The organism is Ornithinimicrobium pratense, assembly GCF_008843165.1.
GTDB classification, from domain to species: Bacteria; Actinomycetota; Actinomycetes; order Actinomycetales; family Dermatophilaceae; genus Ornithinicoccus; species Ornithinicoccus pratensis.
The window spans coordinates 2912021-3023977 of the sequence record NZ_CP044427.1 but is presented as its reverse complement, the minus strand read 5'-3'; the positions used below and the strand labels follow the sequence as shown (position 1 = coordinate 3023977).

At 70.2% G+C, this 111957-nt stretch carries 105 protein-coding genes, 8 tRNA genes, 1 other RNA gene and 1 pseudogene (2 of these 115 only partly in view); 49 read left to right on the top strand and 66 right to left on the bottom strand.

Annotation, left to right across the window (positions count from 1 at the left end):
- Nucleotides 1-1141 carry the 5' portion of an LCP family protein gene (locus tag FY030_RS13915; RefSeq protein ID WP_158062125.1) on the bottom strand. The gene continues 131 nt to the left of window position 1, outside the view, so 1141 of the gene's 1272 nt are visible here — the first part of the coding sequence; the start codon lies at nt 1139-1141; its stop codon lies beyond the left edge, outside the window.
- Between the two features lie 126 nt (nt 1142-1267).
- On the opposite strand from FY030_RS13915, the gene FY030_RS13910 reads away from it, so the two are divergent.
- Nucleotides 1268-1359, top strand: a tRNA-Ser gene (locus FY030_RS13910).
- An 89-nt stretch (nt 1360-1448) separates the two neighbouring features.
- On the opposite strand, the gene FY030_RS13905 is transcribed toward FY030_RS13910, so the two are convergent.
- Nucleotides 1449-1754 (bottom strand): hypothetical protein, encoded by a 306-nt coding sequence (locus FY030_RS13905; protein WP_158062123.1) that lies wholly within the window; start codon nt 1752-1754, stop codon nt 1449-1451.
- Entirely contained in the window at nt 1754-3592 is a 1839-nt protein-coding gene (locus FY030_RS13900; RefSeq protein WP_158062122.1) for a phosphoenolpyruvate carboxykinase (GTP), read from the bottom strand. Before FY030_RS13900 ends, FY030_RS13905 begins: the two co-directional genes overlap by 1 nt.
- A gap of 188 nt (nt 3593-3780) precedes the next feature.
- Here FY030_RS13900 and FY030_RS13895 point away from each other — a divergent pair.
- Nucleotides 3781-3853, top strand: a tRNA-Arg gene (locus FY030_RS13895).
- Between the two features lie 165 nt (nt 3854-4018).
- On the opposite strand, the gene FY030_RS13890 is transcribed toward FY030_RS13895, so the two are convergent.
- Nucleotides 4019-4981, bottom strand: coding sequence for a 2-hydroxyacid dehydrogenase (locus FY030_RS13890; RefSeq protein WP_158062120.1), 963 nt, complete (start codon nt 4979-4981; stop codon nt 4019-4021).
- Nucleotides 4981-6177: a pyridoxal phosphate-dependent aminotransferase gene (locus tag FY030_RS13885; protein ID WP_158062850.1), complete on the bottom strand. Its 1197-nt coding sequence runs from the start codon at nt 6175-6177 to the stop codon at nt 4981-4983. Before FY030_RS13885 ends, FY030_RS13890 begins: the two co-directional genes overlap by 1 nt.
- Before the next feature lie 320 nt (nt 6178-6497).
- Between FY030_RS13885 and FY030_RS13880 the strand changes: the two genes are divergently transcribed.
- Entirely contained in the window at nt 6498-7547 is a 1050-nt protein-coding gene (locus tag FY030_RS13880; RefSeq protein ID WP_158062118.1) for a type IV toxin-antitoxin system AbiEi family antitoxin domain-containing protein, read from the top strand.
- Nucleotides 7548-7574: 27 nt separating this feature from the next.
- Here FY030_RS13880 and def read toward each other — a convergent pair whose 3' ends face one another.
- Complete coding sequence (gene def / locus FY030_RS13875) at nt 7575-8144, bottom strand: peptide deformylase (RefSeq protein WP_158062117.1); 570 nt, start codon at nt 8142-8144, stop codon at nt 7575-7577.
- A 108-nt stretch (nt 8145-8252) separates the two neighbouring features.
- Between def and FY030_RS13870 the strand changes: the two genes are divergently transcribed.
- Nucleotides 8253-8864, top strand: coding sequence for a YgjV family protein (locus FY030_RS13870; protein ID WP_158062115.1), 612 nt, complete (start codon nt 8253-8255; stop codon nt 8862-8864).
- 75 nt (nt 8865-8939) lie between these two features.
- On the opposite strand, the gene FY030_RS16435 is transcribed toward FY030_RS13870, so the two are convergent.
- Genes FY030_RS16435 through upp form a run of 3 tightly spaced genes read right to left on the bottom strand, consistent with a single transcriptional unit; the run spans nt 8940 to nt 10938 of the window.
- Nucleotides 8940-9116: a hypothetical protein gene (locus FY030_RS16435; RefSeq protein WP_192498618.1), complete on the bottom strand. Its 177-nt coding sequence runs from the start codon at nt 9114-9116 to the stop codon at nt 8940-8942.
- A gap of 8 nt (nt 9117-9124) precedes the next feature.
- Nucleotides 9125-10297, bottom strand: coding sequence for an aminotransferase class I/II-fold pyridoxal phosphate-dependent enzyme (locus tag FY030_RS13865; protein ID WP_202879706.1), 1173 nt, complete (start codon nt 10295-10297; stop codon nt 9125-9127).
- Between the two features lie 2 nt (nt 10298-10299).
- Nucleotides 10300-10938 carry a uracil phosphoribosyltransferase gene (upp, locus tag FY030_RS13860; protein ID WP_158062113.1) on the bottom strand — a complete coding sequence of 213 codons (639 nt, stop codon included), beginning with the start codon at nt 10936-10938 and terminating at the stop codon, nt 10300-10302.
- 17 nt (nt 10939-10955) lie between these two features.
- On the opposite strand from upp, the gene tadA reads away from it, so the two are divergent.
- Entirely contained in the window at nt 10956-11462 is a 507-nt protein-coding gene (gene tadA / locus FY030_RS13855; protein ID WP_158062112.1) for a tRNA adenosine(34) deaminase TadA, read from the top strand.
- A gap of 178 nt (nt 11463-11640) precedes the next feature.
- Here tadA and FY030_RS13850 read toward each other — a convergent pair.
- The 5 genes from FY030_RS13850 to FY030_RS13830 all read right to left on the bottom strand — a co-directional run bounded on the left by FY030_RS13850 (nt 11641) and on the right by FY030_RS13830 (nt 13441).
- Nucleotides 11641-11730: transfer RNA gene (locus FY030_RS13850), tRNA-Ser, on the bottom strand.
- A gap of 122 nt (nt 11731-11852) precedes the next feature.
- Nucleotides 11853-12218 carry a DUF4190 domain-containing protein gene (locus tag FY030_RS13845; protein ID WP_158062110.1) on the bottom strand — a complete coding sequence of 122 codons (366 nt, stop codon included), beginning with the start codon at nt 12216-12218 and terminating at the stop codon, nt 11853-11855.
- A 104-nt stretch (nt 12219-12322) separates the two neighbouring features.
- A complete protein-coding gene (locus FY030_RS13840; RefSeq protein ID WP_158062108.1) occupies nt 12323-12838 on the bottom strand; it encodes a LytR C-terminal domain-containing protein in 516 nt (171 codons plus the stop codon).
- A gap of 28 nt (nt 12839-12866) precedes the next feature.
- Nucleotides 12867-13178 (bottom strand): type II toxin-antitoxin system VapB family antitoxin, encoded by a 312-nt coding sequence (locus tag FY030_RS13835; RefSeq protein WP_158062106.1) that lies wholly within the window; start codon nt 13176-13178, stop codon nt 12867-12869.
- A gap of 175 nt (nt 13179-13353) precedes the next feature.
- Nucleotides 13354-13441: transfer RNA gene (locus tag FY030_RS13830), tRNA-Ser, on the bottom strand.
- 148 nt (nt 13442-13589) lie between these two features.
- Here FY030_RS13830 and FY030_RS13825 point away from each other — a divergent pair.
- From FY030_RS13825 to FY030_RS13800, 7 genes are all read left to right on the top strand, one after another.
- Complete coding sequence (locus tag FY030_RS13825) at nt 13590-14579, top strand: selenium-binding family protein (RefSeq protein WP_238348390.1); 990 nt, start codon at nt 13590-13592, stop codon at nt 14577-14579.
- Nucleotides 14576-15016, top strand: coding sequence for a selenium-binding family protein (locus FY030_RS16945; RefSeq protein WP_238348381.1), 441 nt, complete (start codon nt 14576-14578; stop codon nt 15014-15016). Before FY030_RS13825 ends, FY030_RS16945 begins: the two co-directional genes overlap by 4 nt.
- Before the next feature lie 29 nt (nt 15017-15045).
- Nucleotides 15046-15732 carry a hypothetical protein gene (locus FY030_RS13820; RefSeq protein WP_158062104.1) on the top strand — a complete coding sequence of 229 codons (687 nt, stop codon included), beginning with the start codon at nt 15046-15048 and terminating at the stop codon, nt 15730-15732.
- A gap of 106 nt (nt 15733-15838) precedes the next feature.
- Nucleotides 15839-15935: signal recognition particle sRNA small type (ffs, locus tag FY030_RS13815), an RNA gene on the top strand.
- Between the two features lie 143 nt (nt 15936-16078).
- Nucleotides 16079-17311 (top strand): arginine deiminase, encoded by a 1233-nt coding sequence (locus FY030_RS13810; protein WP_158062102.1) that lies wholly within the window; start codon nt 16079-16081, stop codon nt 17309-17311.
- 11 nt (nt 17312-17322) lie between these two features.
- Nucleotides 17323-17700, top strand: coding sequence for a sterol carrier family protein (locus FY030_RS13805; protein WP_158062100.1), 378 nt, complete (start codon nt 17323-17325; stop codon nt 17698-17700).
- A 25-nt stretch (nt 17701-17725) separates the two neighbouring features.
- Nucleotides 17726-17992 carry a hypothetical protein gene (locus tag FY030_RS13800; RefSeq protein ID WP_158062098.1) on the top strand — a complete coding sequence of 89 codons (267 nt, stop codon included), beginning with the start codon at nt 17726-17728 and terminating at the stop codon, nt 17990-17992.
- A 54-nt stretch (nt 17993-18046) separates the two neighbouring features.
- On the opposite strand, the gene FY030_RS13795 is transcribed toward FY030_RS13800, so the two are convergent.
- Nucleotides 18047-18772, bottom strand: coding sequence for a DsbA family oxidoreductase (locus FY030_RS13795; RefSeq protein ID WP_158062096.1), 726 nt, complete (start codon nt 18770-18772; stop codon nt 18047-18049).
- Nucleotides 18773-18944: 172 nt separating this feature from the next.
- Between FY030_RS13795 and purF the strand changes: the two genes are divergently transcribed.
- The 3 genes from purF to purM are packed head-to-tail and all read left to right on the top strand — an operon-like array spanning nt 18945 to nt 22950.
- Nucleotides 18945-20489 carry an amidophosphoribosyltransferase gene (gene purF, locus FY030_RS13790; protein WP_158062094.1) on the top strand — a complete coding sequence of 515 codons (1545 nt, stop codon included), beginning with the start codon at nt 18945-18947 and terminating at the stop codon, nt 20487-20489.
- Nucleotides 20486-21847: an AI-2E family transporter gene (locus tag FY030_RS13785; RefSeq protein WP_158062093.1), complete on the top strand. Its 1362-nt coding sequence runs from the start codon at nt 20486-20488 to the stop codon at nt 21845-21847. The genes purF and FY030_RS13785 overlap by 4 nt, the downstream gene beginning before the upstream one ends.
- A complete protein-coding gene (purM, locus tag FY030_RS13780) occupies nt 21844-22950 on the top strand; it encodes a phosphoribosylformylglycinamidine cyclo-ligase (protein ID WP_158062091.1) in 1107 nt (368 codons plus the stop codon). The genes FY030_RS13785 and purM overlap by 4 nt, the downstream gene beginning before the upstream one ends.
- A gap of 6 nt (nt 22951-22956) precedes the next feature.
- Here purM and FY030_RS13775 read toward each other — a convergent pair whose 3' ends face one another.
- The 3 genes from FY030_RS13775 to FY030_RS16430 all read right to left on the bottom strand — a co-directional run bounded on the left by FY030_RS13775 (nt 22957) and on the right by FY030_RS16430 (nt 24644).
- Complete coding sequence (locus FY030_RS13775) at nt 22957-23478, bottom strand: hypothetical protein (protein WP_158062089.1); 522 nt, start codon at nt 23476-23478, stop codon at nt 22957-22959.
- 60 nt (nt 23479-23538) lie between these two features.
- Complete coding sequence (locus FY030_RS13770) at nt 23539-23778, bottom strand: DUF3073 domain-containing protein (protein WP_158062088.1); 240 nt, start codon at nt 23776-23778, stop codon at nt 23539-23541.
- A 203-nt stretch (nt 23779-23981) separates the two neighbouring features.
- A complete protein-coding gene (locus FY030_RS16430; RefSeq protein WP_192498617.1) occupies nt 23982-24644 on the bottom strand; it encodes a copper resistance CopC family protein in 663 nt (220 codons plus the stop codon).
- A gap of 44 nt (nt 24645-24688) precedes the next feature.
- Here FY030_RS16430 and FY030_RS13760 point away from each other — a divergent pair, with 44 nt between their 5' ends.
- Nucleotides 24689-25339, top strand: a complete 651-nt coding sequence (locus FY030_RS13760) for an IMPACT family protein (protein ID WP_158062086.1) — start codon at nt 24689-24691, stop codon at nt 25337-25339.
- A gap of 103 nt (nt 25340-25442) precedes the next feature.
- Here the strand turns inward: FY030_RS13760 and FY030_RS13755 are convergent, their stop codons facing one another.
- Nucleotides 25443-26903: a hypothetical protein gene (locus tag FY030_RS13755; RefSeq protein ID WP_158062084.1), complete on the bottom strand. Its 1461-nt coding sequence runs from the start codon at nt 26901-26903 to the stop codon at nt 25443-25445.
- 51 nt (nt 26904-26954) lie between these two features.
- Here FY030_RS13755 and FY030_RS13750 point away from each other — a divergent pair, with 51 nt between their 5' ends.
- A complete protein-coding gene (locus tag FY030_RS13750) occupies nt 26955-27566 on the top strand; it encodes a TIGR03086 family metal-binding protein (RefSeq protein ID WP_158062083.1) in 612 nt (203 codons plus the stop codon).
- 12 nt (nt 27567-27578) lie between these two features.
- On the opposite strand, the gene FY030_RS13745 is transcribed toward FY030_RS13750, so the two are convergent.
- From FY030_RS13745 to FY030_RS13705, 9 genes are all read right to left on the bottom strand, one after another.
- On the bottom strand, nt 27579-28559 hold the full coding sequence (locus FY030_RS13745) for a TIGR03885 family FMN-dependent LLM class oxidoreductase (RefSeq protein WP_158062081.1): 981 nt from the start codon (nt 28557-28559) through the stop codon (nt 27579-27581).
- 90 nt (nt 28560-28649) lie between these two features.
- On the bottom strand, nt 28650-30332 hold the full coding sequence (locus FY030_RS13740) for an alpha-amylase family protein (protein ID WP_158062079.1): 1683 nt from the start codon (nt 30330-30332) through the stop codon (nt 28650-28652).
- Between the two features lie 156 nt (nt 30333-30488).
- Nucleotides 30489-31811, bottom strand: coding sequence for an SPFH domain-containing protein (locus FY030_RS13735; RefSeq protein ID WP_158062077.1), 1323 nt, complete (start codon nt 31809-31811; stop codon nt 30489-30491).
- Between the two features lie 25 nt (nt 31812-31836).
- The gene (locus FY030_RS13730; RefSeq protein ID WP_158062075.1) at nt 31837-32325 is read right to left on the bottom strand and encodes an NfeD family protein; all 489 of its coding nucleotides are present in this window, start codon (nt 32323-32325) and stop codon (nt 31837-31839) included.
- Between the two features lie 101 nt (nt 32326-32426).
- Nucleotides 32427-33620, bottom strand: a complete 1194-nt coding sequence (metX, locus tag FY030_RS13725; protein WP_158062074.1) for a homoserine O-acetyltransferase MetX — start codon at nt 33618-33620, stop codon at nt 32427-32429.
- A 1-nt stretch (nt 33621) separates the two neighbouring features.
- Nucleotides 33622-34956: a bifunctional o-acetylhomoserine/o-acetylserine sulfhydrylase gene (locus FY030_RS13720; RefSeq protein ID WP_158062072.1), complete on the bottom strand. Its 1335-nt coding sequence runs from the start codon at nt 34954-34956 to the stop codon at nt 33622-33624.
- A gap of 409 nt (nt 34957-35365) precedes the next feature.
- The gene (locus tag FY030_RS13715) at nt 35366-37366 is read right to left on the bottom strand and encodes a beta-propeller domain-containing protein (protein WP_192498616.1); all 2001 of its coding nucleotides are present in this window, start codon (nt 37364-37366) and stop codon (nt 35366-35368) included.
- A 207-nt stretch (nt 37367-37573) separates the two neighbouring features.
- Nucleotides 37574-39349, bottom strand: coding sequence for a sodium:solute symporter family protein (locus FY030_RS13710; protein ID WP_158062068.1), 1776 nt, complete (start codon nt 39347-39349; stop codon nt 37574-37576).
- Entirely contained in the window at nt 39346-39627 is a 282-nt protein-coding gene (locus FY030_RS13705) for a DUF4212 domain-containing protein (protein WP_158062067.1), read from the bottom strand. Before FY030_RS13705 ends, FY030_RS13710 begins: the two co-directional genes overlap by 4 nt.
- A gap of 194 nt (nt 39628-39821) precedes the next feature.
- Between FY030_RS13705 and FY030_RS13700 the strand changes: the two genes are divergently transcribed.
- Nucleotides 39822-40250, top strand: coding sequence for a hypothetical protein (locus tag FY030_RS13700; RefSeq protein ID WP_158062065.1), 429 nt, complete (start codon nt 39822-39824; stop codon nt 40248-40250).
- Nucleotides 40251-40285: 35 nt separating this feature from the next.
- On the opposite strand, the gene FY030_RS13695 is transcribed toward FY030_RS13700, so the two are convergent.
- The 3 genes from FY030_RS13695 to FY030_RS16605 all read right to left on the bottom strand — a co-directional run bounded on the left by FY030_RS13695 (nt 40286) and on the right by FY030_RS16605 (nt 43324).
- The gene (locus tag FY030_RS13695; protein ID WP_158062063.1) at nt 40286-40870 is read right to left on the bottom strand and encodes a PspC domain-containing protein; all 585 of its coding nucleotides are present in this window, start codon (nt 40868-40870) and stop codon (nt 40286-40288) included.
- Between the two features lie 166 nt (nt 40871-41036).
- The gene (gene lpdA, locus FY030_RS13690; RefSeq protein ID WP_158062062.1) at nt 41037-42431 is read right to left on the bottom strand and encodes a dihydrolipoyl dehydrogenase; all 1395 of its coding nucleotides are present in this window, start codon (nt 42429-42431) and stop codon (nt 41037-41039) included.
- A gap of 68 nt (nt 42432-42499) precedes the next feature.
- Nucleotides 42500-43324, bottom strand: a complete 825-nt coding sequence (locus FY030_RS16605) for a PadR family transcriptional regulator (protein ID WP_158062061.1) — start codon at nt 43322-43324, stop codon at nt 42500-42502.
- Between the two features lie 285 nt (nt 43325-43609).
- Here FY030_RS16605 and FY030_RS13680 point away from each other — a divergent pair, with 285 nt between their 5' ends.
- The 4 genes from FY030_RS13680 to ilvD all read left to right on the top strand — a co-directional run bounded on the left by FY030_RS13680 (nt 43610) and on the right by ilvD (nt 48851).
- Entirely contained in the window at nt 43610-45439 is a 1830-nt protein-coding gene (locus tag FY030_RS13680; protein WP_158062059.1) for an acetolactate synthase large subunit, read from the top strand.
- Nucleotides 45436-45897, top strand: a complete 462-nt coding sequence (gene ilvN / locus FY030_RS13675; protein ID WP_238348374.1) for an acetolactate synthase small subunit — start codon at nt 45436-45438, stop codon at nt 45895-45897. The genes FY030_RS13680 and ilvN overlap by 4 nt, the downstream gene beginning before the upstream one ends.
- A 142-nt stretch (nt 45898-46039) precedes the next feature.
- Entirely contained in the window at nt 46040-47074 is a 1035-nt protein-coding gene (gene ilvC / locus FY030_RS13670) for a ketol-acid reductoisomerase (RefSeq protein ID WP_158062057.1), read from the top strand.
- Between the two features lie 34 nt (nt 47075-47108).
- Entirely contained in the window at nt 47109-48851 is a 1743-nt protein-coding gene (gene ilvD, locus FY030_RS13665) for a dihydroxy-acid dehydratase (protein ID WP_158062847.1), read from the top strand.
- Nucleotides 48852-48984: 133 nt separating this feature from the next.
- On the opposite strand, the gene katG is transcribed toward ilvD, so the two are convergent.
- Both katG and FY030_RS13655 read right to left on the bottom strand, forming a co-directional pair.
- On the bottom strand, nt 48985-51261 hold the full coding sequence (katG, locus tag FY030_RS13660; RefSeq protein WP_158062056.1) for a catalase/peroxidase HPI: 2277 nt from the start codon (nt 51259-51261) through the stop codon (nt 48985-48987).
- Complete coding sequence (locus FY030_RS13655) at nt 51258-51716, bottom strand: Fur family transcriptional regulator (RefSeq protein ID WP_158062054.1); 459 nt, start codon at nt 51714-51716, stop codon at nt 51258-51260. The genes katG and FY030_RS13655 overlap by 4 nt, the downstream gene beginning before the upstream one ends.
- 109 nt (nt 51717-51825) lie before the next feature.
- On the opposite strand from FY030_RS13655, the gene FY030_RS13650 reads away from it, so the two are divergent.
- Nucleotides 51826-53775 carry a chorismate-binding protein gene (locus tag FY030_RS13650; RefSeq protein WP_158062846.1) on the top strand — a complete coding sequence of 650 codons (1950 nt, stop codon included), beginning with the start codon at nt 51826-51828 and terminating at the stop codon, nt 53773-53775.
- 113 nt (nt 53776-53888) lie between these two features.
- On the opposite strand, the gene FY030_RS13645 is transcribed toward FY030_RS13650, so the two are convergent.
- The 5 genes from FY030_RS13645 to FY030_RS13625 all read right to left on the bottom strand — a co-directional run bounded on the left by FY030_RS13645 (nt 53889) and on the right by FY030_RS13625 (nt 56284).
- Nucleotides 53889-54530, bottom strand: a complete 642-nt coding sequence (locus FY030_RS13645; RefSeq protein WP_158062052.1) for a protein-L-isoaspartate O-methyltransferase family protein — start codon at nt 54528-54530, stop codon at nt 53889-53891.
- Between the two features lie 105 nt (nt 54531-54635).
- Nucleotides 54636-54709: transfer RNA gene (locus FY030_RS13640), tRNA-Phe, on the bottom strand.
- 56 nt (nt 54710-54765) lie between these two features.
- Nucleotides 54766-54839: transfer RNA gene (locus FY030_RS13635), tRNA-Asp, on the bottom strand.
- A 21-nt stretch (nt 54840-54860) separates the two neighbouring features.
- Nucleotides 54861-54933, bottom strand: a tRNA-Glu gene (locus FY030_RS13630).
- Between the two features lie 295 nt (nt 54934-55228).
- Entirely contained in the window at nt 55229-56284 is a 1056-nt protein-coding gene (locus FY030_RS13625; protein WP_158062051.1) for a PHP domain-containing protein, read from the bottom strand.
- Nucleotides 56285-56296: 12 nt separating this feature from the next.
- Between FY030_RS13625 and FY030_RS13620 the strand changes: the two genes are divergently transcribed.
- Nucleotides 56297-56803: a GNAT family N-acetyltransferase gene (locus tag FY030_RS13620; RefSeq protein WP_158062049.1), complete on the top strand. Its 507-nt coding sequence runs from the start codon at nt 56297-56299 to the stop codon at nt 56801-56803.
- Here the strand turns inward: FY030_RS13620 and FY030_RS13615 are convergent.
- Nucleotides 56772-58172, bottom strand: a complete 1401-nt coding sequence (locus tag FY030_RS13615) for an NAD(P)/FAD-dependent oxidoreductase (RefSeq protein ID WP_192498615.1) — start codon at nt 58170-58172, stop codon at nt 56772-56774. The genes FY030_RS13620 and FY030_RS13615 overlap by 32 nt on opposite strands.
- Nucleotides 58173-58294: 122 nt before the next feature.
- Here FY030_RS13615 and FY030_RS13610 point away from each other — a divergent pair, with 122 nt between their 5' ends.
- A complete protein-coding gene (locus FY030_RS13610) occupies nt 58295-59284 on the top strand; it encodes a pirin family protein (protein ID WP_158062046.1) in 990 nt (329 codons plus the stop codon).
- 3 nt (nt 59285-59287) lie between these two features.
- Nucleotides 59288-61528: an aminodeoxychorismate synthase component I gene (gene pabB, locus FY030_RS13605; protein WP_158062044.1), complete on the top strand. Its 2241-nt coding sequence runs from the start codon at nt 59288-59290 to the stop codon at nt 61526-61528.
- Here the strand turns inward: pabB and FY030_RS13600 are convergent.
- The gene (locus FY030_RS13600; protein ID WP_158062042.1) at nt 61497-61793 is read right to left on the bottom strand and encodes a hypothetical protein; all 297 of its coding nucleotides are present in this window, start codon (nt 61791-61793) and stop codon (nt 61497-61499) included. The genes pabB and FY030_RS13600 overlap by 32 nt on opposite strands.
- A gap of 176 nt (nt 61794-61969) precedes the next feature.
- The gene (locus FY030_RS13595) at nt 61970-62515 is read right to left on the bottom strand and encodes a YceI family protein (RefSeq protein WP_158062041.1); all 546 of its coding nucleotides are present in this window, start codon (nt 62513-62515) and stop codon (nt 61970-61972) included.
- A 115-nt stretch (nt 62516-62630) separates the two neighbouring features.
- Between FY030_RS13595 and FY030_RS13590 the strand changes: the two genes are divergently transcribed.
- Nucleotides 62631-63092: a MarR family winged helix-turn-helix transcriptional regulator gene (locus tag FY030_RS13590; RefSeq protein ID WP_158062040.1), complete on the top strand. Its 462-nt coding sequence runs from the start codon at nt 62631-62633 to the stop codon at nt 63090-63092.
- A 23-nt stretch (nt 63093-63115) separates the two neighbouring features.
- On the opposite strand, the gene FY030_RS13585 is transcribed toward FY030_RS13590, so the two are convergent.
- The 7 genes from FY030_RS13585 to FY030_RS13555 all read right to left on the bottom strand — a co-directional run bounded on the left by FY030_RS13585 (nt 63116) and on the right by FY030_RS13555 (nt 69186).
- Entirely contained in the window at nt 63116-64339 is a 1224-nt protein-coding gene (locus FY030_RS13585; RefSeq protein WP_158062038.1) for a sensor histidine kinase, read from the bottom strand.
- Entirely contained in the window at nt 64332-65042 is a 711-nt protein-coding gene (locus tag FY030_RS13580; protein WP_158062036.1) for a response regulator transcription factor, read from the bottom strand. Before FY030_RS13580 ends, FY030_RS13585 begins: the two co-directional genes overlap by 8 nt.
- Before the next feature lies 1 nt (nt 65043).
- Complete coding sequence (locus tag FY030_RS13575; protein ID WP_158062034.1) at nt 65044-65247, bottom strand: hypothetical protein; 204 nt, start codon at nt 65245-65247, stop codon at nt 65044-65046.
- Nucleotides 65247-66449 carry an Ig-like domain-containing protein gene (locus FY030_RS13570; protein ID WP_158062033.1) on the bottom strand — a complete coding sequence of 401 codons (1203 nt, stop codon included), beginning with the start codon at nt 66447-66449 and terminating at the stop codon, nt 65247-65249. The genes FY030_RS13575 and FY030_RS13570 overlap by 1 nt, the downstream gene beginning before the upstream one ends.
- A gap of 51 nt (nt 66450-66500) precedes the next feature.
- A complete protein-coding gene (locus tag FY030_RS13565) occupies nt 66501-67082 on the bottom strand; it encodes a signal peptidase I (protein WP_158062031.1) in 582 nt (193 codons plus the stop codon).
- A gap of 161 nt (nt 67083-67243) precedes the next feature.
- On the bottom strand, nt 67244-67771 hold the full coding sequence (locus tag FY030_RS13560; protein WP_158062029.1) for a COG1361 family protein: 528 nt from the start codon (nt 67769-67771) through the stop codon (nt 67244-67246).
- 122 nt (nt 67772-67893) lie between these two features.
- The gene (locus FY030_RS13555; protein ID WP_158062027.1) at nt 67894-69186 is read right to left on the bottom strand and encodes a sensor histidine kinase; all 1293 of its coding nucleotides are present in this window, start codon (nt 69184-69186) and stop codon (nt 67894-67896) included.
- Nucleotides 69187-69644: 458 nt separating this feature from the next.
- Here FY030_RS13555 and FY030_RS13550 point away from each other — a divergent pair, with 458 nt between their 5' ends.
- Both FY030_RS13550 and FY030_RS13545 read left to right on the top strand, forming a co-directional pair.
- Nucleotides 69645-71051 carry an ice-binding family protein gene (locus FY030_RS13550; protein ID WP_238348368.1) on the top strand — a complete coding sequence of 469 codons (1407 nt, stop codon included), beginning with the start codon at nt 69645-69647 and terminating at the stop codon, nt 71049-71051.
- 1 nt (nt 71052) lies between these two features.
- Entirely contained in the window at nt 71053-71829 is a 777-nt protein-coding gene (locus FY030_RS13545) for a class F sortase (protein ID WP_337692457.1), read from the top strand.
- A gap of 136 nt (nt 71830-71965) precedes the next feature.
- Here FY030_RS13545 and FY030_RS13540 read toward each other — a convergent pair whose 3' ends face one another.
- The 3 genes from FY030_RS13540 to FY030_RS13530 all read right to left on the bottom strand — a co-directional run bounded on the left by FY030_RS13540 (nt 71966) and on the right by FY030_RS13530 (nt 74353).
- Entirely contained in the window at nt 71966-72202 is a 237-nt protein-coding gene (locus FY030_RS13540) for a CDGSH iron-sulfur domain-containing protein (protein ID WP_158062024.1), read from the bottom strand.
- Nucleotides 72199-73233, bottom strand: coding sequence for an iron-containing redox enzyme family protein (locus FY030_RS13535; protein WP_158062022.1), 1035 nt, complete (start codon nt 73231-73233; stop codon nt 72199-72201). Before FY030_RS13535 ends, FY030_RS13540 begins: the two co-directional genes overlap by 4 nt.
- An 82-nt stretch (nt 73234-73315) precedes the next feature.
- Nucleotides 73316-74353: an NADP-dependent oxidoreductase gene (locus FY030_RS13530; RefSeq protein WP_158062020.1), complete on the bottom strand. Its 1038-nt coding sequence runs from the start codon at nt 74351-74353 to the stop codon at nt 73316-73318.
- Nucleotides 74354-74620: 267 nt separating this feature from the next.
- Here FY030_RS13530 and FY030_RS13525 point away from each other — a divergent pair, with 267 nt between their 5' ends.
- The 5 genes from FY030_RS13525 to FY030_RS17120 all read left to right on the top strand — a co-directional run bounded on the left by FY030_RS13525 (nt 74621) and on the right by FY030_RS17120 (nt 78066).
- Complete coding sequence (locus tag FY030_RS13525) at nt 74621-75457, top strand: mechanosensitive ion channel family protein (protein ID WP_158062018.1); 837 nt, start codon at nt 74621-74623, stop codon at nt 75455-75457.
- A 201-nt stretch (nt 75458-75658) separates the two neighbouring features.
- The gene (locus tag FY030_RS13520; RefSeq protein WP_158062017.1) at nt 75659-76885 is read left to right on the top strand and encodes a Na/Pi cotransporter family protein; all 1227 of its coding nucleotides are present in this window, start codon (nt 75659-75661) and stop codon (nt 76883-76885) included.
- Nucleotides 76882-77139, top strand: coding sequence for a hypothetical protein (locus FY030_RS13515; protein ID WP_158062015.1), 258 nt, complete (start codon nt 76882-76884; stop codon nt 77137-77139). Before FY030_RS13520 ends, FY030_RS13515 begins: the two co-directional genes overlap by 4 nt.
- Before the next feature lie 73 nt (nt 77140-77212).
- Nucleotides 77213-77632: a glycerophosphodiester phosphodiesterase gene (locus tag FY030_RS17125; protein ID WP_158062014.1), complete on the top strand. Its 420-nt coding sequence runs from the start codon at nt 77213-77215 to the stop codon at nt 77630-77632.
- Complete coding sequence (locus tag FY030_RS17120) at nt 77530-78066, top strand: glycerophosphodiester phosphodiesterase (RefSeq protein WP_158062013.1); 537 nt, start codon at nt 77530-77532, stop codon at nt 78064-78066. Before FY030_RS17125 ends, FY030_RS17120 begins: the two co-directional genes overlap by 103 nt.
- A gap of 49 nt (nt 78067-78115) precedes the next feature.
- Here FY030_RS17120 and FY030_RS13500 read toward each other — a convergent pair whose 3' ends face one another.
- The 6 genes from FY030_RS13500 to FY030_RS13475 all read right to left on the bottom strand — a co-directional run bounded on the left by FY030_RS13500 (nt 78116) and on the right by FY030_RS13475 (nt 84638).
- Nucleotides 78116-78706, bottom strand: coding sequence for a TetR/AcrR family transcriptional regulator (locus tag FY030_RS13500; protein WP_158062011.1), 591 nt, complete (start codon nt 78704-78706; stop codon nt 78116-78118).
- A gap of 32 nt (nt 78707-78738) precedes the next feature.
- Nucleotides 78739-80328 (bottom strand): MFS transporter, encoded by a 1590-nt coding sequence (locus tag FY030_RS13495; RefSeq protein WP_158062009.1) that lies wholly within the window; start codon nt 80326-80328, stop codon nt 78739-78741.
- Between the two features lie 197 nt (nt 80329-80525).
- On the bottom strand, nt 80526-81443 hold the full coding sequence (locus FY030_RS13490) for a LysR substrate-binding domain-containing protein (RefSeq protein WP_158062007.1): 918 nt from the start codon (nt 81441-81443) through the stop codon (nt 80526-80528).
- Nucleotides 81444-81683: 240 nt separating this feature from the next.
- Nucleotides 81684-82676 carry a substrate-binding domain-containing protein gene (locus FY030_RS13485; RefSeq protein ID WP_158062005.1) on the bottom strand — a complete coding sequence of 331 codons (993 nt, stop codon included), beginning with the start codon at nt 82674-82676 and terminating at the stop codon, nt 81684-81686.
- A 15-nt stretch (nt 82677-82691) separates the two neighbouring features.
- Nucleotides 82692-84008, bottom strand: a complete 1317-nt coding sequence (gene fucP / locus FY030_RS13480) for an L-fucose:H+ symporter permease (protein WP_158062003.1) — start codon at nt 84006-84008, stop codon at nt 82692-82694.
- Between the two features lie 105 nt (nt 84009-84113).
- Nucleotides 84114-84638 (bottom strand): hypothetical protein, encoded by a 525-nt coding sequence (locus FY030_RS13475; protein ID WP_158062002.1) that lies wholly within the window; start codon nt 84636-84638, stop codon nt 84114-84116.
- Nucleotides 84639-84767: 129 nt separating this feature from the next.
- On the opposite strand from FY030_RS13475, the gene FY030_RS13470 reads away from it, so the two are divergent.
- The 6 genes from FY030_RS13470 (at nt 84768) to FY030_RS17115 (ending at nt 92266) form a co-directional block, all read left to right on the top strand.
- Entirely contained in the window at nt 84768-86180 is a 1413-nt protein-coding gene (locus FY030_RS13470) for a 3' terminal RNA ribose 2'-O-methyltransferase Hen1 (protein ID WP_158062000.1), read from the top strand.
- On the top strand, nt 86173-88695 hold the full coding sequence (locus tag FY030_RS13465; RefSeq protein ID WP_158061998.1) for a polynucleotide kinase-phosphatase: 2523 nt from the start codon (nt 86173-86175) through the stop codon (nt 88693-88695). The genes FY030_RS13470 and FY030_RS13465 overlap by 8 nt, the downstream gene beginning before the upstream one ends.
- Before the next feature lie 112 nt (nt 88696-88807).
- Nucleotides 88808-89539, top strand: a complete 732-nt coding sequence (locus FY030_RS13460; protein ID WP_158061996.1) for a Type 1 glutamine amidotransferase-like domain-containing protein — start codon at nt 88808-88810, stop codon at nt 89537-89539.
- Between the two features lie 118 nt (nt 89540-89657).
- Nucleotides 89658-90440, top strand: coding sequence for a hypothetical protein (locus tag FY030_RS13455; protein ID WP_158061994.1), 783 nt, complete (start codon nt 89658-89660; stop codon nt 90438-90440).
- Nucleotides 90441-90836: 396 nt separating this feature from the next.
- Complete coding sequence (locus FY030_RS13445; RefSeq protein ID WP_158061992.1) at nt 90837-91577, top strand: endonuclease/exonuclease/phosphatase family protein; 741 nt, start codon at nt 90837-90839, stop codon at nt 91575-91577.
- Nucleotides 91578-92131: 554 nt separating this feature from the next.
- Nucleotides 92132-92266, top strand: a complete 135-nt coding sequence (locus FY030_RS17115; protein WP_272950520.1) for a hypothetical protein — start codon at nt 92132-92134, stop codon at nt 92264-92266.
- A gap of 375 nt (nt 92267-92641) precedes the next feature.
- On the opposite strand, the gene FY030_RS13440 is transcribed toward FY030_RS17115, so the two are convergent.
- Entirely contained in the window at nt 92642-93412 is a 771-nt protein-coding gene (locus FY030_RS13440) for a dienelactone hydrolase family protein (protein WP_158061990.1), read from the bottom strand.
- A gap of 307 nt (nt 93413-93719) precedes the next feature.
- Nucleotides 93720-95069: an IS110 family RNA-guided transposase gene (locus tag FY030_RS13435; protein WP_192498614.1), complete on the bottom strand. Its 1350-nt coding sequence runs from the start codon at nt 95067-95069 to the stop codon at nt 93720-93722.
- A gap of 189 nt (nt 95070-95258) precedes the next feature.
- Here FY030_RS13435 and FY030_RS13430 point away from each other — a divergent pair, with 189 nt between their 5' ends.
- From FY030_RS13430 to FY030_RS13420, 3 genes are all read left to right on the top strand, one after another.
- On the top strand, nt 95259-95666 hold the full coding sequence (locus tag FY030_RS13430; protein ID WP_158061988.1) for a hypothetical protein: 408 nt from the start codon (nt 95259-95261) through the stop codon (nt 95664-95666).
- Nucleotides 95667-95898: 232 nt separating this feature from the next.
- The gene (locus tag FY030_RS13425) at nt 95899-97227 is read left to right on the top strand and encodes a TrkH family potassium uptake protein (RefSeq protein WP_238348363.1); all 1329 of its coding nucleotides are present in this window, start codon (nt 95899-95901) and stop codon (nt 97225-97227) included.
- Nucleotides 97217-97945: a potassium channel family protein gene (locus FY030_RS13420; protein ID WP_420371860.1), complete on the top strand. Its 729-nt coding sequence runs from the start codon at nt 97217-97219 to the stop codon at nt 97943-97945. The genes FY030_RS13425 and FY030_RS13420 overlap by 11 nt, the downstream gene beginning before the upstream one ends.
- Before the next feature lie 478 nt (nt 97946-98423).
- On the opposite strand, the gene FY030_RS13415 is transcribed toward FY030_RS13420, so the two are convergent.
- A tRNA-Lys gene (locus FY030_RS13415) sits at nt 98424-98496 on the bottom strand.
- Nucleotides 98497-98778: 282 nt separating this feature from the next.
- Here FY030_RS13415 and FY030_RS13410 point away from each other — a divergent pair.
- A complete protein-coding gene (locus tag FY030_RS13410; protein ID WP_158062842.1) occupies nt 98779-100341 on the top strand; it encodes an SLC13 family permease in 1563 nt (520 codons plus the stop codon).
- A 93-nt stretch (nt 100342-100434) separates the two neighbouring features.
- Here the strand turns inward: FY030_RS13410 and FY030_RS13405 are convergent, their stop codons facing one another.
- Nucleotides 100435-101133 carry an RDD family protein gene (locus tag FY030_RS13405; RefSeq protein WP_192498613.1) on the bottom strand — a complete coding sequence of 233 codons (699 nt, stop codon included), beginning with the start codon at nt 101131-101133 and terminating at the stop codon, nt 100435-100437.
- A gap of 117 nt (nt 101134-101250) precedes the next feature.
- Here FY030_RS13405 and FY030_RS13400 point away from each other — a divergent pair, with 117 nt between their 5' ends.
- Together FY030_RS13400 and FY030_RS13395 are read left to right on the top strand one after the other, a co-directional pair.
- Nucleotides 101251-102759: a purine-cytosine permease family protein gene (locus tag FY030_RS13400; protein ID WP_158061985.1), complete on the top strand. Its 1509-nt coding sequence runs from the start codon at nt 101251-101253 to the stop codon at nt 102757-102759.
- A gap of 28 nt (nt 102760-102787) precedes the next feature.
- Nucleotides 102788-103321, top strand: coding sequence for a cysteine hydrolase family protein (locus FY030_RS13395; protein WP_158061983.1), 534 nt, complete (start codon nt 102788-102790; stop codon nt 103319-103321).
- A 102-nt stretch (nt 103322-103423) separates the two neighbouring features.
- Here the strand turns inward: FY030_RS13395 and FY030_RS13390 are convergent, their stop codons facing one another.
- The 4 genes and pseudogenes from FY030_RS13390 to FY030_RS13375 form a co-directional block, all read right to left on the bottom strand.
- Nucleotides 103424-104389 carry a glycine betaine ABC transporter substrate-binding protein gene (locus tag FY030_RS13390; RefSeq protein ID WP_158061982.1) on the bottom strand — a complete coding sequence of 322 codons (966 nt, stop codon included), beginning with the start codon at nt 104387-104389 and terminating at the stop codon, nt 103424-103426.
- Nucleotides 104390-104490: 101 nt separating this feature from the next.
- Nucleotides 104491-105419: pseudogene (locus tag FY030_RS13385) on the bottom strand (ABC transporter permease).
- A complete protein-coding gene (locus FY030_RS13380; protein WP_158061980.1) occupies nt 105419-106723 on the bottom strand; it encodes a quaternary amine ABC transporter ATP-binding protein in 1305 nt (434 codons plus the stop codon). Before FY030_RS13380 ends, FY030_RS13385 begins: the two are co-directional and overlap by 1 nt.
- Nucleotides 106724-107013: 290 nt before the next feature.
- On the bottom strand, nt 107014-107418 hold the full coding sequence (locus FY030_RS13375; protein WP_158061979.1) for a pilus assembly protein CpaE: 405 nt from the start codon (nt 107416-107418) through the stop codon (nt 107014-107016).
- Nucleotides 107419-107491: 73 nt separating this feature from the next.
- Here FY030_RS13375 and FY030_RS13370 point away from each other — a divergent pair, with 73 nt between their 5' ends.
- On the top strand, nt 107492-110107 hold the full coding sequence (locus tag FY030_RS13370) for a DEAD/DEAH box helicase (RefSeq protein WP_158061978.1): 2616 nt from the start codon (nt 107492-107494) through the stop codon (nt 110105-110107).
- Nucleotides 110108-110127: 20 nt separating this feature from the next.
- Here the strand turns inward: FY030_RS13370 and FY030_RS13365 are convergent, their stop codons facing one another.
- Nucleotides 110128-110904, bottom strand: a complete 777-nt coding sequence (locus FY030_RS13365; protein ID WP_158061976.1) for a methylenetetrahydrofolate reductase — start codon at nt 110902-110904, stop codon at nt 110128-110130.
- A 110-nt stretch (nt 110905-111014) separates the two neighbouring features.
- On the opposite strand from FY030_RS13365, the gene FY030_RS13360 reads away from it, so the two are divergent.
- On the top strand, nt 111015-111650 hold the full coding sequence (locus FY030_RS13360; protein ID WP_158061974.1) for a hypothetical protein: 636 nt from the start codon (nt 111015-111017) through the stop codon (nt 111648-111650).
- Between the two features lie 88 nt (nt 111651-111738).
- Nucleotides 111739-111957, top strand: partial view of a hypothetical protein gene (locus FY030_RS13355; protein WP_158061972.1) — the 5' portion only. 480 nt of this gene lie beyond the right edge of the window; only the first 219 of its 699 coding nucleotides appear in the window; it begins with the start codon at nt 111739-111741; its stop codon lies off the right edge, out of view.

The following is a 111957-nucleotide window of genomic DNA, read 5'->3' as shown; positions in this document are numbered from 1 at the left end:
GGGAGTTGGGGTCCAGCTGCAGGTGGCCCTGGGCGTCGGTGTAGGTGCGTCCGTTGATCGGGATCTGCTCCTGCACGTTGATGACCACCCCGCCCATGGCGTCGATGAGGTCCTCGAAGCCCTGCAGGTTGACGATCACCGTCTGGTGGATCGGCAGGCCCAGCACCTGGGCGAGCACCCGCTGGGTCGCGGTGAGCCCGGGGTGGGACTCCCCGGTGTACAGCTCGGGGTGCTCCTCGGCGTGGATCTCGGCCGCGGTCCAGATGCCGTTCATCAGGCACTCGGGTCCGCAGTTGTAACCATCGGGGTAGAACTCGTACAGCGGCAGGTCGCGGGGGATCGGCACGTTCTGCAGGTTGCGTGGGATGGAGAACAGGACGCTGTCGCCGGTTGTGGTGTCGATGCTGGCGACCATCATGGTGTCGGTCCGGGTGCCCTCGCGGGCCTCCGCGGCGTCCGAGCCGAGCAGCAGCACGTTCACCCGGGGCAGGTCGGCCCACGGGTTCTGCGGGTCGCCGCTGACCAGCGACGTCGGCTGCGGGCCGTCCGGGCCGCCGCCACCCATCGATCCGGAGTTGAAGACCCGGTCCACCGCGTCGACGTGGGCGCTGATGTAGCGCACCCCGATCGCGGCGGGGGCGGAGACGGCCACGCACAGCAGGGCGGTGAAGGCGGCCAGCGAGACCTTCTGCCCCGTGCTCGGCCGGCGCGGTCGGGTCACCATCGCGGTCAGCGCGATCACCCCGATCCACAGCACGGTCCCGGCGATCACCACCCCGAGGATCAGCCGCAACCGGTCGGTGTCCGCGGCCGTCTGGAAGGCGGTCGTGGTCAGCCCGTTGACCATGGCGTAGACGGCGATGCCGGCCAGCAGACCGACGGCCAGCGCCACCACGCCCAGCCCCAGCTTCCACTTCCGCGTGCGCAGCAGACCGGCACCCGGCAGGATGGCGCTCAGCGTGGTCAGCCCCAGCGCCCGCCCCAGCCCGCCCGGGTCGCGATGCCGCGCCAGGTGTTCGTCCCCGCGCGTCAAAGTGGCTCCGCCCGGCTGGCGCTCGCCGCGCTGGCTATCGCGCGGGGCACCTTCGCCGCGCTGACCTTCGCCACGACCATCACCGTGCTGACCGTCGTCGGCGCTCATCGGCGTGCTGGTCCCTCTCGCATAGGTGGTGGTGGCAGCCCGATTTCTACCATCCGCGGCTGAGCACGGACTGAGAGCCCCTGTTTGGCCTCGGTGCCGATAGGAGGTTACCCTGATCCTCGATCTGGAGGCGTCGCCTAGTCTGGTCTATGGCGCCCGCCTGCTAAGCGGGTTTGGGGTTTATAGCCCCATCGAGGGTTCAAATCCCTCCGCCTCCGCCGATCCACGCACGAACCCCCGGCCCTCGCGGGACGGGGGTTCGTGCGTTCTCCGGGTCAGGGCGGCTCCTCGACGGATGGCGCAGGGCTCAGCCCTGCTGGGCCTCCGGGTCCTCGGGGTCGGCGCCCTCGTCCGACGTCGGGTCCGCATCGGAGTCCGCGTCGGACCCCTGACCGGAATCCGCGTCGCGAGACTCCGCGTCGTCCGCGTCACCCTCAACCGCATCCGCCGCCTCGTCGGCCTCCTGGACCTCATCGGGGCCCTCGGAGCGGATCCGCTCGTCGATGGCCTCCACCTTCTCGGCGAGGTGGGCCGCGCCCGGGGGCAGCGGCTCCTCCGCCAGCAGCGGCTCCTCCTCGACTGGGCCGGGCTCGACTCCTGGAGTGATGCCCATCAGGCCTGCACCTCCTCGGTCAAGCGCTGCTCCAGGGTCGCCAGCTCGTCCTCCAGGGCGCCAGGCAGGTCCGCGCCGAACTTGTCGAACCAGTCCCGGATGAGGGGGAGCTCAGCCCTCCACTCCTCAGGGTCGAAGGCCAGCGCCTTGGTGACGTCCTCGGTGGAGGTGTCCAGACCGTCGGTGTCGATGTCCTGCGGCATCGGTAGGAGACCGATGGGGCTCTCCTGGGCGTCCACGCGACCCTCGATGCGGTCGACCATCCACTTCAGCACCCGGGAGTTCTCGCCGAAACCGGGCCAGAGGAAGCCGCCGTCCTCGTCGCGGCGGAACCAGTTGACCAGGAACACCTTGGGCAGCTTGGCGGCGTCGGCCTGCTTGCCGATCTGCAGCCAGTGGGCGAAGTAGTCGCTGGCGTTGTAGCCCATGAACGGCAGCATCGCCATCGGGTCACGTCGGACGACGCCGACCGCACCGGTTGCCGCCGCCGTGGTCTCCGAGGAGAGCGTGGAGGCGATGAAGGTGGCGTGCTGCCAGTCGCGCGACTCGGTCACCAGCGGCACGGTCGTCTTGCGGCGGCCGCCGAACATGATCGCCGAGATCGGCACGCCCCGCGGATCCTCGTACTCAGCCGCGATATTGGGCACCTGGTTGATCGGGGTGCAGAACCGGCTGTTGGGGTGTGAGGAGAGCTGGTCAGAGTCGGGGGTCCACTTCTGGCCGTGCCAGTCGATGAGCTCGGCCGGCTTCTCCTGGGTCATCCCCTCCCACCAGACGTCGCCATCGGGAGTGCGGGCGACGTTGGTGAAGATCGAGTTGCCCTGCTCGATGGTCTCGATCGCCACCGGGTTGGTGTCCCGCCCGGTGCCCGGCGCGACGCCGAACAGGCCGAACTCGGGGTTCACCGCATACAGGCGCCCGTCTGGACCAAAACGCATCCAGGAGATGTCGTCGCCGACCAGCTCGGCCTTCCACCCCGGGATGGTCGGCTCGATCATCGCCAGGTTGGTCTTGCCGCAGGCCGAGGGGAAGGCGCCGGCGATGTAGTGGACCTCGCCCTCGGGGCTGGTCAGCTTCAGGATGAGCATGTGCTCGGCCATCCAGCCCTCGTCGCGGGCCATCACCGAGGCGATGCGCAGCGCGTAGCACTTCTTGCCCAGCAGCGCATTGCCGCCGTAGCCAGAGCCGTAGGACCAGATCGCCAGCTCCTCGGGGAAATGGACGATGTACTTGGTCTCGTTGCACGGCCAGGGCACATCACGGACGTCCTGGCCGTCCTCAGCCACGAGCGGGGCACCCACGGAGTGCAGACCCTTGACGTAGACGGCGTCGGTCTCCTCCATCCTGCTCAGGATCTTTCGGCCGATGCGGGCCATGATCCGCATCGAGGCGACGACGTAGGCGGAGTCGGTGATCTCGACACCGAACTTCGGGTCCTCGGCCTCCAGGTGGCCCATGACGAAGGGGATCACGTACATCGTCCGGCCCTGCATGGAGCCCTCGAACAGGGGCCAGAGCTTGGCCTTCATCTGCTCGGGGTCCATCCAGTTGTTGGTCGGGCCGGCGTCCTTCTCCTCTGTGGAGCAGATGTAGGTCTGGTCCTCGACGCGCGCGACGTCCTGGGGGTCGGAGAGGGCGTGGTAGCTGTTGGGCTTCTTGTCCTCGGCGAGCTTGGTGAAGGTGCCGGCTTCCACGAGCAGGTTGTTGATGCGTTCGTTCTCCTCATCGGAGCCATCGATCCAGACGACCTCGTCGGGCCGGACGTGGGCAGCCACCTCCTTCACCCAGGCGTCGAGCTCCTTGTGGGTGGTTCCACCCGTGGTCTTGATCTCCTGCATCAGAAGGGTCCCTTCCCGGTCGCGCCGGCGTCGTGGGCGTCAGGCTGCACTGCCTCTAGCCTCCACGTTAGCGGCCGCAGGTGCGGCGGCCCACTCGGGGTGGGAGTGGCCGGTCCGACACCTCCACGGACCAGTCCGGCGGCCGATTTAGCTCACCCAGCCTTCGCGGTGTAAAGTAGACCCCTGTTGCGCCCGTAGCTCAACGGATAGAGCATCTGACTACGGATCAGAAGGTTAGGGGTTCGAATCCCTTCGGGCGCGCTCTGTGTTGAGACAGATGGACTGGCCCCCACCGGATGCGGTGGGGGCCTTCGCCATCCGGGGGGGCCTGCACAGGCTGGCTCTGCGCCATGCTCTCTCGTCTTCGCGCCCTCGGGTATGACGTTTCTCACCTGGGGTGGACGTCTGCGGCGGCTGGGCGCACCCTCAACCGATCGGCGTAGGCGGGTCCTCGCCGGCCAGAACCGAGACAGCGTTGTCGGCCGCCAGGGTGGCCATCGCGGTGCGGGTCTCGATGGTGGCTGAGCCCAGGTGCGGCAGGAGCACGGCGTTCTCGCAGTCCAGCAGCCCCGGGTGCACCTGCGGCTCGTCCTCGAAGACGTCGAGTCCCGCCCCGGCGATCTGCCCGCCCTTGAGTGCCTCCACCAGCGCCGCCTCGTCGACCACCGGCCCGCGCGCGGTGTTGATGAGATAGGCGCTCGACTTCATCGCGGCGAACTCGGACGCCGAGAGCAGGTGGTGGGTGGCGGGGGAGTAGGGGCAGTGCAGGGAGACCACGTCGCTCTCGGCCAGCAGGGTGTCCAGGTCGACCCGGTGTGCACCCAGCTCGGATGTCAGCTCGCGCGGGGCGGCGGAGCGTGAAGAGTAGATGATGTTCATCCCGAAGGCCCGAGCCCGGCGGGCGGTGGCCGCGCCGATCGAGCCGAGCCCCACCACGCCGAGGGTCTTGCGCTGCAGCCCGGAACCGAGCAGGTAGAACATCCCCCACTGCCACGGGGTCTGTGAGCGGATCACCCGCTCGCCCTCGCCGAGCCGGCGTGTGGTCATCAGGATGAGCGCCATCGCCAGGTCGGCCGTGGCGTCGGTGAGCACGCCCGGGGTGTTGGTCGCCACGACGCCGCGGGACCGACAGGCCTCGACATCGACGTTGTTGTAGCCGACGGCCACGTTGGCGACCACCTTGAGCTGCTCGCCTGCGGCGTCGAGCAACTCGGCGTCCACCTGCTCGGTGAGCAGGGTGACCAGCGCGTCGGCACCCGATACCTGCTCCAACAGCTGGGCCCGGGACTGCTGCTCCTCGCGCTCCCAGGCGACCACCTCGTGACCCGCCCGCCGCAGGATGTCCAGCGCGGGCTTGGGGACCTTGCCGGTGACGACGACGCGGCCCATCAGAACGAGCCCACCCAGTCGCGGAGCTTGGTCAGCCCCTCACGGATGCGGTCCTCGGGTAGGCCTGAGTAGGCGAACCGGATGTAGCGGCGGTCCTCACCGGGCTGCGGGCGGCCGAAGTGGTTGCGGGTGCAGAAGCTGACGCCGGTGTGGTGCAGCGCCTGCTCGGCGAAGTCAGCCAACCCGTCCGCCTGGACGATCTGGATCGCCTCGGTGACGTCGGGGAAGAGGTAGAAGGTCGAGCGGGGCGTCTGCACCGACATGCCGGAAGTCTGGTTGACGAGCTCGACGGCGGCGTCGCGACGGCCTTGCAGCGTGCGAAGTGTCTCCTGCCCCGACTCCTGCGGGCCCCGCAGCGCGGCGATGCCGGCCCACTGGACGTAGTGCGTGGTGCACGACTCGTCGTTGGTGTTCATCGTGCCAAAGACCTTGCTGAGGTCGGGCGGCGCGACGGCACAGCCCAGCCGCGAGCCGGTCATCGCGAACTTCTTGGAGAAGGTGTAGAGGATCACCGTGCGCTCGCGCATCCCCGGCAGGGAGGCGATCGAGCGGGACTCGCCCTCGTAGCGCATCTCGAAGTAGGCCTCGTCGGAGAGCACCCACAGGTCGTGCTCCTGCGCCAGTTGCGCGATCGCCTCGCGCTCCTGGTCGGTGGACTCGGCGGAGATCGGGTTCTGCAGGTCGTTGTAGATGATCGCCACGGTCTTGTCGGTGATCAGCTCGCGCACCTGGTCCAGGTCGATGCGGAAGCCGTCCTGCGTGGGTAGGTAACGGTAGGACCGGGCCACGCCGCCGTGGTACTCGATCTGGCTCTCGTAGATCGGGAAGCCCGGGTTGGGGTAGAGCACCTCGTCGCCGGGGTTCATCACGGCCTGGATGAACTTGGTGATCACCGGCTTGCCCCCGGTCATCACGGTGATCTCCGCAGGGTCCAGCTGCAGGTCGCGGCGGCCGCCGATGTCGTCGGCCAGGGCCTCGCGCAGCTCGGGGATGCCCGGGCCGGGGCAGTAGCCGGTGCGGCCGTCGGCGATGGCTTTGTTCATCGCCTCGACGATGTGGCCGGCGAGGGGAAAGTCCAGGTCGCCGAGGTGGAAGGGGTACACCTCGTTGCCCCGCGCCTTCCAGTCGGCGGCCGCCGCCGCGACGGCAAACGCCGTCTCCGTACCCAGGTTGTCCAGTCTGCTCGCGAGCCGCACGCTCACCACTCCTTCGTGTGTGCCGGGTATGCCGGGCCAGGGCCAGGGCCCGCCACGACAATCGCCCCCAGGCTAGTCGGCCGGGGCTGATGGCGCCGGTCCGATTGTATGGCCGGCAGTGTCGACCCAGCATCCCTCGCTACTCACCGGCCCTTTGAGTGCTCAACCCCCTGAAGGATCCGTCGTGAAGCAGACAAAGGGCCGGTGAGTGGCCTAGGGCTTGCCTGAGTTCGCCCACATCCTTGGCTGGCGGCCGGCACTGTCCACAGGTGTGCGTCTGAGGGCTGGAGGGGCCCAAACCTCTGGGTCACGGTGTGCACATGGCTACCGACCAGCCCGCTCATCCTGCCGGCTCTAGGGACCCCCGCGGCGCTGATCCCGCGTGGGAGCGCATCCGGGCCTTCCTCCAGGACCACGGCTCTGTCATCACCACAGCGGAGGCGAGACGCCTGGGGCTGACCAGCAACGATCTTCGGGGTTTGGTCCGGCGCGGCCGGCTGGAACGGATCGCTCACGGTGCCTACATCGATGTTGCGGCAGCCAGCACACCGACGAACCGTCACCTCTGCGCGAGCCGTGCCTTGGTGCGGTCCCGGCCGAGGGTTGCAGTCAGCCACACCAGTGCCGCGCTGCTCCACGGCCTGCCGGTGCTGCACCGCGATCTCGGCGTGGTGCATCTGACTCACCGCCGGCAGACCGATGAGACGCGGCGCCGCCACGCCTATGTCGTGCACCGCTGTCCCGGCGCTGATGCCTTCACCGAGGCCGCAGGGCTCAGCGTCGTCGTCCCGGTGCTCGCAGTGCTGGGGACGGTGCTCATCGCCGGCATGCGCTCCGGCATCGCGGCGGCCGACGCCGCGCTACGCCTGGGCCTGACGTCGAAAGAGGAGCTCGAAGGATGGCTGGAGCGGATGCGGCACACCCCCGGCTTAGGCGCTGCTCGGCACGTCGTCGCCCAGGCGTCGCCGACCGCGGAGTCAGCCGCCGAGTCACTGGCCCGCCTGCTGCTGATCGATCTGGGGTACGTGGTGATCCCGCAGTTCCGGATCGTGGATGAGGACGGCACGTTCGTGGCGCGCGTCGACTTCTACCTCCCGGAGCTCGGCGTGGTGATCGAGTTCGACGGGAGGATCAAGTACGAAGGTCTTGAGGGGGCCTCCGCGCTCGCCGCCGAGAAGCGTCGTGAGGACCGCATCCGGGCCCTGGGCTACGGCATGGCCCGACTGGTCTGGGCCGACCTGTTCCACCCCGCCCGGGTCCGCGCCGCGGTCGAGCAGGCCGCCCGCACTGCAGGCTCCGGTCGACGCGGTGAGCCGGGGCGACTTGCCGGCTCTGTGAGTACTTCCCGTGTGATCCTTCCACCCTCATAGCACTCAAAAAGCCTGCGAGATGGTCGCTCAGACGTCCTCGGCCTTGGCTGTCGAGGGGTCCCACTTGAGGATGCCGTCGGCGGCCCAGCCGCGGTCCTTGACCGCCTCGCGGGCCTCGGCCTTGATCGGGCCGGTGAGCCGGTCGACGTAGAGGTAGCCGTCCAGGTGGTCGGTCTCGTGCTGCAGGCAGCGTGCGAGCAGACCCTCGCCCTCGACGACGACCTCGTTGCCGTCGAGGTCGGTGCCGGTCACGCGGGCCCGCGGGTGCCGCGCCAGCGGGAACCACTCGCCCGGCACGGACAGGCAGCCCTCGCCGTCCTCGTCCTCGTCCAGGGGCGCAGGTGCGCCGAGCCGCTCCAGCACCGGGTTGACGACCAGGCCGCGCACGCGCTCGTCCTTGCTCACCGGGCAGTCGTAGACGAAGATCCGCAGCCGCGAGCCCACCTGGTTCGCGGCCAGGCCGACGCCCTCGGCTGCTTCCATGGTGTCGAACATGTCGGCCACCAGGGTGCGGATCTCGTCGGTGACCTCCTTGACCTTCTTGGTGGGGGAGTGCAGGGCGCGGTGGCCGATGATCGTGATGGGACGGACTGCCATGGCGGCATTCTAGGTATACGGTGCCGCGCATCCGACGCCGCCGCCGAAGCCAGGGTCTGCGCAAGGTCCGCACCCCGGGGGTCGGTGGAGCGCATACCCTCCCTTGTCATGAACTGGATCGAGGTGGTCGGGTGGACCGGGTCGACGATCCTGGTGATCAGCCTGCTGCAGGCGCGGGTGCTGCGGCTGCGGCTGATCAACCTCATCGGCTCGCTGGTGCTGCTCACCTACAACGCGATCATCGAGGTCTGGCCGATGGTCGGGCTGAACGCGGTGCTGTCGCTGATCAACATCGTCTACCTGTGGAGGATGCTGCGGGCCAGGCATGATGCCGCCGCCTACACGGTGCTTGAGGTGAAGCCGGACGACCGCTACCTGCAGCACGTGCTGCGGGTGCACGGGCAGGACATCGCGCGCTACAACCCGCAGTTCCCGGGGGAGGTGGCGCCGGAGGAGGACGCCTATCTCGTCGTGCTCGGGGATGAGACCGTCGGCGTGGTGCTGACTCGGGACGCGGGGGAGGGCATCGCCGAGGTCGTGCTCGACTACGTCACGCAGCGGCACCGCGACTTCTCGCCGGGGGAGTTCGTCTTCCGTGAGTCGGGGCTGTTCGCACGGCGCGGCTATCGCCGGGTGCTCTCACCGGCGGGGATGAAGAACCCCTACTACCAGCGGATCGGCTTCCGACCCGAGGGCGGGCGCTGGGTGCTGGACGTGTGAGAGCTCGCTCGGTCATCGGCGCCCGTGTCAGCCACCCGGCAAGCAGTCGCGGCTGGCGCGGCCCAGCCGCAGGCTTCAGCCCAGGGCGGCGCGCAGCTGGTCGACGTGCTCACCCAGGCTGTGCCAGCCGGCGCGGATGAGGTCCCACCCGGCCCGCCCGATCTCGGCGGCCTGGTCAGGGTTGGTGATGACCGCGTAGAGGAAGAAGGCCAGCACGAGCAGCAGCAGTATCCGGCGGATCGTAGACAGCATCTTGGCTCCTAGCCCTTGAGCAGCGGTGAGGCGGCCATCCGGTCCAGCGCCTCGGCCACCTCCTCGGTGGCCCCGGCAAAGCTCAGTCGCACCTTGCGGTGCCCCTCGACGGTGTCGAAGTCGACGCCGGGCGTCAGCGCGACGCCGCAGTCCTCCAGCAGCGCGGTGCACCAGGCCACCGAGTCCTGGGTCAGGTGACTCACGTCGCACCAGGCGTAGAAGGCGCCGTCCGGCGGGGCGAAGTCGCCCAGGCCCACGTCGGGCAGGCGCCGGATGAGCAGGTCACGGTTGGCGGCATACCGCTCCCGGTGAGCGTCGAGCTCGGCATGGCCCGAGGTGAGGGCACCGATCGCGGCGACCTGGCCGATGGCCGGGGCGCAGATGTTGAGGTTGCCGGTCAGCACCTCGAGCGGGCGCTGCAGGGCAGGCGGCGCCAGGAGCCAGCCGATCCGCCAGCCGGTCATCGAGAAGTACTTGCTCATCGAGCCGACGACGACGCCGGACCGGGAGGTGGCCCAGGCGCTCGCGGCCTCGCGGCCGTAGGTCAGCCCGTGGTAGATCTCGTCGCTGATCAGCAGCGTCCCGTGCTCCTCGCACCACCGGGCGAGCTTGGCAAGCTCACGAGTGTCGATCACCGTGCCGGTCGGGTTGGCCGGGGAGGCGACGATCAGACCGGCGGGCGGCTCGGCAAGCGTCTCCAGCATCGCCACCGTGGGCTGGTAGCGGGTCTCGGCGCCGCAGTCCAGCTCCAGCACGCTGCACCCCAGCGCAGACAGGGAGTTGCGGTATGCCGGATATCCCGGCCTGGTCATCGCCACGGTGTCGCCCGGGTCGAAAGCCGCCAGGAAGAGCGCGGTGAAGGCGCCGGAGGACCCGGGGAAGACCACGACGTCGTCGGAGTGCACCTCGATGCCGGCGGTCTCCCGGTGATGGGCGGCGATGGCCTGGCGCAGCGGCAGCATGCCCGTGGACTCGGTGTAGCCCATGACCTGGCCGTCCTGCAGGGCTGCGACCGCCGCCTCCCGCGCCGCTGCCGGCGCCGGGGTCGAGGGCTGGCCGGCGCACAGGAAGAGGACGTCGCCGTGGGTCCGCTGGCGCTCGGTGGCGGCCTTGAGCACCTCCATGACATAGAACGGCTCGACCTCGGAACGCTCCGAGACCCGCTGCAGCTGCCGCGGCATACTCAGACCACGCCGTAGAGCCGGTCCCCGGCGTCGCCCAGCCCTGGCACGATGTAGCCCTTGTCGTTGAGCCGCTCGTCGATGGCGCCGGTGACCAGCGTGATGGGGGCGCCGATGTCGGCCACCTCGCGCTGCACCCGCTCGATGCCCTCGGGGGCGGCCAGCAGCACGACCGCGGTGATGTCGTCGGCACCCAGGTCGACGAGGAAGCGGATGGCGGCGGACAGGGTGCCGCCGGTGGCCAGCATCGGGTCCAGGACGTAGCACTGCCGCTTGTCCAGGTCCTCCGGGAGCCGGTTGGCGTAGGTGCGCGCCTCCAGCGTCTCCTCGTTGCGCTCCAGCCCGAGGAAGCCGACCTCGGCGGTGGGCAGCATCTTCATCATCCCGTCGAGCATGCCCAGCCCGGCGCGCAGGATCGGCACCACGAGCGGCTTGGGTGAGGACAGGTGGATGCCCTGGGTCGGGGCGACCGGGGTCTCGATGTTGAAGGGGGTGACCCGCACCTCGCGGGTCGCCTCGTAGGCGAGCAGCGTGACCAGCTCGTCGGCCAGCCGACGGAAGGTGGGCGTGTCGGTCCGCTTGTCCCGCAGGTAGGTCAGCTTGTGGGCGATGAGCGGGTGGTCGGCAACGTGGACGCGCATGGGACAGACTCTAGGTCGTGAGCGCGAAGCCCGGCACCCCGCCCAGTGTTCGTCCCACCGGTGCCCTTGCCCGGTATGAGGCGTGGGTCCGCCTCGCGCTCGCCGCGGCCGCCCGCGTGGAGGAGGACGGGGCAGGTGACGTGCCGATCGGGGCCGTGGTCGTGGGACCGGACGGGTCGGTGCTGGGCCGGGGACACAACGTGCGGGAGGCTGAGCATGACCCGACTGGCCACGCCGAGATGCGGGCCCTGCGCGCGGCCGGGGAGGTGCTCGGGTCGTGGCGGCTGGCGGGCTGCACGCTGGTGGTGACGCTGGAGCCGTGCGCGATGTGCGCGGGGGCCACGGTCCTGTCCCGCGTGGACCGGGTCGTCTTCGGCGCCTGGGACCCCAAGGCCGGGGCCTGCGGGTCGGTCTGGGACCTGCCTCGCGACCGCCGGGCCCTGCACCGGGTCGAGGTGGTGGGCGGGGTGCTGGAGCAGGAGTGCGCCGCTCTGCTGCTGGACTTCTTCGGGGAGCGCCGCTGACCGGGCGGCTGCTCGCCCCCAGCCGGGTACCCCTATGTCCCGGCCCTCTCCTGGTAGGCGGTTACCAGAAAGCAGTTCTCGTCGTCGACCGCCTGAAGCGTTCCGAGCCGCGCATCAGGAAAGGGCCGGACCCACTCGAGGCAGGTCCGGCCCGTCCCGATGTCTTGCGACATCGCACTGGCGGTGGCGGTGGGATTTGAACCCACGGAGGACTTGCGCCCTCACGCGCTTTCGAGGCGCGCTCCTTAGGCCGCTCGGACACGCCACCGCCGGACAGGTTACCCGAGCGTGGAGGGAGCCCGAAATCTGCGGCTCAACCGGTCCAGACCTCGCCCGCGCAGGTTGTGTCCTGTGAAAATTGCCATCGGGAGCCAGGTCCAGGGACACCTTTTAGGTTGCGGCGGTGCCCGTCTCCAGCATCACGACCGCGAGGACCGCCATCGTGACCACAGCGACCGTCCCGATCAGGATGTAGGTGCCCCAGCGGCCCAGCCTGGTCCCGGTCTCCAGCACCGAGCGGTTGGCGGTCGGGAACGGAGCTGCGTCCGCCTGGGCCAGCGCCCGGCGTCCCATGGCCCAGGCGAACGGGCCGAGGAAGGCGAACCCGACGATGCTCAGGACGCCGAGCACGATGACCGTCGTCCCCTGCGGGTGCTCGACGGGTGGGGGAGGGGGTGGCCGCCATGGCGGCATCGGCTCCGGAGGCGCAGCGCCGGACCGCGGCGGGGGAGGAGGCGCTGACGGGTAGGTGTCCATCTCCCCGACCGTAGGGAGATTCGCCCCGGCGAGAAGGCCGCTGTCCACAGGGGGCATCAGGCGGAGCGCCCTGCGCCGCGCCACGACCGGGCGCTGGCCACCGCTCAGCCGTCGGTGGTCGCCTCGGCGTCCGAGGTGAGGTCGGTCCAGTCGGGGCCGAGGACCAGGTCGACCGTCGTGCCCTCCCGCTCGACGAGCTCCAGCACCACGCCCTGCCCGACGGACTCGGCGAGCAGCTCGGCCTGCTCCTGGGCCTCCGAGCCATAGCGGATCAGGCCCGGGCCCTCGACCGCGTTGGTGTTGTCGACCCCTTGGACGTCGAACCCGCGCTCGCGCAGCGAGTCGGCGGTCCGGCCCGCCAGGCCGCCGCGGCTGGTGGCGTTGAAGACGTTGACGCTGACCTCGCTGGGCAGCATCGAGGGGGCAGGCACCTCCGCTGCGGTCGTCTGGCTGGCGTCGTCGGCGCCGCCCTCCCCGAGGCTGAACCAGCCCTGCACGATGGCCAGCGCCACGACCAGGGCCAGGAGCAGCGCCGCGAGGAGCCCGGCGATGACCAGCCCGGCCCGGCGGCGCGCCCGCCGGGCTGCCGTCGACATCCCGGCCGTGCGCACATATCCCACGTCGCTGTCTCCTCTCCGGCGCACGAGGCTATCGAGCGCGGGGGTCGTCGAGGTCGAGGACACGCCCGTGCACGGCAGGTCGGCCCTGCAGCGCCGCCCGTAGCGCCCGGTGCAACCCGTCCTCGAGGTAGAGCTCGCCCTGCCACCGGACGACGTGGCAGAAGATGTCACCGTAGAACGTGGAGTCCTCGGAGAGCAACGCCCGCAGGTCCAACTCCGAGCGGGTGGTGATCAGCTCGTTGAGCCGCACCATGCTCGGCGGCAGGTGCCCCCAGTCGCCCGTGTCGTCGAGGCGGTGGGGCGGGTAGGGGCGGCCGTCGCCGACGCCCTTGAAGATCATGCCTGGGAGTCTATTGTCAGGGCGGTGAGCGGGAGAGCGTCAACGGGTGCCGCGCTCAACGAGACCCAGGGTCGAGCCTGGCGCCGGAGGACAGCTGGCCGCCACCCACACCCCCGACAGTCGACAGTCATGGCGAGAGGCCCCGGACCATGGCGCGATCCGGGGCCTCTCGTCGTGGCGGAGGATGGGGGATTTGAACCCCCGAGGGTTTTATCCCAACACGATTTCCAATCGTGCGCACTAGGCCACTATGCGAATCCTCCGCCGAGAAGGATACCCGACCGGCGCCGTGCCCCTGAAATCCGCGAGGGAGGTCGCCGGCCCGAGGGGCCGGTGTTGGGCCGAAGGGCCGCTTCGTGCCAAGATCACTCTTGCTAGCCATACCCATAATCAGCACTGATCGGATGCATCATGGCCACCTGGAAGCCCGACCCCACCTTCTACCCTTCGCCCGGACTGGCCGCCGAGGCCCCGAGTGAGAAGCACGCGTTCGTCGCCACTTTCTGGCGGGGCGAGGGTGAGCCGAACAAGGACGCGCTGGCGGTGGTCAGTGTCGACCCGGACGCCCATGACTACGGCGAGGTGGTCGGCTGGTGTGAGATGCCGAACTACGGCGACGAGCTGCACCACCACGGGTGGAACGCCTGCTCCTCGGCGCTGTGCCCCAACAACCCGCATCCCCACATCGAGCGGCGCTACCTGCTGATGATGGGTCTACGCTCCAGCCGCATCCACTTCGTCGACGTCAAGGACGACCCGCGCAACCCCCGGATCGCCAAGATCATCGAGCCGGAGGAGTACAAGGCCAAGTCCGGCTACTCCCGCCCGCACACCGCCCACTGCGGCCCGGAGGGCATCTACATCACCAACCTGGGCAGCGCCGAGGGCGACGAAGGCCCGGGGGGCATCGCCCTGCTCGACCACGACACCTTCGAGGTCAAGGGGACCTGGGAGAAGGATCGCGGGCCGCAGTACCTCGCCTACGACTTCTGGTGGCACATCAACCACGACCGGCTCATCGCCAGCGAGTGGGGAACCCCGCGGCAGATCGAGAACGGCGTGCACGTCGAGGACCTGCTGGCCGGGAAGTACGGCAACAAGGTCCACGTCTTCGACCTGGTCACCCGCAAGCACCTGCAGGCGCTCGAGCTCGGCCCGCAGTACCAGATGGCACTGGAGCTGCGTCCCTCGCACGACCCGGACCAGCAGTACGGCTTCATCGGTGTCGTGCTCTCCCTGGAGGACCTGTCGGCCTCCATCTGGTGCTGGAAGCGGGAGGGCCAGGACGGTGACTTCACCATCCACAAGGTCTTCGACATCCCCGCTGAGCCGGTCGCCGAGGAGGACGTGGATCGTCTGCCCGACCTGCTCAAGCCGTTCAAGGCCGTCCCCCGCTGGTGACCGACATCGACCTCTCGGTCGACGACCGTTTCCTCTACGTCTCCTGCTTCGGCACCGGCCGGGCGATCCAGCTCGACGTCAGCGACCCCATGAACCCCGTCAAAGTCGGCGAGATCCAGCTCGGCGGGATCATGTCCCGCGCGTCCCACCCGGCCGCCCCGGACCTGCCCCTCGCGGGGGCGCCGCAGATGGTCGAGGTCAGCCGGGACGGCACGCGGGTCTACTGGACCAACTCGCTCTACGGCGCCTGGGACGACGACTTCTACCCCGACGGGGTGGGCGCCTGGATGGCGCTGGCGCACATCGACACCGAGCACGGGGGTATGCGGCTGGACGAGCGGTTCTTCCCGCACGGCGAGGACTTCCGCGGCAACCGCGTGCACCAGACCCACCTGGAGGGCGGCGACGCCTCCAGCGACTCCTACTGCTACAGCTAAGGAGCGGCCCCGAGACGACCCTGACCCTGATGCTGCTCACCCATGCCGGTCACGGCGCCGGTGCCTCCGGCGTCGACGCCGCCGCCCTGCTCGCGTCCATTGGCCTGGGCCTCTTCCACGGGATCAACCCCGCGATGGGCTGGCTCTTCGCGCTGTCCTACGGGCTGCAGGAGAAGAGCCGCCGCTCGATCGTACGCTCCCTGGCCTGGATCGTCCTGGGCCATGAGGCCGCCGTACTGCCGTCGGCTCTGATCATCACGCTCTTCGCCAGCCAGGTCTCCCGCAACCTGGCGATGGGGGTGGTCACGGCGGCCCTGCTGGTCTTCGGGCTGGTGCTCCTGCTGCGTCCCCGCCACTTCCGGTGGGTCGGGATGCGGCTGCGGCCCTGGCAGCTGGCCTGGTGGTCCTTCCTGATGTCCACCGTGACCGGAGCCGGGCTCATGCTGGCCCCGGTGCTGCTGCACACCACCGGTAACTCTGGCCACGCCCACGCCGCCGGGTCGCTGACTGACGACCTGGGCGCGGCGGTCCAGGTCGCGCTCGTCCACGCCGCCGGCATGGCCTTCGCCGCCGGAGTCGTGGCGCTGCTGGTCTACCAGACGGTCGGGCTGCGGATCCTGCGCACCCACTGGGTCAACCTGGACCGGGTCTGGGCGATCGCCTTCGTCGTGGCTGCTCTGGGCGTCGCCGCCGCCTGGTTCGGGCTGGGCAGCTGAGCGGTCGGGCGATGGGCGCAGCACTCGCGGCGGCTCTGCATGGGGCGTTCGGCAGCGGCGGCCGGCGCAGGCTTGGCCTCCCGGCGACGGCCGCGTAGACTGGGCCCCGGACCCCTCGTGCGGTGGTACCTCGGTGAACTCCCCCAGGGCAGGAATGCAGCAAGGGCAACCGAGCTCTTCCAGGTGCGCGAGGGGTTCTTCGCGTCCCGGGGCGGTCCGGCCTGCGCCGGCATACCCGAGGTCGGGCATGCCGGACCTCGGACGTGCCGGAGGTCGGGCGTGCTGGAGGTCGGGCGTGCGAGGATAAGTCGGCCCTACGGCATACCCACCGGACGAGAGGACCACCATGACGCTGCACGTCGGCAACGAGGTCGGAACGCTGCGCCGGGTCATCGTGCACAGGCCCGGGCTGGAGATGCACCGGCTCACCCCGGAGAACCGGGAGCAGTACCTCTTCGACGAGATCCTCTGGGTCGAGCGCGCGCAGCAGGAGCACGACCACTTCGTGCAGGTGATGCAGCAGCGCGGGGTCGAGGTGCTGCACCTAGCCGACCTGCTGCGCGAGACGATCGCCGTGCCCGAGGCGCGAGCGCACGTGCTCGACCACAGCCTGGACGAGCGGCACTTCGGCCCCCTGGCGGCCGGTGCGGTCCGCGAGATGTTCGAGGGGATGGACGACGCGGAGCTGACCACCTACCTCATCGGCGGGATCACCAAGGCTGAGGTGCTGGAGCGGATCTCCTCCCCGCAGTCACTGGTGGTCGAGCAGTTGACGGCGCACGAGGCGCTGATGTCGCCGCTGCCCAACCACCTCTTCGCCCGCGACACCTCGGCGTGGATCTACGGCGGGGTCGCGGTCAACTCGATGCACAAGAAGGCCCGGCGGCGCGAGACCGTCCACTACGACGCCATCTACCGCTACCACCCGATGTTCGCCCAGGCCGGTATGCAGTGGTGGAGCCACGGCATCGACTCCGGCCCGGCGACGGCCGAGGGCGGCGACATCCTCGTCCTGGGCAACGGGGTGGTCGTCGTCGGCCTCTCCGAGCGCACCACGGCCCAGGGCGTGGAGCGGCTGGCGCGGCGGCTGCTGGCCAGCGGCGAGGTGACCGCGATCATCGCCCTGGACATGCCCAAGGCCCGCGCCGTGATGCACCTGGACACCGTCCTGACGATGGTCGATGAGGAGTCCTTCACCCGCTACGTCGGCCTTCCGGACCTGCCCTCGTGGACGCTCACCGCCGGTGACGAGGTCGACGGCGAGCTGCAGCTGGTCGTCACCCGGCATGCGCCGGAGGACATGGACAAGGTCATCGCCCGAGCCCTCGGGCTGGAGCGGCTGCGCATCCTCGCGGCCGACCAGGACCCCCGTGCCGCCGCCCGCGAGCAGTGGGACGACGGGTGCAACCTGCTGGCGCTCGAGCCTGGCGTCGTCCTCGCCTACGCCCGCAACACCGTCACCAACGACTACCTGCGCGGCCTGGGCATCGAGGTGCTGGAGATCGACGGGGGCGAGCTCGGCCGTGGCCGCGGAGGCCCCCGGTGCATGTCCTGCCCCATCGAGCGCGCCCCCCTCTGAGGCGGTCCGGTATGCCGCCCCGTCGCCGTACCGACCCCGCCGACGGCGAGCAGGCCGTCGCCGCGTGGCTGGCCGCGCAGACCGGGGTGCCCCGCACGGTGCTGGCCACCGCGGTCCGGTACACCCTGGAGGAGCTGGCCAGCGTGGCCCCCGGACGGTCGGTCGAGGTCCGGGTGCCGCCCTTCGCGGCCGTGCAGTGCGTGGAGGGGCCACGGCACACGCGCGGCACCCCGACCAACGTCGTCGAGACCGACCCGCAGACCTGGCTCGGGCTGGCCACCGGCCAGCTGGCCTGGGCCGACGCGGAGGCGAGCGGTGCCCTGCGTGCGTCGGGTCAGCGGGCCGACCTCACGGCATACCTCCCGGTCCTCCCCGAAGCCATGATCTGAGCCGTCCCGGGTGATACTGGAGGACGTGAGTGACCAGGACCAGGACGAGACCCCCGCCCCGCAGCAGGTGACCTATCGTCGTCGGCCGCAGATGTGGAGCTTCCTCGTCGTGGGAGCGATCATCGGACTGGTCGCCGGTGGCGCCCTGGGCTACTTCGGCCCGGAGACCGCGAGCAGGTCGCTGATGCAGGACGTGGTGCTCCTCAGCGCCGTCGGTGCGTTCTTCGGCGCCCTCATCGCCGCGATCATCTACCTGGTGGCGGACCGCGCCAGCATGCGCCGCGCCGGCTGAGACCCTCCCCGCTGAGACCCTCCTGGGGTCGACGCCGGTGAGGGGCGAGGCCGGTCAGGGCCGCTGCGGGACCTCGCAGCCGTCCGGGCCGCACGCCTCGGCGTCCGCGCCACCGGCGATGGTGGTCAGCTGCGGGTGGGACTCCGCCCAGGCCTGCTGCAGCGCGCCGGCGAAGACCTCGATCGGCTGCGCGCCGGAGATGCCGTAGCGGCCGTCGACCACGAAGAACGGCACCCCGTTGGCGCCGTAGGCCCGCGCCTGCTCGATGTCGGCCGACACCTCGCGGTGGTAGGCCTGCGTCGTCAGCACGCGGTCCACCTCTGCTTCCGCCAGCCCCACCTCGGTCGCGGCCGCCCGCAGGACGGCGTGGTCGCTGACGTCCAGCGCCCTGACGAAATAGTCCTCCAACAGCCGCTCCTTCAGGGCGCCCTGCTGCGCGGCGCCCCCGCTCTCCAGCGCCAGGTGCAGGAGACGGTGGGCGTCCCGGGTGGCGACGTGCATCGTGTCGTCGAGCCGGTAGTCCAGGCCCTGCGCCTGCGCCGTCTCGGCCACCCGCCGGGTCATCTCGGCGATCTGCCCGGGCCCGCCGCCGTACTTCCTGGCCAGGTGCACCGAGGTCTTCTCCGTCGGCGGCACCGGCGCGCCGGGGTCGAGCTCGAAGCTGTGCCAGACGACCTCCACGTCGTCCCGGTGCGCAAAACCCTCGACTGCGCTCTCCAGGCGGCGCTTGCCGATATAGCACCAGGGGCAGGCGATGTCGGACCAGATGTCGATGCGCATACCCCGGCAACCCGGGGTCGCAGAAGAGCATTCCCTGGTGGCCCTCCTGGTGGCCTTCGCGCGTGCTCTTCGCGCGACATCCCGCCCCAGTGCACCGTGCGGGCAGGCATGTCGTCCGGCCCTGCGTCCGCAGAGGTTCGGCGGGGGCGGGGTGCTGTGGAAGGATGGCACCGTGGCACGACCTGACGGACGGCTCTCGCACGACCTCCTGCCCGGTGAGCGTCTGCCCCAGGACGCCTGCGGGGTCTTCGGGGTATGGGCCCCCGGCGAGGAGGTCGCCAAGCTCACCTACTTCGGCCTCTACGCGCTGCAGCACCGCGGCCAGGAGGCGGCCGGCATCGCCACCAGCGACGGCCAGCGGCTCGTGGTCTACAAGGACGTGGGCCTGGTCAGCCAGGTCTTCGACGAGTCCGCACTGGCCTCCCTGCCCGGCCACCTGGCCGTCGGCCACTGCCGCTACTCCACGACCGGGCGCAACTCGTGGGAGAACGCCCAGCCCACCCTGGGCGGCACCGCGGACCACACGGTCGCGCTGACCCACAACGGCAACCTCATCAACACCGCCGAGCTGCGTGACCGGCTCGCCGAGGCGCTCGGCGGCGATCTGAGCCGCTCTCGCGGAGAGGTTGGCCGCGGCAACACCACCGACACCGCGCTCGTCACCGGTCTGCTCACCTGCGACCCGGACATTCCCCTGGAGACCGCCGCGCTGCGGGTGCTGCCGCTGCTGCGTGGCGCCTTCAGCCTGGTCTTTTGCAACGAGACGACCCTGTATGCCGCCCGCGACCCTCAGGGAGTGCGCCCCTTGGTCCTGGGCCGGCTGGAGCGTGGCTGGGTGGTCGCCTCCGAGACCGCCGCGCTGGACATCGTCGGGGCCTCGGTCGTGCGCGAGATCGAGCCCGGAGAGCTCATCGCCATCGACGAGAACGGCCTGCGCAGCCAGCGGTTCGCCGAGCCGGCGCCCAAACGTTGCGTCTTCGAGTGGGTCTACCTGGCCCGCCCGGACACCACGATCGCCGGCCGGGAGGTCTATGACAGCCGGGTCGAGATGGGCCGCCGGCTGGCGGCCGAGCACCCGGTCGAGGCCGACATGGTCATGCCCACCCCCGAGTCCGGCACCCCCGCGGCCATCGGCTACGCCGAGGCCTCCGGGATCCCCTTCGGTCACGGCCTGGTGAAGAACGCCTACGTCGGCCGCACCTTCATCGCCCCCTCGCAGACGATCCGGCAGCTGGGGATCCGGCTCAAGCTCAACCCGCTGCGTGACGTCATCAAGGGCAAGCGGCTGGTGGTGGTCGACGACTCGATCGTGCGCGGCAACACCCAGCGGGCGCTGGTGCGGATGCTGCGGGAGGCCGGGGCGGCGGAGGTGCACGTCCGGATCTCCTCCCCGCCGGTGCGCTGGCCGTGTTTCTACGGCATCGACTTCGCCACCCGGGCCGAGCTCATCGCCACCGGCCTGGCGGTCGAGGACATCCGCGCCTCGATCGGGGCCGACTCGCTGGGCTACATCTCCGAGGAGGGGATGGTCGCGGCCACGGAGCAGGACAGGTCGGCGCTGTGCACGGCCTGCTTCAGCGGCGACTATCCGATCACGCTGCCCAGTCGCGACCAGCTCGGCAAGGATGTGCTGGAGCTGCAGTTCGCGGCGGTGCACGACGAGGTGGACGTCACCGACGTGGGCACCCTGGACCAGCAGGCGACATCCGGACGGTGACCACGACCGAGCCCACGGGGGCCGCCGCTGCCCGCCCGACGTGGCTGCGTCTGGAGGCCACCATCGCCTGGCGGATGCTGCTGATCGCTGCGGCGGCGCTGCTGGTCATCTGGCTCGGTCTGCAGGTCACGGTCATCGCGATCGCGGCCTTCGTCGCCTTCACCCAGGCAGCGCTGCTGTGGCCGGTCGTCGGCCGGCTCGAGCGGCACCTGCCACGGGCGCCGGCCACGCTGCTCGTCGTCGCGGTCTACGCCGCCGGCATCGCCGCCCTGGCCTGGTTCACCCTCATCCAGATGCTCGACGCCGGGCCGCGGATCTTCGACGCCGTCGCGGGCAGCCTCACCGAGGCCAACGACTGGTTCCTGGAGCGGGGCTGGGAGCTGCCGCCGGAGTTCGTGGACAACGTGCAGGGGCAGCTGCAGAGCCGGCTGGGCGACATCGCCGCCGGGCTGGGCGGGTATGCCCGCACCACGCTGGCCGGGCTGGGTTCGACCCTCACCGTCGTGGTGGTCGCGCTCTTCGCCACCATCTTCGCGCTCATCGGCGGCAAGACCATGACGCAGGGCATCGTCGGCGCGGTCCCCGGCAGCCGGCAGCTGCCGGCCTTCGCGGCGATCCGGGACGCGGTCACCACCGCCCGCTGGTGGATGTTCGCCTCGACCGTCACCGGCGCGGTCGACGGGATCTTCATCGGGATGGGCCTGTACCTGCTCGGCGTGCCCCTGGCCGTCCCCATCGGGCTGCTCACCTTCATCCTCGGCTTCATCCCGATGATCGGCGCGACGGTGGCCGGCGCCGTCGCGGTGGCCGTCGCCCTCTTCTTCAACGGCGTGACGACCGCGATCTGGGTCCTGCTCATCGTCCTGGCCGTCCAGCAGATCGAGGGCAACGTCCTCTCCCCGCTGCTGATGAGCCGGGCCATGGAGTTCCCGCCCTTGCTGACCCTGCTGCTTTCCACCGCCGGCGGCATCGCCCTGGGCCTGCCCGGGCTCTTCCTTGCCGTGCCCATCGCAGGCATCCTCACCGCGGCCGTCCGGGGCTGGCGCCGCGAGCTGCCGCCGGAGCTGCGGGCCGCCAAGGGGATCGGCGCCCACCCCTCGCCACCGTTCGAGGAGCTGGCCGCCCGGGCCGCACCCCGGCCGCGCCCGGGTGGGGCCGAGCAGCAGACCGGACAGCACGCCGAACCGGGGCCCGAGCAGCCCGACCCGCCATCCGGCGCCAGCGCTGACGCCGATCGTGCGCCGGAGAGCCCCGGCGCCCAGCCGTCGAGCGAGCGGCGCAGCCACCAGGATGGAGGCGGATCGGCACGGCATACCCTGGAGCCGCCCGACCGCCCGAAGACCGAGGGGACTCCATGACCGACCAGCCGATCACCTACGCCAGCGCCGGCGTGGACGTCCACGCCGGTGACCGCGCGGTCGAGTTGATGAAGGAGTCGGTGCGCCGGGCGAGCCGGCCCGAGGTGCTGGGCGGGCTGGGCGGGTTCGCGGGGATGTTCGACGCGTCAGCGCTGAAGGGCATGCGGCACCCGGTGCTGGCCTCCTCGACCGACGGGGTGGGAACCAAGGTGGCGATCGCCCAGGCGATGGACGTGCACGACACGATCGGCCAGGACCTGGTGGGGATGGTGGTGGACGACATCGTGGTCAGCGGGGCTGAGCCGCTGTTCATGACCGACTACATCGCCTGTGGCAAGGTCGTGCCGGAGCGGATCGCCGCGATCGTCTCCGGCATCGCCCGCGGCTGCGAGCTGGCCGGCGTCGCGCTCGTGGGCGGGGAGACTGCCGAGCACCCAGGGCTGCTCGACCCGGACGAGTATGACGTGGCCGGCGCCGCGACCGGTGTCGTGGAGCGGGATGAGGTGCTCGGCCCCCATCGGGTGCAGGAGGGCGACGTGGTGCTGGCCCTGGCCTCCTCCGGGCTGCACTCCAACGGCTACTCACTGGTGCGGCGGGTCTTCGCTGCGGCCGGTTGGGGGTGGGACCGGCACGTCGAGGAGCTGGGCCGGACCCTGGGGGAGGAGTGCCTGGAGCCGACGCGGATCTACAGCCGCCCGTTGCTGGAGCTGGCCAGGGCGGATCTCGGCCTGCACGCGCTCTCGCACGTCACCGGCGGCGGCCTGGCCGCGAACCTGGCCCGCGTGCTGCCGGCGGGCGTGCTGGCGACCGTAGAGCGCTGCTGGACACCGCCGGCGATCTTTGGCCTGGTGCAGGAGCAGGGCCGGGTGGAGCTGGGCGACCTCGAGCAGACCCTCAACATGGGGGTCGGGTTCGTCGCCGTCCTCGCCCCCGAGGGGGTAGAACGGGCGGTGCAGATGCTGGCCGGGCACGGGATCGAGGCGTGGGCCGTGGGGGCAGTCACGGGGCCTGACGCCGCCCGGCACGATGCGCCCGTGGTCCAGGGTGCGAAAGGCGTCGACGGCGGCGCGGTGCAGATGGTCGGGTCCTACCCGACGTCCTGAGCCGCGTCAGGGGGTGACGAGGACCCAGTAGTGCAGGGGGCCGCGAGAGCCGATGTTGGCGCTCCAGGAGGTGCCGGCGCTGTCGGCGTTCATCTGGCGCCGGATCTGCTGGTTCTCCGGCTCGGCGATGACGATGGACTGCGCCGGGCGGCCGAGCTCGACGCGCAGGCCCGGGGCGGTGGAGTGGATCGGGATCATCTCGAAGCTGAACGTCGATCCCTCGACCGTGGCCGGCTCGATCTGCTCACCCTCGTTGGTGACCCACAGCCTCGTCTGCCCGGGCTCGGCCGGGTCGCACGCGGCGGCCTGGATCTGCTCCCAGGTGGACTCCTCCGTCAGCGGCTGCGCGCACTCGCGCAGCTCGTAGCTGACGGTCTGCAGGTTCCAGAACCGGGAGTAGCCCAGGCTGGCCAGGCCCACGATGAGCGCCACACACAGGATCAGCACCCACGGCCGGTTGCGGTGGGTGCTGCCCTTGACCGTGGCCTCGGCGTCAGTCCATGAGGCTTCGTGGCGAGCTCGCGCCATGGTTCTCCGTCCAGAGGTCCAGGTCCTCGTCACGCAGCACGGCCCGACCGTCCACGGGCCTCAGCGGTGGCCGTTGCCGGTCCAGGACCCGTAGTCGTCCTGGTCGTCGTCCGCGTCGTAGGACGCGTGGGTGTCGTTGTCCTCGCCAGCGTCGTCCTCGACCGGGGAGTAGCCCTCGCTGGGCTCTCCTCGTGATGCTCGAAGCTCGCGTTCGAGTGCTGTGAGGTCGGTCTCCGGAGTCGAGTACTTCAACTTCCGGGCAACCTTGATCTGCTTTGCCTTGGCTCGGCCGCGCCCCATGGCGAGACCCCCTTGCGTCGTCTGCGGGTTCGGCATCACTGGCTGAGTGCTCAGGTCGCGGAGCCGTCCCGGGGTGTGTGATCTACGTGCGCCCTAGGTTACATGAGACGTGGCTCTCATCCGGAATCGGCCCGGACCGGATGCGGGGCGGGGACCCAGGTTTCCGTGGTGCGGCGCGACCCGGTCGGTCGCGCACGTGCGGGTCAGCTGCGGCCGCGGCTCCATGTGCGGGCCAGCAGCGCCACCAGGGCCAGCACGGCGACGCCGATCACGAGCCAGACCCAGGCGGGCATCCCGCCCTCGTCGTCGGTGGTGTCGGCGGTGGCATCGGCGGCCTGCGGGGTCGCCTCCTCGGTGACCTCGTCCGTGGAGTCCTCCGTGGTGGCCTCCCCCGTGGTGGCCTCCTCCGTGGTGGCCTCCTGAGTGGCTGCGTCCTCAGTGGCCCCGTCCGTGACCTGCTCGGTCGCGTCGTCGGTCGCCGTCTCCCCCTCGGTCGGCTCGGCCTCGACAGTGAAACCGAAGGCGCCGGAGATCGGGTGACCGTCGGAGCTGGTGACCCGCCAGACCACCTCGTAGTCACCGGAGCCAATGTCGGTCAGTGGCTGGGTCAGGTCGGTGCCCTGGACCACCGGGTCGCCGTCCGCGACGTCGGTGCCCGCGTCGTCGGTGATCTGCAGCTGCGCACCCACCTGGGCGATCTGGCCGCTGAAGGTCAGGACCAGCTCCTCGGGTGCCTTCTGGACGGTGGCCCCGTCCTCGGGGTCGCTGGAGAGCAGCTCGTCGTGGGCCATGGCCGCGCCTCCGGGGGCTAGCAGCACCAGGGAGGCGAGGAGACTGATCAGGAAGGGCTTCACCAGGCGGACCATGCCTGCCAGTCTAGGAAGGAGAGGGGACGGCATACCCTGCGGGGGTGGAGCCGACAACCCTGCGCACGGTGGCCGCCCCGGTCGTGGTGAGCCTGGAGGAGAAGCGCTCGGTCTTCGAGTGCTGGCTGCGGCCGGTGGGTGACGAGACCGCCGCGCGGGCGGTCGTAGAGGAGGCGCGCAGCACGCACTGGGACGCCCGCCACCACTGCTCGGCGTTCGTCCTGGGGCCAGGTGGGTCAACGGTGCGCAGCAACGACGACGGTGAGCCGGGGGGCACCGCCGGTATGCCGATGCTCGAGGCGCTCACCGGCGCCGGGTTGACTGACGTGGTCGCCGTGGTGACGCGCTGGTTCGGCGGCACGCTGCTCGGCACGGGTGGGCTGGTCCGTGCCTACGGGGGAGCCGTGCGGGAGGCGGTGGGCCAGGCCGCGATCCTGGTCCGTCAGCAGCTGCAGCTGTTGCAGGTGGCGACCACGCCGGACCTCACCGGGCGGCTGGAGCACGACCTGCGAGCCCAGGATGTGCAGATCCTCGACGTGCTCTGGGGCGCCGGGGACGTCGTCCTGCTGGTCGGGGTGCCGGCCGAGCGGGTCGATCAGGTGCGCGGCGAGGTGGCGCGGCTGACGTCCGGGGCCGGGTTGGTGGACGAGGTCGGCACCCGCTGGGTGGACCTCCCGCCCGGGTCGTCCGGCTAGGTCGCCTGCTCCGCCCGGCCGCGACAGGTGACCCGCTCCGCCCGGCCGCGACAGGTGACCCGCTCCCGCGAGGCCCCTCCAGGCCACCCGTTCCACCCGCCGGCTACCGCCCCTGGGGCGGCGGGCCGAGCAGGTCGTCGGTGGTGGGCAAGGTCTCGGTCCACTCGGTGTAGCCGTCGAGAAGAGTGTCGGAGTCGATGCCGAGGGTCTCCTGGTAGGCCTCCGCGATCTGGTCCCGGTCGTGGCGCTGGTCCAGGGGGATCAGCAGGCCGACCAGCTCGATGAGGGCCGCGCGCCCGTAGGTCTCGTCGATGTAGGTGGCCAGCGCGAGGGCCTCGAGCGCGAAGTCTTCGCCGGCGTGGAGGTCCTCAAGGTCCGGCGGTGCCAAGGGCAGGGCGACAGGCGGCCCGAGCAGGGCGAAGTGGTCACCGAGGGCGTAGCGCAGGTTCTCGGCATAGATCGCGTCGTCGGCGGCGCTCCACCAGTAGGCCGGTCCTTCCAGGATCCAGTCCTCGGGCCAGGCGGTCGGGTCTTCGCCCCAGGTGGCGGCGTAGGCGGCCACGTAGCGCAGCTCGGTCTGCCCGCCGGGGCTGGCTCCGAAGTCCTCCAGGTCGGCCCAGGCCAGGTCCAGGTCGAGGAAGAGATGGCCCTGCACCGGCGTGTCCTGCGTGCTCAGCTGCCCGGGCTCGCGCGGCAGCTCCTCGCGGGAGACCCGGAGCCACAGCGAGGACCCGGTCCTCTCCGCCCACCCGTGCTCCTCGAGCGCCTCGGCGGGGGCCAGCTGCACGACCAGCCGGTCCCGCCCCTCCGCTACCCAGGGCAGCTCGGCCAGCGTGGTCTCCGCAGCCCGGTCCAGGCTGTCCAGCAGCGTCTCGGCCTTGGCCATCTGCGAGAGCTGGACCAGGACGCTGACGTGGTGCCCGTCCAGGCTCACCAGCTCCTCGCCCAGGTCCCACAGTTGCGGGTAGCCGTAGAAGTCGCCGTCCCGACCCCAACTTTCGACCAGCACCGGCACGCCGTCCCCGAGGTCGGCGAGCACCCAGCGGTACTGCTCCAGCACCGGCTGCGGGTCGGCCCCGGTGAACTGGTGGCGCAGGCCGACGTGCGCGACGGTGCCCCCTTCCAGACAGGGCTCGCCGTCGTCGACGCACCCTCGCCTCGAGACCACCCCGTCCAGCCGCAGCTCGCGCACGTCCAGAGCTGCGTCGGTGACCGCCTGGAACCACGCCCGCTGCTCCTCCTGCAGGTCACCGGACACGTGCGTCAGGTAGGCCTCGACGTCGCCGACCTGCAGGGCGTCGTCCATGGCCAGCACGGTCGCGAGCACCTGCTCGTCATCGACCGGCTGCGGCTCGGCCACCGTCGTGGCTGCATCGTCCTGGGTCGCTGAGCCCACCTGGTCGTCCTCGGTGGGGATCGCCGTCTCCGGGGCTGCCTCGGACGTGGCGGTCGGGGTGGGACGAGCCCCCTCCCCGGGGTCGGCCGAGCCCACAGCGCATCCGGTGATCAGCAGGAAGGCCGCCAGGGTCGTGCCGGTGGCGAGTCCTCGCCTGCGCCGCGTCATGCGGTGCAGCATAGGTACCCCCATCCCGCGCCCCCGTGGCAGGGTGGAGGCATGGCTGACCTCACCTCATCGATGGCCCGGCAGGTGCTGGGCGCGGCGGCCGCCGGCGTCAGCGACGTGGTGCGGTTGCTGCCGCCCGGCGCCACCGACGAGGTATGGAGCCGCCCGACACCGTGCGCGGACTGGGACCTGCGCACCCTGCTGAACCACCTGACCGTGGAACACCTGTGGGTCCCGCGGCTCCTGGCGGCAGAGACCCTCGCCGAGGTCGGTGACGACTACGACGGCGACATGCTGGGCTCCGACCCACCCGCCGCCTGGGAAGACGCGATCACCCGCTCGCTGCTGGCCTGGGCGCAGGTCGACGACGAGACGGTGCCGATCCAGATGTCGTTCGGGCCGGTGACCCGGCATGAGTACGCCCAGCAGATGGTCGTGGACCTCGTCGTGCACGGCTGGGACCTCGCCCGTGCGGCTGGCCTGCCCTACGACCCTTCCCCGGCCGCGGTCCAGGAGGCTCTGGACTACGAGCGTCCCCGGCTGGAAGGGGGTCAGGGCTGGCCGGGCATCTTTGGCCAGGCCCTGCCCGCGCCGGAGGACAGCACCGACCTGCTGGACGAGGCGCTCGCCCTCACCGGGCGTGACCCACGCTGGGGCCGCTGACGCAGACCGCGCTCAGCGGGCCGCTGCGCCTGCCCGCGGCACGACCTTCGGCAGCACCTGCTCGGCGAAGACGTCGATGAACTCATCCTGCTGCTGACCCACGAAGTGCAGGTACAGGTCGTCGAACCCCAGCTCGGCATACTCCTGCAGCCACTCGACGTGCTGCTCGAGGTCGGCGGAGACCTTGACCGCCTCGTGCACCGCGTCCATCGAGACGTGCTCGGACATGATGTCGAAGGCGACCGGCTGCGCGGTGTCGGAGTCGACCGGCTCGTCGAAGACGTTGCTGCGCCACTGGTCGTGGGCGATCCGCTCGGCCTCCTCCTGGCGCGGCGCCCAGGACAGGTGCACCTGGAGCGCAGCGGGGCCGGCGCCGCCGGCCTCACGGTAAGCGGCGAGCAGGTCGCGCAGCACCTCGATCGGCTGGTTGAGGGTGACCAAACCCTCGCCCCAGGCGGCGACGCGGCCGGCCGACTCCACCGTGATCGCGGGGGCGAGCAGCGGGGGCACGGGGTCCGCCCGCTCCCAGATCTGCGCCTCGTGCACGCGGATCAGGCCGTCGTGGGAGACGGTCTCACCGGCCAGCAGCCGACGGATGACGTCCACGCACTCCTCCAGCCGCTGCGTGCGGATCTCCTTGCGTGGCCACGGGTCGCCGGTGACGTGCTCGTTCATGTTCTGCCCGCTGCCCAGCGCCGCCCAGAACCGGCCGGGGAACATCTGCCCCAGGGTGGCGATGCGCTGGGCGTGCACGACCGGGTGGTAGCGCTGGCCGGGGGCGCTGACGCAGCCCAGCTCCAGCTCGGTGGTCGCCAGGGCGGCACCCAGCCAGGACCAGGTGTAGCCGGAGTGCCCCTGCCGCGTGCTCCAGGGGGCGAGGTGGTCGGAGCACATCGCCATCTGGAAGCCGGCACGCTCGGCGTGCTGGACGTCGGCCAACAGCTGGCGGGGCGAGATCTGCTCGTGCGAGGCGTGGAAGCCGATCCGGGTCATGTCACCGTCCTGTTCGTTCAGGGTATGGGCAGCGGGCCGTCGAAGGGGCGGGGAGAGGCCAGGGTGAAGGGGTGGCGACTGACGGCACGGTCACGGCACGGCCAGGTCACCGGCGGACCGGACACGGAGCCAGCGCAGCCCGTATCCCTCCAGCGAGGACTGGGCGCGGGCGCCTGCGGAGTCGACGACCTCATGGGTCATCAGGTCGACGACCTGGGGGTCGTCGCCGAAGCCCTCCACCGGCACGGTCACGGTCACCGGGTCCTGACCCAGGTTGTGCAGCGTCACGATCGCGCTGCCATCGAGGGAGAGCCGGTGGGCGAGCACTCCGGGCCCGGCGTCGTGCTGCAGGATGGTTAGCTCGCCCCAGCCCAGCTCGGGGCAGGCCCTGCGGATCTCGATCAGCCGCCGCATCCAGGACAGCAGCGAGTCGGGGTCGTGCAGCTGGTCCTGGACGTTGACGTGCTCGGGCCCGAAGCCGTCGGGGACGACCCGCTGCACCAGGCGGGACGGGGGAGCGGAGGAGAAGCCGCCGTTCTTCGTGGCGCTCCACTGCATGGGGGTGCGCACCGCCATCCGGTCAGGCGCCTCCAGGTCCTCGCCCATCCCGATCTCCTCGCCGAAGTAGAGCGTCGGCGTGCCCGGAAGGGAGAACAACAGCGAGTAGGCCATCCGAATCCGGCGCGGGTCGCCCTGGAACATCGGCGGCAGGCGACGCTTCAGGCCGCGCCCGTAGACCTGCATACCTTCCTCCGGCCCGAAGGCGGCGAAGACCTCCTGGCGCTCCTGCTCGGTGAGCTTGTCCAGGGTCAGCTCGTCGTGGTTGCGCAGGAAGGTCGCCCACTGGCTGGAGCGGTGCAGCACCGGCCGCTCCTGCAGGGCGGTGACCAGCGGGCTGGCGTCACCGCGGGCCAGCGACAGGTAGGTGGCCTGCATTCCGATGAAGTCGAACTGCATGTGCAGCTCATCGGCCGACTCTCCGCCGAAGAAGGCGAGCTGCTCCGCATACGGCAGGTTGACCTCCCCGAGCAGCACTGCGTCGCCCTTGCGCCGGTTGAGGAAGTCCCGCAGGGCGCGGGTGAAGGCGTGCGGGTCGACCGCCGTGTCGGGCCCCTCCTTCTCCCCGATCTGGCCGAAGAAGGGCACCCCGTCGACGCGGAAACCGTCGAAACCCACCTGCAGCCAGAAGCCGACGGCTCGCAGCAGCTCCTCGACGACGGCCGGGTTGTCCAGGTTGAGGTCCGGCTGGTGACGGTAGAAGTGGTGCAGGTACCACTCGCCGGTCTTGTCGTCCTGGGTCCAGATCGAGTCCTCAGCGTCCGGGAAGACCACCTCATCGGAGGTGTCGCCGGGGTCCTCGGAGCGCCAGATGTAGTAGTCGCGGTAGGGGTTCTTCTCCGGGTCGGCGTCCTGCCGGGAGGCCTTGAACCACGGGTGCTGGTCGCTGGTGTGGTTGACGACGAGGTCGGCCACGACCCGGATCCCCCGGTCGTGGGCCAGCCGGACCAGCTCCACCACCCGGCCCAGGTCGCCGAGCCGCTCATCGACGCCAAGGTAGTCCTTGACGTCATACCCGTCGTCCCGGTCCGGGCTGGGGTAGAAGGGCATCAGCCACAGGCAGGTGATCCCCAGCTCGGCGAGGTAGTCGACGCGCTGGGTCAGGCCCTGGATGTCACCGATCCCGTCCCCGTTCGCGTCCAGGAAGGTCTCGATGTCCAGGCAGTAGACGACGGCGCTCTTCCACCACAGGTCGCTGGTGTCGGTGATCCGCATACCCCTACCCTGACGTGGGGCGCGGTGCTGCACAACCGAGGGGGTATGCCGCGACCGTCCGGGGCGCGCTCGCGCCGGGCCCCGGTGCCTCCTGGAAACACGGACGGGGCCGTGACCTGTGCAGGTCACGGCCCCGTCAGGGGTGGTGCTGGGTGCTCAGCTCTGGCTCTGGTCCCAGGGCTTGCGCTCACCCTGGGGGCGCTCCCAGGAGGTCGCACCCGGCTGGTCACGGTGCGCGGTGTGCGGCTGCGCAGCCTCGGCCTGACCCTGCTCAGGCAGGTCGGGGACGGCCTGGTCCTGCTGCGGCATCTGCCCCAGCTGGCGGGCCTGATCCTGGTCGGCGTCGGCCCGCTGCTGCTGAGCAGCCTTGGCCTTGCGCGCGGCCTCGGCCACGGCGGCCTCGGCCGCCTTGCCGTCGCGCTGCTTGGTGGCACCCTCCGCGTCGCGCGAGGCGTCCTCAGCCTCTTCGCGGGCGCGGCGCAGCGCCTCCTTGGGGTCCTCGAGCATGGGGGTGTCGAGGTCGTCCAGCCCGGTGTAGCCCGCGTCCTCGCGAAGGCCGAGCGACGGGCCGTCGAGCCCGGCGTCGCTGCCGCCGCCGCTGCCCCCGCCGAGGGCCTTGCCGATGCCCGAGAGGGCGGCGGTGAGCTCGGTGGGCACGACCCACATCTGGTTGGAGTCGCCCTTGGCGATCTCGGGCAGCATCTGCAGGTACTGGTAGGCCAGCAGCTTGCTGTCGGGGTTGCCCTTGTGGATGGCGTCGAAGACCTGCAGGATCGCGCGGGCCTCACCCTGGGACTCCAGGATCGCCGACTGGGCGGTGCCCTCGGCGCGCAGGATCTGGGCCTGCTTCTCGCCCTCGGCGGTGAGGATCTGGCTCTGCTTGACACCCTCGGCGTTCAGGATGGTCGCGCGGCGGTCACGCTCGGCGCGCATCTGCTTCTCCATCGAGTCCTGCACGGAGGCCGGCGGGTCGATGGCCTTCAGCTCGACGCGGTTGACGCGGATGCCCCAGCGGCCGGTGGCCTCGTCGAGCACTCCGCGCAGCTGGCCGTTGATCATGTCGCGGCTGGTCAGCGTCTGCTCCAGGTCCAGGGAGCCGATGACGTTACGCAGCGTGGTGACGGTCAACTGCTCGATGCCCTGGATGTAGTTGGCGATCTCGTAGGTGGCCGCCTTGGGGTCGGTCGGCTGGAAGTAGATCACGGTGTCGATCGAGACGACCAGGTTGTCGCTGGTGATCACCGGCTGCGGCGGGAAGCTGACGACCTGCTCGCGCAGGTCGACCACCGAGCGGGGACGGTCCACGAAGGGCACCAGGAAGTGCAGGCCGGCGTCGAGGCTGCGGTCGTACTTACCCAGCCGCTCCACGATGACCGAGGTTGCTTGCGGGACGATGCGGATCGCCCGGGCGATCGCCACGACGACGAACAGCACCAGAAGGGCGACGACGAGCCAGACGATAAGGGTGGTTGGTTCCATACTGCTTGTTCTCCTTGTATGACGTTCAGTCGTGGGGAGGGGCGTCGAAGGGCTTGTCCTCCGGGGGTGCCGCGGTGACCACGGCGGTGGCGCCGTCGATCTTCACCACGGTCACCAGCTCACCGGGCGCGTAGTGAGTGCCCTCCAGTTCGGCGCGCGAGCTCCAGGTCTCGCCGCGCAGCTTGATCAGGCCGGACCGGTCGGTGACCTCCTCAAGCACGGTCGCTGTCTGACCGATGTGACCCTCGATGCCGAGCGTGGGGTCGCCCTTGCCCTCCAGCTTCCAGTACTTCAGAGCCACCGGCCGCAGGGCGACAACGAACAGACCGGCCGAGAGGCCGAAGATGAGCACCTGCAGGACCAGCGGGATCCCGACGCCCGCCGCGATCGCTGCGACGAGGGCCCCGAGCGCGAGCATGAGGAAGATGAGGTCGAGAGTGTTCATCTCGACGATGCCGAAGGCCAGGGCGGCCCCGACCCACCACAGCCACTGAGAGTCGCGCAACCAGTCCATGGACACTCCCTTCCCCGTCTCGTCCTCCGATCCTACGTGGTGGACGCGTCATAAGCCCGATCGGTTCCGACCGGGGCAGGACGGCGAGGGTGCGTCGAGGGCTACCAGAGGCTTGGGCCGGCCGCCACGGCTGCTGCCCGCAGCTCCCGGGAGGCGGTGGCCGCGCCCGTGCTCGGGGACGCCGCCGTCGACGACGCCGTCCGGTGAGGCACCGGCACCGGCGCGCCGGTCAGGGCGCGGCGGATGATCGCGAAGACCTGCTCGGTCTCGATGAGGAAGGCGTCGTGGCCGTAGGGGGAGTCGATGACGGCCAGCTCACGACAGGCCGGGGCGGTGGCGACGACCTCACCGTCGGCCGGGGTGAACAGCCGGTCGCTGGACACCACGCCGACGGTCAGCTCGGCGGTGATGCGGCGCAGCGCCGCCTCGACCCCGCCGCGTCCCCGGCCGATGTCGTGGCCGGTCATCGCCTCGGTGAGCACCAGGTAGGAGTTGGCGTCGAACCGGCGCACCAGCTTCTTGCCGTGGTGCTCAAGGTAGGACTGCACGGCATACCTTCCGCCGCGCAGCGGGTCCTCACCCGCCTGCGCCTGCGAACCGAAGCGCAGCTCGAGCTCCAGGGCCGAGCGGTAGGTGGCGTGCGCGATCTGCCGGGCGATCTCCAGGCCGGCCCGCGGCCCGGGGCCGGGGTAGTAGTCGCCGCCGTGGAAGGCGGGATCGAGACGGATCGCGTTCAGCTGCGGCACCGACCACGCGATCTGGTCGGCGGTGGCCCGGGCGCCGGCGGCGAGCACGACGCACCGGCGCACGCGGCCCGGGTAGCTGACCGCCCACTCCAGGGAGCGCATACCCCCGGCGGAACCACCCACCACCAGGGCGAAGGACCGGATGCCCAGGGCGTCGGCCAGCAGCGACTCGGCCCGCACCTGGTCGCGGACCGTGATGCGCGGGAAGGAGCTGCCGTAGGGCCGGCCGTCCGGGGCGGGCGAGGAGGGCCCGGTGGTGCCCCGGCAGCCGCCGAGGACGGCCGGCGCGAGGACGAACCACTCGTCGGTGTCCAGCGGGGCGCCCGGCCCGATCAGCCCCGGCCACCAGCCGGGCGTGGGGTGGTCCGGCCCGCGCTCACCGACGACGTGGCTGTCGCCGGTGAGCGCGTGCAGGACGAGGACCGCGTTGTCCCGGGCCTCGTTCAGCCGCCCCCAGGTCTGGTAGCTGACCCGCGCCCCATCCAGAGTCTGCCCGGAGTCGAGGGCCAGGTCACCCACGGGCTGGCTGCGGCGACGGGACAGCGTCATGTCAGGCCGCCCTGGCGTCCTGCGTGACCTTCGCCGCGGCGGCGAACCCGACCTCCAGGTCGGCCAGGATGTCCTCGATCCCCTCGATGCCGACGGCCAGCCGCACCAGCCCGGGGGTCACCCCCGCGGCGCGCAGGGCCTCCTCGCCGAGCTGGCTGTGCGTGGTCGACGCCGGGTGGATCACCAGCGAGCGGACGTCACCGATGTTGGCGACGTTGCTGTGCAGCTGCAGTGCGGAGACGAACGCCTTGCCTGCCTCCACGCCGCCCTCGATCTCGAAGGCCAGGACCGCGCCGGGCCCCTTGGGCAGGTACTTCTTGGCCAGTTCGTGCGAGGGGTGGTCTGGCAGCCCGGCGTAGACCACGTGCTCGACCTGGTCGTGGCCGGTCAGCCACTGCGCCACCTGCTGGGCGTTCTGCACGTGCTTGTCCAGGCGCAGCGACAGGGTCTCGATGCCCTGCGCGATGAGGAAGGCGTTGAACGGGGAGATGGCCGGGCCGATGTCACGCAGCAGCTGCACGCGGGCCTTGAGGATGTAGGACAGGTTGGCGCCAAAGATGCCGTCCTTGCCCAGCGTCTCGGCGTAGACCAGCCCGTTGTAGGACGGGTCGGGGGTGGTGAAACCGGGGAACCTGTCGCCGACGCCGTAGTCGAAGTTGCCGCTGTCGATGATGACGCCAGCGATCGAGGTGCCGTGACCGCCGAGGTACTTCGTCGCCGAGTGCACGATGACGTCCGCGCCGTGCTCGATCGGGCGGGACAGGTAGGGGGTGGCGATCGTGCTGTCCACGATCAGCGGCACGCCCTCCTCGTGCGCGACGTCGGCCACGGCCCGCACATCGAGCACCTCACCGCTGGGGTTGGAGATGGTCTCACCGAAGAACGCCTTGGTGTTCGGCCGCGAGGCCGCACGCCAGGACTCCGGATCCGTCGGGTCCTGCACGAAGCTCACCTCGATGCCCAGCTTGGGCAGGGTGTGGGCGAAGAGGTTCTGCGTGCCGCCGTAGAGGCTGGGGGAGGAGACGATGTGGTCTCCAGCGCCGGCGAGGTTGAGGATCGCCAGCGTGATCGCCGAGGACCCGGAGGCGGTCAGCAGGGCGCCGACCCCGCCCTCCAGGTCGACCAGCCGGTTCTCCACGACCTCCTGGGTCGGGTTGGTGATCCGGGTATAGATCGGGCCGAGCTCGGCCAGCGCGAACCGGTTCGCGGCCTGGTCGGCGTCCTCGAAGACGTAGGAGGTGGTCTGGTAGATCGGCAGCGCACGCGCCCCGGTCTGGGAGTCGGGGGTCTGGCCCGCGTGGATCTGGCGGGTGGTGAAGTCGCTGTAGCTGGTCATGGGTGCTCCTGGGTGCTCTGGGAGAGGTGCTCTGGCAGAGGTGCTCTGGGGAAGGGATGGGGCAGGGTGGCGTTCAGTCACTCTGCTGAGTCCCGCCAGGGCGCGGAGCCGGTATGCCGTGCTGGTGCACGCGTGCGTGTCGGTGGCGTCAGGCTGCGAGGTCAGGACTCAGCAGCGACGCATTCGGCGGCGAGGGGGGAACGGCATGGGTGCAGTTCTAGCCCACCGGTTCTGACGAAGTCAATTCGCTGACGCCGGCCCAGAGAGGGGCCATATCGCAGTATCTGCATACCCACCTCATTTTGTCGCTGATTCCTCGAAGTGGGGCTGCACATCCGGTCCAAACCACCGATCCCTGGGCGGGAAGAGAAATTTCGCAGAGAAGTTCTCCGGGCCTACGCGCGGCGCCTCACAGCGAGACCCTGGCCAGCTCCTCCAGGGTGGCCAGGTCCACGGCCCGGAGGGTGGACTCACCCAGCACCCACAACTGCTCATCGACGACGATGGTCCGCAGGGCATACTCCCAGCTGGTGTCGTCCGACCCGCCCACCCGCAGGTCGGGCCCCCGGAGCACCTGGGCACCCTGCACCTGCGCGCTGACCACCCCCGTCCAGCTGGAGTCCCGGTGCCAGGCCTCGCTGGGCACGAACACCTGCCCGGTCGGCGCCCAGTAGCGGAAGGCGCGGTGGTCGTGCTCGGCGGCGGAGTGGTGGTCCTCCCAGTGCACCTGGGAGACCAGGGCGGGGTCTGCCGGGTCGGAGACGTCGAAGAGCGAGAGCTGCAGGCCGGTGGTCCGACCGTCCTCCGTCGCGTCCTGGCCCAGTCCCAGCAGAAGGCCCTCGCCGACGGGATGAAGGTAGGCCGAGTAACCGGGGATCTTCAGCTCGCCCGCGACCACGGGTGCGGCGGGGTCGGAGGTGTCGACCAGGTAGAGGGGGTCGGTCTCCCGGAAGGTCACCACGGCCGCCAGGTCGGGGGAGAGGTAGCGCACGGCATAGATCCGCTCGGTGAGCCCGAGGTCGTCCACGCGTCCGGTCTGCACCAGCTCCCGGCCCTGCTCGGCGAGCATGACCAGCGAGCTGCTCGAGGGGGTTTTCTGGGTGGCCTCCATTGTGGTCGCCACCCGGATCACCCCCTCGCTCTCGTCCAGCGCGAACTGGTTGAGCAACCGGCCCGGCACGCGCCCGGACGCCAGGTAGTCCGTGCCCCCCTCCTGCCCCAGGTCGAAGGTATGCAGCGAGGTGCTGACCTGCTCCCCGCCACCGCCCCCGGGCCAGCCCACGTCGCTGCCGCCCAGGTTGTCCGCAAACCCGGTCGGCCACGCGTCCCAGGCGGAGGTCGCGACGACCAGGCGGTCCGTCGAGGCGTAGACGGTGGAGCCGGTGGCGACCAGGCCGGTCGCCGAGGTCGGACGCGGGTCCCCGGACACGTCGAAGGTGAGCACGGCCATGGTGGAGAGCCCGGAGAACTCCGGCGGCCGGGCGACCTCCTCGCACGGCACGGCCAGCTCGCTCACGCCCGACCCGGTCGCGGTGAGGAGCTGCAGGTGCGGCAGCCACGCGTCCAGGGTCGACTCCTCGATGATCCGCCGGTTGGCGGCCTCGGCCGACTCCTCCGCGACCAGGCTCCCGTCGCGGGGTTGGACGAAGGTCAGCCCCGGCGGCGCGGTGACCATCACCACCCGGGCGGTGCCGTCATGCATCCGGGCCGAGCGGTAGCTGCCCTCCAGCCGCATACCCCCGATGACCGTGGGGGCCGTGGGGTCGGCCAGGTCCACCAGGGTGAGCACGGTCCGCTCGGGGCTGTAGGCGGGTCGGGTGACCATGCCGTCCACGGCGAAGCCCACCCCGCCCGCCGCCCACTCCTGGGTGAGCACCAGGGCTCGGCGAGTCGTGCGGTCCAGCAGCAGCTCGGTCTGCCCGCCCTCGCCACGCTGGGGCAGCCGGACCTCGCCCACCTTCTCGGCGCTGGCCGCGTCCACCACGACCAGGCGACCCGAGCGCACGGTGAGGATGATCTCGCCGTCGGTCTGGAGCAGGTCTGGCTCCTCAACGCCCTCGACCTGGTTGTTGGTGCCGGAGAAGTCCACCCCGGCTCCGGCGTCACCGTCCGCGGCTGATTCCGGCGCCGCAGAGTCACCCCCCTCCGCACCGGCCCCGTCGACCATGGCCAGGTCCTCCCATCCCCATACGGGTGTGGACCCAAGCCCCCAGGGGCCGACCTCCTCCAGCGCGTGCTCCTGGAAATAACCGAGCAGCTCCTCGCAGGAGTCGAAGGGCTGCAGCTGGCCCGCTCCCGCCGCAGGCGGGGAGATGATGTCGGCCGGGGTGCAGGCCGCGAGCCCGGCGACCAGCGGTGCGACCACCGCGAGGATGAGGGTGCTGCGGGGGTGGGCGGGCTGTGTCGTCATCCTGCGCTCCTGACCAAGAGATTGATGGAGGTGGGACGACATCCCCGCCCGTGCGGTTCCCCAGAAGGCCGCGTGCCGGCCGGCACCGGATGCCGCCTCTGGTCACGGGCGCACAGGAGGCAAGAGCCCGAGGGTCCCGGCGACGCAGAGGAGCCGGCCCCCTGTCGGGGACCGGCTCCTCGTGCTAGCGCGGGCGGGGGGTGCGGCTCAGCGCTCCGGTCCCGAGTCGCGACCCTCGGATGGGTCGGCCGGGTGCGCGCCTGCACCGTCCACCGGCAGACCGGCCCCGCCGTCGTGCAGGGTGCCCTCGGCGTGGGCGACCACCAGCTCGGAGCGGCCGGGGTAGCGGACGTCCTCGACGACCTTCTGCATCAGCTCGCTCGGCTTCGGGGTGAACTGGCTGACGATGAGGATCGTCAGCAGGTTCAGGATCATCCCGATCGTGCCGACACCCGTGGCCGGGATGTCGAGGATGAGGTCATTGCCGAAGAAGGTGGGCAGCGTCCACAGCTGGTAACCCAGCGTGAAGACGATGCCGACCGTCATACCAGCCGCTGCTGCGACAGCCGTGGCCTTCTTCCAGAAGATCCCCAGGAACAGGATCGGGAAGAAGCTGGCCGCAGCCAGCCCGAAGGCCAAGGCGACCACCTCGGCCACGAACCCGGGCGGGTTGATGCCCAGGTAGCCGGCGATGAGGATGGCCGCACCCATCGCGATCCGGCCGACGACGAGCTGCCGGGCCTCGCTGGCCTGCGGGTTGATCCGCGTGTAGTAGATGTCGTTGGCCACCGAGCTGGAGATGACCAGCAGCAGACCCGAGGCCGTGGACAGGGCCGCCGCCAGACCACCCGCGGCGACCAGGCCCACGATCGGGGCCGGCAGGCCGGCGATCTCAGGCGTGGCGAGCACCACGATGTCGTTGTTGATGATCAGCTCCGTGCCCGGCCCGAGCCCGACTCCGGCGACGTCGATGATGCCGTTGGCGTTGAGGTCGTTGACCTCGATCAGGCCGACCTCCATCCAGCTGTCGAACCAGGCAGGTGTCTCGTCCACCCCGGTGCCGGGAATCGTGCTCAGCACGTTGTACTTGCTGAAGGCACCGACCGCCGGGGCCACGGTGTAGAGCAGGGAGATGAAGAACAGCGCCCACAGCGCGGAGTAGCGTGCCGCCCGCACCGACCGGGCCGTGTAGAACCGCACGATGACGTGGGGCAGCCCGGCGGTGCCGAACATCAGCGCCGCCGTGATGAGGATCATGTTCATCATCGAGGTCTGGGTGAAGGCCTCGGTGTAGGCCTCGAGGCCCAGGTCGCGCTGCAGGCCGTCCAGGTCGTCCAGGATGGCGCCGAAACCGATCTGCGGCAGCGGGTTACCCGCCAGCTGCAGCGAGATCGCGACCGCCGGGATCAGGTAGGCGATGATCAGCACGGTGTACTGCGCCGCCTGGGTCCAGGTGATGCCCTTCATCCCGCCGAGCACGGCGTAGGTGAAGACGATCGCCATGCCGATGACCACGCCCCAGGTCGAGTCCACGCCCAGGAAGCGCTGGAAGACCACGCCGACGCCGGACATCTGGCCGGCGACGTAGACGAAGGAGACGACGAGGGCGCAGACGACCGCGACGAGGCGGGCGGTCTCGTTGTAGCGGTCGCCGACGAACTCCGGGACGGTGTACTTGCCGAACTTGCGCAGGTAGGGCGCCAGGAGCATGGCCAGCAGCACGTAGCCACCGGTCCATCCCATGAGGAAGACCGAGCCGGCGTAGCCGTTCTGGCTGAAGGCGATGAGGCCGGCCATCGAGATGAACGAGGCCGCGCTCATCCAGTCCGCGGCAATCGCCGCGCCGTTGGCGGGTGCCGGGATGCCACCGCCCGCGACGTAGAAGCCGGCCGTGTCGGAGACCCGGCTGCGGTAGGCGATCCAGATGTAGAAGGAGAAGGTGATGACGACGAAGATCAACGTCCACAGCTGCGTGTTGCTCATCCGTGGTGCACCTCCTGCTCATACTCGGTGATGCCGAACTCGGCATCGAGCTTGTCCATCCGCCAGACGTAGATCGCGATGAGGATGAGGAAGGTGATGATCGAACCCTGCTGGGCGAACCAGAAGCCGAGCGGGATCCCGAAGAGAGAGATGTTGTTGAGCGGTTCCACGAAGAGGATCCCGGCACCGAAGGACACCAGGGCCCAGATCACCAGGAGAATGGACATCAGCCGCAGATTGCGTTTCCAATACCGTTGTCGCTGTTCGACGTCGAGCATCGAGCCTCCTTGCTCGGGGTGCGGGCAGGCGGCGGGTGCCGCGCTCGGCCACACAACCGAGCCGCCCGGGGTGGGGTCAAGGGCGGCTCTCCGCAGCGGCGCCGAACGGCGGGTCTGACACGCCGAACGGTCGAGCGGCGCGGTGAACGGTACGGCCGCCGCCAGGCCTCGTCGGCCGCGTTAGGGTGCGCTGCATGAGAAGGCGACCCCCCGGACAGATGCGCCTGCTGGGCGCCGGCGCCTTCATGGCGCTCGGTGGTTGGCTGCCCTGGCTCTACACCGAGTTGGGCACCGTCAGCGGTGCCGTCGGGCTGTCGCGGACCCTGGTCCTGGGCGTCGCGCCCGGGCTGTGGGTCTTCTACTTCGCCCTGCTCGCCGTGGCGGGCAGCATCCTGCCGCCGCGCCTGCGGACGGCAGCGGCGATCCAGGGCCTGATCGCGGGGGTGGTGGGCCTGGTCCTCCCGGTCTGGCAGGCGGTCCAGCTGCTGAGGCTGGTCGGGACCGCTGGGTGGATGCCCGGGCCGGGCCTGGTGATGAGTGCCTTCGGCGGGATCCTCGCGCTCATGGCCGCGCGCCAGCTGCTGAAGGCCGAGCCGGCTCCCGTCAGCTCGCCCGGCGCCTGAGCGCCCCGTCGCCTGTCGCCGGGGCGCCTCAGCGGTCAGCCGTGGGGGTGGTGGGGCGCCCTGGAGCGGCCCAGCTTGTTCAGCAGCACCAGGATGACGATGCCTGCCCCGATCAGCAGCGGCCAGGTGTTGAAGGCCCAGCTGAGCATGCCGATGAGGGCGATCCCACCCAGTCCGAGGATCACCAGCGACCGGGGTCGACCGTCAAGCATCGCCCGTTCGGCGTGGACGTTGCCGTCCGCGTCGGGCAGCAGCGCCCAGGCGAGAAGGTAGGCGCCGCCGACAGTGCCGGGCAGCAGAGCCGCCAGCACCGCGATCACCCGGACCGCGACGACCGAGAAGCCGGTAGACCGGGCGATGCCGGCGCACACGCCACCCAACATGCCCCGGCTGGCGTCCCGGCGCACCGGGGAGCGCCGCAGGATCTGGAACGCTCGGCGGGGGCCGGCTGCGCCGCCGCTGTTCGGAGGTGTGCCGGTCGAGCTGGCGTCGGTCGGATACTGGCCGGTCGTCGGTCCGTTGAGAACAGGACCGGGCAGGGGTGGGGGACTGCCATCGGGGGTCCGGCCGGGCGTGGGTCCGAGGTCGAGGTGGGAGGGAGAGGTGAGGTGCTCGTGCATACCCTCAGCCTGTCCTGATCGGCCCGGCCAGAGGAGCCGGTGCGCCACCGGAACGACCGGGGGGATACCCCCCGGGCTCCGCTCCTGTGTCGGGTGCCGGTCAGCCCGGCGACGAGGAGGCCGCCCGGCCGATGCTGGAGGAGGCGGCCGCCGGTGCGGGACGGCCTTAGAAGTTGATCATGTGGCCCGCGATGCCGTGCATGGCCTCCTTGAGGGCCTCGCCGAGCGTCGGGTGGGCAAAGACCACGCGGGAGACCTCGTCGGCGGTGAGGTCCCAGGTCTGCGCCACGTTGACGGCCGGCAGCAGCTCGGTGACGTCCGGACCGACCATGTGGGTGCCGAGGATCTCGTGGTGCTCGGCGTCGGCGACGACCTTGACGAAGCCGACCGTGGAGCCTAGGCCGGCAGCCTTGCCGTTGGCGCTGAACGGGAAGGTGGCGGTCTTGACCTCGTGGCCGCCCTCCTTGGCCTGGTCCTCGGTCAGACCCATGGAGGCGATCTGCGGATGGCAGTAGGTGGCGCGGGGGATGAAGCGGTAGTCGATCGGCATGGTCTCGGCGCCGGCCAGGGTCTCGGCGGCGACGATCCCCTGGGCCTCGGCGACGTGGGCGAGCATCAGCTTGGCGGTGACGTCGCCAATGGCGTAGACGCCGTCGACGTTGGTGCGCATGTAGTCGTCGATCGCGATCGCGCCGCGGTCGGTGAGCTCCACCCCGGTGTTCTCCAGCCCGAAGCCCTCGGTGCGCGGGGCGAAGCCGATCGCGGACAGCAGCTTGTCGGCCTCCAGGACCTCGGTGTTCCCGTCCCGGCTGACCGTCACCTTCACGCCGTCACCGGTGTCCTCCACCGACTCGACCTTGGTGCCGGTGTGCACCTTGACCCCCAGCTTCTTGTACTCCTTGGCCAGCAGCGTGGAGATCTCCGGCTCCTCCGACGGGACCATCCGGCCCATGAACTCCACGATCGTGACGTCGACCCCGAAGTTGGACATGATGTACGCGAACTCCACGCCGATGGCGCCGGAGCCGGCGATGATGATCGAGCCGGGCAGCTCCTCGTCGAGGATCTGCTCCTCGTAGGTGACGACGTTCTTGCTGACCTCGACGCCGGGCAGCATCCGGGTAACCGAGCCGGTGGCCAGGATGAGGTTGTCGAAGGTGAGCTGCTTCTTCTCCCCGCCCTCGAGCTCGACGTCCATCGAGGTCGCCGAGGTCAGCATGCCGAAGCCGTCCACCTCGGTGATCTTGTTCTTCTTCATCAAGAAGTGGACGCCCTTGACGATGCCGGCCGAGACCTGACGGCTGCGCTTGTGCGTGGGGCCGTAGGACATCGTGACGTCGCCCTCGATACCGTACTTCTTCTTCTCGTGGGTCAGCGTGTGCGCCAGCTCGGCGTTCTTCAGCAAAGCCTTGGACGGGATGCAGCCGACGTTGAGGCACACGCCGCCCCAGTACTGCTTCTCCACGACAGCGACCTTCTTGCCCAGCTGGGACGCGCGGATCGCCGCGACATACCCGCCGGGACCGGCGCCCAGGACAACAACGTCATAGTGATCGGCCATGGGTGCCAGTATGCCGTCACCCGGGGGGCTGCCGCCCCCCGGGTCAGCCCGGGGGAAAGGCCGCGAGCTCAGTCCTCGTCCACGATCTCGGCGTCGGTGATCTCGCCGTCAATGTCGTCCTCGAGGTCGCCTAGGTCATCCCGCTCCTCCTCGCCCCGGGCAACCTCAGCGTCGGCGAGCAACCGGTACAGATCGCGGCGGGTGCGGTCGAGCAGGCCGGCCGCCTCGCGGGAGAGTTGGTGGTCGCCCGCCTGGCCGACGGCCTGAGTGGCCATCGCCACGCTGCCCAGCGCCTTCCACAGCTGCGCGCCGCGCTCGCGGCGTCCGCCACCGTGGCGGTCGTGGTCGCGCCCTCGACCCCCGCCGCCGGACCAGGCGTCCGGCTGCTCTCGCTCCTCCCGCGCCCAGGGGTCGTCCGGCTCGGCTCCGCCGGTGCCCATCCAGGCCTGCCGGGGCAGCTCCCCGGCGGCGTGACGCCCGGCGTCGGTGAGCTGGTAGGCCTTGCGGCCGTCCACGTCGTGCTGCTCGACCAAGCCCTCGTCCTCGAGCAGGCTCAACGCCGGGTAGATCGCCCCGGAGCTGGGCTGCCAGGCGCCGCCGGAGCTCTGCGCGATCTCCTGCATGAGCTGGTAGCCGTTCATCGGCTCGCGTTGCAGCAGGTGCAGGATCGCGTTGCGCACGTCGCCGCGGCGGGCCCGCCGGCCCGAGCGTGGGCCCTGGTGTGAGCCGGGGTGCGGGGGGCGGGGAGGGCGCGGCCCCCAAGGGCTGCCGCCCCAGCCACCGCCGCCCTGGCTGCCAAACACCTGGTTGAGCAGGCCGTTGGGGCCGAAGATCTGGTCGGGGTCGAAGCCGAAGCCGCCGAAACTGCCGGGTCCGTGGTGTCGTGAGTTCATGTCGTCCACAATGTCACGATCTGTCTCGATATGTCAACGTCATAGCGATAGATGAATGATTGTGCGTTGGCTCACATATTCATGCAGGGGGTTGACGCGGGGGCAGTTCTGGCGCAGAGTGTGGCCCATGCACCTTTCTGCCCTCGTACTTATTAGCCCGGGACGCGCTACGGCCTGACTCCACAGCCGCCGCGCGTCCTCCCCTCGTTTGCCCTCCGGGCCGAGGGGTTTTTTGTTGCCCGACCACCCCCAGCACCCCCCCTCTCCAGGCAGGAGAACCACCCGATGACCACCACCACCCAGCAGCCGGCGCCGGCTCGTCCCGGCGGTCCGACGCCGGTCGCCGCGCCTGCTGCGAGCGCTGCTCCAGCCACCACCTCGCCCTGCAGGACCGGGGCTCAGGCCCTGGTCGAGACCCTCCAGCGGGTGGGCGTAGAGCACATCTTCGGGCTCCCGGGTGGCGCCGTCCTGCCCCTCTACGACGCGCTCTACCAGGCCGAGGGCATCCGGCACATCCTGGTCCGGCACGAGCAGGGGGCCGGCCACGCCGCCCAGGGGTACGCCGCCGCAACCGGCCGGGTGGGCGTGGCCATGGCCACCTCGGGCCCGGGCGCCACCAACCTGGTCACCCCGCTAGCCGACGCCAACATGGACTCCGTGCCGATGGTCGCCATCACCGGCAACGTGGCCAGCACGGCGATGGGCTCAGACGCCTTCCAGGAGGCGGACATCCGCTCGATCTCCATGCCGGTGACCAAGCACTCATTCCTGGTCACCCGGCCCGACGAGATCGCCGCCACCGTGGCCTCAGCCTTTCACCTGGCCGCCAGCGGTCGCCCCGGCCCGGTCCTGGTCGACGTCGCCAAGGACGCGCTGACCGCCCTCGCTGACGACACCCTGCGCGAGCTGCCGATGCCGGGCCTGCGGGCCGCGGTGCAGGCGGCGCCCGAGGCGGTCCGCGACGCGGTCGAGCTGATGCTCACCGCCCGCCGGCCGGTCCTCTACGTCGGCGGAGGCTGCCTGCGGGCCAACGCCGCCGCACAGGTGCGCCAGCTGGCCGAGCTGACCGGGATCCCCGTCGTCACGACGCTCATGGCCCGCGGCGTCTTCCCCGACAGCCACCCGCAGCACATGGGCATGCCCGGCATGCACGGTTCGGTCTCCGGGGTGACCACCTTGCAGAAGTCGGACCTGATCATCAGCCTGGGTGCCCGCTTCGACGACCGGGTCACCGGCGCCAAGCACACCTTCGCCCCGCACGCGCAGATCATCCACGCCGACATCGACCCGGCCGAGATCGGCAAGAACTTCCCCACCGCCGTCGGCCTGCTCGGTGATGCTCGGGAGACGATCACCGCCCTGGTCACTGAGTGGACGCGGCGCACTGCGGCCGGTGCGGCACCCGACTACGAGGCGTGGGTCCAGCGCTGCATGGACTGGAAGGCCCGCTACCCCCTGGGCTACGACGCACCCACCGACGGCGCGATGGCGCCGGAGTACGTCATCGAGCGGATCGGGGCGCTCGCCGGCCCCGACACCGTGTTCGCCGCCGGCGTCGGCCAGCACCAGATGTGGGCCAGCCAGTTCATCGGCTACGAGGAGCCCCGGCGCTGGCTCAACTCCGGTGGCCTGGGGACCATGGGGTATGCCGTGCCCGCCGCCATGGGCGCCAAGGTCGGACGACCCGAGGCCACCGTCTGGGCGATCGACGGCGACGGCTGCTTCCAGATGACCAACCAGGAGCTGGCCACGTGCTCCGTCGAGGGCATCCCGATCAAGGTGGCGATCATCAACAACGCCGCCCTGGGGATGGTCCGGCAGTGGCAGTCGCTGTTCTACGCCAAGCGCTACTCCGCCTCCCAGCTGCCCTCCATGCAGGTGCCCGACTTCACCATGCTGGCCCAGGCCTACGGCTGCGTCGGCCTGCGCTGCGAGCGGCCTGAGGACGTCGACCGCACGATCGAGACGGCGATGGCCGTCGACGACCAGCCCGTCGTCGTGGACTTCCGGGTCAGTCAGGACGCCATGGTCTGGCCGATGGTCGCCGCCGGCACCAGCAACGACGACATCCAGTACGCCCGCGACGCCCGGCCCGACTTCGGGGAGGACGAATGACCCTCCTGCACGACTACCGCACCGACCCCGGTGAGGTCCCTACCCCCGCCACCGCATACCGACCCTCATCCCCACGCTCCAGCCACCGCGCGACCGCACCGAAAGGCACCACCATGAACTCCACCGCCAATCCCACCCGCAGCCGGCACGCCCTGTCCGTCCTGGTCGAGAACAACCCCGGGGTCCTGGCCCGCGTCTCGGTCCTGTTCGCCCGCCGAAACTTCAACATCGACCACCTGGTCGTCGGTCCGACCGAGGACAACAAGGTCTCCCGGATGACCGTCGTCGTCAACGTCAGCACCGAGCAGCTGCACCGGGTCACCAGCCAGCTGGACAAGCTGGTCGAGGTCATCCACATCGAGGAGCTGGCCGAGGCCGACGCCATCCGCGCCCAGCTGTGGGAGATCAACGACCACGGCCCCCGCCCCGTCGGCGCCATGGCCGCCGCTGCCTTCTAGACCGACCGAACACACGACAAGGCCCGACAGAGCACGTCAAGGGCCCGACAGAACACGCCATACTCCCCGACAGAACGCCCCAGAAGACTCACCGAACACGCCGTCCGGCCCCCGGACCCTCATCAAGGAGAACAGAACCTTCATGGCCACCATGTACTACGAGGACGACGCCGACCTGTCCCTGATCCAGAGCAAGAAGGTGGCCGTCCTCGGCTACGGCAGCCAGGGGCACGCCCACGCCCTGTCGCTGCGCGACTCGGGCGTCGACGTGCGCGTCGGGCTCGCCGAGGGCAGCAGCAGCCGGGCCAAGGCCGAGGGCGAGGGCCTGCGCGTGGCCACTCCGGCGCGGGCGTGCGAGGAGGCGGAGGTGATCATGGTCCTGGTGCCGGACCACGTCCAGCGTCACCTCTACGCCGAGGCGATCGAGCCGCACCTGACCGCGGGCAAGGCGCTCTTCTTCAGCCACGGTTTCAACATCCGGTTCGGCTACATCAAGCCCCCGGAGGATGTCGACGTGTGCATGGTCGCGCCCAAGGGCCCGGGGCACCTGGTGCGCCGAGAGTATGTGGACGGGCGCGGCGTGCCGGTCCTCGTCGCCGTCGAGCAGGACGCCAGCGGCCAGGCCAAGGAGCTGGCGCTGTCCTACGCCGCCGCGATCGGCGGGCTACGCGCAGGCGGCATCGAGACCACCTTCACCGAGGAGACCGAGACCGACCTCTTCGGCGAGCAGGCGGTGCTCTGCGGCGGGGTGTCCGAGCTGGTGATGAAGGGCTTCGAGGTGATGACCGAGGCGGGTTACCAGCCCGAGATCGCCTACTTCGAGGTCCTGCACGAGCTCAAGCTCATCGTGGACCTGATGTACGAGGGCGGCATCGCCAAGCAGCGCTGGTCGGTCTCGGACACCGCGGAGTACGGCGACTACGTCTCCGGCCCGCGGGTGGTGGACGACCGCGTGAAGGAGAACATGCAGGCGGTCCTGGAGGACGTGCGCAACGGTGCCTTCGCCCAGCGGTTCATCGACGACCAGGACTCGGGAGCCCCTGAGTTCAAGCGGCTACGCGCCCAGGGTGCCCAGCACCCGATCGAGGCGGTCGGCAAGGACCTGCGCGGGATGATGGCCTGGGTCAAGAGCCACGCGGACAGCGACTACGTCGAGGGGTCCGCGGCCCGTGGCTGACACCTCCCCTGATCTCACTGCCGCCACCTCGAACCTGCCGGCCACGGACCCGCCCACCGCAAAAGGGGCGGCGGCACCGCATACCCCTGACCTCAAGCCACGCTCGCGTGACGTCACCGACGGCCTGGAGCGGGCGGCGGCCCGCGGCATGCTGCGGGCCGTCGGGATGGGCGACGAGGACTGGGTGAAACCGCAGATCGGCGTGGCCAGCTCGTGGAACGAGATCACCCCGTGCAATCTGTCGCTGGACCGGCTGGCCAAGGCGGTCAAGGACGGGGTGCACGGGGGCGGTGGCTACCCGCTGGAGTTCGGCACCATCTCGGTCTCGGACGGCATCTCGATGGGCCACGAGGGCATGCACTACTCGCTGGTCTCCCGCGAGGTGATCGCCGACTCGGTCGAGACGGTGATGTCGGCCGAGCGGCTGGACGGCTCGGTGCTGCTCGCCGGGTGCGACAAGTCGTTGCCGGGCATGCTCATGGCCGCGGCGCGCCTCGACCTCGCCGCGGTGTTCGTGTATGCCGGCACGATCCTGCCTGGGCGGGCGCGGCTGTCCGACGGGTCGGAGCGCGAGGTGACCATCATCGACGCCTTCGAGGCGGTCGGCGCCTGCGCCCGGGGGCTGATGCCCCGCGAGGACGTGGACGCGATCGAGCGGGCGATCTGCCCCGGCGAGGGCGCGTGCGGGGGCTTCTACACCGCGAACACGATGGCCGCGGCCGCGGAGGCGCTGGGCATGTCCCTGCCCGGGTCCGCGGCGCCGCCGGCCACCGACCGGCGCCGAGACGGCTTCGCCCGCCGATCGGGGGAGGCGGTCGTGGGGATGCTGCGGGCCGGGCTCACCGCCCGGCAGATCCTGACCAAGGAGGCCTTCGAGAACGCCGTCGCGGTGACCATGGCCTTCGGCGGCTCGACCAACGCGGTGCTGCACCTGCTGGCGATCGCGCGCGAGGCTGACGTGGACCTCACGCTGGAGGACTTCCGCCGGATCGGCGCGCGGGTGCCGCACCTGGCCGACGTCAAGCCGTTCGGCCGGCACGTGATGGTCGACATCGACCGGGTCGGCGGCATCCCGGTGGTGATGAAGGCGCTGCTCGACGCTGGCCTGCTGCACGGCGATGTCATGACGGTCACCGGCCGCACCCTGGCGCAGAACCTCGACGACCTCGACGTGCCGCCCCTGGACGGCACGGTGCTGCGGCAGCTGGACAACCCGATCCACGCCACCGGCGGTCTGACCATCCTGGACGGCACGCTGGCGCCCGGGGGAGCGGTGGTGAAGTCGGCCGGTTTCGACTCCGACGTCTTCCGCGGCACCGCCCGGGTCTTCGACGGTGAACGATCGGCGATGGACGCCCTGGAGGACGGCACGATCACTGCCGGCGACGTGGTGGTCATCCGCTACGAGGGACCCAAGGGTGGCCCCGGCATGCGCGAGATGCTGGCCATCACCGGGGCCATCAAGGGTGCCGGCCTGGGCAAGGACGTGCTCCTCATCACCGACGGCCGCTTCTCCGGCGGCACGACCGGGTTGTGCGTGGGTCACATCGCACCGGAGGCGACCGACGGCGGCCCGATCGCCCTGGTGCAGGACGGTGACCAGATCGTGCTCGACGTGGGGGGCGGCCGCCTCGACCTCGAGGTCGAGGAGGGCGAGCTGGCCCGCCGCCGGGGCGCCTGGTCCCCACCTGAGCCGCCGGACCGGGCCCGCCGTGGCGTGCTCGCCAAGTATGTGGCCCTCGTCGGCTCCGCCTCGCAGGGTGCCGTCACGCACTGAGGCTGGGCGGTCCTCCCGCCGGCGGACCGACGACGGGGCCGTCCGGAGCGCCGACACCTTGCGGTGTCTGGGCCCCGGACGGCCCCGGTGGGCGCCGGGAGCGCTCGCTCCCGGGCCGGTCAGACCAGGCGGGTCAGACCAGGTCGAAGCGGTCCAGCTCCATCACCTTGGTCCAGGCCGCGACGAAGTCCTGCACAAACTTCTCCTGGGCGTCGTCGCTGGCGTAGACCTCCGCCAGGGCCCGCAGCTGGGAGTTGGAGCCGAAGACGAGGTCGACCGCGGTGGCGGTCCACCGCACCTCGCCGCTGGCCGCGTCCCGGATCTCGTAGACATGGTCGCCGGTGGCCTTCCACTCCATGCCCGGGGTGAGCAGGTTGACGAAGAAGTCGTTGCTGAGGACGCCGGGACGTTCGGTGAGGACACCGTGCTGGGACCCGCCGACGTTGTTGCCGAGGGCGCGCAGCCCGCCGATCAGAACGGTCATCTCCGGCGCCGACAGGTCGAGCATGTAGGCACGGTCGACGAGCAACTGCTCCGGGCGCAGGGGTGCGCCCGGGCGCACATAGTTGCGGAAGCCGTCGGCCCGCGGCTCCAGGACCCGGAAGGACTCCACGTCCGTCTGCTCCTGCGAGGCGTCGCCGCGGCCCGGCGAGAAGGGCACCGTGACGTCCACACCGGCCTCCCGGGCGGCCTGCTCAACCGCCGTCGACCCGGCGAGCACGATGAGGTCGGCCATCGAGATGGTCGCGCCGCCAGCGGCGTTGAACTCCTGCTGGATGCCCTCGAGCGTCTCCAGCACCCGGGAGAGCTGATCTGGCTGGTTGACCTCCCAGTTGCGCTGCGGCTCCAGCCGCACCCGCGCCCCGTTGGCGCCGCCACGCTTGTCGGTGGTGCGGAACGACGCGGCCGAGGCCCACGCGGTCGAGACAAGCTCAGAGACGGACAGTCCCGAGTCCAGGATCTTGCCCTTGAGCGTCTCGAGGTCGGCCTCGCCGACTAGCTCGCCCTCGACGGCCGGCACCGGGTCCTGCCACAGCTGCGGCTCCGGCACCCAGGGTCCGAGGAAGCGCGACACCGGGCCCATGTCGCGGTGGAGCAGCTTGTACCAGGCCTTGGCGAAGGCGAGGCGGAACTCCTCGGGGTTCTCATGGAACCGGCGGGAGATCTTCTCGTAGGCGGGGTCCGCGCGCAGCGCCAGGTCAGAGGTGAGCATGCGCGGCTCGCGACGTTTCGTCCGGTCGTGGGCGTCGGGGACCATGTCCGAGCCCGCGCCGTTCTTCGGCCGCCACTGGTGGGCGCCTGCGGGCGACTCCATGAGCTCCCACTCGTAGGCGAAGAGGATGTGGAAGAACTCGTTGTCCCAGCGGGTGGGGTGATAGGTCCAGGTCACCTCCAGACCGGAGGTGATCGTGTCGCCGTTCTTGCCGGAGCCGTAGGAGCTGAGCCAGCCCAGGCCCTGGGCCTCGACCGGCGCGGCCTCGGGCTCGGGACCGACGTGGGCCGCGTCCCCCGCCCCGTGCGTCTTGCCAAAGGTGTGGCCGCCGGCGATGAGCGCGACCGTCTCCTCGTCGTTCATCGCCATCCGGGCGAAGGTGGTGCGGATGTCGCGGGCGGAGGCCAGCGGGTCCGGATTGCCGTTGGGGCCCTCGGGGTTGACGTAGATCAAGCCCATCTGGACCGCGCCGAGGGTCTCGTCGAGCTCGCGCTCGCCGGTGTAGCGCGCGTCGCCGAGCCAGGTGTCCTCCGGGCCCCAGAAGATCTCCTCGGGCTCCCAGACGTCCTCCCGGCCGAAGCCGAAGCCGAAGGTCTCAAAGCCCATGTCCTCCAGGGCGACGTTGCCGGCGAGCACGAGCAGGTCGGCCCAGGAGACCTGCTGGCCGTACTTCTTCTTCACCGGCCACAGCAGACGCCGGGCCTTGTCCAGGTTGGCGTTGTCGGGCCAGCTGTTGAGCGGGGCGAAGCGTTGCCCGCCGTCGCCCGCGCCGCCACGGCCGTCGTAGATGCGGTAGGTGCCGGCGGCGTGCCAGCTCATCCGGATGAACAGGCCGCCGTAGTGTCCGAAGTCCGCCGGCCACCAGTCCTGGGAGGTGCGCATGACCTCGGCGAGGTCGGCCTTGAGCGCCTCGACATCCAGCGTGGCGAAGTGCTCCCGGTAGTCGAAGTCCTCACCGAGCGGGTTCCCCGCGGGGGAGTGCGCATGCAGCACGGACAGGTCGAGCATGTTCGGCCACCAGTCCTGCAGGCTGTGCGGCCGCCCGCCCGTCTGGGGCTCGGGCGAGGGGATGGCCGGGTTCTCGCTCTCGCTGCCGCCCTGGGCGGTGGCCGAGTCGTGCATCACCGGGCATCCGGCCTCGGCCTTGCGGTCCACCCCTTGGGGGCTGACGGGATCGGTGTTCTGGGTGTCGGTCATAGCGTCCTTCCGGCTGCGTCGATCATCGTGGGGTCGGGGGCGGTTGCACACTCGGGGCAGGTGCCCCAGTAGACGACCTCCGCCTCGTCGACCACGAAGCCGTGGCCCTCGGAGACGGTGAGACAAGGGGTGTGGCCGACCGCGCAGTCGACGTCGGCGATCGCGCCGCACGACCGGCAAACGGCGTGGTGGTGGTTGTCGCCCACGCGTGCCTCGTAGCGGGCGGTCGCGCCGGCGGGCTGGATGCGCCGCAGGAGGCCGGCGTCGGTCAGGGCCCGGAGCACGTCGTAGACGGCCTGGTGGGAGACCGCCCCGAGCTCGGCGCGCACCAGGCGGATGACGGTGTCGGTGTCGGCATGGGGGTGGTCGTGGACGGCGCCCAGCACGGCCAGCCGCGGGCGCGTCACTCGAAGGGAGGCGCCCCGCAGCGCGGAGGTGAGGTCTCGGGGCGCCATGCCACCCATGATCGACCACAATCTGGAACTAGTCAAGAACTGTCTCCCCCGGCTGCGCCAAGCCGGAAAGTATGCCGTCGTCCGTCGCGACCGGTGGGAGACTGTCCCCATGCCGCGCCGTGCCCTGGATCAGCTGCTCGCCGACCCCTCCGGCCAGTCCTGGGCCATCCTGTGGCGCGAGGGCGAGGATGAGGCCGAGATCCTGGTGGGTGAGGTGCAGGACCTGGAGCGGCTGCACGACATACCCCGTCCGACCGGGGAAGCGCCGGTCCTGGCGATGGTGCCCTACCGCCAGATTGCCGAGCGCGGCTTCGACGCGCACGACGACGGCGCACCCCTGCGGGTGCTGCGCCCCACGCTGACCGGGCGGGTGCCGGTCGAGGACCTCGTCGCTGCGCTGCCGACGGGGCCGGTGGAGGTGACGGGGGAGCGGTTCAGCGTCTCCGACGAGGACTACGCGGCCACCGTCGCCAGGGTGATCGAGGAGGAGATCGGCGAGGGGGAGGGTGCGAACTTCGTCATCCGCCGGGACGTGGTGGGGCACACCGGGACCGACCCGTCGCTCGCCGTGCTCACCTGGCTGCGCACCCTGCTGCTCGACGAGCGGGGGGCCTACTGGACCTTCGCGGTGCACACCCCCGGCCACAGCCTCGTCGGCGCCACCCCCGAGCGGCACGTGAGCGTGCGCGACGGCCGGGTGTCGATGAACCCGATCTCCGGCACCTTCCGCCACCCCGAGCGCGAGGCGGATCCCGACGGAGCCCGCCTGCGCGCCTCCTTCGCTGCCTTCGTCGCCGACACCAAGGAGACCGAGGAGCTCTTCATGGTGGTCGACGAGGAGATGAAGATGATGGCTGAGGTCTGCTCGGAGGGTGGGCGGATCACCGGGCCCTACCTCAAACAGATGGCCCACCTGACGCACACCGAGTATCTGCTCGACGGTCGCAGCGACCGTGACGTGCGAGATGTGCTGCGGCACACGATGTTTGCTCCCACTGTCACCGGCTCGCCGATGGAGAACGCATGCACCGTCATCCGGCGGCACGAGCCGACCGGGCGCGGCTACTACTCCGGGGTGCTGGCCCTGCTGGACCTGGACGAGGACGGCGGGGAGCGGCTGGACGCGCCGATCCTCATCCGGACCGCCCACGTCGGCGGCGACGGCACGGTGACGGTCAGCGCCGGCGCCACCCTGGTGCGGCACAGCGACCCCGTCGCGGAGTGCGCGGAGACCTCCGCCAAGGCGCGTGGGGTCCTGGCCGCGCTGGGGCTGCGGCCACGCCGCGACCTGGGGTATGCCGTGGACCTGGCCGACCTTCCCGGGGTCGCCGACTCCCTGGCGGCCCGCAACGAGGCGCTGGCCCCCTTCTGGCTCGCACCGCAGGACTCTCGGCCTGACCCGCTCCTGCTCGGTCGCCGGGTGCTCGTGGTCGATGCGGCGGACGCCTGGACCCAGATGTTGGCGCACATGCTCCGGCACCTGGGGATGGCGGCGCAGGTGCGCCGTTGGGAGCAGGTCAGCACCGCCGACGTGACGCGGGGCCCGTGGGACCTGGTGCTCTTCGGGCCCGGCCCCGGCGACCCCACCGACCGTGCCGACCCGCGGGTCGTCCGGCTGCGCGAGCTGTTGCAGGCGCGGCTCGACACCGTTCAGCCGCTGCTGGCGGTCTGCCTGTCGCACCAGGTGCTGTGCACGTTGGCCGGGCTGCAGATCGGCAAGCTGCCCAGCCCGCACCAGGGCGTGCAGCTGCCGGTCGACCTCTGGGGCGACGTGCGCCTCATCGGCTTCTACAACACCTTTGTCGCACTCCCGCCCGAGGACGGGCGCGTGCCTGCGGTCGCTGGACGCGAGCTGGAGATGGCGGTGCACCGGCTCGGGGAGGGCCTCGGCGCTGCTGATGGGGCATCCAGCAGGCGCGACGAGTCCGTGGTCGCCCTGCGGGGCCCGGGTCTGGCCAGCAGCCAGGGGCACGCGGAGTCAGTGCTGTCCCGGGACGGGATGATCACCCTGCACGGCCTGCTGCGGCACGCACTGAAGCCAGCGCTGCCGGACCCGTGACCCTGCCGCACCCGTGACACTGCAGTTTCCGCTGAAGCCAGCTTGCCCGCGCCCGTGACGCGGTGGTCGTCCCAGCCACCCTGTCTGGACGCAACGCGCAGGCGTGTTGTGCCTCAGCCGTCGGGCGTGCGCAGAGGCACGAACCGGTAGGCGCCGTGGCTGGTGACGGTCCGATCCGGGCCGGCCCGCTGCACCAGCAGCATCTGTCCGTCGACCGGGCACACCATGCGGCCGTCGTCGGTCAGCTGGGTGACCAGCTGCTCGGGCAGCGTCCGGGCCATGGCTGAGACGAGGATCCGGTCCCAGGGCCCGGCCCCGGCACGGCCCAACTCGGCGGGATCGGCGAGCTCGACGCTGGCCTGCCCCGTCCCGGTCTGTCCCTGCGCCCAGGCGCGCAGGTTGTCCGCTCCCCATGCCGCGAGCTCGGGCACCACCTCCAGCCCGAGCACCGACCCACGCGGGCCCACCAGGGTGGCGAGCAGGGCCGTTGTCCACCCCGATCCCGCGCCGACGTCGAGCACGCGGTGGCCAGGCCGGACGTCGAGCAAGCGGAGCACGTCCGCCACCGTGCGCGGCTGGGAGTTGGTCTGGCCGTGCCCGATGGCCAGTGGCCCGTCCAGGCCCGCCTGACCCTGGTCCGGCTCGCGCAGGAAACCGCCGCGGGGAACCGCGGTGAAGGCCTCCCGCAGCCGGCCGTCAGCCTCCACGCCGGCCCCGTCCCGACCGGCGCGGCCAGATCCGCGTCGCCTCCACATGCTCCTAGGGTGCCTGCTCAGCGCTTGCGGCGCACGTAGATCTGTTGCGCGACCGGACACGCGAAAGCCGCGGGGGTATGAGGGCGGCCCCGCGGCTTATCGCTGTGGCCAGGGGCGGGGTCGAACCGCCGACCTTCCGATTTTCAGTCGGACGCTCGTACCAACTGAGCTACCTGGCCGGGAGAACGCTGCGGCGTGGCCCGGTCTTCGACCGGTGCCACGCCCGCATCCTCTGCGACCCCGACGGGACTCGAACCCGCGACCTCCGCCGTGACAGGGCGGCGCGCTAACCAACTGCGCTACGGGGCCTTGTACAGGACAAGACCTGTGCACCCCCAACGGGATTCGAACCCGTGCTACCGCCGTGAAAGGGCGGGGTCCTAGGCCACTAGACGATGGGGGCCTATCCGTTGAGGACAGTGAGTGAGCATACGTGATGGATCGCGATGACCAAAATCCACCGTCGGCGGGTCCGGTATGGCGCGGCTCGGGCGGGCCGTCGGCGTCGCCACGGGCGGCACGCGGAGCGTGTCCTGTCGGGCCGTTCTCGCGTCCAGGCTCTCTGATCACGCTTGTGCAGAAGCGGGGTGTCACATCCGTCGCCAGCGTGACCGATGTGTCACCCCGTTCCTGCACCACCGTCGTTGTCCCAGTACAACCCCTGCGTGTCCTGTCGGGCCTTTCCGCGTGTCCTGTCGTCAGGGGCGGGCCCAGTCCTTGAGCTTCTCGACGGGCCAGGTGTTGACCACGCGCTCCGGGGGGACGCCGTGGCGGACGGCGCGCTCGCAGCCAAGGTCGAGGAAGTCCAGCTGGCCGGGGGCATGGGCGTCGGTGCTGATCGCGAACAGGCAGCCGATCTCGATCGCCAGGTCCAGCAGCTCCCCGGGCGGGTCCTGGCGCTCGGGCCGGGAGTTGATCTCCACGGCGGTCCCCGTCTCCGCGCACGCCTCGAAGACCGCCCGGGCGTCGAACTCGCTCGGCGGCCGCATCCGACCGCCGGTGCGCTCCCCCTGGTCGCCGCGCCTGGGCATGACCCGCCGCCCGGTGCAGTGACCGAGCACCGAGGTCAGCGGGTCGTGGACCGCCGTCACCATCCGTCGGGTCATCGCGGCCGACTCCATCCGCAGTTTGGAGTGCACCGAGGACACCCGGATGTTTAGTGCCGCAAGCAGGTCCGGCTTCTGGTCAAGGGCGCCGTCCTCGAGGATGTCGACCTCGATGGCGGCGAGCAGCGTGAAGTCCGGGCCGACGTGGGCGTTGATGGCGTCCACCACAGTGAGCTGCCGCCGCAGCCGGTCGGCAGACAGTCCGTTGGCCACCCGCAGCCCACCCGAGTGGTCGGTCAGCGCCACGTAGTCGTGGCCCAGCTCCATCGCGGTCGCGACCATCTCCTCGATGGGCGAGCCGCCGTCGGACCAGTCGGAGTGGGTGTGCAGGTCTCCTCGCAGCATGGCCCGCATCGACTCCCCGCCCTCGACCAGCGGCCCGGTCGCCTGCGCCTCCAGGTCCCGCAGCTTGTCGGGGACCTGCCCCGCCACCGCCTGCTCGATGACGGCGGAGGTCGACGTGCCGATCCCCGGCAGCTCGCGCAGGGTGCCCTCCTGCACCCGCCGGCGCACCTCGTCCTCGCCCAGTGGCAGGATCGTCCGCGCGGCCTTGCGGTAGGCCTCCACGCGCCGGGACTCGGCCCGGCCGCGCTCCAGGAGGAAGGCGATCCGGCGCAGGGCGTCGACGGGTTCGGGAACCTGGCTCATAGGCTCGAGGGTATGCCGATCCCGCCCACCTCAGCCCGCGCCGGTGATGCCCCAGTTCCGCAGGTCCGGGTCGCCCGCCTCGTCGACCTCGACCCGCTCACCCTCTACGGCCTGCTGAGGCTGCGGGTGGACGTCTTCGTCGTCGAGCAGGAGTGCGCCTACCCAGAACTGGACGGCGTGGACACCGAGCCCACGACCGAGCACCTGTGGATCGAGGTCGGCGGGGTCCCGGTCGCCACCGTGCGCACCCTGGTGGACGCTGGGGGCGTCCACCGCCTGGGCCGGGTCGCCACCCACCCGGAGCACCGGGGCCATGGCTACGCCACCGCCCTGGTCCGGGCCGGCCTGGACCGGATCGGCCCGCACGCGGTGCACATCGGCGCGCAGACGTACCTGGAGCGGTGGTATGAGCAGTTCGGCTTCCGCCGTGCGGGCGAGGACTACCTGGAGGACGGCATACCTCACCTGCCCATGGTCCGCCCGGAGCTCACTCCTGGCCGCGGCGGCGAGCCTTCCTGAGGTCCCGGAAGTCATCGCCGAGGTACTCCAGCGCCAGCCGGGCGAACACCTGCTGCTCGGTCACGGTGCGCTCGGAGCGGTCGCGCCCGACGAAGCTCACCGCCCAGTGCATCAGCGTGGTCAGCTGGCTCTTGAAGCCGATGATGTAGAACAGGTGCACCGCGAGCCAGGCCACCCAGGCGGGGTAGCCGGTGAGTTCCAGGTTGCCGCGCTTCATCACCGCTCGGAAGCGGGAGACGGTGGCCATCGAGCCCTTGTCGCGGTAGACGAACGGCTGCCCGGTCGGCTCACCCCTCAGTCGGCGCAGGATCTGGTCGGCGGCGTGCCGACCTTCCTGGATCGCGCCCTGGGCCACCCCGGGGACGTCCTCCAACGCCGCCAGGTCACCGATGACGAAGACCTCGGGGTGGCCGGGGATGGTGAGGTCGGGCTGCACGACGACGCGACCCGCTCGGTCCAGCTCGACGTCGGACTGCTCGGCGAGCTGCCGGCCCAGTGGGTTGCCCTGCACGCCGGCGGCCCAGACCTTGGTCTGGGCCTCGATCCGGGTGCGTTGCCCGTCCTTGTCCTCCAGGGTGACGCAGGCCTCGTCGACGTCCACCACCATCTGGCCGAGCAGGACCTCCACGCCGAGACGGGTGAGGTCGCGCTCGGTCTTGGCCGCCAGGTCGGGGCCGAAGCTGCCGAGCACGGCATCGGCGGCGTCCACGAGCAGGATCCGGGCCTGCGCCGGGTCGATGTGGCGGAACTCCTTGCGCAGGGTCCGCTTCGACAGCTCGACGAGCTGCCCCGCCATCTCCACACCGGTCGGGCCGGCGCCGACGACCACGAAGGTCAGCAGCCGGCGCACGTCGTCCTGACGTCCTGCCGCCGCGGCCAGCTCGGCCAGCTCGAAGGCGCCGTAGATCCGGCCGCGCAGCTCCAAGGCGTCGTCGATGGTCTTCATGCCGGGGGCGAACTCGGCGAACTGGTCGTTGCCGAAGTACGACTGGTTGGCCCCGGCGGCCACGATCAGGCTGTCGTAGTCGTAGACCATCTCCCGGCCCGCCGTCATGGTGGTGAGCGTGCGCTCGGCGAGGTTCACCCTCTGCACGTCGCCCAGCAGCACCCTCGCGTTGTCCTGGGCGGCCAGCACGTCACGGGTCGGCGGGGCGATGACGCCCTCGGAGAGGATGCCGGTCGCCACCTGGTAGAGCAACGGCTGGAAGAGGTGGTGACCGGTCCGGGCCACCACGGTCACCGACACCGCAGGGTCCTTGAGGGCCTTGGCGGCGAAGAGCCCGCCGAAACCGGAGCCGATGACAAGGACCCGGTGCGGGGTGGTAGAGGTGGGGGTGGCAGGTGCGGGGCTGGGCGAGCTGGCACTCATATCCAGAGTCAACACCATTCGCGGTCCTCGTGTTTCCCGTAGCGACGGCGACGATCGGACCGCACACCGACCGCGTTCTGGGCGGTCTGTCAGGGGGTGGCCAAAGGTGTGAGACTGGTCCCATGACCAACCTGGAGCGCAATCCGGTCGCGGTCGAGTGCGGTGACGAGGTGCTCGGGCACGGCACGACGGTGATCGAGCCGCGGGAGGTCCCGCTCGGCGGTCCACGCGCGATGACCGTGCGGCGCAGCCTCCCCGCGCGCGGGCGCACCACGATCGGGGCTTGGTGCTTCCTGGACCACTACGGTCCTGACGAGATCGCCGAGACCGGCGGGATGGTGGTGCCACCGCACCCGCACACCTCGCTGCAGACCGTCTCCTGGCTGTTCACCGGCACGGTCGAGCACCGAGACTCCACGGGAGTACGCGCGCACGTCGTCCCGGGCGAGCTCAACCTGATGACCGCCGGGCACGGGGTGTGCCACTCCGAGGTGTCGGTGCGCGAGGAGGGGGCGCCCGGGATCCTGCACGGCGTCCAGCTGTGGACCGTGCTCCCCGCCGAGCACGCCGACGTGCCGGCGCAGTTCCAGCACTTCGCGCCTGAGCCGCACGCGGCGGACGGGGTGCGCGTCAGCGTCTTCCTCGGCAGCGTGGCCGTCGGCGGCACCGAGCTCAGCTCGCCGGTGCCGACCTACTCGCCCCTGCTCGGTGCCGAGCTGGTGCTGGAGCCGGGCGCCACGGCATACCTCGGCGTGGACCCCACCTTCGAGCACGGGGTGCTGCTGGACCAGGGTGAGGTGCACGCGTCCGGGACGCCGCTGCAGCCCCACCAGCTGTCCCACCACCCGCCCGGCCCCCGCACCCTGGAGCTGCTGGCCGGGCCCGAGGGTGCCCGAGTCATCCTCATCGGCGGCACGCCCTTCGAGGAGCAGATCGTCATGTGGTGGAACTTCATCGGCCGCTCGCACGAGGAGGTCGTGCAGGCGCGCGAGCGGTGGAACGCCGAGCAGGGGGACGACCCCGACGGGCGGTTCGGGACGTTCGACTACCCCGGCGGTGAGTGGCTGCCGGCACCGACCCTGCCGCGGGTTCGGCTGCGGCCTCGCGGGTGAGCCTTGTCCGGTGAGGTCCTGCTGGTCGACAACGTCGACAGCTTCACGTACAACATCGCCGACCTGCTGCACCGCGTGCTGGGCCGGCCGCCGGTGGTCTGGCGGCACGACCGTGAGGTGGACGAGGCAGAGCTGCGCGCCTTCGCCGCGATCGTCGTGGGCCCCGGGCCGGGGCGGCCCCAGGTCAGCGCCGACATGGGCCTGTCCGAGCTGGCGCTGCGACAGCGGGACGTGCCGGTGCTCGGCGTCTGTCTGGGTCACCAGGGGCTGGCCCACCTGGCGGGGGAGCGGGTCGGGCAGATGGCGGTGCCGCGGCACGGGATCGTCAGCGCGGTCGAGCACGAGGGCACCGGGATCTTTGCCGGCGTCCCCTCGCCGCTGAGCGTGGTGCGCTACCACTCCCTGGACGTCGCCGAGCCGTTGGTCTCACGGCTGCAGGCGACTGCCCGGGCCACCGACGACGGCTCGGTGATGGGCCTGGCCGACCCGGACCGGCCGGTCTGGAGCGTGCAGTTCCATCCCGAGTCGGTGCTCTCCGACCACGGCGAGACGATCGTGGCGAACTTCCTGCGGCTGGCGGGCGTGCGTCCCCCGCACCGCCCAGTCGCCGGGGCCGGCGAGGCGGCCGACACCGGCCCCGTGGCGGTCGGGGACGCCCTGGCTGCGCCGGCACCATGGCCGGAGGGTGTGGCCGCCACGGTCGGGGTATGCCGCTGGCCCGGTCCGGTGGACGTCTGGGCGCTGCAGGAGGAGCTGCTCAGCGGCGCCGCGACCTCGGCCTGGCTGGACGCCTCCGACGGGTCCGGCTGGTCGGTGCTCGTAGACTCCCGCGGCCCGCTGTCCTACGAGCTGGAGCACCGGGTGGGGGAGGGCCCGCCGCTGCTGGACCGGATGGATCAGCTGCTGGGGCGGTGGCACCTGGACGAGGCGGAGCGGGAGCGGGTGGCCAGGTTGGGGCTGCCCTTCACGTGGCGTCCGGGACTCGTCGGCTGGTGGGGGTATGAGCTCAAGGCCGAAACCGGCGGGTCGGCGGCGCACCGCTCGCCGTGGCCCGACGCGTGGCTCATCTTCGCTGACCGTGGCGTGGTCGTGGACCACGCCACCGGTGCGGTGTATGCCGTGTGGCTCGAGACGCCTGACGTGGCCGCCGCCCAGCGCGAGTGGGCCGAAGGGGTGGGACAGGTGGTGGCGTCAGCTCGTCCGGGAGCGGCTCACGCGGACGGATCGCGGGCCGCCCACGCAGGGCCCGACCCACGCCCGCTCCAGGCTGCGTCCTCCTGCCCCGAGGGCGGAGAAGGTCGTCCCTGGCAGGCGGTGCGGCGCGAGGGGGAGGCGGCCTACCTGGAGCTGGTGCGGGAGGCGCAGGAGCAGATCGCGCGCGGGGAGACCTACGAGGTGTGCCTGACCACGGCATACACCGTGCGCGGCAGCGGGGTGGGGGAGGCAGAGCTCTACCGCGCGATCCGGGAGGTCTCACCGGTGCCGCACGGGGCGTGGCTGCGCGCGCCGGGGGTGAGCGTGCTCAGCGGTTCGCCGGAGCGGTTCGTCTCGGTCCGTGACGGCGTGGTCGAGGCTCGGCCGATCAAGGGCACCCGCCCGCGCGGAGCCACCCATGAGGAGGACGCGCGCCTGGTCGAGGACCTGCACAGCGCGCAGAAGGACAGGGCCGAGAACCTGATGATCGTCGACCTGTTGCGCAACGACCTGCACCGGGTATGCCGCTCGGGCAGCGTGGAGGTGCCGCAGATCTTCGCGGTGGAGACCTACGCGACAGTGCACCAGTTGGTCTCCACCGTCAGGGGGCGGCTGGCCGACGGCATGGGGCCGACCGACGTGCTGCGCGCGTGCTTCCCCGGCGGGTCGATGACCGGCGCGCCGAAGGTGCGGACGATGGAGATCCTCGACGCGCTGGAGGGTGCAGCGCGCGGGATCTACTCGGGGGCCATCGGCTGGGTGGGCCTCGACGGGACGATGGACACCTCGATCGTCATCCGCACCGCCACCTGGGCGGACGGGGAAGTCGCCTTCGGGGTCGGCGGGGCGGTGACGGCGCTCTCCGACCCGGGGGAGGAGTATGCCGAGACAGTCACCAAGGCGCAGTCGGTGCTGCGGGCTCTGGACCTGGCGCTCACCGACCGCGCGCTCGATGACCAGACGGTCGCCGAACGGATGCCCATGGGCTCGGGGCTCGCCCCGGCCGCTGAGGGGTCGGTCAGTCGGGCTGGTCCCGGCCGACCACGATGACCCGGACGGGCTCCCGACCGGTCGCGCCGTGCAGGGTGAGCAGCGGGCCGTCCTCGCCCAGCTCGTAGCCGGCCAGGGTCAGCGATCGCCGCGTGGCCAGGGTGCGTAGCACCCGGCTCAGCTCGCCGGGTCGGGTAGCCGCCACCAGCATCACGGTGCCGTCGCCCCAGCGCATTCGACCCACCCCGGTCACCGGCCCGGGTTCGAGCCCGCGCACGGGCACCCGGCGGGAGAGCAGCGTCGCCAGTGGCAGGCCCCACGACATACCTCCAGTGTGGCCGTGGAGGGGGAGGCGCGGCGACATGACCGGCCTGCCGGCGCCCGCAGCCGGGTGATGGCGAGCATCGGGCATGCGAACGCCCCCGCCGCGGGGGTCGGCGGGGGCGCTAGGGTCGCACGGCGCGACCGGACGGGCCGGTCACAGCGGCCCGGTTCAGTCGGTCAGGCGTTCTTGATCGCCGAGACCTCGAACTCCAGGGTGACCTTCTCCGACACCAGCACACCGCCGGTCTCCAGCGCGGCGTTCCAGACCAGGCCGAAGTCCTTGCGGTTGACCACGACAGAGCCCTCGAAGCCGATGCGCTGGTTGCCGAACGGGTCGGTGGCCCCGCCGGCGTACTCGAAGTCCACGGTGACCGGGCGGGTCACGTCCTTGATGGTCAGGTCGCCGGTGACACGCAGGGTCTCCTCGTCGACCGCGGTGACCTCGGTGGAGCGGAAGGTCAGGGTGGGGTAGGTCTCCACGTCGAAGAAGTCGGCGGAGCGCAGGTGCCCGTCACGGTCCTCCGAGCGGGTGTCGACCGATGCGGCCTGGATCACCAGCTCGATGGAGGTGCCCTCCAGGTCCGGGCCGGTGGTGGCGGTGCCTTCGACCTCGTTGAAGGAGCCGCGGACCCTGGTCACCATCGCGTGCCGGGTGGAGAAGCCGAGACGGCTGTGGCTGGGGTCGATGGTGTAGGTGCCGTTGAGCTCGCGCAGAGTGGTCATGTGGGTCTCCTCGTGATGGATTGCGAGGGTGCCCCTCGCCGGTGTCCAGTTGCTGATACGTCACTTACATTAGCCGCCTATGGATGACGTGTCAAGTACATGGTATCCTTGGGGTATGTCCGAGTCGAGCACTCCCTGGTTGACCGAGCTGGAGATGCAGGTCTGGCGCCGCTGGTTGCGAGCCCAGACCGAGGTGCCCGCCGAGCTGGGGCGTGCCCTGAAGGAGGACAGCGAGCTGTCGATGCAGGACTACGAGACGCTGGTCCACCTCACCGAGGCCGAGGACGGGCGGCTGCGGATCTCCGTGCTGGCCGACACCATGCACTGGGAGCGCTCGCGGTTGTCCCACCACCTGCGGCGGATGGTGGGCCGGGGCCTCATCGCCAAGGAGGAGTGCGCCTTCGACGGCCGGGGAGCCTTCGTCAGCATCACAGAGCAGGGGAGGGCCGCCCTGGCTGCCGCTGCTCCGGGCCACCTGGCCGCCGTGCGCAGGGTGTTCTTCGACGGTGCCACGGACACGGAGCTCGCTGCCCTCGACACTTTCCTGGCGCGCGTGCTCGAGCGCACCGGGGACTAACCGGGGACTTAAAGAGAAGGGCGTCAGGAGACGCGGGACGCTGTCCCGCCGGGGGCCCGGGGGAGCAGCAGCGTGCTGTGGCCGTCCACGATCGACACCCGCCCGTCCACCTCCAGCGCCGTCTGCGACGCGGCGGCCCGGGCCTTGTCACCCGTCGGTGACGTCTCGCCCTCCAGGCTCAGCCGGACCCGGCCGAAGGCATCGGTGCATCCGAGCTGGACCCGGACGAGCGTCGCCCCGCGGTCGACGGCGTCCCGGAAGAGGAGGTCGAGGATCTGGCCGACCGTGGCCTGCGAGGCGCGCACCGGCATCGGGCCCTCCGGCTCCTCGACCAGGACCGACGCTACGGCGGACCGGGCCCCTTCGGCGGGCGCCTCCCACCGCTGCATCGCGGCACGAACCACCGGCACGAGGTCGACGGTGTCGACGTCGGTCAGTCGCTGTGCCTGTGCTGCGTCCAGATAGGTGCGCACTGCGGCGTTGAGCCGGTCCAGCTGCGGGAGGTAGCTGTGCAGCTCAGCGGCGACATCGGGCGGGGTCTGCGGCCAGGAGGCCAGGTCCTCGATCTCCACCCGCAGCGCGCTGATCGGCGTGCGCAGCTCGTGGGAAGCGTTCGCGGCGATGTCGCGCTCGCGCCGCATCAGCTCGGCCCACCGGGCGGACGCTCGGCGCAGGGCCTCGGCGATCGCCTCAGCCTCGGCTACTCGGTGGTGCCGGATGGGCTCGTCGAAGTGCCCCTGCCCGATGCGCTCGGCGACGCCGGCCAGCTCCCGGAAGGGACGTGAGAGCCGCTCGGCCAGGCCCCACATGAGCAAGGGGGCCAGGATCACCAGCGCCAGGCCGACGAGGAAGAGCGGCATGAGGGCGTCCTCGACCCGCTGGTCGATGAGGTCTGCGGACCGGCGCAGGGTGATCTCGCCCCCGTCGGGGAGAGGTCGGGTCGCGACGATGTCCTCCGCGGAGTCCGCCTCGGCCGGGAAGCCGACCCGGACGCGGCTGCCGTCGGCGGCGACGAAGGTCAGGCTCTCCTGCGTCTGAAGGAACGACTCGAGAAAGTCGGGGGTGACGTCGTCAGCACCTCGCCCGCGCTCGGCGATGGCGATGGCGGCGATGTCTGCCACGTGGCGGGTCTCCTGGGCCTCGGCGTCGTGGATCAGGTCGGTCAGGAAGTAGGCCCGCGGGAGGCCGTAGAGGGCGACGATCGCGACGGCGAGCGCCACGAGGACGACGATCAGGCGGCTACGCATCCTCGATGTCCTCGAGGCGGAACCCCACCCCGCGGACCGTGGTGATCTGCACCGGGGCGTCGGCGTCCTCCAGCTTCTGCCGCAGGCGCCCCACCGTGGTGTCGAGAGTCTTGGTCGAGCCGAACCAGTTCTGGTCCCAGACCTCATTGATGAGCGTGTCCCGGGTCAGGACAGTTCCCCGCCGGGAGTCGAGCAACGCCAGGACGTCGAACTCCTTGGGCGTGGCGGGCAGCTCATGGTCCCCGACCCAGACGCGGCGAGCGTCCTGGTCGACGACGAAGGCGCTGTCCTGCGCGGACTTCACAGTGGCGCCCGGCGCCACCGGTTTGTCGTGGTAGTCGGCGCGACGCAGCAGTGCTCGGGTGCGCGCCTGCAGCTCGGCGAGGCCGAACGGCTTGGCCAGGTAGTCGTCCGCGCCCTGGTCCAGACCGACCACGCGGTCCAGCTCCCCGTCCCGGGCGGTGAGGATGATGATGCCGCCGGCGAAGCCGCCGTCCCGGACGGCGCGGCATACGTCGATGCCGTCGATGTCCGGCAGACCGAGGTCAAGCATGAGCAGCGCCACGTCGTCGTGGGACGTCATCCGGTCGATCGCCGGCAGGCCCTCGGCGAAGCGCTCGACGGTGTAACCGTCGCGTTGCAGGGTGCGGACCAGCGGCGCGGCGATCTTGTCGTCGTCCTCGACGACCACGATGGTGGGCATGTCAGTGAGCATACGGGCCGGGTCCGGCGGTGCGGTCGGGTCTTGACGTGACGTGAACCGCGACCAGCGCCGGGACCAGTAGTCCCCATGCCACCAGGGTGTATGGGGTGAGCGTGCTGTCCACTGCGGACGCGATCCGCAGACCGCCCAGCACGGCAGTGGTGAGGATCGCGGCCCAGAGCGGGCCGGCCAGGATCGGGCGCATCAGAAGGTCCCTCCTGCGGACTGGGTGACGGGCTCGGCCACGCATGGGCGACCGGTCAGGGTGGTGACCGCGGCTGACGGGGTCCAGGTCAGGACTGGGGCAGCGTCGACCGGCTGCAGCACCTCGCCCTCGTCGATGACCGCTCCGAGCCGCACGGTGACGGTGCTCAGAACGGCGCCGTCGACGGTGCCCGTCTGGGCGGTCATCGTGGCGGGCAGGAGGATCTGCTGGTCGGTGTCGATGACATCGGCGCCGAGGTGGACGTGCCCAAGCTCGACAGGCAGGTCACCGGAGCGGATGTCGAGGGTGTCGTCCAGGTCGCTGCCGCCGAGCAGGTGGCCGTCTCGCACCCGCACCGACACCGGGGTCGCCTCCCTGGACCAGTTGGCCAGGACGGTGGTGGAGTCAACTTCGCCGGAGTAGGTGAAGGTGAAGGTGTCACCCTCGTTCAGCTCGCCGACGCCATGGCCACCATCGATGACGTCGATGCCGACGCCGTGCAGCTCAGCCACCTCATCTTGGGGGCCGGTCTGGTCCTCGTCGTCGCCGGGGGCGGCGCCGTCCTCCTCGTCGCCGGGTACGGCTGGCGGCTCCTCCGGGGCGGGCTCGACAGTCTCGCGCCTGTCTTCATCTGCGACGGCGGGGCCCGACGGGTCCGGCTCGACGGGGGCGACATCGTCGTTGGGCGCCGCGATCCCAGAGTTCGCCCTGGCGGTCAAGGTAGGCGCTCCGTTTGCCGGGTTACCCGGGTGGCTCACCGCGGGACGCTCGTTCGCGACACTGGTGGTCAGGATGCCGGACGTGCCGACGAGACCGGCACGGTCAGTCGCCCGGGCGCGGACTTCGTGGTTGTCATCGGCCACGCCGTTGGTGTCCCAGGAGCACTGGTACGGCGCAGACCTGTCCGTGCACACGGGCGTCCAGGTGCCCCCGCCGGCAGGACGGACCTCGATGATGACCTGTGCGACGCCAGAGCCGTAGTCGTCGGAAGCCTCAGCCTCAAGGATGTGCACCCCGGAGATCTGCACCGGCAGGTTGACGAGACTCACCTTGGGTGCAACCCAGTCGGCGGCGGCGCTCACGGTCACCGTGTGTGAGCTGGTCGAGGTGAACATCGCGGTGGAGAAGCTCGGCATGGTGAAGACGAGCAGCATCGCCAGGGCACCGAAGACGAGGACCTTGATGGAGCGTAGGTCGAACACGTCATACTCCTTGCTTGGTGCTGCTGGCGATGCTGGGGGGCGCTGCTGGGCTCAGCGGCTCGTGGCCGCGTGGTGGGGGTCCTCGGACGACTCGCGCTCTCGCCACAGACCGGCCATGCTGCGGCCGAGCTCGACGAGGGCGAGGAGCGCGATGACCGCCGCGGGGATCCCGATCAGGACCATCCGGGCCTCGCGGTCGGCCAAGGCGATGAGGACGTAGCCGACGTAGGGCACGGACTGCGTCACGACGGGCTGCTCGTCGGCGAGGAGGCCGAACGTCCAGGGGTCGACGTCGGCGTTCGCGTCGCCCTGGGTTCGGAAGACCAGCTCGCCGGCCGCGTCGGCGCCAATGTCGACGATCCGGTGGGTGACCAAGTTGCCGACGCCGCTGCTCGCGGGCGGCAGGTAGGTGATCACGTCACCCACCGCGAGGCCCTCGACCGGGCGAGGCTCGGCGAAGACGACTGAGCCCTTCTCGATCGAGCCGGACATGGAGCCCCCGGTGATGACGTAGCGCTCATAGCCGAGCGCCTGCGGCAGCAGGTAGGCCGTGCAGGCCAGAACGAGAGCGACAAGACCGAGGTTGCCGGCCAGGCTCAGCAGGCGGCGGGCCCAGTGCTTCGTCTGCTGCATCGTCTTCTTCCTTCGGGGATCTCAGGGGGTCCGCAGGGTTTTGCTCAGGGGGTGGGTTTCAGGTGGGTGGCCGGTCGCAACGACTGGCCACCCGGCCCGGCGGCAGCTGCCGCCGGGCCGGATGGGTCACGGGACCTTCAGGATTGACCTTGGGGGAGAGGTCAGTTGTTGATTTGGATGGCGTCCCAGACGATCGCTGCCGAGGCGCTCTGGCCCTGCGCGGTGTTGCCGGCGTTCTGGTCCAGGGTCACGGTGAACTTGAAGGTAGCGGCCTGGCCGGGGGTGAAGTTGCCGATCTGCTTGGCCCCGCCGTCCCGGAGGCCGCCAAAGTCGCCCTCGTAGACGATGTGGCTGTTGGCCTCGTTCACCACCTTCAGCTTCAGGTCGCCCTGGGCGAAGGTGCTCTGGGCATCCTTGCCGGTGAGGCTGAAACTGGCGGGCAGGGTCCCGGTGTTGGTCAGGGTCACGTCCCCAGTCTGGCTCTTGCCCGGCTGCAGCGCCTGCGCCGAGAGGATGACCTGGTTGTCCTTGCTGTTGCTGTGCGTCAGCGTGCCGGAGGTCACCGAGCCGATGGTGTTGCTCGAGGCGGAGGTGAAGGTCGCACCCGAGCCCACGGCCAGCGCGCCGGCGGCGAGCAGGACGGCGAGGGGGGCAAGGACCTTCTTCGAGCGGGAGGTGGTGCTGGTCATGGTGACTCCTGTTGATGGGTGTTCCTCAGCGGCGGAACCGTTGATATTTCAAACACTACGCTCGGGAGCTACACGGTTCTTCAACAGGAGAGCTACTCAAGTTCCTCAGTTACTCAGCAGTTCTACCCAGTAGTAACACTGCGGGGTAACCCGGTGGTGCGCGACGCCGCAGCGTCCTCCTGGCGCAGGTCGGGCATGTGGGCCGGGAGCTCGAACCACACCGTGGTGCCGCCCTCCTGGCGCGGCTCCATACCCACCCGCCCCTCATGCGCGGTGATGATCCGGTGGACGGTGGCCAGACCGATCCCGTAGCCGGGGCGGGCCGGCTCGCCGTCGCCGCGGCGCGCGCGGACGTAGGGCAAGAAGATCGACTTCTCCTGGCCGGCCGGCACGCCGATGCCGTTGTCCATCACGCAGATGCGCCAGCAGGAGCCCTGCCGGCTGGCCATGACCTGCACCTCGGGGGTGACGTCGTCGCGGGTGAACTTCAGACTGTTGGTGAGCACGTTGGAGAGGACGGAGTAGAGCAGCTCGCCGTCACCGGGGACGCGGGGAAGGTCGTCGACCCGCACCTGTGCCTGGGTCTCCCGGATGAGCGGGCTGAGGTCGAGCAGCACTCGGTCGGTGACCTCGGCCAGGTCCACCCAGTCGTGCCGCGGTCGCCCGCCGCCCTGCTTGGCGTGGGCGAGCACTTCCTGGATCATCCGGGTCATCCCGCGCGCGGAGTCGGTGATGTGCTCGACGATGTCCGACAGCTCGGGGTCGGCGAGGATGGCGGGCTCCCCCGCCAGCAGCTCGGCGTTGGCGCGCACACCCATGAGCGGGTTGCGCAGGTCGTGGCTGATCTGGCTGGCGAAATGCCACAGCGCCTCGTTGGAGCGGGCCAGCTCGTCGCGCACCTGGGTCAGTTCGCGCAGGAAATCTTCCAGCTGAGTGCTGCGCAGCCGCAGCTCAAGCACGTCGGTGACCCGCTCGGCCATGAAGGTGAGCATCTCGCGCTGCCCTTCGGTGGCCTGCCCAGGTTTTACGTCGAAGACGCACAGCCGCCCCAGGGGCACGCCAGCCGGCGTCCGCAGCGGCGCCGACGCGTAGAACCGCACGCCCGGCCTGCCCTTCACGACGCCCATGTCGGCAAAGAGCGGGTCACGGCTCGCGTCGGGGATGACGACCGCTCCACGCTCGAAGGCAAGGGTGGCGCACATTGACTCCTCGCGCGGCTGCACTGACGGAGGGAAGCCGGTCGTGGCGATCTGGTGCTGCTGAGTGCTGGTGAGGACGTTGATGGCGGCGAGGGGCACGTCGAACACCCGGGCGGCGAGGTCGCTCAGTGACTGCAGCTCCGTGCCGCCGGGGCCCTCGAGCAGGCGGTAGCGGCGAATCTCGCTGTCGCTCTCGCGCATGGCGGAACTGGTCACCGTGCCCCCTCTCCTCACGCGAAACCTCCTCGTCGTACGCCAGATCAGTCTCTCAGACGAGAAGGTATGCCGCCGCCAGGGACCTGAGGGCAGCACGGTGGACACCTCGGTCTCGACTATCTGCCCGGGCAGCCGTCAGCCCGACGGCCGTCGCCGGAGGTGGCAAGGGTGTTTGAGAGGGCCCCCTGTCAAGGAGCACGCTCGGGCGGCGAGAGCAGCGCTTACTCGCGATCGGCAAGGGGGCCGTATTTCGCAAAAATGCTCTGACCAGCATCTATTCTAAAATTCGCACTGATCCGCAGGATTCGCTTTGACATTCGACGCCTTTCGTGGTGAACTTTAGTTTCTGTTACACCCCTGCTTTGCACACAGTTCTGGGGCATTTCATGCCGTCGTACATCATCGAAAAAAAACCATCTCTATCTCGCGGTCCCTTCGCGCTGCTCCTGGGATCGGGCGTGGCCCTCGCCCTCGTCGTGGGGGCCGGCGTCGGCCCGGTAGCCGCCCTGGACCGCGTAGGGCTCGGGACCGCGTCCAACTACGCCGTTCTTGGCGGCTCCACCGTGACCAACACCGGCCCCTCCGTCATCAATGGCTACTTGGGCGTAGCACCAGGCACTGCCATTACCGGCTTTCCCCCCGGCCTGGTGAACGGCGAAGTGCACGCGGCTGACGCCGAGGCCGGTGTGGCCAAGGCGGACCTGACAACCGCCTACAACGACGCCGCCGGTCGGGCGACCGACGTCACAATCTCGGCGGACCTGGCAGGTCAGACACTGACACCTGGTGTTTATACCGGGGACACGCTTGCACTCAACGGCCAGCTGACCCTTGACGGGGCGAACGAGACCGACCCGGTCTTCATCTTCCAGTCAGCCAGCACGCTCATCACCGGGTCGAGCAGTTCGATCGTGTTCATGAACGGAGCCAATGCCTGTGACGTTTACTGGCAGGTGGGCAGCTCGGCGACCATCGGGACGACCACAGCCTTCGCCGGGACCGTGATGGCACACACCTCGATCACCGCCAACACCGGCGCCACCGTCCAGGGTCGGCTCCTAGCCAGCGGCGGTGCAGTCACCCTCGACTCCAACACGATCACCGTCCCCGCCTGCGCACCGACGGGGCCGGAGCCCACGGAGCCGGAGCCCACGCAGCCGGAGCCCCCGGAGCCGACAGAGCCCGAGCCGACAGAGCCCGAGCCGACAGAGCCCGAGCCGACAGAGCCGGAGCCGACGCAGCCCGAGCCCCCGGAGCCGACTCAGCCCGAGCCGACGCAGCCCGAGCCCACGCAGCCCGAGCCCACACAGCCGGAGCCGACACAGCCCGAGCCGACACAGCCGGAGCCGACGCAGCCCGAGCCCACGCAGCCGGAGCCGACACAGCCGGAGCCGACACAGCCCGAGCCGACACAGCCCGAGCCGACACAGCCGGAGCCGACACAGCCGGAGCCGACACAGCCCGAGCCCACGCAGCCCGAGCCCACGCAGCCGGAGCCGACGCAGCCGGAGCCGACGCAGCCGGAGCCGACGCAGCCCGAGCCCACGCAGCCCGAGCCCACGCAGCCGGAGCCGACACAGCCCGAGCCCACGCAGCCGGAGCCGACACAGCCCGAGCCGACACAGCCCGAGCCCACACAGCCCGAGCCCACGCAGCCGCAGCCCACGCAGCCGACTCAGCCGCAGCCCACGCAGCCCGTCGATGGGCAGGTCAAGACATGGCCAGTGGGCGGTGTCCAGACCGGTGGCGAGCCTGCAGGTAGCGGGGCGCGCGCGCTGTTGCTGATGCTCGGTGGCCTAGCTATGGCAGTTGGTCTGGGCGGACTGGTCTGGCCCCGGTCTGCCGCCGCCGCACAGTCCGGCTGACATGGCTGGACGGCACCGGCCCGCAGGACACAGTCGCCCCATGGCGGCTGTGTCCTGCGTGCTCCTGGTGGTTGGCGCGATGTTGTTCATGGTGGCTTACTACGTGACTGAGGCACCCGCAGTCTCGTCCACTCGGGCGCTGGCGGCCTCACCCGGTGAGGTGTCCCCCCTCACCATCCCGGACGCGCCCGCACCGGCGCCACGTCTGAACCCCGACGCCCCGGGCCAGCCCGGGGCACCCGACCAATCTCACCCATCCGACCGAGCCACCAGTGGTCCTCCGTCCTTGCCGACACACGAGGTGACTGATGGCGAGATCAGCCGCCCAACCAACCTGACCGTTGACGGCATCGAGGTGGACTCGGTCCTGCGGCCACTCGGACTGAACGCCGACGGCAGCCTTGAGGTCCCACCACCCGGACCGCGGTACGACGATGCCGGGTGGTTTACCGGGTCTCCACGCCCGGGCGAGGTCGGGCCGGCAATCCTGCTCGGTCACGTGAACGGGGTCGGGGGTAAACCGTCAGTCTTCTTCCGGTTGGCCGAGCTTCGTCCAGGGGACCGGGTCACCGTCGGACGGGAGGACGGGTCCCAGGCTCGCTTTGAGGTCTATCGCGTGGAGCAACACCCGAAAGACGCGTTTCCGACGGCAGCCGTGTATGGAGACACGACAGGCTCAGAGCTGCGGTTGATCACGTGCGCCGGTGAGTGGGACCACAGCACCGGACACTATCGAGACAACACCGTGGTCTACGCCACTCGCATCCTGGAGCCGTAGCCCGACAAGAATGCGCCCCCCGCCGAAGACCGGCGGGGGGCGCCGTCGTTAGATGGCGGCGCCGAGGTGGCCAGCTCTGACCCCTGACCCAGCTGTAGGTGAGATGCCTGAGCGGGGCAGCAGCTACAGGTCGTTCTCAGCTGTGCGGTGCCTTCCCGAGCCGTTTGTGCACGCCGTCGCACCAGGGGAGCCGTTGGCTGGACCCGCACCGGCACAGGGCGACGACGGGGCGCGTCACGGGGTGGGTGACGCCTTGGACGTCGACCACCACCCGGGCGCCGCGCACCAGCACCGGGCCGCCCTCGCACTCGGTGAGGCGGACCAGCTCGGTCGGCAACGGGGTGGCGACGGACGGAAGACGGTCGTCGTTCATGCGGCTGCCCACGGTCGTAGTGGCGTGCGCAGGCAGGAGCGGCCCTGCTCCCAGGTGCCCATCACCAGCTCGGCGACCAGACTCTCCACGTGCAGGCCGGCCACCGCGCCCACCAAAAGAGTGGCCAGGGCCTCGGGGTCCTCGGCAACGAGGGGTCCGCAGACGTCCCGCACGGCGACCTGCTCGTGGGCGGCGTCAGCCTCCACGTGCTCGTCGAAGTAGCGCCAGGCAGCCTCGGGCAGCCCTAACCTGCGGGCACCGGCGACGTAGAACTTGGAGGGCAACGAACTGGTCATCTCCACCATGGTCAGGTGGCCGACGACGGCCGGTGCCCAGCGTCTGCGTCCGGCGAACCAGCCCAGGGTGACGTTCGACAGCAACACGGGAGCGGGCCAGGCGTCGGCATACCCGCCGTAGGAGCGGTCCAGGCCCACGGCCGCCATGGCCTGGCCGAACAGCTCGGAGTGCAGCGCCGAGGGGTCGCCGCTGCCGTACTCGTCGAACTGGATCTCCATCAGGGCGACCTTGGCGCGGCCGGGGATCCGGGGCACCGCAAAGGTATGCGGATCGGCCTCCTTGAGTTGCGAGGCGGACCGGAGCACGAGCATCTCCCGCCACTGCTCGGCCGTCATCGAGGAGCGGGCCCAGGCCGATATCGATGGGGCGGAGGCAGCCACCCGGCCGGGCAGGGAGAACAGCGTCCCGGTGAGGTCGCGGCGGGCCTCGGGCAGCAGCTCCTCCACGACCGGCAGGACGACGTCGAGCAGCTCCGTGGCCAGCTCGGCCTCCAGCTGGGTGCGCGCCTGGACCACCGCCAGGTCCCACTCCTGGTCGGGGTCGACCCCGGCGAAGGCGTGGTAGCTCAGCTCCTGCAGCACCCAGAGCGCGAGCAGGCGGTCCTCGTCGGCCGTGATCCCCGGGGACGGGTCCTGGCTGACCGCCCGCAGCTGCGCGTCTGACGCCGAGGACGGGCGGCGCAGGTGCTCGACCACCGAGGTCGAAATCGGGCCGCGAGGCTGGGGCAGGCGCATCGGGAGTCTCCTTCCGTCGGGTTTCACGCTAAGCCCCCGGTCCACGGGGCGCCTCGTGGTGCGACCTGGTGAGCCACGGTGCTCAGCGCTCCGGGGCCACCCGGATGATGAGCTTGCCGAAGTTCTTACCCTGAAGCATGCCGGCGAAGGCCTCCGGGGCGTTCTCCAGCCCGTCGACGATGTCCTCGCGATAGCGCAGCGTGCCGTCCTGGACCCAACCCGTGGCCTCGGTGAGGAAGTCCTCATACATCTCCGGCGCGAACTCGGACTGGATGAACCCACGGATGGTGAGGCTCTTGGTGAGAATCTGGGAGAGGAAGCCGGGCAGCCGGTCCCGGCCGTCCAGGTCCGAGCCGTTGTACTGCGCCACCAGACCGCAGACCGGGATGCGGGCGTAGAGGTTGAGCAGCGGCAGCACGGCGTCGGCCACGTGGCCAGCCACGTTTTCGAAGTAGACGTCGATCCCGTCAGGGACGGCGCCGGCCAGCTGGCGCGCAAAGTCCGGGTCGCGGTGGTCGACGGCTGCGTCGAAGCCGAAGTCCTCCAGCAGTGCGCGGCACTTCTCCGGCCCGCCGGCGATGCCGACTGCCCGCGCGCCCTTGAGCCGCGCGATCTGGCCGACGGCCGACCCCACGGGCCCGGTGGCCGCGGCCACCACGACGGTCTCCCCGGGTTGTGGCCGACCGATCTTCAGCAGGCCGGAGTATGCCGTGAAGCCCGGCATGCCGAGCACGCCCAGCGCCGTCGACAGGGGAGCTGCGGATGGGCCCAGCCGGCGCACCTGGGAGCCGTGGACGACGGCATGCGACTGCCACCCGGCTCCGGCGAGGACGTAATCGCCCTCCGTGACGTCGGGGTGCCGCGACTCGAGGACCTGCCCGACTGTCCCGCCGACCATCACGTCGCCTAGCTCTACGTGCGCGGCGTAGGACGGAGCGGTGCTCATCCGACCCCGCATGTAGGGATCGAGGGACAGATAGACGGTCCGCAGCAGCACGTGCCCCTCAGCCACCTCCGGGAGATCGACCATCTCCGTCCGGAAGTTCTCGGAGGTCGGCACCCTCTCAGGACGGGAGGCGAGGACGATGCGGGTGCTCTGGGTCTTGGGGTGCGCAGCCATAGCCGCAGTGTGCCTGGTGCGGCTGACACGACAGGAGAAGAGCGGCACGGTCGTCTTCGCTCCGAGGGCGGGTATGCCGAGGCGAAGTTGCATGGTCAGTGGACCCGGTGGCGGATGGACGGGAGTCAGCTGCTGAGTCAGTTGGCGCACCGGGGTCTGCGGTCTGGACGTTAGGCTGACGAAGGTGTCCCGCTCGCAGGAAAAGACCCCCGTCCACCATGACGGACAGGGCCTGCCTGAGGTCGAGGGTGGGGACAGGCGGGAGTTGTGAGCGACGCGCTTGGCGGTCTCGACCTTCCTCCTGTGACCGCAGCCGGAGTGAGTTTAGGGTTGGCCGTTCTCCTGATTGGCCTCCTCCTTGGTCAGCTCGTCCGGTTGCTGGTCTCCCGCGCCATGTTGTGGCGTGGACGCGGTGCGAGCTCAGCGGACGTTCTCGGACGGTTGGCGTCATGGCTGGTCGGATTGCTTGCTGTCGCCGCCTCCCTGGCGATCACCTTCCCCAGTATTCAGCCCGTCAATCTGCTGGGCGGCATCGGCATCATCTCCATCGCCGCCGGTATCGCCTTTCAGACCGTGCTCGGCAATATGTTTGCCGGCATCGTCATCCTCACCCGGGACCGTTTCCGGGTCGGTGACCAGATCTCCGTTCTCGACCACCGCGGCACGATCGTCCAGATGGGTCTGACCAGCACCTCCATCCGCGCCTTTGACGGCCGGCTTGTGCTGGTGCCGAATGCCACCTTGCACTCCGAGGTGGTCACCGTGCGGACCGGCTTTGAACAGGTGCGAAGCTCCGTGGTGGTCGACCTCGCCGACACCGGTGACCTGGAGCATGCAGCCGGGGTTGCGGTGCGGGCCATGACGGCTGTTCCTGAGGTACTTGATGACCCCTCGCCGGAGGCCTTCCTCACCTCGGTCGGGACCACCACGGCGCAGCTGGAGCTGCGCTTCTGGTCGGGGGCGCGCCAGCTTGAGACCAAGGAGGCGACCCATGCGGTGATCCTGGCGGTGCTCGCAGCGTTCGCGGCAGAGGGCGTCGAGGCCGGTGCCGAGGTGCACACCGTCGACGTCGGCCCGCGTCTCGCCCGGATGCTGGACCGGTGACAAACCCACCCACCACTTCGCCGGAGGCCTGAGCTCGCGAGGGCAGTTCCCAGGCGTGCTGTGCTCAGGCAAAACCACGCCACGGTGACCAGCAGGTGACAGTTGTCGGAACGATGACGCTACAGGCGCCCGAACGGTGGGACGACCCGCCGGCGGGGCCTAGCGTGGTTGTCGCCCACTGCATCCACCCCTGGGGGAACGATGAACGACAAGCCAGCCAGCGCAGCCTCCCGCGTGGACGCCAGCGCGACGGAGCCGGAGACTGCTCCGGCGGAGCAATCCGCAGAGCCGGAGCTCGACGCCCGCGGCAAGGCCGCCCGGTGGGTCGGTGCGCTCGTCATGCTCTACCTGCTGGTGTGCGCGGTCGACGTCATCGGGGACGGGTTCGGTCTGATCGCCGGGGACCGGGCCGAGGGCATGTTCGAGTTCGCGACGAACCCGTTCGTAGGGTTGGCCGTCGGCATCCTGGGCACGGTGCTGATGCAGTCTTCTTCGACCACGACGGCCATCACCGTGGGTCTGGTGGCCGGTGGGCTGCCGGTGGAGATCGCCGTGCCGATGATCATGGGGGCCAACGTCGGCACGACTATCACCAACACTCTGGCCAGTTTGGCCAACGCCGGGAAGAAGGACGCCTTCCGCCGATCCTTCGCCGCCGCCACCGTGCACGACGTCTTCAACCTGCTCGCCATCGTGGTGATCCTGCCGCTGGAACTGCTGACCGGCTTCCTGGCGCGCACGGCAGGGGCGTTGGCCGGCTCGCTGCGGGGCGCTGACGGGGCGGACCCCAGCCAGGTCGACGTCCTCGACTTCATCACCTCTCCGGTGCTGGACGCCTTCACGGGCTTCGTGGCTGCCGTCACGAGCAGCGACCTGGTCGAGGGCATCGTGCTGGCGGCGGCCGGCGTGGTCGGCATCCTCGTCTCGGTCCGGGTGCTCGGGGTGCTGCTGGGCCAGTTGATGGTGGGCCGGGCCAAGAGGATCCTGCACGCCACGATGGGCCGGGGCCCGGTGAGCGGCGTCGCCGCGGGTGCCGGCGTGACGGTGCTCGCCCAGTCCTCCTCGGTGACGACCAGTCTGATGATCCCGCTGGCGGGATCCGGGACCGTGTCGCTGAAGCAGATCTACCCCTACACCGTGGGTGCCAACATCGGCACTACCTTTACCGCCATCCTGGCCTCGCTCGCGGCGTCCCAGAACCAGGTCGAGGCGACCCAGATCGCCTTTGTGCATCTGGGTTTCAACCTCGTCGCCACGCTCGTCATCTTCGTCCTGCCCTTCCTGCGTCAGATCCCGATGCAGGGCGCCACGTTGCTGGCCAACCAGGCCGTGGTCCGACCGTGGATCGTGGTCGTCTGGGTGCTCGGTGTCTTCGTCGCCGTGCCCGCGGCTGTCATCCTGCTGTCCGTCACCGGAGGTATCTCATGACCCACCCTGACCCCGACGACCGGTCCATCGGCCTCCCGCCCCTTGACGAGGACCTCTCACCGGCGCAGATTGAGGAGCTGCTCACCGAGGCCGAGGAGTCCTTGGCGCAGCTGCGCGAGGAGGTCCGCCAGCGGCGCCTGAAGGATGACCTAGACGCCCAGATCCCCGCCACCGACCTGTCGGAGGCGCGGGGCCGGTGGCACCACTTCGTCGCCTACCTCAGGCAGATCACCCAGCAGCAGGAGCCGCGCTAGACCCGGGACCACCGTCGACACCTGCACGTCCAACCCTCTAAGCCAGGCGGATCGACTGTGGTGACCCCGGGGTATGCCGGGGGAGCCAGACAACAGCCGGGGGACCCGCCGCAGAGAAGTCAACAGTTCGCCGCCCTCTAGACACCGTGAGGGGGAGCGCCTGTCATCGGGTGGCGGCAGGCTCGTAGTCGTGCTTGTCATCGCGCATCGCGGGCTGGTCGGCCCGGACCGTCCGGAGAACACCCTCGCTGCGGTCGAGGCCGCCTTCGCCGCCGACGCCGATGGGGTGGAGGTCGATCTGCGGTTGACGGCGGACGGAGTCCTGGTGCTCAGCCACGATGCCGATCTACGGCGTCTGACCGGGATACCCCTGCCTGTGGTCTCGTCCTCGTGGACAGACCTCAGCCTCGCGGCCGCGCGCACCGGCTGCAACTGTGCCGCCTCGAAGACGTCCTCAGCCTTGCTCAGGGACGAGGGCTCGTCCTCGAGGTGAAAGGGCCTCCGCGACGCTCCGGGGCTGGGCCCCGGACGGCAGCAGCCCTGGCGCGCCTCCTCGATGGTCCAGGATCGGGCCCCCGCCCGGAGGTGACAGTGTCCTCGTTCGCGGCACCGCTCCTGGGGCAGGTCCGGCAGATGCTGGGTCGGCGGTCGGGCGTGCGCACGGCCCTGCTCGGGCACCCCTGGCAGACAGCGTCCTCGGTGCTTCACCGGGCCCGTGCGGACGGGCACCACGAGATCCACCCTTCGGTCGGCACGGTCCTCGGTGCGCCGGTTGTCGAGGCGGCACACGATGCGGGCCTGACCGTGGTGCCCTGGACGGTGAACTCCGCTCGGGATGTGCGGCGGCTGCAACGGGCCGGTGTCGACGGGGTGATCTCCGACGTTCCGCGCGTGGTCCACGGGGCGCTCACCCCCGCCTTCGCCTGAGCTCCGCCGGTGCCTTGGGCGTCCAGCCCGCCACCGGTGTGGTCCACCGTCAGGAGCGGCTGTCCCGTTCCAGGCGGGAGGCGGTGGCGTGGGCGGCGTCGCTGAAGGCAGCACGTAGGCGGGCGTCGTCGCGGTGGCCGAGCCAGGCGACCGTCGTGCCGAAGAGCAGGCCGAGGAGCTGGTCGACCAGCACCGGCACCGGAACCGCCCACCGGCCGCGGGCCTGGGCGGCGACATCGCTGAGTAGTTGGGTGAGGCTGTCGGCGTAGCCTTGCTCGGAGGCACGGAAGAGTTCGGCGAGCGCGGGGTCGCGGACGGCCATCAGGGTCAGCTCCTGGAGCGCCAGCTCGATGTCCGGGTCGGCGATGAGGTGGTCGACGTAGGCCGAGAAGGCCCGCGCGAGCACCTCCTCCGGGGGCCCGCCGGCGGCCCCGACGGAGGAGAAGATGCGCACCGCGGAGTCGGTGTCGGCGGCGATGACCGCTTGGAGCAACGCCTCCTTGGAGGAGAAGGCGTAGTGGACCGACCCGTGCGGGACGCCCGCCTCGTCGGCCACGGCTCGGGTGGTCAGCGCCCAGGCGCCGTCGCGGGCCATCACCCTCAGGGCCACCTGCGTCAGCTCGGCCCGACGCTGAGCCATCGGCACTTGCGGGCGGCGCTGGCGTGGGGGCGTCACCGTCGGCACTCCTCACGATCGTCGGACGCCTTGTCCTCCTCGTCGGCGCGCCCCGACGAGGTTACGGTGCCGCCCTCGAGTGCCCCGTCCACGGCCGGGGCCCGCAGCCCGCGCCAGGCGATAGCCAGGGCGGCTAGGATCACCACGCTGGAGGTCCACGCCACGGCGTCCATCCCGGTGAGGAACGCGTCGGAGGCCAGTTGGCGCAGCGGCATACCCGTCTCCTGCGGTAGACGACCGGCGAGCTCGTGCGCCGCGCCGAGTGTCTGTCGGGCCGCGTCCAGCTGTGCGGGGGTGAGGCCGTCCGCGGCCCCCAGGCCGCGGGCGTAGAAGGCCATCCCGATCGTGCCCAGCACAGCGGTGCCCATCGCACCCCCGAACTCGTAACCGGTCTCGGAGATTGCCGAGGCGGCGCCGGCGCGCGAGGGTGGCGCGGTGGTGAGGATGACGTCGTTGGTCAGCGTCTCGGCGAGGCCGAGCCCGAGCCCGATGAGGACCGAGGTCACCACGAAGGGCGTCAGCGTCTGCGCCTCGTCCAGCCGCGTCGCGGTGAGGAAGCCAGCCGTGAGCAGGACCAGACCGGTGAGGATCACGCCCCGCACCGAGATCACCTTGGCGAGAAGGGGCGAGGTGAGCGAGCCCACGATGGTGGCGAGGGCCAGCGGCAGCAGCCACAGGCCGGCCTGCGCCGAGCCCATGCCCTGGACGAGCATGAGGTACTGCGGGAAGAAGAACATGACACCCAGCAGCGTGAAGACCGCGATGACGTTGATGAGCACCGCCGCCGAGAAGCCCGGCCGGGCGAAGAGCGAGACATCGATCATCGGGTGCTCGAGCCGGCGCTGGCGCCGCACGAAGAGCGCGAGCACCGACAGACCCACCGTCAAGGCGATCGTCGGGAGCACGGCCTGCGCGCCCAGCGTCGGATCCTTGGCCAAGGTCTTGAAGGCGTAGACCACCGCCAGCAGGCCGACGATCGACAGCAACGCCGAGAGGATGTCGAACGGGCCGGGGCTCGGGTCCTTGGCCTCCGGCAGCACCAGCAGGGCCGCGACGAAGAAGAGAAGCATGATCGGCGCGTTGATGAGGAAGACCGACCCCCACCAGAAGTGCTCGAGCAGCAGCCCGCCCAGAACCGGGCCGAGCGCGGCCCCGCCCGAGAAGGCCGCAGCCCAGACGGCGATGGCAGCCCGCCGCTCGCGCCGGTCCAGGAAGATCGTGCGCAGCAGGCCCAGGGTCGAGGGCATGAGGGTAGCGCCGCCCAGGCCCAGCAGCGCGCGGGCCATGATGAGCATCTCTGGGCTGGTGGAGAAGGCGGCTAGCCCCGAGGCCAGGCCGAAGGCGGGGGCACCGATGAGCAGCAGCAGCCGGCGACCGAAGCGGTCACCGAGGCTCCCCATCAGCACGAGCAGTCCGGCCAGCAGGAAACTGTAGAGGTCGATGATCCACAGCAGCTGGCTGGAGCTCGGCTCCAGGTCGGCACTCAGTGCGGGGACCGCGATGCCCAGGACGCTCATGTCGATGCTGATGAGCAGCACCGGCAGGATCAGGACGGCCAGGGCGGACCAACGGCGGGGGGCGGACACGGCGGACCTCACTTCTCAGGCGGCGCACGGGACTCTGCCAGGCTGCCGCGACGACAGGGCACAGGCCCGACGGCGTCGGGCCTGTCCTCCAGCATCACACAAGTTTGGCCGCCTGGCCAAAGAGGCAGGTCTGGTCGGGCGTCGGTCTCGCCCCGGGTTGCGCAGGGCAAGGTCTGCCCGTCCGAGGCGTGCCCACCTCAGACCGGGCGCGGCAGCCGCCCGGCGCGCGCACGGGCCAGCACGTGCTCACGGAACAGCTCGGCCGCCGGCAGCATGCGCCGCCGTGGGGCCCAGCTGAACCCCACCTCCCGGGTCGCGCCCCGGTCGGTCAGTGCCAGGACGTGCGGGCCTACCACTGGCGCGGCCATCGAACCGCCCCACAAGGCCGGTGCGATGGCCACTCCGAGGCCCGCAGCGACATACCCCCGCAGGGTGGGGAGGTCATCGGCGACGAAGGCGACATTCGGCTCGAACTGCGCTTCGGCGCACAACTGTTCACTCTGTCGGCGCAGCAACGAGGTCGCCTTGATCATGACGAACGGCTCATCGGCGACCTGGGTCAGCGCGACCGTGTCGGTGCCGATGAGGTGATGACCGGGTCCGACCAGCAGGCGCAGGGGTTCCACGGCCAGGACCCTCCACCGAGGATGATCCGGGCCCTGAGGTGGGCGCAACGTGGAGAGCTCGAAGTCCACGTCGCTGCGCGGACCGACGTCAGGCACCGTCTCGTCGGCCGTGGTGCGCAGGTCGAGGCGAACGTGCGGATGCTCGGCATGGAAACTGCTCACCAGGTCCGGGACGAGCCAGCTGCCGAAGGAGGGTTGGAAGGCGATCGTGACGGTGCCCCGCTCAGGGTCCAGGATCTGTTGCACCGCCGCAATCCCGTCATCGAGGTGATGCAGCACGGCGTCTACGTGCTGCTTGAACGCGGCCCCGGCGTGGGTCAGCCGCAGCACCCGCCCCTCACGCCGCAGCAGTGGGGTGCCCACCTCGAGCTCGAGCCGGCTGAGGGCCCGGGACACCGCAGGCTGCGAGATCCCCTCGATCTGGCTCACCTCGGTCACCGTCACGCCGTCGGCGACGAGCTGAAACCAGCGCAGAGTCTCCGTCTCCATTCCTATGACGCTAACGCATAAATCGCCTGCTTAGGAGGCATTGGACGTATTGGTTGAACTCGACGACCCTGGATACATGGCCAAATTCATGTACCGCCTCCTGACCGGCTCCCCCCGCGACACCATGGCCTTCCCGGCCACCCGCGGTGTCACCATCGTCGCCTGGCCCTCCCGGCTCACCGAGCGCTGAACGCCCCCACTGACCGGCGTTGAGCATCCTCCTCGCCGGCCGGTCCCGGATCAGCTGCCCCAGCAGGTCCGAATCCCGAACTCCACCCGCCGCGACTCCACCCCGTCCATCGGGTCGTCGCTGACCAGCTCGCTCCCCGTGTCCAGGAATCCGCTGACTGTCTCACCGTCACGCACCGCCGCAGCGATCGCCCGAACACCTTCCCGTGCCATGTTCTGCGGATACTGTGTCGCCGTCGCGTCGATGTCTCCGGGCCGCACGGCCTCGCGCATCGCACGGCACCCACCGTCCACCGAGACCACGACCACCTCGTCCAGGTCGACCTCGGCAGCGTCGAGCGCTGCCAGGGCTCCGAGCGCGGCCGGCTCGTTCACCGTGTAGATCACGTTGATGTCCGGATGCTCGGCGAGCACCTGGGTCATCCTGACCGCGGCGTTGTCCCGGTCACCCTGGGTGTCGACCGACGCCACGATCGCCGGATCGTCCTCGTCCAGCCCGAATCCCTCGAGGAACCCCATGCGCCGCAGCTCCCCCGAGCTGATGTCACCGGACAGGTTGAGCATGGCCACCTGCGGATCCAGCCCGAGGTCGTCGACCTTCGCGGCGGCATACTCCCCGACCGAACGGCCCGCCGCCTCGTTGTCGGTGGCGAAGAAGGCGTCCACCGCCTCCGGTGGATCGACCGGGGTGTCTAGCGCGATCACCAGTACCCCGGCGTCCCGTGCCTGCTGGATCGCCGGCAGCAGGGCGACCGGATCCGCTGGTGCGATCAGGATGCCGTCCACCCCTTCGGCGACCATGTCTGCGAGCGCGGCCTCCTGCGATGCTACGTCGGTGTCGCTGACACCCGTCGCCGTGCTGAGCTCGACGTCGAGGTCGTCGGCCGTCTCCTGGGCGACGTCCTTCAGTGAGACCCAGTAGGGGTTCTCCTCCTGCTTGGTGATCAGCCCCACCGACACGGGCTCCAGCTCCTCACCGGCGCAACCCGCCAGGCTGAGGCCGCAGAGCACCGCGCCCACCGTGATCCACGTGCGTGTGTGCATACCGATCGCCACCCTTCAGGCCTCGGACCTCGCGGCGCCAGCCGCAGGACGGGTGTTCTGCAATGCGAACAGGGCGTATGCCGCGACTGCCGCCAGGCAGATGGCCGGCACGATGTAGCCCATCGCCGATCCAGCGGCGTCCATCACGCTCGCGTGCACCATCGGCACCAGCGCACCGCCGAGGATGGCCATCACCAGGCCGGCCGAGCCGAACTTGGCGTCCGGGCCCAGCCCCTGCAGCGAGAGGCCGTAGATGGTCGGGAACATCAGTGACAGCGAGGCCGAGATGGCCACCACCGCGATCAACCCGACGACGTTGAGGACGAAGATGGAGGTCAGGCAACAAATCACGCCGAAGACCGCCATGATCAGCAGCAGCAGGGCCGGCCGGAAGATTCCCAGCAGGTAGGTCATCACGAAGCGCGAGATGAGGAAGAGGATCAGGCTCGCCTGCAGCCACCAGCCGGCCTCGCCGGGGGAGGTTCCGGCGACGTCCTGGGCATACAGGATGGTGAAGGTCCAGGTGCACGTCTGGGCCGCGACGTTGAAGAACTGCGCCACCACGCCGTAGCGGTAGTGCCGGTTGGCCCACAGCCGGCCCAGCGTGCCACCGCGGCCAGAGGTCAGGTCGACCGGCGCCGGCGCGCTGGGCAGCTCCATCTTGCGGAAGGCGATGAGCAGCCAGATGAGCACCAGGATCCCGGCGATCCCCAGGTAGGGCTGCAGCACCAGGCCCAGGTCGGACTCCGTGGCGGCGAGGAGCTCGTCCTCTCCCATGATGGTCTTGCTCTCCTCCGGCGTCAGGTTCGGCAGGATGAGGATGGCGCCCATCAGCACACCGACGTTGGCACCGACCGGGTTGAAGGACTGCGCAAGGTTGAGCCGCTGGGTGGCGCTGGCCTCCTCGCCCATTCCGATGACGAAGGGGTTGGCGGAGGTCTCCAGGATGGACAGACCTGCCGCGAGCACGAAGAGGGCCAGCAGGAACATCTCATAGACGAGCAGGCTGCTGGCGGGGATGAAGAGGAAACCACCCACGGCCGCGAGTCCTAGCCCCACCAGGACGCCGGCCTTGAAGCCGTAGCGGGCGTTGATGAACGCGGCCGGGATCGCCAGCAGGAAATAGGCACCGTAGTAAGCGAACTGGACCAGCGAAGCCTGGAAGTTCGACATGTCGAAGATGCCGCGGAAGACCCCAACGAGGATGTCGGTGAGGTTGGCGGCCATACCCCATGCGGCGAAGCAGAGGATGAGCAGGATGAACGGGATACGGAGGTGGCGGGCCACCAGGGGAGCGCTGCGCTCGGTGGTGTCCTTCGGCGTCGTTGCCATCGCACCCCTTTTCTGACGTTGCGTCACTGCGATGTGAGGACACTAACCCCTCTCGAGTCAGGTGGCGCCTCGAACCTCGCCAGTACCGCTGGGAGCGTTACCCCTCTACAGGAGGTGGAGGAGGGCTGCCACTCTCAGGGAGATCAGCGCTGTGAGTCCGATGAGTGTTGCTGGTGCAGATATGCGCCACATCGCACCGCAGTCGCCGTAGGCAACCCCGCTGCGTTTCGAAGCGATGGCATCGGCGAGGAGGTAGAAACAGAAGAGCGCAGAACTCACCCCCAGCATGAGTAGGGCGACGGCGCCGAAACCTTGCAAGATGACGACGAGAAGCAGCACCAGCCCGGTCTCGAGCAGGAACCCTCCTGCGACAAACGACCACGCCGCAATCGGCGATGGGTTGTGCCTCAGAAACGTCGGCGCGTACTCCGGGTCATCCGGGGAGAGCCATCGCTCTCCTCGGCGCAGGGCGACGAACGATGGACGGCCAAGGCGAATCTTCAGGTCGCGAGCGGGGACGCCCGCCCACAGACCCAGCAGGTAGTGACCACCTTCGTGTACGACGATGCTCGCCCACAGAAACCCCAGGACCGCAGGAATGAGAGCCAAGAACGGTAGAACGTCAGACACGTCCACCACCCTAGGTGGCAGCTGGCGGACGGCGCGGGACTGCACCAGTCTCGAGCTGGTCGTGCTGCTCGCGACTGCTGTCCGCGTGCCTGCTGACCTGTGATGCCGGTGCTCGGGCAGACTGAGCGGATGCTGTTGACCGTCGCGACAACGCACCAGCCGGCGACCGACCTGGGCTTCCTCTTGCATAAGCACCCCGACCGCGTGCAGCGCTTCGAGCAGTCGTTCGGGACCGCGACGGTCTTCTACCCGGAGGCGACTCAGGAGAGGTGTGCCGTCGCCCTCATGCTTGATGTCGACCCGGTGCGGTTGGCCCGGTCCCGAGGAAAGGGCTCTCCTGACTTCAGCCTCGCCCAGTACGTCAACGACCGTCCGTATGCGGCGTCCTCATTGCTCGCTGTCGCGATGGCGCAGGTCTTCAGCACCGCCCGCAGCGGGCGCTGTGCCTCCAGGCAAGACCTGGCGGACTCGCCCATCCCGCTGGAGGTCAACATCCCGGTGCTCCCGTGTCGTGGCGGGCCGAGCATCGCTCATCGCCTCTTCGAGCCCCTGGGTTGGGCCGTCGAGGCGCAGCCCATCCCGCTGGACGACGCATTCCCCGAGTGGGGCAGCTCCAGGTACGTGCGGCTTCGCATCACTGGCACTGTGCGTCTGGCAGACACGCTGAACCAGTTGCACGTCTTGCTGCCGGCGCTGGATGAGTCCAAGCACTACTGGCAGGGTGCGGACGAGGTGGACAAACTCTTGCGATCGGGCGAAGCGTGGCTGCCGAACCACCCGGAGCGGGATCTCATCACGCGCCGCTACCTTGGTCGGGCCGGCGCCCTTCGGCGAGTGGCGCTGGCTCGCCTGGCGGAGCTCGGGGACGACCTTGATGAGGTCGTGGAGCCGGCCCAGGACGAGGAGGTGCGGCAGCCGGACGATCAGCGCCTCCCGCTCAACGTTCAGCGCCACGACGCGGTCCATCAGGTCTTGCTCGATGCTGGGGTGCAATCGGTCATCGACCTGGGTTGCGGTTCTGGCCAGTTCCTTGACCGGCTGGTCAAGACCGGGGTTTTCACCCGGGTCGCCGGGTCCGATGTGTCGGCGCGGTCCGTGCAGTACGCCGCCGCCCGTGTGCGGCTGGAGCAGATGAGTGAGCGGCAGGCTGGCCGCGTCCAGCTGTTTCAGAGCGCCCTGACCTACGAGGACGACCGGTTTGCCGGGTTCGACGCCGCTGTCCTGATGGAGGTCGTGGAACATGTCGACCCGTCCCGGCTGGAGGCTCTGGAGCGCGTGGTGTGGGGCGTCGCCCGACCCGGGCTCGTCGTCGTGACCACCCCGAACAGCGAATGCAACGCCCTGTACGAAGGCCTGACCGGAATGCGGCACCCTGACCATCGGTTCGAGTGGACCCGCTCGGAGTTCGCCGACTGGTCTGAGCGCGTCGCCGCCGCGTACGGCTACACGGTGGAGCATCGAGGCATCGGACAGGTCGACGAGACGTTCGGCGCCCCGACGCAGATGGGCATCTTCACCCGGGAGGCGGGCCGTGATGACTGACGTCTCCAATGAACTTCCGGTCACCGTGCCGGCCATGGGCCTGGTCGTGCTGATCGGCGTGTCGGGCAGTGGGAAGTCGACGTTCGCCCGGACACACTTCGCACCGACCGAGGTCCTCTCCAGCGACTTCTGCCGTGGACTAGTCGCCAACGACGAGAACGACCAGTCAGCCACGCCGGATGCGTTCGACGTGCTGCACTACATCGTCGGCACCCGGCTGCGTCGCGGCCTGCTGACCGTGGTCGACGCCACGAACGTGCAGCGGGGCGCTCGTGCCTCGCTCGTCAAGCTCGCCAAGAGTCATGACGTCCTCGTGGATGCCATCGTGCTGGACGTGCCCGAGTCACTAGCGGCCGAGCGCAACGCGACACGGCCAGATCGGGACTTCGGCCGCCATGTCGTCGCCCGGCAGCATCGCGACCTCCAGCGGTCCTTGGGCAAGCTCAACAAGGAGGGGTTCCGGCGGGTCCACGTCCTGCGCGGCACCGACCAGGTCGACACGGTGCGGATCGTGCGTGAGCGTCCGTGGAACGACCGCAGGCACCAGCACGGTCCCTTCGACATCGTCGGCGACGTCCACGGGTGCGCCTCGGAGCTCCGGACCCTGCTCACCGAGCTGGGCTGGGCCGTGGCCGTGGACGCGGCCGGCGTCGCGGTCGGAGCCTCCCACCCGGAAGGCCGGCAGGCCGTCTTCGTCGGTGACCTGGTCGACCGCGGACCGGACACGGTCGGCGTGCTGCGCCTGGTGATGGGCATGGTTGCCTCCGGCGACGCACTCTGCGTGTCCGGCAACCACGAGGCCAAGTTGCTGCGCGCCCTGCGCGGATCGAAGGTGACCATCTCTCACGGCCTGGCCGAGTCCCTCGCCCAGTTGGAGCAGGAGCCTGAACAGTTCCAGGTCCACACCCTGGACTTCCTCGATGGGCTCATCAGCCACTACGTCCTCGATGGGGGCAAGCTGGTCGTCGCCCACGCTGGGCTGAAAGAGGCTTACCACGGCCGTTCCTCCGGGCGGGTCCGCGCCTTCGCGCTCTACGGCGACACCACCGGGGAGACCGACGAGTACGGCCTGCCCGTGCGTTACCCCTGGGCGCAGGAGTACCGCGGCCAGGCCATGGTCGTCTACGGCCACACGCCCGTCCCCGAAGCGGAATGGGTCAACAACACCATCTGCCTGGACACCGGCGTGGTCTTCGGCGGCGCACTCACCGCGCTGCGCTACCCCGAGCGCCAGATCGTGTCCGTGCCGGCCGAGCAGCAGTGGTACGAACCGGTCCGTCCGCTGGCGCCGGCCACGGTCGACCGCGAGCCGTCGGTGCTCAAGATCGGCGACGTCGCCGGTACTCGCTGGTTGGCGACCGCTCACGCCGGCAAGGTGAAGATCCCCGAGGAGAACGCCGCGGCCGCGCTGGAGGTGATGAGCCGGTTTGCCGTCGACCCACGGTGGCTGGTCTACCTGCCACCGGCCATGTCGCCGGTCGCCACCTCCACCCTGGAGGGGTTCCTGGAGCACCCGGAGGAGGCGTTCGAGGAGTACGCCGGCTGGGGCGTCACGCGGGTTGTGTGCGAGGAGAAGCACATGGGCTCGCGCGCCATCGCCGTCATCGCTCAGGACGCGGAGGCCGCCGAGGGGCGCTTCGGCGTCGGCGACGGCTCCACCGGCGCTGTCTACACCCGCACCGGACGGCCCTTCTTCGCGGACACCACCGGGCTCCTTCAGCGCCTTCGCCTCTCGGCGAAGCCGCTGTTCGAGTCGCTGGAGACGGACTGGCTCGCCCTTGACTGCGAGCTTCTTCCCTGGTCGGTCAAGGCACTCGACCTCATCCAGGCGCAGTACGCCTCCGTCGGGGCGGCGGCCGCGCACGCCCTGCCCGAAGCCCTCACCGCCCTTGAGCAAGCCGCAGCCCGCGGCCTGGACGTCAGCGACCTCACGCGACAGGCAGAACGCCGCCTCGCCAACGCCGCGAAGTTCCGGGACGCCTACGCCGCCTACGTGCGACCGACGCAGGGCTTGGAGGGCGTGACGCTGGCTCCCTTCCAGATCCTCGCAGCAGAAGGACGCGCCCTGGCGTTGACCGAACCGCACGAGTGGCACCTCGCCGAGCTCGCCAAGCTGAACGACGAGCTCATCACCCCGACCCGCCACCGCTTCGTCGACCTCGCATCCAGGCAGGAGCGCGACGCAGCGACCCGGTGGTGGGACGAGCTGACCGCCGCCGGCGGAGAAGGCATGGTCGTCAAACCGGCCCACCTCACCGACGCATCGGTCCAGCCCGGCATCAAGGTCCGGGGCCGGGAGTACCTGCGAATCATCTACGGACCCGACTACACCGACTCACTGCCGCTCCTGCGCGACCGGCACCTTGGAAAGAAGCGGCAGCTAGCCCGACGCGAGCACGGACTCGGACTCGAAGCCCTTACCGCCTTCGTCGACCATGCGCCGCTGTGGAAGGTGCATCAAGCCGTATTTGCCGTCCTCGCCCTGGAGTCCGAGCCCGTCGACCCAAGACTCTGAGACGCGGTGCAACCGCGATAGGGACAGCGGCCGGCCACTCGCGCCAAGGTTAGGTGCTCTGTCATCGGCAGACCTGTGCACGGGCACGAGTGGGGTACGTACCCTGCCTAGCATGGAAGGCTCGATGATGTCGGCACCCGTTCGCGGCACGATCGTCACCCTCGGAGGCGGTGGCTTCTCGATGTCGGATGATGGCCGCTCCCTGATCGATGACCACCTCATCGGACTGACCGGCGCCGAGCGGCCCAAGGTCTGCTTCATCCCGACGGCGAGCGGCGACGCATCCACATACTGCGAGCGGTTCGAGTCGGCCTTCGCGGGCCGGGCTGAGACGTCCGTGCTTTCGCTCTTCTGCCAGGACCCGTGGGGTTATACCGACCCCTCGATGCTCCTTGACCAGGATCTGGTCTACGTCGGCGGCGGGTCGACGGCCAACTTGCTCGCAGTGTGGCGCCATCACGGCCTACCTGACATCCTGCGCCGGGCCTGCGCGCAGGGGACGGTGCTTGCGGGAATCAGCGCCGGGATGAACTGCTGGTATGAGGCGTCCTCAACCGACTCCTACGGCCCACTCGCCCCGCTCCGCGATGGCCTCGGCTTCTTGCCCGGCGGGGCGTGCCCGCATCTGCTCGGTGAGGATGGCCGCCGTGCCAGCCTGCGTCGCTGGGTCGCTACCGGCGAGATGCCGACGACGTACGCCGCCGACGACCACGTGGCGCTCGTATGGCGCGACGGCGCATTCGTCGAGGCAGTCACTGAAGCTGAGGGACACCCGGCGCTCCGGGTCGAGCGGGCCGGTGACCAAGCGGTCGAGCACGAGATCCCCGTGCGCCTGCTCGGCTGAGCCGCCCGGTGAACGGAAACGCAGGTGGCGTCCAGCTGGGAGGGCACCGCTACCTTCGGGTGGGCATACATCGCTGGATCGCGCTCGGAGCCGGCAGTGAGCTGCGAAGATGGATCGGGTGACCTCACTGAGCGTGCTCGGGATCCCGGTGACCGGGCAGCAGGTCGAGCGTTGGCTCGGGTACTACTGTCCAGGACCGCAACCGTTCCGCACCGCTGACCTGACCCAGGACCAGACGCAGCGTGTCCCGACGGTGGACGCTGTCGAGGTCACGGACGAGTTACGCGACACCTTCTTCATGTACGGCGGTGGGCCGTGGACCTGGCTGTCCGAAAACCAGCATGCAGACCTCCAGCCGGGGCTTCGGACGCTCCTGGGAGCTGAACGACGGCGTCGTATGCACCCGAAACCGGCACCCGCCTGGCCTTCCGACCCGATGATCAGCGCCAAACTGGTCCGGTGGATGGAAGCGGGCGCCCGGCCGAGCCTGCACGCACTGGCCCGTAGCGAGCTTCGACGAGCCTCTGCAGGACCCTTGCCTCGGGCGGCGGAGCTGGCCGGCACCTTCCCCGCGAGGTCAGGGCCCAACTGCTTCGGCGCGGTCATGGCGGCCGCCGGACAATCCGTCGAGGACGACTGGATCCAACTCGACCAGTTCCAGACCTGGCTGGACGCCGCGACCACGCCCGACCGCACCCGCGCCGGCGACGAGGGCGGGCAGGTCCTGGTCTGGCGACAAGACGGCGACCTCGCCCACGCCGCCGTCACTCTGCCCGGCGGCTGGAGCCTGCACAAGCAGTCCCAGTCATGGTCGAACCCGATCGGGGTCTGGACCACCGACGAGATCATCAGCTCCTGGCGCCTCCTCGGCGTCCGACTTTCGCGCTACCAGCTGTTGTAGCTGCTCCGCAGCTTGTGAACTACCACGATGGCTCGTGCGAGTTGGTGCTCCTGCTCGGGGTGAGGAATCCCAGCGTTCGCCCCAATAGGTCGGCGGGGAGGGTCACGACGTTGTCGATCGAGACCGCACTGTCGCGGTCCGGCCCGTTGGCACGTCCGACTGACCTCGCTGGACAACCCCTTGACCGTTGAGGTGATGGGCGCCACGGTCACCTTGGTCATGACGGCGCGGGCAGTGTGGCGGGTGAGCACCAGGACGGGGCGGGTCTGATCCAGCCGTGCCAGGCAGATCTCGCGCAACGCTCAGTCTTCCACTGTCGCGTGGGTGACGGACCAGGCGACAGCTCGTCGAGGTCGTCGGTCGTGCCGTGATGAGGGGGCGGCGTAGCATCGCCCGGTGTCCCCTTGCACGCTGCTCGCCCTCAACGTCTCGACGCCCACCCCGAACCGTGCCCGCGGCCTGCTGGAGCTGCTCTGGCCGGCCGATGACGACGTGTGGGTGCTCACTGAGACGTCAGGCGGTGAGGGCACCCGGCTGATCGCGCAGGTATGCCGTGCGGCAGGGCACAGCGTCCACGTCACCGACCTCGCGGGCGCCGGGGGGCGGGGCGTCATGGTGGTGGTGCGACGTCCCGACCTACGCGCCGAGGTGGAGGAACTGGCCGGCCCGACGGTGCTGCCGGGGCGGGTGCTGCCCCTGCAGGTGGTGGCGGGCGAGCGGCGGCTGCGGCTCCTCGGCGTCTACGGCGCGGCCAGTGACCCGGTGCGCTACTCCTCCTCCGCTCAGCGCCGGCGCAAGCGGGAGTGGTTAGCGTCGCTGGGCGAATGGCTCAATGTATGGCGCGCCACGTGCCCTGAACTGCCCGCGGTGCTCCTTGGCGACCTCAACCTCGTCGACCCGCTGCACGACGACCAGCTCCGCAACGTCCTGCCCGAGGAGACAGCCATGCTCGAGGCGCTGAGCGGCGAGCACGGCCTGACCGACGCCTTTCGGCGTCTGCACCCGACGTCAAGGCAGGTCAGCTGGATGGACCACAGCGGGGTCGGCTGCCGCTACGACCACGCGTTCGTGACCGCCGACCTCGTGCCCAGCGTGCGGGCGTGCGATCTGATGCAGTCCCCCGCGAGGCCGGGTTGACCGACCACGCGGCGCTGCGGCTGGAACTCGGGGAGCCCTGAGTCCTTGCCCCGGCGGGACAGCCAGAATCTCGATCCCGGGACTCACGCACCACGTCTCGGGCAGCGGGGAGCCGCGGGCGCACAGTTCGTAGGTCACCGTGGCCCGCGAGGCTCGTGACTAAGTTCCAGCGCTGACCAGCCCAAACGGTGTTGTTCAGCGTGGCTAGAACAGCGCTCTCAAGAGCCGTGACGGCCTACCGACGGCCTACGGATCACCTGGTCGGCGTAGTTCTAGTCGCCGTTCGACGGTGAGAGCCTGACTGCGCCAGGCTGCGTTCGATCATCTGGGCGGCGACGACCTGCTCGAAGGGCAGGTAGCCGCCCTTGTCAACGATGATCAGCCGGGAAGGCGAAAGCGACATGAGCCTGACTGGTTGTCGCGGGCGTGGGGAGCGGACCTGCGCCCGTTCGCGGGGCAGCCGGTATCGGTTGCGGGGGCGATGGCGCAGCCATAGCCTGACCGGAACCGGCGATGACTCCAGCGCCGGCATCCCGACAAGCAGGCGGTCCCCCATGAGCGAGTCCCCAAACGACCCCTACAACCCCGCCAACGCCGAGCCCGAGGCCGAGCAGGAACAGGGCGCTGACGCGGCCCAGGATGACGCTAACACCGCGGAGCAGGTCCCCGACAAGGACCTCCGGTCCTAACCGGCCCCGTCACCCGTCAGACCGTGAAGCCGAGCAACTCGGAGAGCCGGTCGAGGGTTGGGGACCAGCCCCGGCGGTCGGCCACCACGACACGGGTCAGAGGGGGACCTGCTCACATGCTGATACGGCCGTCAGCGCGGCACGGTGACCGTGGGCCCGGCCACCGTCGCTGGCGACACCCCCACCTTTTCTTCGCGCTCGAGGTGTTGGACCAACCCTCGGCGGCCAGCAGCACGATCAGGACCCGTTAGTCCAGACCGGTCGGAGCGGATGACGACCGGGCCACGCGCGAGCTTGCACGGTCACCATCACGCAGACCCAGTGCCAATGCCGGTCGCTTCGCCGTACCTATCGTCCCAGCCCGGCAACCGTGGTTCAACGAACCACACGCGGCGCTAGGTGATCGTGCCATGCGGTCAGGTCATCGGCGCGTGTCTCGTGATGCCGTCCGGGACGGGCCCGCATGGTCTTCTCGGGGGAGGCGAACAGGTCGAACAGTTCGAGCTGGCCGGGCAAGGGAAAGATCTCGTCGTTCCACTGGACATGGTGCAGGACCGGAGCGCTGATCTGAGCAGCACAGCGCCGCACGACCTCGTCCGCAGATACCGCCACCATCATCGGGTCGTCGGCCACGAGCCCGAACTTGCCGAGCACCGCAGCCCTCAGCCGAGCACCCAGGGCCGCGCAGACCGCAATGCCGTACCGCGCGCCCATCGACATACCGAAGTACCCGACCGTGTCCTCGTCAAGGCCCCATCGGTGTGATGCCGCATCCAGCGCGTACAGCCAGTCTTGACACATCCGGGCATGAACGACGCCCGGCCCCTCGTCCGCTACGCGGTGTTGATAGTCCAGAGGAGCATCACCAGGGACGGCACGGTCCCCGTGGTACGGCCCGTCGATGGCCAAGGAAGCCACGCTCTCCCCCGCCAGCTGCTGTGCGAGCTGGTGGTGCCGGTCGATGGCTTTGTGCCCGCTGCCACCATGGCCCAGTAGGACCACAGGTGCGCCTTGGTGGGTGGTGGGTAGCCACGCCATCGCGGGAATCCGGTGACCGTCCCCACCAGTTGTGAACGAGACCTTGGCCACAAGCCCGTCATGCTCCATCCTCAACTGCGCTGGCCCACGGCTAGCGAGCTCATCCATGGATCCCTGTCCTTCCATCACGAACCGGTGGGCGTCTCGGGCCGACTGGGTCGAGGCCCACCACCCACACACTGTCATCAGCGTGAGGCGTTCTACGTCAAGTGGGTCCGGGTGCCGTTGGCCCATCGTCGTCCCTGCATAGCGGTAATGGAGCTTGTGGCTCGACAGCGTGTGATCGGGTTCGGTGACGACGGGCCGGGGCGGCCCTTGATGACAGACGAGATACCGGTGAGGGTTCTCAATGCCGCGGAAGGCTCGCCCCGGCCCTGCTGGTGACGCGCGAACGCCTCGCTCGACGTGTTGGGGGTCAGGCCGCCACGAGCGGCCCCTGGGTCTTGGTGGTGCCGGCGGCCAGGGCGGGGTCCCAGGCCTGGCGGTGGACGACGACGGCGTGCAGCTGGCGCAGGATCGCCGCGGCGATGATGGTCTGCGCCTGCGTCGCCTTCAGCTTGTTCGTCTCCCGGGTGGTCAGGTGCCGGTACCGGGCGGCGTAGACCTTGTTCGTCTGCAGGCACCCCCACACCGCCCGCCACGCCGCGGTCCGCAGGCCAGGTCGTCCGGCGCCGGTCAGCCTCGCCTTGCCGGTGAACGTCCCCGACATCCGCTCCCGCGGGGCCAGGCCGGCGTGCTTGACCACGGCCCGGGCGGAGGTGAACCTGGACAGGTCCCCGGTCTCGGCCAGGATCGCCGCGGCGCCGACCGCGGACAGGCCGGGGATGGTGGTGACCAGGCCGGTCAGGTCTAGCTGGTCCAGGACGGTGACCATGCGAATCTCCACGTCGACCTGCTGGGCCCGGGCCGTGTCCCAGTCACTCAGCACCCACTCCGCGCGTTCCAGCGCCCCGGCCCGGTGGTCCAGGACACCGGCACGGTCGGCCAGGGCGGCGTACACCTTCCGCACGATCCGCAGGCACGGGCGCACCTTCCCACGACGAACCATCTCGGTCCGGACAAGACGCTCGAACCGGGCCGCGCCCAGGCGACGGGTCCGGTCCAGGTCGCCGCCGTCGCGGCGCAGGATGACGGTCAGTGCGGCGACCCAGGTGGTGGACTTGAACGGTTGCGCGGCCGCGGTCAGGACCGCGGGCCAGACGCACTCGAGCAGGTCACGCAGCTGCTGCACGCACGCGACGTGCTCCTCGAGCAGCTGGGCGCGGCGGGTGCCCAGGTGACGCAACCGGCCCCAGGTCTCATCGACCGGCTCGGGAAGGTAGCAGCGCAGCTGTCCGACCAGCCGGGCGATCAGGACGGCGTCCTTGTCGTCGGTCTTGTCGAACGTCAGATCCTCAGACTTGCGCGCCCACGAGGAGATCGTCGGCTGCACGCACACAAAGCCCATGCCCCGGTCGGTGGCGAGCTGGCCCAGGATCCGCCACCGGTGCCCGGTCGGCTCGCACGACACAGTCACCCCACTGAAGCCGCGCCGGGCAGCGTGGCCGGCGGCCCAGTCCAACGCCGCCCCCAGGTCCCAGGCCTTGCACCGAAAGGTGCGCCGGGCCAGGACCCGGGAGTCGTGGTCGCACACCACAACCATCTGCTTGCGCTCGGCCAGGTCGATGCCAACGATCGCATTGCTTACCGGGACCGCTGCACGCAGCCGGGCCAGCCGGGCGTTCCTGTTCCGGTCACCACGCGAGACACCACTACGGTTAGACATTGGGACGTCCTCCTGAAGGCGATGGGATACCAAGCCCGACAAGCGCATCAGGAGGACGTTCCTCACGTCCAGACCCCAGCGCTACAACGCCTTCCTATGCCGCAGTGGGCCGGGTCTGAGCGGCCGCACTTGCCGGCGTGACACATTCGGGGGCTGCGCGCAGGGCGAGGTGGCTCTAACCTGAGGTCCATGACGCGCTTCGCGATCGATGCGCCAGTAGCGCTCAGGCTCGTCCACGCCGGGGGCACGTTGACGTCTGACCACCAGCTGGTCGGACCGGGAGCACTGCGCTCCGAGGTGCTCGCCCTGCTCTACCGGCAGGTGCGCACGGGCGAACTGCCGACGACGGACGCCTTGTCGCTCCTCGACAAGGTCGCCACGACGAAGATGCGCCTGCTGGCGGATCGCGTGTCGCGACGAGTGGCCTGGCAGGTGGCGGCCGACCTGGACCTGTGGGATACCCGCCTCGCCGAGTACGTAGCCGTCGCGAAGTTGCAGGCGGACGTGCTCATCACCGAGGACCTCGAACTCACGCGTGTCGCCAATGGGCATGTGCGCATCGCGGGTTGGGAAGAGCTCGCCGCGGCGCTCAGCTGACGGCCCCGGCTGCAAAGCCACGCGCATACAGCGGCGGCAGTTGGCACCGTCAACGCGCCACTTTCCCCTCCCGGGCCAGCAGCCTGTGCTGAGTTGGGTCCCGATCGTGCCACGCACGCGAGGTGCTCGGGCGCCCTGGAACGCCGGCGGAAGCGAGATCCACGACGTCCGCGGTGCGACTGCGCGTTCACCATTTGCGCCGGGGCCGTGCGCGGGCGCAGGATGTCCCTTCGTGCCGCACCTGTGGGCCTACCCCGCCCGACTTGTCACCCTGGCCTTCTTGCTGCAGGTCCTCGTGGGTACCTCGTTGCTGATGCTGCCGGCCTCCCGCGCCGACGGTGTCCCGGCGGACCTGCTCGTGGCCGCCTTCACGACCGTCTCCGCCACCTGCGTCACCGGGCTCGTCACCGTGGACACCGCCACGCACTGGTCACCCTTTGGCCAGGTGGTCATCATGGGCCTGATTCAGGTCGGCGGGATCGGGGTGATGACGTTAGCCACCCTGCTCGCTCTCAAGGTGCGGGGCCGGCTCGGGCTGCGGACGTCGCTGGCCGCCCAAGCAGACTCCCACAGCCGGGACCTAGGGGAGGTCCGTGGGGTGGTGGGGCGCGTAGTCGGCCTGTCGCTGGTCATCGAGGCCGTGGTCGCCGTCGCCCTCACCCTGCGCTTCGCGTTCGGGTATGGCATGGACCCGGTCACTGCGGCCTGGCACGGCATCTTCCACGCGGTGTCCTCCTTCAACAACGCCGGCTTCGCCCTGTACACCGACAACGTCATCGCCTTTGTGGGCGACATCTGGATCATCGGGCCCCTCTGCGCGGCGGTCATCCTCGGCGGCCTGGGGTTTCCCGTGCTGCGCGAGCTGCTGCGCGGGCGACCAGTGACCCGGTGGAGCGTCCATACCCGGCTCACGATCTGGGGGACGTCTACGCTGTTCGCGGTCGGCATCGCGCTGTTCTGGATCTTCGAGTCCCAGCCCGGGGGGACTCTCGCGGGAATGCCTCCTGTCACCCAGGCGGTCGGTGCCCTCGGCGGCGGTGTGTTTCCGCGGACCGCCGGCTTCAACGCCGTGGACTACGCGGCCATCACCGACGAGACCGAGGCCATCACGATGGTCCTGATGTTCATCGGCGGCGGCAGTGCGGGCACGGCCGGAGGGATCAAGGTGACCACCTTCCTGCTGTTGGCGGTGGTCATCTGGTCCGAGGTCCGTGGCGAGCCGGACGTCATAGTCGGTCACCGACGCATCAGCAACGCGGTCCAGCGCCAAGCCCTCGCGGTGTCGCTGCTGGCGGTCGCGCTGGTCATCGTCTCCACCATCACGCTGATGATCTTGACCGACCTGCCCTCTCTCGACGTCGGTTTCGAGGCGGTCTCGGCCTTCGCGACGGTCGGACTGTCCACCGGGATCACCGCGCAGTTCCCCCCGGCCGGCCAGCTCCTCCTGATGGTCCTCATGTTCCTGGGTCGCGTCGGTCCGATCACCGTCGCCAGCGCCCTGGCGCTGAACACCCGACACCGCCACTACCAGTTCCCCGAGGAGCGACCCATTGTTGGCTAGAAAGAGGAAGCAGTCCCGTACCGCCGCCACCGTACCGGTGCTGGTGGTCGGTCTGGGCAGGTTCGGCAGCGCCGTCTGCGAGACGCTCGTGCGCCAGGGAGTCGAGGTCCTGGCCATCGACGTCGACAACGACCGAGTGCAGAAGTATGCCGACGAGTTCACCCACACCGTGCGCGCCGACGCCACCGACGGCGAGGCCATGCGCCAGCTCGGCGTACCCGACCTCACCAAGGCTGTCGTGGCCATCGGCTCCGACATCGAGGCCAGCGTGCTGTCGGTCATCACCCTCAGCGAGGCGGGCCTGGACACCATCTACGCCAAGGCCATCACCCGCAAGCACGGCAAGATCCTGCGGACCATCGGCGCCTCCCACGTCATCTACCCCGAGTTCGTCATGGGTCAACGCGTCGCGCACATGGTCACCGGAGGCCTGTCGGACTACCTGGAGTTCGAGGACGAGTTCGCGATCGCCCGCAGCTACGCCCCGGCCGAGACCTGGGACCGGCCGCTGTCGGAATCAGCTATCCGCACCAGACACACCATCACGGTCGTAGGGGTCAAACGCCCCGGACAGCCATTCACCTACGCGGTGCCCGAGACGATCATTCACCAAGGTGACGAACTCGTCCTGTCCGGGCGCATCCCCGACGTCGAACGCTTCACCACCCTCGCCGCACGAGAACGGCTCCGCACCAACGCCAGCAGACGATCCCCCTGACGCGGCCGGATCGAGATCAAGGCGCCGAAGTCACGGCACGGTCAGCGCCGCGTGCCCATCCCCCCGGGCGGCTGGTCGACGAGCTACGGCAGCTGACGGAGGGGCGACCCGCCTCAGCGGTGCTGTTCACCTCGCCGAAGGGGGAGCGGCTCCGGGCGTCGAACTGGAAGCGGTGGTCCGTAGCAAGGCCGTCGCGGGCATGGGTGGCGGCAAGCGGTTTCACGACCTGCGCCAACCTGCGCGAGCTGCTGATCCAGGCGGGTGCGACGCCGGTGGAGGTGCAGCCCATCCCGGGCCACAGCACGCCGGCGGCGACGCTCAACCTCTACACCTCCCTGCTGCCCGACGCGCTCGACGGGGCGGCCGCGAAGCTCGACGGTAATCTGGACGGCCAGGATGTGACGGCCTACGGGCCGCGGCAGCGCCTCGGCGAGATGCGCCCGCGGATGAAAACAGCGCCTGACCTGCACAAATACAGTGGGCCCCGTGGGACTCGAACCCACAACCTACGGATTAAAAGTCCGCAGCTCTAACCATTGAGCTAGAGGCCCCGAACGGAGAACTGACTCCGCACGACCCGGCAAGGGTAGGTCAGGTGTGGCGGTGCGTACCAGTTCGGCGCAGCGATGCGGCGCCGTGCCGCATACCTCGCGTCCCTCCCGGCCGTGATCGAAGTTCGCCCTTCCCGGCGGGGACAGTGTTACTACACCCTGTCGTGGGGCTAGGTTGGTGCGCATCGATCCGCAACGAAGGGGGTACCTCCAGTGACCGATCACAGCCGCCCGGTCCCGGGTGACCATCTGAAGGACTACGCGCCCGACCCGCACCGCGGGATGGAGGTCGAGCAGCAGTCGCCTGGCGAGCGCGCGCCGGAGATCGAGCCGCGCACCCGCAAGGTGAGATACGGCGGGCTGGCCGGTGGCCTCGCGGCCGCTCTCCTCGTCTACTTCATCATGCCCGCCGACGTCGCGCACTCGGCCCGGCTGACCGCCGCCACCGCCATCCTGATGGCGGTGTGGTGGATGACCGAGGCGCTGCCGATCCCGGCCACCGCGCTGCTGCCGCTCGTGGTCTTCCCGGTGCTGGGCGACGCGAGCGTCAACGACATCGGCGCAAACTACGGCAACAGCATCATCTTCCTCTTCATGGGCGGCTTCATGATCGCCCTGGCCATGCAGCGGTGGAACCTGCACCGGCGCATCGCCCTGGTGACGGTGCGCGCCATGGGGACCAACCCCTCGATGGTGGTGCTCGGCTTCATGGTCGCCACCGGCTTCCTCTCGATGTGGGTCTCCAACACCGCCACCGCCGTGATGATGATCCCGATCGGTGTCTCCGTGCTCCTGCTGGTGGCCAAGTTGGGCACCGAGATCGAGGGACCCGAGGGGACGGAGGGCCAGGCCGCCGACGAGATGGACATGCAGTCCGAGGAGGTCAAGGCCGCGGTCATCAAGTCCAACTTCGGCACGGCGCTGATGCTCGGCATCGCCTACGCCGCCTCGATCGGATCGTTGGGCACCATCATCGGCACCCCACCGAACACGCTGCTGGTCGGCTACCTGGCCGAGAACCACGACATCCAGATCCGCTTCGTCGACTGGATGATCGTGGGAGTGCCGATCGCGATCGTCTTCATGTTCATCTGCTGGTGGCTGCTCACCAAGGTGTTCTACAAGCCGGAGATCACGCAGATCCCCGGCGGCCGGGACCTGATGACGCAGGAGATCCGCAAGCTGGGCCCGATGTCTCAGGGCGAGATGCGCGTGCTGGGCATGTTCCTCCTCGCCGCCGTCTCCTGGGTCAGCATCCCGCTCATCTGGCCGGACGACACCCCGATCTCGGACGCGGGCATCGCCATGGCGGTGGCCATCCTGCTCTTCGTGCTGCCGGCCGGTGCCGCCCGTGGTGTGCGGCTCCTCGACTGGGACTCGGCCAAAGAGCTGCCGTGGGGCGTGCTGATCCTCTTCGGTGGTGGCCTGGCACTCTCGAGCCAGTTCGGTGCCTCAGGCCTGACCGAGTGGATCGGTGAGGTCACCAGCGGGGTCGGCGGCCTCCCGGTCGTGCTCGCCGTGGCGATCTTTGCCGCCGGAGTCCTCTTCCTCACCGAGCTGACCAGCAACACCGCGACCGCGGCGACCTTCCTGCCCGTCGCCGGCGGCATCGCGATCGGCATCGGTGTCGACCCGATGCTCCTGGCCATCCCGGTGGCCCTGGCCGCGACCTGCGCGTTCATGCTGCCCGTGGCGACCCCGCCCAACGCGATCGCCTACGGCTCGGGCTACGTGACCATCCCGCAGATGGTCAAGGCTGGTCTCTATCTCAACCTGATCGGCATCGTGCTGATCACGGCCACCACGATGACCCTGGCGGTCTGGGTGTTCTCGATCGTCTACTGACGACCGCCCCTTCAGGGGTATGCCGAACGGGGCGCGACACGTGTGTCGCGCCCCGTTCGTCGGTCTGGGTGGGTCGTTGGGCCAGCGGGTGGCTCAGGGCAGGAAAAGGTCCTTGCCAAACTTCATCGGCTGGTGGCCGGAGATGACCACAGCGCCGAACATCTTGTCGTGCAGCGCCTGCTTCTTGGGGTCCCAGGCCGGCCAGACGACGGCCAGCACCCACAGGAAGCCGAAGGTGAACGTGCCGATCATCCCTAACAGCAGGGTCCGCACGAGGCCGACGGGGCCGCCCAGAGTCGTGCCGTCAACGTCCCGTACGAGCTTCAGACCCGTCAGCGCCTTGCCGGGGGACTGGCCCCGGCTGCCGTTGAGCCAGGCGACGTAGGCCCACGCGGCCAAGCCGACCAGGCCGCCCGGGTCACCCAGCAGGCCGAAGGTCACCAGGTTGACCACGATGGTGACGCCGAGGACCAACAGCGCGTCGATCAGCGTCGCCGCCACCCGCTCGCCCCAGTGGGCATAACGCAGTTGTGGGCGCTGGTGGGGGAGATGTGAGGGGCCGGGGACGGTGTCCTGCGGGCTCCACACGCCCGGCTGCTGCTGCGGACCCCATACCCCGGGCTGGGGTGGCTGGCCCCACGCACCCGGCTGCGCCTGCGTGCCCGATGCACCCGGCTGCGGCGGCGGGGGAGCATAGGGCGGGATCGGTGAGGCACCTGCCGTCGGCGGCTGGTCCACGGGGCCGCCCTGCCAGGGCTGCCGTTCGTTGGGGTTGTTCATGGGCCAGCTCACAGGGGCTCCTTCGCTTTCGGCGCGCGACCGGGTCGGCGATTCACGGGCAGCTCCCATTGTCCTCTCCACGCCACAGACCTGTCCATGCGCCCCCTGCCGTGTGGGAGAGTTCAGGCCATGAATGAGAGCACCACCACGCGGCTCACCGAGGGCGAGCGTCGCCTGGTCGAGGTCAATGGCATCGACATCATCGACGAGGCAGAGCGCACCGCCAAGCCGGTGGACCTGTTCTGGCCCTGGTTCGCGGCCAACGTCTCCGTCTTCGGCATCTCCTGGGGATCCTTCGTGCTCGGCTTCGGGATCTCCTTCTGGCAGGCCGTGCTCGTCACCGTCGTCGGCGTGGTGCTCTCCTTCCTCTTCTGCGGGGTCATCGCGATCGCCGGCAAGCGCGGCTCGGCACCGACGATGGTGCTCTCCCGGGCCGCCTTCGGGGTCAACGGGCAGAAGGTGCCCGGGGTCTTCTCCTGGCTGATCTCGATGGGCTGGGAGACCTTCCTGGCGATCATGGCCGTCCTGGCCACCGCGACCGTCTTCCAGCAGCTGGGCTGGGCCAGCGGCACGACGACCAAGGTGCTGGCCATCGTCGTCATCGCCGGGCTGATCATCCTGGCCTCGATCGCCGGCTACCACACGATCATGCGCCTGCAGTCGGTCCTGACCTGGGTGACCGGGGCCGTCACCATCGCCTACATCGCGATGACCTGGGACCAGATCGACCTGGCCGCGATCCGGGCGATCGAGCCCGGGCCGGTCAGCGCCGTCATCGGGGCGCTGGTGATGCTGATGACCGGCTTCGGGCTGGGCTGGATCAACATCGCCGCGGACTGGTCGCGCTACCAGCGTCGCGACGCCCCCGGCAGCGCCATCGTCTTCTGGAACACGGTCGGCGGCGCGCTCGCTCCCGTCCTCCTGGTGCTCTACGGTCTGCTCCTCGTCGGGTCGCGCCCCGACCTGGAGGAGGGCATCGTCAACGACCCGATCGGCACCCTGGCCACCATCCTGCCGACCTGGTTCCTGCTGCCGTTCCTGCTCGCGGCCGTCCTGGCCCTGGTCAGCGGCGCCGTCCTGGGCATCTACTCCTCCGGCCTAACGCTGCTCTCCCTGGGGGTGAACGTCCCCCGCCCGGCCGCCGCCGGCATCGACGGGACGATCATGACGCTGGGCGCGGTGTGGGTGGTCTTCTTCGCGCAGAGCTTCCTCGGCCCCTTCCAGAGCTTCCTCATCACCCTGGGCGTGCCGATCGCGGTCTGGGCAGGGATCCTGATGGCCGACATCGCCCTACGCCGCCGCGACTACGACGAGCGGGCGCTCTTCGACTCGCGGGGCCGCTACGGCAGCTGGAACTGGACCCCGATCACGCTCATGATCGTCGGCTCGGTCGTGGGCTGGGGCCTGGTCATCAACCAGTTCGCCGACGAGGCGGCCTGGAACAACTGGCAGGGCTACCTGCTGGGTCTGGGCCTTGGGGGCCGGGACGGCACCTGGGCCTGGGCCAACCTCGGCGTGCTGGCCGCTCTGGCAATCGGCTTCGTCGGCTGGCTGGTCCTGGGCCGGGCCGCGGTGCGTCGGCAGGAGGAGGGCATCGTGCCCACCCCCGCCGGTGAGCCCGACCGTGTGGCCCCCTGACGCCGCCCCACGCACTACGGTGACGGACATGAGCCGGACCCCACCGCCCTGGCTGGTCGTCATCGACGCCCAGCGGATCTTCGCCGACCCGGCCTCGCAGTGGTGCGCTCCGCGGTTCACCGAGACGGTCGGGCCGATCCGCCGGCTGGTCGCCGAGCACGAGGGGCGCGTCGTCCAGACCCGCTGGGTGCCGCCGCACGCCAAACACGGCTCCTGGGTCCCCTACTTCGAGCGCTTCCCCTTCGCCGACCGCTCGCCCTTCGACCCGATCTTCGACGTCGTGGACGAGATCGCCGATCTGCGGCTGCCGCATACCGTCACCGAGCCCACCTTCGGCAAGTGGGGCGAGCACCTGCGCGACGTGGTCGGGCAGGACGCTCACCTGGTCCTGGCCGGCGTCTCGACCGACTGCTGCGTGCTGTCCACGGCGCTCGCCGCCGCGGATGCCGGCTGCTTCGTCGAGGTCGTCGCCGAGGCCTGCGCCGGCTCCACCGATGAGGCGCACGACCGGGCGCTCGCGGCGATGGAGCTCTACGCGCCCCAGATCGAGATCCGCCGCTGACCGGTATGCCGTCCGGCCCCGCCAGAGCCGGACCGGTGACAGAGCACGGACGCCCCCGCCGGCGGGCCGGCGGGGGCGTCGTGGTGGTGCGTGAGTTGCGGCTCAGCCTGCGGTGGGCAGCGCCGGCATGACGTCCGGGTACTGCTCGAGCCAGGCCTCGACCGCCTCGGCCTCGTTACCCTCGCCGTGCACGTTGACGACGAGGTCCTCCAGCGCGCCGTACTCCTCGTCCGAGAGCTGGATCTCGCCGATGAACTCCGCGGCCTCCGGGAACTGCTCAGCGAAGTCCGCCGAGCCCAGGAAGTGCAGCGTCTCAGGGTCACCCATGGCGCCCAGGGGGTCTTCCAGGTCCTTCAGGGGGAACTCGCTGTTGGCCCAGAACGGGCGCCACAGGGTGACGACGATGTCCTCCTCGGAGTTGACCGCGCTCTGCAGCTCGGCGAGCATCGCCGGCGTCGAGGAGGTCACCAGCTCATAGGAGTCCTCCAGCCCGTAGGCCGGCATCATCTCCTCGCCGGTGACCCGGGTCAGGCCGGCGCCGGGCTCGATGCCGAAGATCTGGCCGTCGAAGCGGTCCGCGTTGTCCGCCAGCTCCTCCAGGGAGTCGATGTCGACATACTCCGGGACCGCGATGGTCAGGACGGCGCCGTCGTAGTAGCCGCCCAGGTCCTCGATCCGGTCGCCGTACTCGTCCATGTAGTCGGCGTGGGTGACCTCGGGCCATGCGGAGGGGTACATGTCGACGTCACCGTTGGCCAGGGCGGCGTAGACGAGCGCAGCCTCGGTCAGAGTCTCCATCTCGACGGTGTAGCCCATCTGCCCCAGCTGGTTCTCCAGCAGGTAGGCCGTGCTCAGCCCGTCGGTCCAGGCCGGCAGGAAACCCATGGTGATGGTGCCCAGGTCCTCGCCGCCGCCGGCGGCGGCGTCGGTGTCGTCCGTGGTGTCGTCCGTGGTGTCGTCGCCGGTGCCGTCCACGGCTCCGGTGTCGTCGGCGGAGCCGTCGTCATCAGCGTTGCCGCAGGCGGTCAGGGCCAGCGAGGCCGCGGCTGCGATGGCCAGCAGGCGCATGCGGGGGGTCGGGTGCTCATCATCATGTTCTCTTCCTTGTCGTCGTTGGTCCGTGGTCAGGTGTCGTGTCCAGTTGGCAGTGCCCGCGGTCGTGACGCGGGTCACCGAGAGCTCTGCAGCGCTTCCTTGTCCGCGGCTGCCAGGCGGCGCCGACGGCCGGCGGCCAGGGCCAGCAGCGAGCCGGTGTAGCTGCGGCGGTTGCCCAGGGCGGCGGTGATGCGGTCCAGGTAGATCGCCAGGATCACCACGGACACGCCACCCTCGACGCCCAGGGGCGTGTTCAGCCGGGAGATCGACTCCACGATCACCTTGCCCAGCCCGTTGGCGCCGGCGATGCCGGCGATGACCGCCATGGACAGCGCCAGCATGATGACCTGGTTGATGCCGGCCATGATGGAGGGGGTCGCCAGCGGCAGCTGGATGCCCCGCAGGATCTGGCCGGGGGAGGCCCCGAAGGCGTGGCCGGCCTCGACGGTCTCCTGGTCGACCTGGCGGATGCCCAGCTCGGTCATCCGCACCCCCGGGGGAGGGCAAAGATGATGGTGGCGAAGATGCCCGGCACCAGGCCGATGGAGAAGAAGGTCACGGCCGGGATGAGGTAGACGAAGCCGGGCATCGTCTGCATGAAGTCCAGCACCGGGCGCACGACCGCGCTGACGGTGTCGTTGCGCGCCGCCAGCACCCCGATCGGGATGGCGATGAGCACGGCGAACACCGTCGCGACGGCCACCAGCGCCAGGGTCTGCATCGACTCGGTCCACATGCCCATCGACACGATGAGACTGAGGCCAAGGAGCGAGCCGAGCGCCAGCTTCCAGGAGCCCACCAACCAGGCGATCAGGGCGAAGATCAGCGCCATCACCAGCGGGGGCGGCATCAGGAGCAGGTCGATCAGACCGTTGATGAGCGAGCTCATCACATTACGGAAGAGGTCCAGCAGGACCGAGAGGTTGTCGTCGATCCAGTCGAAGCCGGTGTCCGCCCACTGGCCGACCGGGACCCGGGGGAGCAGGTTGTCGTCGGCGGCCATTAGACAGGCACCTCCTGGTGGGCGGTCGGCTCGTGCCCGTCTGGCTCTGACCTGCCCGAGCCGTGCCCAGTGGGCTCGTGCCCGGTCGGCGCCGAGGCGCTCGCGGGCGTCGAGCCTCGGGTGGACTCCCGTCGGGTGCCTAGCGCCGAGAGCAGCGTCACCTGGTGGATGACGCCGGCCAGCCTGCCGTCGCGGTCCAGGACCATCAGTGGTTCGCGCTGCTGGGCGGCGTCGGTGAGCAGCTCGCCCAGGGGGACGTTCTCGTCGACGGTCCGCAGCTGCGCGACCGGCACCAGTGGCAGCGTCTGGGCCTGCGAGGCCACCGCGGCGGCGACGTCCTCGGCGGAGACGACGCCGGCGGGCCTCCGGTCTCGGTGCACCACCATCAGGTGCTGCAGCTGGTGCTCGCGGATCAGCTTGTGGGCGGCGTGCGGGCCTTGGTCGGCCCCCAGCACGGCCACCGGGGGCTCCATCACGGCGCCCGCCGCCAGCACCTTGCTGCGGTCGACGTCCTGGACGAACTGGGCGACGTAGTTGGTGCTGGGGTCATTGAGGATCTGCTCGGCAGTGCCGATCTGGACGATCCGCCCGTCCCGCATCATCGCGATCCGGTCGCCCAGCCGCATCGCCTCGTTGAGGTCGTGGGTGATGAACAGGATGGTCTTGTCCAGCCGCTGCTGCAGGTCCACCAGCTGGTCCTGCATCTCCCGCCGGATCAGCGGGTCCAGGGCGCTGAACGCCTCGTCCATCAGCATGATGTCGGTCTCTGCGGCCAGCGCCCGGGCCAGGCCGACGCGCTGCTGCATACCGCCGGACAGCTCACCGGGTAGGTGGTCGCCCCACCCGCCCAGGCCCACCATCTGCAACGCGCGCTCGGCCTTCTCCTCCCGGTCGGCGCGGTTCATCCCCTGCACCTTCAGGGCGTAGGCGGCGTTCTGGCCGACGGTCTGGTGGGGCAGCAGCGCGAAGTGCTGGAAGACCATGTCGATCCGCTCCCGGCGCAGCCTGCGCAACGCCTCACCCTTGAGCGTCGAGAGCCGCTGACCGGCGATGACGACCTCACCGGAAGTGGCGGGGTGCAGGCCGTTCATCATCCGGATCAGGGTCGACTTGCCCGAGCCGGACAGGCCCATCACCACGAAGATCTCCCCGGCCTGCACCTCAAAGCTGGCGTCGATGACCGCAGGCGTCAGACCATCGGCCCGAAGCTCATCGCGGGTCACACCCCGCTGGAGGGCCTCGACCCCGCGGTGGGGTCGACGGCCGAAAATCTTGTACAGATGCTCAGCGGCAAGGATGGGCACACATATCCCTCGGTCGGTGGTCACGGGCCGTTCGGCGAAGCCCCACCGCGGGCCCAGTCGGCCGGTCGCGGCGGACCCGCCAAAGGGCGATTCTCAAGGGTGGGGCCACTGATCGACGTTAGGGCAATTTGGTGGCAGGAATCCACTCCGCAGAGAGATTGTGATCCCTTCGTAATCCGTCCGTGATCGACCTGTGATTTGGTGAGTGCGCCCGCGGCCCAGGTGCCGGGCAGGTGGCCAACGCCGCAGCGGTGTCGATCCGGGTCTGGGTCGGGACGGGGTCTGTCTGCTCAGGACCGATGGCGAAGCACCTCGAGGACCGCCAGCCCGTAGGCCTCCTCGGCGTCGCGGTGGGAGAAGGTCAGCGGCGCGCCGTCGACGAGCGCCACCACGGCATACCCCTCGGCCTCCATCCCCAGGCCGACGAAGTCGTGTCCGAGCACCGCCCGCAGCTGGTCCTCGCGCGGCAGCCACAGCGTCTCCTCCAGCGCCACCGAGTCCAGCGCCCACTCGGCGACACCGTTGAAGCCGATGACTGAGCCACCGACCAGGTGGTGGACGTCCACGGTCATGTCGGCGAGGTGGAAGACGTCCTGCTCCATCCCGGGGCGGTCCACCACGAAGCGGTCGCCGGGCATCGGGGACCACACCAGCCCCTCGTCGTGCAGCCGGCGGGCCAGGTCCACGCTGATCATCGACCCAGTGTGACGCAGCCCTGGCGCGGAGGCGCCCGGTGGCGGCGGCACGGCATACCAGACAATGGTGCCAATGCAGCCGGACCAGACCCTGACCGACGCCCTGCCGCCGGGCGCGGCCGCCGGCGACCCCGATGCGCTCTATGAGGTGTTCACCACCTGGGCGGCGCAGCAGGGCACCAGCCTCTACCCGCACCAGGACGAGGCCCTGCTGCACCTGCTCGCCGGCAGCAATGTGGTGCTGGCGACACCGACCGGCAGCGGCAAGTCGCTGGTGGCGACCGCCGCCTGCTTCCTGGCCCTGGCCCGCGACGAGGTTGCCTTCCTCACCGCCCCGATCAAGGCCCTGGTCAGCGAGAAGTTCTTCGACGCCTGCCGGATCTTCGGCGCCGAGAACGTCGGCATGCTCACCGGGGACGCCGCGGTCAACGCCGACGCCCCGATCGTGGTGTGCACCGCAGAGGTGTTGGCCAACATCGCCCTGCGCGAGGGGGACAAGGCCGACATCGGGGTCGTGGTGATGGACGAGTTCCACTACTACGGCGAGTCCGACCGCGGCTGGGCCTGGCAGGTGCCGCTGCTCACCCTGACGCAGGCGCAGTTCGTGCTGATGTCGGCCACGCTGGGCGAGACCGCCCGCTTCGAGGAGGACCTGGCCCGGCGGACCGGGAGGGAGACCGCGCTGGTGGCCGGCGCCGAGCGGCCGGTGCCGCTGCACTTCGGCGAGGAGATGGCGATGACGCCGCTCCCGGACACCATCCAGACCCTGCTGGAGGAGCGCCAGGCCCCGATCTACGTCGTGCACTTCACCCAGCGGGAGACGCTGGAGCGGGCCCAGTCGCTGCTTTCGCTGCCCCGGCTGGTCAGCGCCGAGGAGAAGGAGGCGATCCGCGAGCGGATCGGGGCCTTCAGATTCACCGCCGGCTTCGGGCGCACCCTGTCCCAGCTGGTGCGCGCCGGGATCGGGGTGCACCACGCGGGGATGCTGCCGCGCTACCGCCGCCTGGTCGAGCAGCTGGCCCAGGACGGGCTGCTGAAGGTCATCTGCGGCACAGACACCCTCGGGGTGGGGATCAACGTGCCCATCCGCACGGTGCTGTTCACCGGGCTGGCCAAGTACGACGGCTCGCGCTCCCGGGTGCTGCGCGCCCGCGAGTTCCACCAGATCGCGGGCCGGGCCGGGCGGGCGGGCTACGACACGGCTGGGTATGTCGTGGTCCAGGCGCCCGAGCACGCCGTCGAGAACGCCCGCAACCTGGCCAAGGCCGGCGACGACCCCAAGAAGCTGAAGAAGGTGCAGCGCAGGAAGCCCCCGGAGGGGTTCATCTCGTGGTCCGAGCAGACCTACGCCAAGCTCGTCGGTGCGGCCCCCGAGTCGCTGCAGTCCCGGATGAAGGTCGACCACTCCACGATCCTCAACGTCGTCGCCCGGCAGGGGGACCCCGTGACCAACCTGGCCCGGCTGCTGCGGGACAACCACGAGACGCCGGCGGCGCAGGCGCGGCTGCAGCGGCGGGCGATCGCGCTGGGCCGCTCGATGCTTGACACCGGGGTGCTGGTGCGCCGCCAGAGCCCTGGGCCCGACGGACGGACCCTCGACCTGGCCCCCGGCGTGGCGGACAACTTCGCGCTCAACCAGCCGTTGGCCCCCTTCGCCCTGGCCGCACTGGAGCTCTTCGACCGCGACTCGCCCTCCTATGCCCTCGACGTGCTCTCGGTGGTCGAGTCCGTGCTGGATGACCCGATGCCGATCCTCACCGCGCAGCGCTACAAGGCTCGCGGCGAGGCGGTGGCCCAGATGAAGGCCGACGGGATCGAGTACGACGAGCGGATGGCCCTGCTGGACGAGGTCACCTGGCCCCGCCCCCTGGCCGAGCTGCTGGAGGGCACGCTGGCGATGTACCGGCAGTCCCACCCCTGGGTCCGCGAGGACGCGCTGTCACCCAAGGCCATCGTCCGCGACATGTGGGAACGGGCGATGAGCTTCACCGAGTTCGTCGGCTACTACCAGCTGGCCCGGTCCGAGGGCGTGGTGCTGCGCTACCTCACCGACGCCTACCGCACCCTGCGGCAGACGGTGCCCGAGTCGGCCTACACCGAGGAGCTGCACGACCTCGTGCACTGGCTGGGGGAGACGATCCGGCAGACCGACTCCTCGCTGCTGGAGGAGTGGGAGGCGCTGACCGACCCGGAGCTGGTCGCCGCCGCCGCTGCACGCGAGGCCGCCGGTGCGCCGCCAGTGCCGGTGCGTCCGGTCACCGGCAACGAGCGGGCCTTCCGGGTCATGCTCCGCAAGGCGATGTGGCGGCGTGTGGAACTGGTCGCCCACGACGCCTGGGAGGCGTTGGGCGACCTTGAGGCCCAGGTCGCGGCCCTGCCCGAGCCGGCCGTGGAGCCGCTGATGACCCGGGAGGACTGGGACGGCGCCGTGGGGGGCTACTACGACGCGCACGACCAGGTGGTCCTGGATGCCGACGCCCGCGGGCCCCAGCACCTGCGGATGGAGCCGGTGCCCGCCGAGCAGGCCCAGATCGGCGACGGTCAGGGCGCCCGGGTCTGGCGGGTCGTGCAGACCGTGGCCGACCCTGAGGGCGACCTGGACTGGGTCATCGAGGCGGAGTGCGACCTGGACGCCAGCGACCTGGCCGGAGAGCCGGTCCTGCTGGCGACCGCCTTCCGCCGCCTCTGACAGGAGGTGTTCTGTCGGGGTCAGAGGACGCCGGCCAGGTAGTCCGTCACCGAGGTGCGGACCGGCATGAGGTAGATGTGCTGGTCGCGCTCGCGAGCGAAGTCGATGGCGCGACGGGCGAAGTCGCGCTGCCACTCGATCGTCGGCGCGAAGCTGGTCGGGAAGGCGACGAGGTTGCGCCGGCGCCAGTACCCCGCGGCGCCTTTCGTGGTCACCGTCGTGGCACCCCACCAGACCTCCACGCCGCGCGGCAAGATCCCCGCCCACGCGGCCATGAGGTGGGTGTCGAAGAACGGCTGGGTGAAGATCCCGGTTGCCCCGGCTGCCAGCTTGCGCTCCAGGTAGCGCATCTCCTGCGCAATGCCCGTCCGGTAGGGGTCCAGGCCCGCGTAGACCCTCAGCTGCGGCAGCTCGGCGCGGAACCTGCGGATGACGTCGACCGCGTCCACCGGATAGGTCTGGTGGGTGAAGTAGTCACCGTGGTCGCCGGAGACCACCAGCACCTCGTCCACACCCTGGTCGAGCAGGTCCTGGCCCATCGGCAGCGGCGCGTCCGGGTTGACGTCCGTGGCCCGGATGTGCGGGATACGGCGGTATGCCGTGCCGTCCGGGCGCCGCACGGCCTGCCCGGCGACCCGGGTCGCCTCCCAGCTGCGCAGCTCGAACTTGAGCAGGTCCGGGATGTTGATGGTGTCCACCCAGGGCAGGTGCGCACGAACCTGCGCCATCTCCGTGCGGACGGACTCCACGCTGCGGGGGACGAGCTCGACGGAGATGCGGGACTGGGTGCTGGTCATTGCAGGCCAGTCTGGCAAGGCGGTCCGGCCGGGGTCCGTGCAGGTTCGGACAGGTCGGGGCAGGTGCTCTCGGTAGGATCACTGGACACCGACGGAGGGAGACCCGGACCATGCGCCGTGCCGGGCCGCTGCTGACGACCAGTCTGGCTGCCCTCCTGGGCGCGGGGTGTGTCGGGGATGGCAACGGGGCGATCTCGGAGGAAGAGATCTCCGCAGTGGACGCGGCGCGGGAGACCACGGGGCCGGTCGACATCACCGCCGGCAAGGACTTCGGTTCCTCGGCCGTCCACGATGAGCGGGGCACCCTGCTGAAGCGCACCGGCCAATGGGCGGGTCTGCGCGACGACGAGGACCAGCTGACGGACGCCGTCTTCCGCATCACCCGGATCGATCCCGACCTGCGCTGCACCGCGGAGGACGCGGTGGAGCCGGTCAACGGCCGGTTCATCGGCCTCGAGGTCGAGGTGCAGACCAGCCCCCAGCTGGGGGAGACGGGCTCGCGAGCCACCTTCAACCTGCACCCGGAGCAGTTCATCGCGGTGTTGCCTGAGGGGGAGCCCCAGGGCCGGCTGCTGGGCGAGGGGCGCACCTGCCTCCCGCGCGAGGAGTACCTGCCCGACGCCGTCTCGGCCGGGCTGAGCGTCACCGGGATGATCGTGCTGGACGTGCCGGAGGGGACCCGGGCCGTGGTGCTGGAGGGTCAGCCCTTCCGCAGCGTGCACGGCTGGGAGTGGAGCCTGCCCTGACCGTCGGCGCTCGCCCCGTCCCAGCCTCTGCACCGCCGCGCCCCGCTGGCTTACGGTGGACGGAGCCGACACCGACGAAGGGGCTCTCGTGACGGGACGACTGAGGACGACACCGATCGCTGCGCTCGCGGCCGCGCTCCTGGTGGGGTGCACGGGACAGGAGGCCGCAGAGGTTCCCGCGGACCAGACCGCACCGTCCGGGACCCAGGAGCCGACACCTGACCGGTCTCCCGCCGAGACGGGGGAGGACACGGCCGACGAGACCGACCCCCCGGGGCCCGACGACGCGGAGGCAGACCGTGAGTGG

Bases quoted from the DNA above. Each gene is read 5' to 3' on its own strand.
- FY030_RS13465 (WP_158061998.1), top strand. From the start codon at position 86,173: ATGACTGACGTCTCCAATGAACTTCCGGTCACCGTGCCGGCCATGGGC.
- FY030_RS13750 (WP_158062083.1), top strand. From the start codon at position 26,955: ATGGCTGACCTCACCTCATCGATGGCCCGGCAGGTGCTGGGCGCGGCG.
- FY030_RS13595 (WP_158062041.1), bottom strand. From the start codon at position 62,515: ATGACCACTCTGCGCGAGCTCAACGGCACCTACACCATCGACCCCAGC.
- FY030_RS13565 (WP_158062031.1), bottom strand. From the start codon at position 67,082: ATGCAGCAGACGAAGCACTGGGCCCGCCGCCTGCTGAGCCTGGCCGGC.
- FY030_RS13470 (WP_158062000.1), top strand. From the start codon at position 84,768: ATGCTGTTGACCGTCGCGACAACGCACCAGCCGGCGACCGACCTGGGC.
- FY030_RS13775 (WP_158062089.1), bottom strand. From the start codon at position 23,478: ATGGCGCGAGCTCGCCACGAAGCCTCATGGACTGACGCCGAGGCCACG.
- FY030_RS13460 (WP_158061996.1), top strand. From the start codon at position 88,808: ATGGAAGGCTCGATGATGTCGGCACCCGTTCGCGGCACGATCGTCACC.
- FY030_RS13390 (WP_158061982.1), bottom strand. From the start codon at position 104,389: ATGCGCCTGCTGGCCATCGCAGCCGCGGCCTCGCTGGCCCTGACCGCC.
- FY030_RS13890 (WP_158062120.1), bottom strand. From the start codon at position 4,981: ATGGGCCGCGTCGTCGTCACCGGCAAGGTCCCCAAGCCCGCGCTGGAC.
- metX (WP_158062074.1), bottom strand. From the start codon at position 33,620: ATGACGCTGTCCCGTCGCCGCAGCCAGCCCGTGGGTGACCTGGCCCTC.
- fucP (WP_158062003.1), bottom strand. From the start codon at position 84,008: ATGGCAACGACGCCGAAGGACACCACCGAGCGCAGCGCTCCCCTGGTG.
- FY030_RS13720 (WP_158062072.1), bottom strand. From the start codon at position 34,956: ATGACCAGCTACAGCGACTTCACCACCCGCCAGATCCACGCGGGCCAG.
- FY030_RS17115 (WP_272950520.1), top strand. From the start codon at position 92,132: ATGAGCGAGTCCCCAAACGACCCCTACAACCCCGCCAACGCCGAGCCC.
- FY030_RS13520 (WP_158062017.1), top strand. From the start codon at position 75,659: ATGAACGACAAGCCAGCCAGCGCAGCCTCCCGCGTGGACGCCAGCGCG.
- FY030_RS13715 (WP_192498616.1), bottom strand. From the start codon at position 37,366: ATGACGACACAGCCCGCCCACCCCCGCAGCACCCTCATCCTCGCGGTG.
- FY030_RS13440 (WP_158061990.1), bottom strand. From the start codon at position 93,412: ATGGATGAGCTCGCTAGCCGTGGGCCAGCGCAGTTGAGGATGGAGCAT.
- FY030_RS13650 (WP_158062846.1), top strand. From the start codon at position 51,826: ATGCCGCGCCGTGCCCTGGATCAGCTGCTCGCCGACCCCTCCGGCCAG.
- FY030_RS13740 (WP_158062079.1), bottom strand. From the start codon at position 30,332: ATGCGGATCACCGACACCAGCGACCTGTGGTGGAAGAGCGCCGTCGTC.
- FY030_RS13625 (WP_158062051.1), bottom strand. From the start codon at position 56,284: ATGAGCCAGGTTCCCGAACCCGTCGACGCCCTGCGCCGGATCGCCTTC.
- FY030_RS13435 (WP_192498614.1), bottom strand. From the start codon at position 95,069: ATGTCTAACCGTAGTGGTGTCTCGCGTGGTGACCGGAACAGGAACGCC.
- FY030_RS17125 (WP_158062014.1), top strand. From the start codon at position 77,213: ATGCCGGGGGAGCCAGACAACAGCCGGGGGACCCGCCGCAGAGAAGTC.
- FY030_RS13900 (WP_158062122.1), bottom strand. From the start codon at position 3,592: ATGCAGGAGATCAAGACCACGGGTGGAACCACCCACAAGGAGCTCGAC.
- purM (WP_158062091.1), top strand. From the start codon at position 21,844: ATGACCGACCAGCCGATCACCTACGCCAGCGCCGGCGTGGACGTCCAC.
- FY030_RS13490 (WP_158062007.1), bottom strand. From the start codon at position 81,443: ATGGAGACGGAGACTCTGCGCTGGTTTCAGCTCGTCGCCGACGGCGTG.
- FY030_RS13430 (WP_158061988.1), top strand. From the start codon at position 95,259: ATGACGCGCTTCGCGATCGATGCGCCAGTAGCGCTCAGGCTCGTCCAC.
- upp (WP_158062113.1), bottom strand. From the start codon at position 10,938: ATGCGCGTCCACGTTGCCGACCACCCGCTCATCGCCCACAAGCTGACC.
- FY030_RS13645 (WP_158062052.1), bottom strand. From the start codon at position 54,530: ATGTGGAGGCGACGCGGATCTGGCCGCGCCGGTCGGGACGGGGCCGGC.
- FY030_RS13705 (WP_158062067.1), bottom strand. From the start codon at position 39,627: ATGCTCGACGTCGAACAGCGACAACGGTATTGGAAACGCAATCTGCGG.
- FY030_RS13735 (WP_158062077.1), bottom strand. From the start codon at position 31,811: ATGGAACCAACCACCCTTATCGTCTGGCTCGTCGTCGCCCTTCTGGTG.
- FY030_RS13375 (WP_158061979.1), bottom strand. From the start codon at position 107,418: ATGATCAGCGTGGACCTGGCCCGCCGGCTGCACGACGAGGGGCTGGTG.
- FY030_RS13370 (WP_158061978.1), top strand. From the start codon at position 107,492: ATGCAGCCGGACCAGACCCTGACCGACGCCCTGCCGCCGGGCGCGGCC.
- FY030_RS13865 (WP_202879706.1), bottom strand. From the start codon at position 10,297: ATGCCGCGGCAGCTGCAGCGGGTCTCGGAGCGTTCCGAGGTCGAGCCG.
- FY030_RS13680 (WP_158062059.1), top strand. From the start codon at position 43,610: ATGACCACCACCACCCAGCAGCCGGCGCCGGCTCGTCCCGGCGGTCCG.
- FY030_RS13585 (WP_158062038.1), bottom strand. From the start codon at position 64,339: ATGCGTAGCCGCCTGATCGTCGTCCTCGTGGCGCTCGCCGTCGCGATC.
- FY030_RS13820 (WP_158062104.1), top strand. From the start codon at position 15,046: ATGCTGCTCACCCATGCCGGTCACGGCGCCGGTGCCTCCGGCGTCGAC.
- FY030_RS13535 (WP_158062022.1), bottom strand. From the start codon at position 73,233: ATGCGCCTGCCCCAGCCTCGCGGCCCGATTTCGACCTCGGTGGTCGAG.
- FY030_RS13540 (WP_158062024.1), bottom strand. From the start codon at position 72,202: ATGAACGACGACCGTCTTCCGTCCGTCGCCACCCCGTTGCCGACCGAG.
- FY030_RS13545 (WP_337692457.1), top strand. From the start codon at position 71,053: ATGGCTGGACGGCACCGGCCCGCAGGACACAGTCGCCCCATGGCGGCT.
- FY030_RS13575 (WP_158062034.1), bottom strand. From the start codon at position 65,247: ATGCGCCCGATCCTGGCCGGCCCGCTCTGGGCCGCGATCCTCACCACT.
- FY030_RS13880 (WP_158062118.1), top strand. From the start codon at position 6,498: ATGGCTACCGACCAGCCCGCTCATCCTGCCGGCTCTAGGGACCCCCGC.
- FY030_RS16435 (WP_192498618.1), bottom strand. From the start codon at position 9,116: ATGCTGTCTACGATCCGCCGGATACTGCTGCTGCTCGTGCTGGCCTTC.
- FY030_RS13745 (WP_158062081.1), bottom strand. From the start codon at position 28,559: ATGACCCGGATCGGCTTCCACGCCTCGCACGAGCAGATCTCGCCCCGC.
- FY030_RS13710 (WP_158062068.1), bottom strand. From the start codon at position 39,349: ATGAGCAACACGCAGCTGTGGACGTTGATCTTCGTCGTCATCACCTTC.
- FY030_RS13810 (WP_158062102.1), top strand. From the start codon at position 16,079: ATGACGCTGCACGTCGGCAACGAGGTCGGAACGCTGCGCCGGGTCATC.
- FY030_RS13770 (WP_158062088.1), bottom strand. From the start codon at position 23,778: ATGGGGCGCGGCCGAGCCAAGGCAAAGCAGATCAAGGTTGCCCGGAAG.
- FY030_RS13360 (WP_158061974.1), top strand. From the start codon at position 111,015: ATGCGCCGTGCCGGGCCGCTGCTGACGACCAGTCTGGCTGCCCTCCTG.
- FY030_RS16605 (WP_158062061.1), bottom strand. From the start codon at position 43,324: ATGAACTCACGACACCACGGACCCGGCAGTTTCGGCGGCTTCGGCTTC.
- FY030_RS13410 (WP_158062842.1), top strand. From the start codon at position 98,779: ATGGAGGTCGAGCAGCAGTCGCCTGGCGAGCGCGCGCCGGAGATCGAG.
- katG (WP_158062056.1), bottom strand. From the start codon at position 51,261: ATGACCGACACCCAGAACACCGATCCCGTCAGCCCCCAAGGGGTGGAC.
- FY030_RS13610 (WP_158062046.1), top strand. From the start codon at position 58,295: ATGACCAACCTGGAGCGCAATCCGGTCGCGGTCGAGTGCGGTGACGAG.
- ilvC (WP_158062057.1), top strand. From the start codon at position 46,040: ATGGCCACCATGTACTACGAGGACGACGCCGACCTGTCCCTGATCCAG.
- FY030_RS13590 (WP_158062040.1), top strand. From the start codon at position 62,631: ATGTCCGAGTCGAGCACTCCCTGGTTGACCGAGCTGGAGATGCAGGTC.
- def (WP_158062117.1), bottom strand. From the start codon at position 8,144: ATGGCAGTCCGTCCCATCACGATCATCGGCCACCGCGCCCTGCACTCC.
- FY030_RS13560 (WP_158062029.1), bottom strand. From the start codon at position 67,771: ATGACCAGCACCACCTCCCGCTCGAAGAAGGTCCTTGCCCCCCTCGCC.
- FY030_RS13600 (WP_158062042.1), bottom strand. From the start codon at position 61,793: ATGTCGTGGGGCCTGCCACTGGCGACGCTGCTCTCCCGCCGGGTGCCC.
- FY030_RS13695 (WP_158062063.1), bottom strand. From the start codon at position 40,870: ATGCACGAGCACCTCACCTCTCCCTCCCACCTCGACCTCGGACCCACG.
- FY030_RS13580 (WP_158062036.1), bottom strand. From the start codon at position 65,042: ATGCCCACCATCGTGGTCGTCGAGGACGACGACAAGATCGCCGCGCCG.
- FY030_RS13485 (WP_158062005.1), bottom strand. From the start codon at position 82,676: ATGCACACACGCACGTGGATCACGGTGGGCGCGGTGCTCTGCGGCCTC.
- FY030_RS13655 (WP_158062054.1), bottom strand. From the start codon at position 51,716: ATGGCGCCCCGAGACCTCACCTCCGCGCTGCGGGGCGCCTCCCTTCGA.
- FY030_RS13700 (WP_158062065.1), top strand. From the start codon at position 39,822: ATGAGAAGGCGACCCCCCGGACAGATGCGCCTGCTGGGCGCCGGCGCC.
- FY030_RS13395 (WP_158061983.1), top strand. From the start codon at position 102,788: ATGAGCCGGACCCCACCGCCCTGGCTGGTCGTCATCGACGCCCAGCGG.
- FY030_RS13730 (WP_158062075.1), bottom strand. From the start codon at position 32,325: ATGGACTGGTTGCGCGACTCTCAGTGGCTGTGGTGGGTCGGGGCCGCC.
- FY030_RS13755 (WP_158062084.1), bottom strand. From the start codon at position 26,903: ATGACGCGGCGCAGGCGAGGACTCGCCACCGGCACGACCCTGGCGGCC.
- FY030_RS13615 (WP_192498615.1), bottom strand. From the start codon at position 58,172: ATGAGTGCCAGCTCGCCCAGCCCCGCACCTGCCACCCCCACCTCTACC.
- FY030_RS13905 (WP_158062123.1), bottom strand. From the start codon at position 1,754: ATGGGCATCACTCCAGGAGTCGAGCCCGGCCCAGTCGAGGAGGAGCCG.
- FY030_RS13530 (WP_158062020.1), bottom strand. From the start codon at position 74,353: ATGGCTGCGCACCCCAAGACCCAGAGCACCCGCATCGTCCTCGCCTCC.
- FY030_RS13835 (WP_158062106.1), bottom strand. From the start codon at position 13,178: ATGATCTTCAAGGGCGTCGGCGACGGCCGCCCCTACCCGCCCCACCGC.
- FY030_RS13870 (WP_158062115.1), top strand. From the start codon at position 8,253: ATGAACTGGATCGAGGTGGTCGGGTGGACCGGGTCGACGATCCTGGTG.
- FY030_RS13500 (WP_158062011.1), bottom strand. From the start codon at position 78,706: ATGGCTCAGCGTCGGGCCGAGCTGACGCAGGTGGCCCTGAGGGTGATG.
- FY030_RS13400 (WP_158061985.1), top strand. From the start codon at position 101,251: ATGAATGAGAGCACCACCACGCGGCTCACCGAGGGCGAGCGTCGCCTG.
- FY030_RS13845 (WP_158062110.1), bottom strand. From the start codon at position 12,218: ATGGACACCTACCCGTCAGCGCCTCCTCCCCCGCCGCGGTCCGGCGCT.
- FY030_RS13795 (WP_158062096.1), bottom strand. From the start codon at position 18,772: ATGCGCATCGACATCTGGTCCGACATCGCCTGCCCCTGGTGCTATATC.
- lpdA (WP_158062062.1), bottom strand. From the start codon at position 42,431: ATGGCCGATCACTATGACGTTGTTGTCCTGGGCGCCGGTCCCGGCGGG.
- ilvN (WP_238348374.1), top strand. From the start codon at position 45,436: ATGACCCTCCTGCACGACTACCGCACCGACCCCGGTGAGGTCCCTACC.
- FY030_RS13825 (WP_238348390.1), top strand. From the start codon at position 13,590: ATGGCCACCTGGAAGCCCGACCCCACCTTCTACCCTTCGCCCGGACTG.
- FY030_RS13515 (WP_158062015.1), top strand. From the start codon at position 76,882: ATGACCCACCCTGACCCCGACGACCGGTCCATCGGCCTCCCGCCCCTT.
- FY030_RS13620 (WP_158062049.1), top strand. From the start codon at position 56,297: ATGCCGATCCCGCCCACCTCAGCCCGCGCCGGTGATGCCCCAGTTCCG.
- FY030_RS13805 (WP_158062100.1), top strand. From the start codon at position 17,323: ATGCCGCCCCGTCGCCGTACCGACCCCGCCGACGGCGAGCAGGCCGTC.
- FY030_RS13365 (WP_158061976.1), bottom strand. From the start codon at position 110,904: ATGACCAGCACCCAGTCCCGCATCTCCGTCGAGCTCGTCCCCCGCAGC.
- FY030_RS16430 (WP_192498617.1), bottom strand. From the start codon at position 24,644: ATGGTCCGCCTGGTGAAGCCCTTCCTGATCAGTCTCCTCGCCTCCCTG.